Raw genomic sequence first — 115,343 nt, forward strand, 5'->3', positions numbered from 1 at the left:
CCTTCGGCACTGCGGCCGGCAAGCCGATGCAGATCGCCTCGAGGGCTGTCATCTTCAAGCAGCTGACGATCAAGGGCTTCTGGGGCATCAAGGTCAGCGCCGCCATGTCGGCCGACGAGCGTCGGCGGCTCATCAGCGAACTGATCGCGCGGGTCGCGTCCGGCGAGGTCAAGCTGCCGGTGGAAGCCGCCTATGACATTACCGAAATCGCCCAGGCGGTGAAGTCTTCGCTGGCACCCGGCAAGGCCGGCAAGGTTCTGCTGAAGCTATAATTCCCTGTGGCAGCGCTCGCCGCCTGCAGGCTCTGCGGGCGGCATAAGCTGGCGTTGGCCCGCAATGGGATGTGGAAGCCGCCGGAGTGTTACGATCCCGTAAGAATCTGCAAACTGGCTCTTGTCCCTCTAGTAACTAGAGGATGTAGCAATGGTTCCGACAACAAACTCGGAACCGGAAGATGACGTCGACAACACAACAGAGCCGCTATCGTGTGGAAGGCATGGATTGCGCTTCCTGCGCCACGAAAATCGACACGGCCGTTCGCCGCCTGCAAGGCGTGGAGGACGTCTCCGTCTCGGTCACCGCAGGCACGATGACCGTCAGACATCAGGGCGATCCCGACCTGCTGCCGAGCATTGCAAAGCGCGTCTCAGGACTGGGCTACAAGGTTTTCCCGCTTCCGCAAAGCACCGTTGCCGCGCCGAAGGTGGCGGCGGATGATCACGCCTGCGGGTGCGGCCACGATCATCATGATCATAAGCCGGATGCCCGCGATCACGACCGTACCGGACATGTCCATGATCACGGCGATCACGGACATGGTACAGCCAGCCATAAGCACGATCACGCAGGGCATAGCCACGCATCGGAAGGGGCGGAGGCCGCTGTGGCGGGCCTTCACGGTCACGATCGCGGCCCAACGGCCGGCCCCTGGTGGAAATCGGCCAAGGGCCGCCTGACCATCGCGACCGGCGTGGCTGTCGCCGCTGCCTGGGGGATCGGGAAGCTCGTCCCCGCGCTGGAGGCCTGGTTCTTTACCGCGGCCATGCTTGTGGGGCTATTGCCAATTGCCCGGCGTGCCTTCATGGCCGCAAGGGTCGGAACGCCGTTCTCGATCGAAATGCTGATGACGATCGCGGCCATCGGCGCTGTTATCATCGGCGCCAGCGAAGAAGCCGCAGCCGTTGTCTTCCTGTTCCTGATCGGTGAACTGCTGGAAGGCGTTGCAGCCGGCAAGGCGCGCGCCAGCATTCAATCCCTGACGGGTCTTGTGCCCAAGACCGCGCAACTTGAAGAAAATGGCAAGACCCGCGAGGTCGAGGCCGAAAGCCTTGCCATTGGTGCCGTCATTCTGGTGCGCCCGGGCGACCGCATCCCGGCCGATGGCGTTATCCTCTCCGGCGAAAGCGCCATCGACGAGGCGCCGGTGACCGGCGAAAGCACGCCGGTGCGCAAGAGCGCCGACGCGACCGTCTTTGCCGGCACCGTCAACGGCGATGCCGCGCTGCGCATCCGCGTAACAGCGGCGGCATCCGACAATACCATCGCCCGCATCGTCAAGCTGGTCGAGGAGGCGCAGGAATCGAAGGCGCCGACCGAGCGCTTCATCGATCGCTTCTCCCGCTATTACACGCCCGGCGTCGTCGTTGTCGGCGCGCTCGTCGCAATCGTCCCTCCCCTGTTTCTCGGCGGCGGCTGGGGCGAGTGGGTCTACAAGGGCCTTGCGATCCTGCTGATCGGCTGCCCCTGCGCCCTCGTCATCTCGACGCCGGCGGCGATTGCTGCTTCGCTCTCCTCGGGCGCCCGGCGCGGCCTGCTGCTGAAGGGCGGCGCCGTGCTCGAGAATATCGGCAAGGTCACCGCCGTCGCGTTCGACAAGACGGGGACGCTCACCGAAGGCAAGCCCAAGGTCACCGATATCGTCGGTCTCGGCATGAGCGATACGGAAGTGCTGCGACTGGCGGCAGCGCTCGAAACCGGTTCCAGCCATCCGCTCGCCCGCGCGATCCTCGACCGTGCGGTTGCAGCCGGAACGGATGTCCCTCAGGTCATCGATGCAAAAGCCATCGGCGGCAAGGGCGTAAGCGGAACGGTCGATGGTCTGGACGTATTCCTCGGATCGCCGCAGGCGGCAGCCGACAAAGTGTCTTTGACTTCAGAGCAATCGGCCCGGATCGCGGCGCTCAACGATGAAGGAAAGACCGTTTCCATTCTCGTTGCCAAGGGCGGTGCCGCCGGCCTGCTGGCCATCCGTGACGAACCGCGCGCCGATACGGCCGCCGGCCTCAAGGCGCTTGCCGATGCGGGCATCAAGACGATCATGCTGACGGGTGACAACCAGCGCACGGCAGAGGCGATCGGCAAGACGCTTGACATCGAGGTTCGCGCGCAACTGTTGCCCGAAGACAAGCAGCGGATCGTCGGTGACCTGAAGCGACAAGGTTTCCGCGTTGCCAAGGTCGGCGACGGCATCAACGATGCGCCGGCCCTCGCAGCCGCCGATGTCGGGATTGCCATGGGCGGCGGGACCGACGTTGCACTGGAAACGGCTGATGCCGCCGTGCTGCACGGCCGCGTCGGCGACGTTATCGAAATGATCGACCTTTCCAGGCGGACGATGAGCAACATCGGTCAGAACATCACCATTGCGCTCGGCCTGAAGGGCCTCTTCCTCGTCACCACCATCATCGGCATCACCGGTCTCTGGCCGGCAATCCTCGCCGATACGGGCGCCACGGTGCTGGTCACCATGAATGCGCTGCGCCTGCTCGCCGTCAGACCGCGCCGGGTCGCCGCCTAGGATATCTACGAGCGCCGATGAATATGTCGGCGACCGTCTTTGCTGCTGTTGGAAATGGTGCCAACAATCGCGCCACGCCTTGCCGGCGGGTTCGGCGCTATTCGCCGATACCAGCTGGCGAATAGCTTATGGCCGTCAGGATACAGACCGCCGCAAGACCGTGGTTTCTTTCCAGCCGAGCTCCGGCGCGATTGCCGTCACGAAATCATGGAGGATCTGCCGATATTCCTCATCGTGAAACTCGTAAGGCAGCTCCAGCCGGAATTCGCTGACATGGGGCAGGATCGGATCCTTACGCAAGCGTTCGAGGATTTCTTCGGACGACCCCACAAGATCGCGCGCGAACAGCGTGCGTCGCTCGCCCTGAGGTGAAAGCGTGCGCTCGTAGCGGCCGGCGGCATAGGCCGTATAGCGTTTGCGCGTTATCGCATCGGCGCTATCGAATGGCACGACGACCCGGCCGAGTGCTACCCGCCTCGTATCGCCGCCAGACGCGCGATAGGTTTCCAGTTGTCGCGACTGCGCGACGGAGAAATCGTCGGTCTGCTCACCCGTCGTGACATTGCCGATCAGCAGATTGAAACCGTTGCGACCGGCCCATTTGGCCGAGCGCAGGGAGCCGCCGCCATACCAGATGCGATCGATCAGGCCCTTCGCATAGGGCTGAAGGCGCGGACGCTGCGGCCCGAACGGCGTCTTGATGAGCGTATCGTCATTGCCGACATAGGTCCCCCTCAGATTATCGGCAAAGCGCAGCACCCGCTGATGGGAGAAATCATGGCTCTCCCAATCGCCATCGAAAGCGAGCGGCCCGATCAGATCGGCATGCAGCGGACGACCAGCGCTGAGGCCGATGTTCAATCGTCCGCGCGACAGCACATCCACGGTCGCCAAATCTTCGGCAAGCCGATAGGGGCTCTCATAGCCGATGGGTATGACGGCAGTGCCAAGCTCGATATGGCGCGTTCGCTGCGTCGCGGCCGCGAGAAAGGCGCTCGCCGAGGAAATACCGGGTTCAAGATGACGCTGCCGCACCCAGGCGCTGTTGAATCCCCTCTCTTCGCCATGTTCGAGCAGTTGCAGGGTCTGTTCCAGGCCGGCTAACGGATCTTCGTCCGGATAGTTGCCTGGCGTGAGAAAGCCGACGTGGCTGATCGATGCGGCTTTACGGCTCATGCGGCTGTCTCCTCAAAACTTCGGCAGGCCCGGCGGATTGGTTTCCGATTTCGGCAAGGCTTCTTCCGCAAGATGCCAGTGGTCGAGGATCTTGGCGTAGGTGCCGTCCTTGATCAGCCCGTTTGTCGCAAGCGTCAGCGCCACCGCCAGACCGCTGCCCTTGCGCGTGGTGATCGCGACATCCGAGCGATCCGGCCAGCCGGCGCTCAGCGTGCCGACGCGCTTGATGTTCTTGTCGCGCGCGGCGATGTGGACGAGTTGCGCGTGCGGCTGCACGATGACGTCGGCGCGATTGGACTGGAGGGCCAGAAGACTTGCCGCATCGTCGTCGTAATATTGCAGCTCGATCGGCTTCAGGCCGGCTTTGACGTCTTCGTCGCTCCATTTCAGCAAGATGCGCTCTTGGTTCGTGCCGGCGCCGACGATGATGCGCAGACCGGCGGCATCCTTTGGCTCGTTGATCCCAGTGATCTTGCCGTCGGTCTTGACGAAGAAACCGTGCAGGCCCTGCCGATAGGTGGAGAAATCGAACTTCTCCTTGCGCTGCTCCGTGACGCCGACGTTAGATATCACGGCATCATATTTGCCCGAGGTCAGCCCCAGCGGCCAGTCGATCCAGGCGACCGGGACGAGTTCGAGCTTGAGACCGAGCGCATCGGCAACGGCATAGGCGTAGTCGGGATCGGCGCCGACCACAGTCTTCGCGTCCGTCGCATAGGTCGCAAGCGGCGGACCGCCCGGTGCGACCGCGACGGTGAAGGTGCCCGGCGTCACGAACTTGAAATCCTTCGGGATAGCGGCGATCACCGCCTCGTCCTTCGCTGCGTGGATGCGTCCGGGCTGTTCCGGGCTCAGATCGAAGTCTTCGGCAGCCATTGCCGGAGCAAGACCGGTCAAGGCAATTGCCACTGCGGCGGCAAACGTAGTTCTGAAAGTCGTGCGGATGGTCACGGAACCTGTCTCTCCATTTGAGATGGATGGGAGCGGACCGGCGCGAGCCCCACTGACGCCGGTCCGCCCGACCAACATTACGAACCGCTCTTCGGCAGGCCCGCAGGGTTGGTCTTGGATTGATCGATCCCTTCGGCCGTCAGGCTCCAGTGCTTCAGCACTTCGCCATACTTGCCATTCTTGATCAGATCGTTGAGTGCGAGGGTAACGGCATCGGCAAGGCCGGCGCCCTTCTTAGTCGTCACGGCGATTTCGGCCGTCAGCGGCCAGCCGCCGGAGACGATGCCGACAAGCTTCCTCGTGCCGTTGATGGAGGCGTTATACGCCTGCGTCGCATTCGGATTGAACTCGACATCGGCGCGGCCAGACTGTAGCGCGAGATCGGCGGCGGCGCGGTCGTCGTAATACTGCACCTCGATCGGCTTCAGGCCCGCCGCCACGTTCTGGCGATCCCATTCGAGTATGATCTTCTCCTGGTTGGTGCCGGCGCCGGTGATCACCTTGAGGCCGGCGACATCCTTCGGCTCCTTGATCTCGGTGATCTTGCTGCCGGCCTTCACGTAAAAGCCGAGCACGTCCTTGCGATAGGTGGAGAAATCGAACTTCTCCTTGCGTTCTTCCGTGACCGTCACGTTGGAAATGACGGCGTCATACTTGCCGGAGGAGACGCCGAGCGGCCAGTCTTCCCAGGCAACCGGCACGAGATCGAGCTGCAGGCCGAGGGAATCGGCGAGCAACTGCGCAATATCCGGATCGGCACCCACGACGGTCTTGGCGTCGGTCGCATAGGTGGCGATCGGCGGATCCCAAGGGTTGATCGCCACCGTGAGTTTGCCTGAATTGACGAACTTAAAACCGGGAGCGATCGCCTTGATCGCTGCCTCGTCCTTCTCAGCGCGAACACGATTGGACGTATCCGGGCTCAGATTGAACTTTTCAGCCGCGCCTGCTGTCGTGCAGTTCATCGCTGCCGCCGTCAGAACGCCCGCAACGACATATTTCGCTCTCTCAATAAATGTCATTTCCCGTCTCCTTTTCAATTATAGGTTGTTGATATTATTATCATTATCCGGACGCCTGCTGTGTCAGAGCGTCCAATGTCTACTTGCTGCTGCTAGAGAACCTTGGCGAGGAAGGCGCGGGTGCGTTGATGTCTCGCATCGTTGAAGACCTGCCCCGGCGAGCCGGTCTCAAGAATGTGTCCGCCTTCCATGAAGACGACGGTATCGGCGACCTCGCGAGCAAAACCGATTTCGTGGGTGACGATGACGAGAGTGGTGCCGGTGCGCGCCAGTTCCTTGATCACGTCGAGGACTTCGCCGACGAGCTCCGGATCGAGCGCCGAGGTCGGCTCATCGAACAGCAGCACCTTCGGCCGCAGCGCCAGCGCGCGGGCGATGGCGACGCGCTGCTGCTGGCCGCCGGAAAGCTGGCGGGGATAGGCATCGATCTTGTCGCTCAGCCCGACGCGGGCCAAAAGCTCCTGCGCAAAAGTGATAGCGTCGTCGCGGCTCAATCCCCGCACTTGAATCGGCGCTTCGATAATGTTTTCCAAAACAGTGAGATGCGGGAACAAGTTGAAGTTCTGGAAGACCATGCCGATGTCCGTCCGGCGCTTCAGAATATCCTTCTCCTTGAGCTCATAGAGCACGTCGCCCTTTTGCGTGTAGCCGACCAGTTCGCCGTCCACGGAGATGAAACCACTGTCGACCCGTTCCAGATGATTGATGGCGCGCAGCAGGGTTGATTTCCCCGAGCCCGACGGGCCGATGATTGCCGTCACGCTGCCGGCCGGCAAATTGAGCTCGATATCGTCAAGAACCTTCAGCGTGCCGAAGCTCTTCGAAATGCCATGAATGCGCACGGCACCACCCCTGGCACGCCAGTCGGCAGCACCCGTCCGGCTTCCAAGCGTCACGCCACTTACCCTTGCCGATGCGACCGGCGGACGACGGAAGCGCTGGAAATAGGACTGGAAGGGCAAAGGCGTCGGATTGCGCACCGCACCCTTGGAGAAATAGCGCTCGATATAGTGCTGGGCGATCGACAGCACCGTCATGATGACGAGATACCAGACCGTCGCCACCATCAACAGCGGAATGACTTCCAGATTGCGGCGGTAGATGACCTGCACCGTGTAGAAGAGCTCCGGCAGGGCGAGCACGTAGACCATGGACGTGCTCTTGGCGAGGCCGATGATCTCGTTGAAACCCGTGGGAAGGATGGAGCGCATCGCCTGCGGCAAGATGATGCGGAACGCCTGGCGACGGCGCGATAGGCCGAGGGCGGCGGCCGCTTCCAACTGGCCCTGGTCGACGGAGAGGATGCCGCCGCGAACGATTTCGGCAAAGAAAGCCGACTGGTTGAGCGTCAATCCGAGGAAGGCCGCTGCAAATGGCGTCAGCAGCTGCGTAGTCGGATAATCGAAGAGGACCTTGCCGGTGAAAGGGACGCCGATGCTAATAGTTTCATAAAGATAACCAAGATTGTTGAGAATTAACAGTAACACAATCATCGGGATTGAACGCAGCAGCCAGATATAGCCCCAGGAGAGGCTTGCAAGCAGCGGCGACTTCGACACGCGCGCCAGCGCCAGCGCAGTTCCGAGAATGGAGCCGGACACGGCCGCAAGCGCCGTCAGCAGCAAAGTCCTGCCGAGACCTACCAGCACGGGCTCGGCAAAGAACCATTGGGCAAAAACGGCCCAGCCCCACCGCGGATTGGTGAAGGTGGAATAGAGAACGACCGCTATGACGAGCGCGGCAAAGATCGTGCCGGCCGTGCGTCCGGGGTGTCTCGCAGGCACGATGCGATAACGCGAATAGTCAGTCTTCGTCTCGGCGGCTCCAGTGCCTCGATCGACACCCGCAAAATCCGTCGTCAGCGCCATGATACTTACCCCTTTATGATTGTGATTGACCTGTTCGCCGCTATCGACCGGCTGCGGCCAGTCGCTGCCGTGAGCCGGAGGCTTCGGCGACGTAGGACAAGGCCAGATGGCTGATATCCTTCTCGAAAGGCAGGCTCTTGTAGACTTCCGGATCGACCGAAGTGTCGAAGAGCGCGGTGTAGCCATTGGTGAGATAAAGACCGACCGCCTCGGGCTGGCGGAAACCTGTCGTCAGATAGATGCGGCGATAGCCCTGCCGCCCTGCCTGCGCTTCCAGCTCCACCAGCAGCTTCCGTGCCAAGCCCTGACGACGCAGATCGTGCCGGGTCCATATCCGTTTGAATTCGGCGGTCTGGTCGTCATAGTGCTTGAAGGCTCCGCCGCCGATCGTCTCGCCATCGCGCAACAGAAGCAGGAAATTGCCATCCGGTGGCGCGAAGGCCTCCGGCGGATAGCGGTTGAGTTCGGCAGCCGCCCCTTCGGCATTGAAATAGTTGCCGTAGCGGCTGTCATACTCATGGATCAGTTCGTCGATCAGCGGCTTGGCGCGTGGATCGAGCGGGGTCGTATAGAGAAACGTATCGCTCATGTCGGTCGTCACCTGTTGTCATCCGCAAGGAAGGTTTCGGCGAGCCGCACCCAGTAGCGGGCTGCGGGTGCAATGATCGCGTCGTTGAAGTTGTATTGGGCGCTATGCAGGGGCGCGCTATCGCCGTTGCCGACAAAGAGATAACTCCCTGGCTTCGCCTCCAGCATGAAGGCGAAATCTTCGCTTGCCGTCCGCGGCCGGAAATCCGTTTCCACGGCGGCAGTTCCAAGCGTCTTCAAGGCGACATCACGGGCGAAGGCGGTTTCATCGGCATGATTGACGAGTGCCGGAAAACCGAGGCGGTAATTGACCTCGGTCACCGCGCCGAAGCTTTCCGCCTGCGCCCGCGCCAGCGCCGGAATCCGCTCCTGCAGCTTCGCGCGCACCTTTTCGCTGAAAGCGCGCATGGTCAGCTTCATCTCGACGCTTTCGGGAATGACGTTCGAAGCAGAACCTGCATGAATGGATCCCACGGTCGCGACCGCCATATCCTGCGGATCGATGTTGCGGGAAACAACACTTTGAAGTGCCGTGATGAAGGAGGCGGAAGCCAGCACGGGATCGACGGCACGATGCGGCTCGGCGCCATGGCCGCCCTTTCCGACGATCCTGATAACGGCCTGATCGACGGAGGCCATAGCCGGACCGGCAACGAAGCCGAACTGGCCCGCCGGGACATCAGGCCAATTATGCAGCCCGAAGACGGCATCGACCGGAAAGCGATCGAAAAGCCCTTCCGACAGCATCTTGCGCGCACCGGCGCCGATCTCTTCGGCCGGCTGGAAGATAAGCCGCAAGGTGCCGCTGAAATTGCCGTTTTCGGCGAGATAGCGGGCGGCCGCCAGGAGGATCGACGTGTGCCCATCGTGGCCGCAGGCATGCATGACGCCGGGGTTGCTGCTGGCATAGTCTAGCCCGGTCGCCTCTTCGATGGGCAGCGCATCCATGTCGGCACGAATGCCGATGCTACGCTTCCCGTCGCCCCGCTTCAGGGTCGCAACGACACCCGTGCCGGCTATGCCTGTCGCGACGTCGTAGCCCCAGTCGGCAAGGAACGAGGCAACCTTCTTGGCGGTTCGATGCTCCTGGAAGGCGAGCTCGGGATATTGGTGCAGATCGTGCCTCAGCGCGATGATCTCATCGAGGTATGCAGCGATGCCTGTCTCGACTTGGTCGATGACCGAAGCGGGCTTGATGATGGCGTTCATGGCGATCGTCCGGGCTCAGGCGCCCACGGCCTTTGCGGGTTCGATGCCATCCTGTTCCGCCGCGTAACGGCTTTCGCGGAATGGCAAGCCAAGGTGATCGCGCAGCGTCTCGCCTTTCAGCGTGGGCTCGAAGTAGCCGCGCGCCGTCAGGATCGGTAGGACATGCTTGGAGAAATCGTCGAAGCCTTCGCCGATCACCGGGAAACCGAGGATAAAGCCGTCAGCACCCTCTTCGTCCACCCAGCGGATGATTTCAGCGGCAATATGCTCGGCGGTGCCGATGAATGAGGTTCGCGGTGTTGCCGCATCGAGCGCCACCTCGCGCAGCGTGAGCCCCTTCTCCCGGGCGGTCTTTTTGATCCGGTCGGTCGTGGCGCGGAAATTGTTGCGGCCGATGTCACCGAGATCGGGAAACTGCTCATCCAGTGGATAGACGCTGAAGTCATGATGGTCGAAGAAGCGACCGAGATAGGCGAGCGCCTCCTCGATGGTGACGAGATTGCGGATTGCCTGATACTTGGCGTCCGCCTCCTCCTGCGTCGCTCCAACGATCGGGCCGATACCCGGAAAGATGCCGACATCGGCGGCACTGCGGCCATGTGCGATCGCGCTTTGCTTCACCTGCGTGTAGAAGATCTTGGCGTCTTCGAGCGGTCCGCCGTTGGTGAAGACGGCATCGGCGTGCTTGCCGGCCAGCCGGATGCCGGAATCGGAGGCTCCGGCCTGGAACACCACCGGCTGCCCCTGTTTGGAACGACCGATATTAAGGGGACCTTCGATGCGGAAGAACCGGCCCTTGTGGTTCAGGCGATGCAGCTTGGATTTGTCGGCATAGACGCCGGTCTCGCGGTCACGCACGAAGGCATCGTCGTCCCAGGAATCCCACAGGCCCTTGATGGCGTCGAGATATTCGTCGGCGATCTCGTAGCGCAGCTCGTGCTCGGGATGCTCGCGGATGTAGTTGCGGCCGGAGCCTTCGAGCGGTGAGGTCACGGCGTTCCAGCCGGCGCGGCCGCCGCTGATGAGATCGAGCGAGGCAAATTGCCGGGCAATGGTGAAGGGATCGCTGTAGGAGGTCGAAACGGTGCCGACCAGGCCGAGCTTCGTCGTGAAAGCAGCGAGCGCGGACAGGATGGTCAGCGGCTCGAACCGGTTAAGGAAATGCGGGATGGATTGCTCGTTGATATAGAGCCCATCGGCGACGAAAGCGAAGGCAATGCCGGCATCCTCCGCTTTGCGGGCGGTTTTCACGAAGAAGTTGAGATTGGTGCTGGCGTCGGCCGGGACGCTCGGGTGCTTCCAGGCATTCATGTGGCCGCCCGGGCCTTGCAGCATGATACCGAAGGTGACGTGTTTTTGAGCCATGATGATCCTCCTGGGATAGGCGCTCAGGCGACGAGCGAAAGGCGTTCTTTGGCAAGCAATTCTATGGAGTTCAGCCGTTCGGCGGCGGTCAGCGCCGGCGTGTCGAGCACGAATTCCTCGACGCCGTAGCGATGATGAAGCGTGTCGAGTTCGTCGCGGATCTGCGCCGCCGTGCCGTGCAGCACGCTCGGCACCTTCTCTTCGGTCCGGAAGTCGGAGAAGCCCGCCTGACGCGCAAACTCCGCCGCCTGCTCCTGGGTGCCGACATTGACGCTCTGGCCATTGGGCAGGAAAAGCTTGACGATGCGCAGCTGGCCGACGCGCTCCCGGGCATGGGCCTCGCTTTCGGCGGCGAAGGCGGCGAGCGCCAGGATCGGCACCTTGCCGCCGCTCGCATGGTCATAAGCTTCGAAGGTCTTCCGCAGGTTTTCGGGATCGCCGTTCAGATGGCCGGCAAACACCAACCTCCAGCCTTTCTCCGCGGCAAGCTTCGCGCTTTCGACGCTGGCGCCAAGCAGGAAGCGTTCGGGCGAACGCGGCGGAAACGGCGTTGCCAGCGCGCCGTCGGAGTGGGGATCGGCGGCAAGGTAGGTGTTGATGTCGGAGAGTTGCTCCGCGAAATCCGGCTTCTTCTCGGGATCGAAGGCGCGCTGTAATGCGCGGGTCGAGAGCGGAAATCCGCCCGGCGCCTTGCCGACGCCGAGATCGACGCGGCCGGGTGCCAGCGAGGCCAGGAGATTGAAGGCCTCCGCGACCTTGTAGGCACTGTAATGCTGCAGCATCACGCCGCCGGAACCGATGCGGATCTTCGAAGTGCGGGCGAGAAGATAGGCGATCAGAACTTCGGGTGCCGAACTTGCGAGGTTCGCCATATTATGGTGCTCGGCAACCCAGAAGCGATGATAGCCAAGTTCTTCGGCCCTTACGGCCAGACGCGTCGTGGCGCCAAGCGCATCGTTGGCGTCAAGCCCCTGTTCGATCGGGCTCTTGTCGAGAAGGCTAAGGAGATAAGACATGCCGTTTCATCCATGTTTGCGTCCAATGCCGACCATGGGACGCTATAGTCTATAAAAAACATAGATTTTAAGTTATTTAAGAAACAGCTTTCTTTTTCTTCCGCCGGATGCGGAAAAAATCGGCAGTCGCCGACGGGATGTGGATGGGGCGGCAACAAATGTCACCAGACTGGAGGTTAGGCGACCACTTGCGCCTTTAAAAATGTCACGGACGAATAGTTGCCGCGAAAAGGAGACTTTGCGTCACAAGGTTGGAAGAAGATCGCTGTGCCTAACTGCGCAGGCATATATCGGGGTATCGTTGACGAAACCACGCACGCGCAGCGGGCAAGCACCGCATTAGCGAATGTTGCACCACTTCTTAATTCGATTGATCGAACCATCCGGGTTGCGCTTGATCGAATAGCCATTCTGACCCGAGAAATGATTTTACCGCAGGTCTCGAATGACCATGGCGGCATCACCATGCGGTGCGACAACGTCAATGAACCAAAGGTTGTCGCCTGATGCCCATTTTGATTCATCAGGAGTGAGGCCGTCGGACATCAACTTCAGGTGGGTGACGTCGTCGACGAGTGCCCATGTCACAAAGGCCTTGGGATTGTCCGGTCCGAAAAAGTAAATCTTGCACTGGCCCGTCTTGAGTGCGGGAACGAAGTTTCTTTCCAGGTCGGCGAGCAACCAGCGTCGGTGAAGCGGAGATTGAAGCGCCAGAAATGCCATACTCCCCAGTGCCTCCGTTGCACCCAATTTTCTGACCGATGAAGTCGCATCTATTGGTGTCATCGCTCCTTCAATCCATTTTGAATTGCCTTCGTAATAGGTTCAAAAAAGTAGGAAATGAGCCTGCGCGTTGACGTGACGACGTCGACGGTCACTGTCATGCCTGGTGAAAAGCCAATGTCCTTGCCGTCCACCCGTAATTCGGACTTATCGAGCCGAAGGCGTTCCTCAGACTCGTCTGGCTCGACTTCATACTCGCAAGGTGTAGGCGTGGGCGTGAAAGACGGATATAGCTTCGACGGCCAAGTTGCCGCATCGAAAGATCCCAGCAACAATCCGGGATTCAGCAGATCTGCTCTTGGTTCTGTCATCGGGAGCGGAGCGCCAGATCCTTCTGGTTACACGGCAATGGGCGATTACGGGGGTGGCGGTTCACCCTCGAACAACGGCAGGGATAGTTCCGGCGGCAGATAGCGAACCCAAAAGGGTTTCTTGAAACGGGAGAGCGGCTGTGTCCTTGAGCTTTGCGTTCATTTTTAAGACAACGCTGCTCGCCTTCTTTGAGGAAATGACAAAGTTTCTGACGGTCTGAATTTTCAGACGTACGCCCTATCCATTTATCGGCTTGTTTCTCTTCGCCATATTTGAAGGTGCCTTGCAGTTCTCGGCAGTATCACAGCATCTTCTCTATCTCGGTATTGGGTCTCAACTCTTATCTGTCACACTTGCCATATACTTACTGTCTTTCACAAAATTTTTCCACGTCGCAACAAGCTACGTATATCTCAAATCGGTCGCTCCAATCTTGGCTCTCATCTATTGTACACTATGACATACGGCAGCCAACTTGGTATATCTGCCTACGCTTTCTTTAACTTATTACTTACTAATCCCGTTGCTAGACTTCTTATCAAGCTTCGCAGCTATGCGGTCGCCGGACGTTCCGGCGCGCATCGATCCGCCGAGAGCGCTCAGACTGCTCGAACTTCGGCGAGCCGCCTGACTGCGTAGTCGTCCTGCCAGCAAACAGTGGCTTCCCAGGCGGCTGACGCTTGCGCGGCGACATCATAGGCATCGGCGTCGAGATCGGCGGCGTTGTCGGGCAGCACCAGATCAAGATCGGGGACGTCGACGTGAGACTCATCCCAGTCGATCAAAGCGACGCGATCCGCCGTCATGCGGATGTTGCCAGGATTGCTTGGGTTGCTGTGGACAACGCAGGTCTGACGCCCGATTAGCCGCGCCCACGCTGCTCGACATCGAGTAACGCCCTCCGGCGGCATCGCGGCAAGATTGACCCTCGTTCCCGCTTCGGCATGCAGGAGGTCGATCGAGGACTTCCAACCGGGGCGCTGCGGCCAACCTTTCGTCAACCCATGCAGCTTGCGTAGCGTATCGGCGACGCGACGCCAATCGGACCCCGTCTTCGGCGGTCCGCCTTCGATGTATTTCATCACCACCAGACCGTCCGCGAACAGGCGGCCGTCGGCCGTGGGGATCGGCACTGGAACGATCATACCCGCACGATCGAGGTGTTGGAGGAGCTCGGTTTCCCACGCGAGATCATCGTCGCTCCTGGAGCCGAGGCGGCCGACCGCGATCTGTCCGCGAACGCGAACGCTCCAGACGTCGTTGGCAACGCCGCCAGTGAGTGGTTCGATACGAACCGCATCTTCATCCCATTGCCGGAGAGCTTCCCATCCCATTGGCGATACCCCTGGCGGCATAGTTAGTGCTTCACTTCATTGACCGCAGGCGCGAGCAACGTCAATGAACTTAAGCTTAGCAAGCTCCGCAAGTCTACGTTGCTATGTCCGCTTTCGGGATCTCTAGCAGCTTGCTATGCGCTTCAGGCGGTGGCTCCTCGCCATCGATTCCGAGGTTTGCTAACAAGACGCCAGCGGCGCAGCGCTTCCTCTGCGACGCTACGAACCGGGAGAATCCTGAATGCCTTACCATTTCCTCGTCAATGGTCCCGAAGATGCCAAGGTCACTATCGTTCTCGCGCATGGGGCGGGTGGCGCAATGGACACGAAATGGATGGAAGCCATGTCCGCGGCGCTTGTCCGCAAAGGCTTACGAATTATCCGGTTCGAGTTTGATTACATGTCGGCACGGCGCTCTTCGGGGAAGCGGTCCCCGCCACCTCGAGCAGAGCTCCTGAATCAGGAATTCAAAACCGTGATCGATGAAGTCGGTTCAGGGGGGACACTCGTCATCGCGGGGAAATCCATGGGCGGACGTGTGGCGAGTATGATCGCGGACGATCTTCGCAATGCGGGACGGATTTCTGGACTCCTTTGTCTTGGCTATCCTTTCCATCCAATAGGAAAACCGGAGAACCTGCGGACCGCCCATCTCGCAAACATCAAGACGCCTACGCTCATCTGTCAGGGAACTCGCGACCTATTCGGATCGCGGGAAGAAGTCTCTACGTACGAGCTCTCCAAAATGATCGAGATTCTCTGGCTGGAGGATGGAGACCATGACTTCACGCCACGAAAGGCCGTATCCGGTCTGACGTCCGCAGAGCATATCGCAATCGTTGCCGATCACGTAGCCCGATGGGCCTCTGCGCTGCGTTGATCGGCAGAAGGTAAAGGCGCGCCCAAGCCGCGATTTGCAAGCATTCCGCCGGCGAGATCAAACACCTGATTCAGGGCGGCTCTTTCAATACCCGCCTCATCCGTCTCGGTTGCCCACTTCAGCAGTGCTCTTCGCCTTTCCTCTATAAAAATATGACGTCGCTGCGCTCGTCATGGAGTCAGAGAAACAATTCCCCTTATAGTCTATAAAAATAGTTTGTTATTTCTGTCGATGACCCCGTTATCTTCGCTAGGTTCAGCTTATCGAACTTAGGGAACCGCCGGAAACCTTGCTCCGGCCAAGGGGACAAACATGAATTTCAAGCAACTGATCGCTGCGGCCGCATTTGGTCTCGCCAGCATTTCCATCGCATCCGTTGCGGCTGCGGCGGACAAGAAAGTCGTTGTCGGCTACCAAACCGATGCCCTGCCCTCCTCCGTCGCGATCGTCAATGGCGAATTCGCCAAGGAGACGGGCTACGCAATCGATTTCCGCAAATTCAATTCCGGAGCCGAGATCTTTGCCGCCATCGCATCCGGCGACGTCCAGATCGGCTATGTCGGCTCAAGCCCGTTTGCGGCGGCCGCCTCGCGCGGACTTGACATGAAGGCTTTCTACCTCTCCTCCATCTCGGGCGTCGACGAGGCTCTCGTGGTGCGTAACGGCTCCGGCATCAATACGCTTGCCGATCTGAAGGGCAAGAAGCTCGCGGCAGCACCGGTTTCGACTGATCACTATCAGCTGCTCGCCCTCATCAAGTCCCTCGGCCTGACGGAAAAGGACGTGCAGGTCTTTGCTATCCCGCAGCCGGAAATCGTCGCAAGCTACAATCGCGGTGATATCGACGGCGGCTTCGTCTGGGATCCGGCGTTGACGGAGCTGAAGAAGAACGGCAAGGTGCTGGTAACATCCAAGGATGTCGCCGACAAGGGCGCTCCGACCTTCTCCGCCTGGGTTGCAACCTCGAAATTCGCGGCCGACAACCCGCAGTTCCTGAGAGCCTACGCCTCGGTCATCAACAAGTACTACGCCTCCTTCGTGGCCGACAAGGCTGCATGGGGACCGGACAGCGAGAATGCAAAGGCGCTTGCCAAGCTTCTCGGCGGCACGGCCGATCAGCAAGCCGCCGCCCTGAAAAATCTCACCCTTTTGACGCCCGACGTACAGGCATCGGCTGACTGGCTCGGCGGCGGCGACAAGTCCGGGGCGGCCAGGATCCTCAAGGACACAGCGACCTTCCTGAAGAGCCAGGGGAAAGTCTCCGAGGTCCTGCCGAATTACGGCGCATTCGTCACCGCTGACGCGCTTACGAGCGCAAGCAACTGATCCTCCCTGGCACCGGCGCGCTTGTCGCGTCGGTGCCGCATTTTTTTGAGGGCTCCATGCTTCAAGTCGACCATGCCAGCGTTTTCTTTGGGGCGCGTGACGGCAGAACCGTTCACGCGCTCGACCGCGTTTCCTTCAACATTCCCGAGCGCGGCATCGTCGTGGCGCTTGGCGCTTCGGGCTGCGGCAAATCCACCTTGCTCAATGCGATCGACGGCTTCCTGCCGTTGTCGGAAGGGAAGATCACGCTCGACGGCAGACCCGTCTCCGGACCCGGCGCCGATCGTGGCGTCGTCTTCCAGAAGGATGCGTTGCTGCCATGGAAAACGGTGATCGATAATGTCGCGCTCGGCCTGCAATTTGCAGGGTTGGGAAGGCGGGAGCGCCGAGATCGCGCAGCCGAGCTGCTGCGGCTCGTGGGCCTGACCGATTTTGCCAATGCCCTACCCTATGAATTGTCGGGCGGCATGCGCCAGCGCGTCGGCATTGCCCGCGCTCTTGCCACCGACCCGGACATCCTGCTGATGGACGAGCCCTTCGGCGCGCTCGACAGCCTGACGCGCGAACAGATGCAGGAATTGCTGGTCTCGATTTGGGCCAGAACCGACAAGCGCATCTTCTTCATCACCCATTCGATCGAGGAAGCACTGTTCCTCGGCACGGAGGTGCTGGTCATGTCTCCACGGCCAGGGCGCGTCGTTGCCCGCTTCGAACTTGATTTCGTGCATCGCTTCGCCGAGAGCGGCGACACGCGGGCGATCGTGACATCTCCGGAATTCGGCAATCTCCGAGAGGAAATTCGCACCATTCTCCACGACGCCGACAACATCAGGAGCGCGGCATGAGCGACATCATCGAGACGCGCCCGATCGCAACCTCCCGGAACAAAGAGCAGCCAAAGCTGGTTCGCGTTCCCGGTTTCGGGGTCGGCGACAAGCCGACTATCGCCATCAGCATCGCCACGGCAATCGTCTGTCTTGCGCTGTGGTGGCTGGTTGGAAAGCTCGGTCTGGTGTCGCATCTCTTCCTGCCCCGCCCGGACGAGGTTCTGACGCAGATCGGTGTCGTCTATCGCGACGGCTATGCCGGCGCGTCCTTGTCCGAGCATATACTCGCCAGTCTGTTCCGCATCGTCGCCGCCGCGACCATCGCGATCCTCCTCGGCATTCCAGTCGGCCTGTTGATGGGTCTCAACCGCTGGGCAAAAGGAATTCTGGATACGCCGATCGAATTCTACTGGCCCTTGCCTCCGCTTTCCTATCTGCCGCTGATGATCATATGGCTCGGCATCGGCGAGACCTCGAAGATCACACTTCTCGTGCTCGCCATGTTCGCGCCGATCTGCCTGTCCGCGCAGGCCGGCGTCCGGTCGCTGCCGCTCGAACGCGTCAATGCCGCCAGGTCGCTGGGTGCAAACCGGCTGCAGCTCTTCTTCGCCGTCGTGCTGCCCTCGGCCCTGCCGGAAATTCTAACGGGCGTGCGGATCGCCTTCGGCATCGGCTGGGGAACGCTGGTGGCGGCGGAACTCATCGCCTCGACCCGTGGCATCGGCTTCATGATCATGTCGGCATCGCAGTTCCTTGCCACCGACGTCGTCTTCGTCGGCATCGGCATCATCGCGGTCTGCGCATTCGCCTTTTCGGCCGCCGTCCGTATCCTCGAGGCTGTCCTCGTTCCCTGGAAGGGCAAGCTTTAACAGCGATCGGCCGTGGGCCGATGTCGTTCGCGGCCCTCCTCTCCATGCAATCACTCATTCGATTGCGACAGACCCACAGGCGCAGGCATGAGCAACAATTGCGAGTTTCTCTGGTACATCCCCAACGATGTCAAACCGGGCCATCGCGGCGATTCCGCCGTCGAGAACCACAACAGCCTGGAGACGCTCACCAGTCACGCCAGGGCGCTGGAGGATCACGGCTGGAAGGGTGCGCTGATCGGCACCGGCTGGGGACGCCCCGACACCTTTACTGTCGCGACCGCACTTGCCGCCCGCACCACCACTTTCGAGCCGCTGATTGCAATACGCCCCGGCTATTGGCGACCGGCGCATTTCGCCTCCGCCGCCGCCACACTGGATCACCTGAGCGGCGGCCGCGTGCGCGTCAATATCGTATCGGGTAAGGATAACCTTGCCGCCTATGGCGACAGCGAAGGCGACCAGGCCAACCGCTATGGCCGCACCAAGGAGTTCATGCGGCTCACCCGCAAGCTCTGGACGGAAGAAAACGTCTCCTATGAGGGCGAGCATTTCCGCGTGAACGACTCCACTGCCGCGCCACGCCTCCAGCGCCGTGGTGACCGCCTGCACCCCAAGCTCTATTTCGGCGGCGCGTCGGATGCAGCGGAGCGCGTTTCCGCCACTGAAGCCGATGTCCAACTCTTCTGGGGTGAGCCGCTCGCCGACATTGGTGAACGGATCAGCCGGCTCAAGGCATTGAGTAGAGAGCTCGATCGAGATCTCCCGCCGCTGGAGTTCGGGCTGCGCATCACGACGCTGGTTCGCGACACGACGGGGCAGGCCTGGGCGGACGCCGAAGCGAAAGTTGCCGAAATGGCCAAAGGCAACGGAGTTCGCTGGAACGATCATCGGCAGTCGGTCGCCGTCGGCCAGAAACGGTTGTTCGATCTCGCCGCGCGCGGCGACGTGCTCGACGATAACCTCTATACCGCGCCGGGCAAATTCGGCGGCGGAGGGGCAGGCACCACATGGCTTGTCGGCTCGGCCGAAGACGTCGCCCGTTCGCTGCTCAAATATCGCGATCTGGGCATCACGCATTTCGTCCTTTCGGACACGCCCTATCTCTCGGAAATCAAGCGGCAGGGCGACCAATTATTGCCGCTGCTGCGCGAGCACGTTTCGGCGTGATCCATCGGCGAAAAATCTGTCCGCGTTGAATGGAAGCCGATGCCGAGCGTCGTGGCGTCCACAGCAAACATCGGCAAGACCTGAAAACATCACTATCCCCAGCCTTTCCAAGCCGCACTTTGTCAATTATGACGATTTCGTGACAATGGACGCATGGAGCTTTGATGCTAGGCTGGTTTCGCAAACTCATGCCGCGCGAGGATCGTTTCTTCGATCTCTTCGCGCAGCATTCGCGCACGATCGTCGGTGCCGCCGAGGCGCTGAACGCCCTGCTTTCCGGCAATGACATCGAGGGAAGGTGCCGGCAGATCATCGAGCTCGAAAATCAGGCCGACGATATTACGCGCGACGTGCTGCTCGCGGTTCGCAAGAGCTTCATTACCCCCTTCGATCGCGGCGACATCAAGGATCTGATCATGTCGATGGATGACGCCATCGACATGATGCACAAGACGGTCAAGACCATACGCCTGTTCGAGCAGAAGAGTTTCGATCCCCTCATGCAGCAGATGGGCGAAGTGATCGTCAAGGCGGCGCATCTCGTTGCCGAAGCGGTGCCGTTGCTGGCTCGCATGGGCACCAATGCCACGCGGCTTGCGACCATCACGGAAGAGATCGTCAAGGCCGAAGGTTATGCCGACGAGCTGCACGAACAGGGCCTGAAGGATCTCTTCCGCACGCACGGCGCCTCCAACGCCATGGCCTACATCATCGGCAGCGAGATATATGGCGAGCTGGAAAAGGTTGTCGACCGCTTCGAAGACGTCGCCAATGAGATCAACGGCATCGTGATCGAGAGTGTCTGATGGAGGCTTCGCTTGCCTTTCCGCTGTTGGTGGCAATCATTGCCACGGCGCTGTTCTTCGACTTCCTGAATGGCCTTCATGATGCCGCGAATTCCATCGCGACCATCGTCTCGACCCGAGTTCTCAGGCCGCAATATGCGGTTCTCTGGGCCGCATTTTTCAATTTCATCGCCTTCATGTTCTTCGGCTTGCACGTCGCGGAAACGCTTGGAACGGGCATCATCGACCCGAAGATCGTCGACGCGTCGGTCATCTTCTCCGCTCTTATGGGCGCAATCGTCTGGAACATCGTCACCTGGATATTCGGCATTCCGTCAAGCTCGTCGCATGCACTGGTCGGCGGACTGATCGGCGCCGGTCTTGCCAAGGTCGGCATCAGTTCGATCGTCTGGGTCGGCGTCCTCAAGACGGCGGGCGCGATCGTCATGTCGCCGCTCATCGGCTTCACGCTCGCATTGTTTCTGGTGCTTGCCGTGACATGGCTCTTCGTCCGGCAGACCCCGTTTGCCGTTGACAGCACCTTCCGCATCTTGCAGTTCTTCTCAGCCTCGCTCTATTCCCTCGGACACGGCGGCAATGATGCCCAGAAGACCATGGGAATCATTGCGATACTGCTTTATTCCCAAGGATATGGCGGCAGCGCTTTCCACGTTCCCTTATGGGTGGTTCTCTCATGCCAGTCGGCCATGGCCTTGGGCACATTGCTTGGAGGATGGCGGATCGTGCACACGATGGGTTCGAAAATTACCCGCCTCAATCCGATGCAGGGCTTCTGCGCGGAGACGGGCGGCGCATTGACGCTCTTTGCCGCGACCTGGCTCGGAATACCGGTTTCCACGACCCATACGATTACCGGCGCCATCATCGGTGTCGGAGCCGCGCGTCGAGTCTCGGCCGTACGGTGGGGCGTTGCCGGCAACATCGTTATCGCCTGGATCATCACGCTGCCAGCTGCGGCCGTGATCTCGGCGCTATCCTATTGGATCATTCAACTCTTTCATTGAGCGGCTTACGATGAGGAACAGCGCTTAGCGCGCTGAACCGAAGAGCGAAGCCTGACCTCATTTGCCGGTGATTATACCGCCGTGAGGGTTTTATTGCGCTTGCGATTTATTTATAGGCAAGGCTAAATATCTTCACCACTTTCTTGACCTTGCGAAGGTGAGCCATCTTGACGAAACCGCCCGTAGCCCCGGAAAGCCGTCTTTCTTCTACCGAAGTGGAGACGCATGCGGAGGCCTTTCAGAAAAGCCGCGACGATCGACGTACCGAATTGATGGAAGATTACGTGGAGCTCATCGCCGACCTGATAGAGCATGCCGGCGAGGCACGCCAGACCGATATTGCGCAGAGACTGGGGGTAACGCAGCCGACGGTCGCAAAGATGCTCAAGCGTCTGGTCGAGGAAAACCTGATCACGCAGCGCCCCTATCGTGGCGTCTTCCTGACCGAGGAAGGCCAGCGCCTGGCGGTTGCGACCCGGCGACGGCACGTGGTTGTGGAAGCCGTTCTTTGCCGTCTCGGCGTCGATCCCGATACCGCGCGAAATGATGCCGAGGGTATCGAGCACCATGTCAGCGAAAAGACCCTCGAAGCGTTTGAACGCTTTTTGAAGACGTGACGGTTGCAGATATCACGCAAATTCGGCGGCTCATGGCACCAGCGAGCCTTTTAGGGCACAGTTTTAACAAGAATGAATTGAAAATAAGCCGCGATTGACCGACCGGCTTGACCCAATATCCGATGTCAACGCAAGCTTTACAAATGCACGCTAAGCAGAACTTAGCGAACCGCCGGTCTTTCTATTTGGCATACTGGTTTTATTGCCGGCGCAGGGAATCATGATGAACGCCCAGGATCTCAGCAGCACAGTTTTCGACCTGGCCCCCGTCGCCATGTGGCTGGAGGATTTCAGCGGCGTCAAGGAGCAGTTCGAACTCTGGCGCGCGGAAGGCGTGACGGACCTGCGCTCATATTTGCTTGCCGACCTACAGCGCGTCACGGCTTGCTCGCAAAGGATCAAGCTGCTTGCCGTCAATGCCAAGACATTGGAACTCTTCGAGGCGCCGTCCTTCGAGGTGCTGGCCGGCGCAGTTTCCAGGGTGTTCCGGGACGAGATGCTGCAAAGCCATGTGAACGAACTGGTCGCTCTCTGGGAGGGCAGGACCGAATTTTCCGGTACGGCGGTCAATTATTCGCTAGGCGGCAGAAGGCTCGATATCCAGCTTCGCGGCGTCATTCTGCCGGGGTATGAAACATCCTGGAGCAGATTGCTGCTGACCACGGAGGACGTGACCGCGCGCGAGGAAGCAAGGCGTCTGGAAGAGCGACAGCGCCGCTATGCGGAGGGCCTGTTCGAGCATTCTCCGGTGTCCCTATGGGTCGAGGACTTCAGCCGTATCAGGATTTTGCTCGACGAAATCCGTGATCGCGGCATTGTCGACTTTCAGGTATTTCTCGACGTGCATCCGGAATTCGTGCGGCAATGCATGAGCGAGATCAGCGTGCTCGATGTCAATCAGGCGACGCTCGACCTCTTCTGTGCACCCGATCGCCAGACCCTGCACCACCGGATCGGCGAAGTGTTCCGCGACGACATGGAAAAACACTTTCGCGGCCAGCTGGTGGAATTGTGGAATGGTCGCCTATTCCATCAGCGCGAGGTACTGAACTATGCCCTCGACGGATCGGAGCGCCACGTTCTCCTGCAGTTTTCTGTTTTCCCCGGCTATGAGGACGACTGGTCACTTGTGCAAGTGGCACTCACCGACATTACCGCGCGCAAGAAGGCGGAAGCCTATCTCGAATATCTCGGCAAGCACGATGTGCTGACCAGGCTCTTCAACCGCGCCTTCTATATGGACGAACTCAACAGGCTGGAGCGCAAATCGCTTCGGCCGGTTTCGGCCATCATCATCGATCTCAACAGCCTCAAGGAGGCCAACGACGAGAGCGGGCACGACGCCGGAGACGCGTTGCTGCGCCGGATGGGCGAAGTGCTGAACAGCGTCGTATCCCTGCCGAACCATGCCGCCCGCATCGGCGGCGACGAATTTGCCATTCTCATGCCCGGCGCGGACGAGGTCACGGCTGCCGCGATGGTTGAAACGATCAACGAACTGCTGAAGATCAACAATCAGTTCTATTCCAGCGCGCCGCTCAGCGTCTCCATCGGCGTTGCAACGAGCGAGCCCGGCGAGACCATGGAATCCATGATCAAGCGCGCGGATCTCGGCATGTACGAGCAGAAGAAGGCTCACTACGCCGCTGCCGCCACCATGGGTGCCCATCAGGCAAAGCACGGCGCTTGAAGCTTCCGGCACAGGAACTGATCCTGCAATCAATTGAAATTGCTGATCTTCATGCGCCCGATGAGCAGGAACAAAACCCGCGACATCTCATTTGGCCTTTGGGATAAGAGGGAGCCCTCCAATGGAAGATCAAACGACCAATATTGTCGTCGCCACCCGGACTGCGCTCGACCAGGCCGCTGCGCTCGCGGTTCAATATGGCTTCTCGCTTCTCGGCGCGATCATTCTTCTGATCGGCGGCTGGATTCTCGCCGGCATTATCAGCCGCTCGGCCTACCGCGTCATCTCGCGCATTCGCGGCATCGACGAAACCTTGGCAAGTTTCTTTCAGAACGTCCTGCACTACAGCCTGCTGATACTGGTCTTCATCACTGTTCTGGGGCAATTCGGTGTCCAGACTGCTTCCATCATCGCCGCTCTCGGCGCTGCCGGCCTGGCGATCGGCCTGGCATTGCAAGGCACGCTGCAGAATATCGCAGCCGGCATCATGCTGCTGATCCTGCGGCCATTCCGGGTCGGCGAATATATCGAGACGGCCAACGTCAAAGGCTACATCAAGGATATCGGGCTCTTTGCAACGGAGATGAAGACGGCTGACGGTCTCTATCTCATGGCGCCGAACTCCACGCTCTGGAATACTCCCATCATCAACTACAATCGCGAACCGGATCGCCGTCAGGAGTTGACCGTTGCCCTGGGCGAAAAGGTCGATGTCGACCTTGCCCGCAAGACCATACTCGACGTCCTGAAGGCGGATCAGCGCATCAGGAATGCACCCGCGCCTAAGGTCTATCTCGACGATCTGGCAGTCGATCAGACCGTCTTAAACATCGAGTATTGGACGGTCACTGCGTCATGGACAGATGTTCGGCATGATGTCGTCTCAAGATTGAAGGCCCGACTCACCGGACCAGACATCACGGTCAAGTCCCCCACCGAGCCGACTAGCCCAGCCGATTGACACGCATCGTACCAAGCCTGCCGCCGGCAGGGAGCTGAACCAGCGACAGGCTTCGCGAGGCCATAACACCTCGGGCAAGATTGATCTCTTGCTCGCTTTAAACTTCCATGAATGGCATTTGTTCCGCGCTTTACCCGGCTGAGGATTGACCGGCGTCACCCTACCATTTGATGCGGTAGTCGACGCGCAGGTTGCCGGCCGGCGTCAAAGTCTCCAGATTTGCAAAGGAAGCCGAAAACTTGAGATTCGGCGCCAACGGCTGCTGAAACGAGACCGTGCTGGAAAAGACGCTGCCCGCATCCTTCAGATTACCGATTGCGGACAGCGAGGTTCCCGTCCACGGAACGGCGACGGTGACGGCCTGTGTCGCGGTAATGGAATCCGCCGCGTTTCGCGATCCCGCGTAATTCAGGTTCAGGGAGCGGGATGTGCTCATATCCAGGTTTTCGGATACCGTCCAGCTCCGCGAGCGTTCGAAGCATAGGGTTCCCGTGCTGTTCAGAGTATCGACCCTCAAGGCGACTTCGCGACGCCATACGGTCGAAAAGCGCCTGTGATCGTCGATCGCTGTGCCCCACAGCGTCGCCAAGCTGCTGCTGCGCAGGATCGCGCCGCTCGTGGCGCTACCCAAGCCGAGATCCATGCCCGCGCTGACGTCCCAGGCCATCGGCAGCCGAAAGCCAAGCGTCGTCTTATATGCTCGCGGTGCGACCTTGACGGGCGACCAGATCATCAGATCGCTGGCTTTGGACACCTGCGGCACGCTGACACTCGCAAGAAGACCAAGAACGCCCCGAAGGACGCGTTTTGACTTGAAGCCCATGCTAAAGCCCGAATTTTCTGTGCCCGGACGCGACGATGTCCAGGGCGCACTAAGACAACAGCCAGACACGGAGCAATGCCGCGTTCTGGCCTCGGATTGATTTTGTTCGGTTAAGCGCCAGCGGAACGCGGCGCATCGGAGCCAATGTAAAACGGCGTCCGATCGAAAGGCATGACGCCGCTCCCAATCAAGCAGCACCCTTCGCAGAAAAGACTCCCATCCGAGGCCGCGCTTGTAAACCCCTCGAACCAATGTTTTTTGCTGCGTTGCACACATGTCGCACCTGCGACGTCGCTGCACGAAAGCGACATCACCGCGAATGGCCTGAAAAACCGGCCTTCCCCGGCAAGCCATGCTTTCAATGATGGATAATCACATTCGCGCGATCGGATGCCGGGCTGCGATCAAGCGCCGGCGAGGCAGCGAAGCGGCAACCACCACTCACGCGACTCCTGTCCTGACAACATGATGGATATCGGATAGCTTTCCTTACGAAAGGAAACATTATTGCGCATCCCGCCTATCATCGTCACCGCACGCGTTCATCCCAAAGATCTCGCTCCCTTCAATCGCCTTCGCGAGGAGAACTTCCCCGCCGAAAGCAATTTTCTTGAGGCGCATGTGACGATCTTCCACCATCTTCCGGGTCAGCATCTCGCACGCGTGCGGGAGCTAGTGGCAGAGCACGTAGGGAGTCGTGAGGCACCGGCGGCCGTCGTGAGTGGCGTGCGCCACCTCGGCGCGGGCGTCGCATTTGCAATCGACAGTCCCGGCCTGCTCGAACTGCGTGCTGAAATGATGAAGCTGTTCGGATCTTGGCCGGGGCCACAGGATCTGCAGAAATGGCGCCCGCATATCACCATCCAGAATAAGGCGCAGAGAGCCAAGGCGGATGCGCTCTTCTTCCGACTGCGAGAGGGGTTTGAACAGCGGCCGATCAGGATTACCGGAATTGATCTCGCAAGCTATCTCGGCGGCCCGTGGCGGCATGAAGCCACAGTGCCGTTCAGATGCACTATCGAACGCAGATAGAATCTGTACGATATCATCAAGCCTGCGTTTGCGGCGTGACCTCGCTCAGCAGCCAATCCTGAAACAATGTCGCAGTCTCGTTCGTCTGCTTCTTTTCCGGCATGACGACGTAGTAGCTGTTCTCGGTCGGCATCGGTAGATCGAACAGCGGCAGAAGCGTACCGGCTTTGAGTTCATCCTCGATCAGATAAGTCGGCAGAAGCGCGACGCCGAGCCCGGCAATGGCCGCGGCGATGATCATGGAAAACTGATCGAAGCGCGCGCCGGGATAGGCGTTGTCGGCCGGCAGCCCCTGCAGATCGAACCATTGCGCCCAGAGCTTCGGACGGGTCGTCAGATGCAGCAGCGGGGCTCCTGATAGTTCCTCCGGCGAGACAAGACCCAGCCGTCCGGCAAGCTCGCGGCTGGCAACGGGCAGAACGGTCTCGTTGCAAAGAAAGGTCGCCACAGCGCCGGCCCAGGCCGGCAGGCCGTAGTGAATGGCAAGATCGAAATTGTCCTCGTCAAAGCTGAAAGGCTTGGAGCGCGATTCCACCGTGACGGCAACATCGCGATGCTCGTCAAGGAATCGGCCGAGACGGGGCACCAGCCAGCGCGTGCCGAAGGTCGGCAAGGTCGCGACTTTCAGCGACAATTTCATCTGACCGGCGGCAACGGCGCCGATCATCAGCCGCTCCGAGCGCAGCAGCAGATCCTTCACCTCCGGCAACAGCCGAAGCCCGGCTTCGGATAGCACGACGCGCTGGCGGACACGCTCGAACAGCTTCAGGCCCGTCTGCTGCTCCAGATCGCTGATCTGCCGGCTGACGGCGCTTTGGGTCAGGTTCAGCTCTTCGGCCGCGCGCGAAAAATTCTGGTGCCGCGCAGCGCATTCGAACGCCTGCAGATTGACGATATCAGGGATGAGGCGTCGGCGCATGATCATTCCATTTTCGCATCAAGTTAGAATTCCCTCTCACAAGACTGGCTGCCAAACAAGAGATATCCTGCCAAATAGGAATGATATAGCCTTTCAGGAAGAGATCGCACATGAAGCCTGATCACGTCTCGACCAGCGATATTCGCAGCGCCTTTTCGGCCGCCATGTCGGCGATGTATCGCGAAGAAGTTCCCGCCTATGGCACGCTCATGGAACTGGTCGCTCGCGTCAACGACGAAACGCTGGCAGCAAACCCAAAGCTGAAGGAACGCCTTGAGGCGACCGATTATCTCGATCGCATCTCCGAGGAGCGGCACGGCGCCATCCGTCTCGGCACCGCGGCAGAGCTTGCGATGATGGCGCGCGTCGTCGCGGTCATGGGCATGTATCCGGTCGGCTATTACGATCTTTCGACCGCCGGCGTGCCGGTCCATTCGACGGCATTCCGGCCGGTCGGCGACGCGCAATTGAAGCGCAATCCCTTCCGCGTCTTTACTTCGCTGCTGCGACTCGACCTCATCGCAGATGAAGAGCTGCGCAAGGCCGCCGCGGATATTCTCGCACAGCGCCGGATCTTCGCGGACGGCGCCGTTGCGCTCACAGAGAAAGCCGAACGCGATGGCGGGCTGAACATGGCCGATGCCAGCCGGTTCGTCGACGAAGTGCTGGAAACCTTCCGCTGGCATGACGAAGCCAATGTCGATGCCGCCATGTATCACCGCCTCCACGATGCCCACCGCCTGATCGCCGATGTCGTGTCGTTCAAGGGGCCGCACATCAACCATCTGACGCCGCGCACCCTGGATATCGACCGGGTGCAGGCGCTGATGCCCGATTACGACATCGCACCGAAAGCGGTCGTCGAAGGGCCGCCGACGCGCTCCTGCCCGATCCTGTTGCGCCAGACTTCGTTCAAGGCGCTCGAGGAGCCCGTCTCTTTCCGCAACGCCGATGGCGTCTGGGAAGCCGGCTCGCACACGGCCCGCTTCGGCGAGATCGAGCAGCGCGGCATTGCGCTGACGCCGAAAGGCCGTGCGCTCTATGACAGGCTGCTGGATCAATCGCGCAAGATCGTGCGCCCGGCAGTAGATGGATCGAATGCGCGCGACTATGAAGCCGCGCTCGCTCAGAGCTTTGCTGAATTCCCGGATGACTGGGCGGCAATCCGCGCCGAAGGCCTCGGCTACTTCACCTATTCGTTGACAGCCAAGGGCATAACAGCCGCGACGAGCCATGGAGACATCGATGCGCTGATCGGCCAAGGGCTCGTTCAGTTCGACCCGATCGTCTACGAGGATTTCCTTCCCGTCAGTGCTGCCGGCATCTTCCAATCCAATCTCGGTGACGGCGCGCAGCAGGAATTCGTTGCCAGCCCGAACCAGCAGCGCTTCGAAGCTGATCTCGGCATGAAGGTGCTGAACGAATTCGACCATTATGCCGGCATTGAACAGGCATCGATCGACGCCTGCCTGCGGGCATTATCCAAACAAGACGCCGCCGACTGAGGTGATGCGGCAATAAAAGCCGCGCGCCATCCGGATCAAGACAAGTGGAGTTTCAAACGATGAACATCGCAGCCAAGACCCCTTCCGTTGCAGCCGAAGCTGCCGCCATTCTCGAAAAGCTCGGCGTCGACAAAGCGCTCTACACGCAAGGCGATATGCCCTCCTACTCCCCGGTCACCGGCGAGAAGATCGGCAGCCTCAAGACCGTTTCGGCCGAGGAAGCGGCAAAGAAAATCGAGAAGGCGCATGCCGCATTCCGCGCCTGGCGCCTCGTGCCGGCCCCGAAGCGCGGCGAACTGGTGCGCCTGCTGGGCGAAGAGCTGCGTGCAGCCAAGGACGATCTCGGCCGCCTCGTCTCGATCGAAGCCGGCAAGATTCGCTCCGAAGGCCTCGGTGAAGTGCAAGAAATGATCGACATCTGCGATTTCGCCGTCGGCCTTTCCCGCCAGCTCTACGGCCTGACGATCGCGACCGAACGTCCCGGCCATCGCATGATGGAAACCTGGCATCCGCTCGGTGTCGTCGGCATCATCTCGGCCTTCAACTTCCCGGTCGCGGTCTGGTCATGGAACGCAGCACTGGCGCTGATCTGCGGCGACGCCGTCATCTGGAAGCCATCGGAAAAGACGCCGCTGACGGCGCTCGCCTCGCAGGCGATCCTCGATCGCGCGCTTGCCCGTTTCGGCGACGCGCCGGAAGGCCTGTCGCAAGTGCTGATCGGCGATCGCGCGATCGGCGAAATCCTCGTCGATCACCCGAAGGTGCCGCTCGTTTCGGCGACCGGTTCGACCCGTATGGGCCGTGAGGTCGGACCGCGGCTCGCCAAGCGCTTTGCCCGTGCCATTCTCGAACTCGGCGGCAACAATGCCGGTATCGTCTGCCCGTCGGCCGATCTCGACATGGCGCTGCGCGCCATCGCCTTCGGCGCCATGGGCACGGCCGGCCAGCGCTGCACGACGCTGCGCCGCCTCTTCGTCCACAGAAGCGTCTATGACCAGCTCGTGCCGCGGCTGAAGAAGGCCTATCAGAGCGTCTCGGTCGGCGATCCCCTGCACTCCTCTGCGCTGGTCGGCCCGCTGATCGACAAGGCGGCGTTCGACGGCATGCAGAAGGCGATTGCCGAGGCCAAAGCTCACGGCGGCTCCGTCACGGGCGGCGAGCGGATCGATGTCGGCCATGCCGACGGCTATTACGTGAAGCCGGCGCTGGTGGAAATGCCGAAGCAGGCAGGCGCGGTCTTCGAAGAAACCTTCGCGCCTATCCTCTACGTCATGCCCTATGACGATTTCGACGCCGTCATCGACGAGCACAATGCCGTTGCCGCCGGCCTCTCGTCTTCGATCTTCACGCGCGACATGCAGGAATCCGAGCGCTTCCTTGCGGCAGACGGATCGGATTGCGGCATCGCCAACGTCAATATCGGCACGTCTGGCGCTGAAATCGGCGGTGCATTCGGCGGCGAGAAGGAAACCGGCGGCGGCCGCGAATCCGGCTCCGACGCCTGGAGGGCCTACATGCGCCGGGCGACCAATACCGTGAACTACTCCAAGGCCCTGCCGCTGGCGCAGGGCGTCTCCTTCGACATCGAGTAAGCTCCATGACGATCGCCGCCAAAATCGAGGAGGCGGGCTTTAAGCCCGCTTCGCGGATCGCCTCCATCGGCGTCTCCACCATTCTTCAGATCGGCGCCCGCGCCAATGCGATGAAGCGGGAGGGTCTGCCAGTCATCATTCTCGGAGCCGGCGAACCGGATTTCGACACGCCTGACAATGTCAAGGAAGCCGCCAAGGCGGCGATTGATCGCGGCGAAACGAAATATACCGCGCTTGACGGCACGCCGGAGCTGAAGAAGGCGATCGCCGGAAAATTTAAGCGCGAGAACGGCATCGACTATGCGCTCGACGAAATCACCGTGGCGACGGGCGCGAAGCAGATCCTGTTCAACGCCTTCATGGCATCGATCAATCTGGGCGATGAGGTCATCATCCCGACGCCCTATTGGACCTCCTATTCCGATATCGTCGAGATCTGTGGCGGCGTGCCCGTTCTGATCCCCTGCGATGCCAAGGCCGGTTTTCGCCTGCAGGCGGATCAGCTCGAAAAAGCGATCACGCCGAAGACGCGCTGGCTGCTGCTCAACTCGCCGTCGAACCCATCGGGTGCTGCCTATTCGGAGGCCGATTATCGTCCGCTGATCGAGGTGCTGCTGCGCCATCCGCATGTCTGGCTGATGGTCGACGACATATACGAGCACATCGTCTATGACGGCTTTGAGTTCACCACGCCGGTCGCCATCGAGCCGAGCCTCAAAAGCCGGACGCTGACGGTCAACGGCGTTTCCAAGGCCTATGCCATGACCGGCTGGCGCATCGGCTATGCCGGCGGCCCCAAGGCTCTCATCAAAGCCATGGCCGTCATCCAGAGCCAGGCGACATCCTGCCCTTCCTCCGTCAGCCAGGCGGCAGCCGTTGCCGCACTCAATGGCCCGCAGGACTTTCTTGAGGGCCGCAAGGCAAGCTTCCAGCGTCGGCGTGATCTGGTCGTCGGCCGGCTCAACGCCATTGAGGGTCTGGATTGCCTGGTGCCGGAAGGCGCCTTCTACACATTCTCGGGCTGCGCCGGCATACTCGGAACGACAACGACATCCGGAAAATCTATTGGGACGGATGCGGACTTCTGCGCCTATCTGCTCGATGAAGCGCATGTCGCCGTCGTGCCTGGCTCGGCCTTCGGATTGTCGCCCTATTTCCGCATTTCCTATGCGACATCGGAAGCCGATCTCGTCGAAGCCCTCGATCGTATCGAAAGGGCCTGCGCGGCTCTCAGGCGCTGAAGCAATTCCGGCAGAAGCGGCAAAGCGGCTGTACACCCGGAATTGCGTGAAAACAAAGAGATAGAGCATTTCCGTAATTCTGTTTAAAAAGCGGAGATGCTCTAGTCATCGGACAGAACGCCGGAAGCCTTCGCACCATGCTCCCACGCCTCGTTTCGGCGAAAGACAGCCTCAAGCAGCAGATCGGCGCCCTCGGGCACCGGCTGGCTGCTCTCGGTTTTCGCGGTGACGTGGAAACGGATGAGGGCGCTCGGACGGTCACCTCGACCGACAATTCCATCTATCAGGTCAAGCCGGCGGCAATCCTCTATCCGCGCGGCGCTACCGACCTGAAGGTCATCGCCGCAGCCATATCAGAGCCCGCCTTTTCCGAGCTTGCCATCGCGCCACGCGGCGGCGGAACCGGGACAAACGGGCAATCGCTGACCTCAGGTATCGTCGTCGATTGCTCCAGGCATATGAACCGGATCCTGGAGATCGATCCGGTTCGAAGGATTGCCCGGGTCGAGGCCGGTGTCGTCAAGGATCAGCTCAACAAGGCGCTGAAACCGTACGGGCTATTCTTCGCACCCGAGCTTTCCACCTCCAACCGCGCCACCATCGGCGGCATGATCTCCACCGATGCCTGTGGCCAGGGCTCATGCCTTTACGGCAAGACCAGCAACCACGTTCTCGGCCTTCGCATCGTGCTCTCCGATGGCGGCGACTGGTGGTCGCGCCCTCTGGACGATGCCGAACTGGGGGAGATCAGGGCACGTGACGACCGGATCGGAGAAATTCACAGGATCGTCGATGCGATCGCCAGAGACAAAAGCGCGCTGATCGCGGCGACCTTTCCGAAGCTCAACCGCTACATGACCGGCTACGATCTCGCCCATATCAGGCGCGACGATGGCCGCTTTGATCTCAACGCGGTATTGTGCGGCTCGGAAGGCACGCTTGCCATGATCGCCGAGGCCGAACTCAATGTTCTGCCGATCCCGGCGCAATCGGCCCTCATCAACATCCGCTATGATGATTTCAACACGGCGCTCGAGGATGCGCGGCGGCTGGTGGCGCTGAAGGTCGCCTCGGTGGAGACAGTCGACGAGAAAGTACTTGGCCTGGCAAAGGGCGATATCGTCTGGACCGGCATCGCCCGCTTCTTCCCCGAGGATGCATCCGGCTCCGCCAACGGCATCAATATCGTCGAGGTGCTGGCCGACCACCATGAGGAGCTGGAGCGCAAGCTAGCCGAGGTCGCTGCCGCCCTCAATGACCGCTCTTCCGCGCGCCACAAGGGCTATACGCTCGCCCGCGAAAAGGCCGAGATCGAGGCCATCTGGTCGATGCGCAAGCGCGCCGTCGGCCTGCTCGGCAACGTCGACGGGCCTGTGCGGCCAGTGCCCTTCGTCGAGGACACCGCCGTTCCGCCCGAGCATCTGGCCACCTATATCACTGAATTCCGGGCGCTTCTTGATGCCGAGGGGTTGGATTACGGCATGTTCGGCCATGTCGATGCCGGCGTGCTGCATGTTCGCCCGGCACTTGATCTCACCCGATCAGACCATCAGCCGCTCGTCCGCAAGATCAGCGACGGCGTCGTTGCCCTCACACGCAAATATGGCGGCGTGCTCTGGGGCGAGCATGGCAAAGGCGTGCGCTCGGAATATGTGCCTGATTACTTCGGCGACCTTTATCCCAGCCTGCAGGAGATCAAGCGCGCCTTCGACCCGGACGATCGCCTCAACCCCGGCAAGATCGCCTCGGCCTCGTCGCGCCCGCTGCTGACGATCGATAAAGTATCACTGCGCGGTGACTTCGATCGTATCATCGGCAACGATATCCGCGCCGCCTTCGACAATGCAGCCTATTGCAACGGCAATGGCGCCTGTTTCGATTTCGACGCGGCGAGCCCGATGTGCCCCTCCTTTAAAGCGACGGGCGACCGGCGCTATTCGCCGAAGGGCCGCGCGGCGCTGATGCGCGAATGGCTGCGTCTACTTGCCGAACGGCAGGTCGATCCGCGGCACGAGACAGAAGTGCTGCGCCGCACCAACCCTTTCGGCAATCTCTTGCGGCGGACGGTCAACTCGCTCAATCCGGCCAATCGAGGCGACTTTTCGCATGAGGTGCGGGCGGCGATGGATACCTGTCTCGCCTGCAAGGCCTGCGCCGGCCAATGTCCCGTCAAGGTCAGCGTGCCGGCCTTCCGATCGAAATTCCTGGAGCTCTATTACGGCCGCTATGTCAGGCCGTTAAAAGATCCGATCGTCGCCGCCATCGAAACTACCCTGCCGCTGATGGCGCGCTTCAAGCCGGCCTACAATTTGCTGACCGGCTCCCGCGCCGGCCAGGCCTTGATGCGGCTTGCCGGCCTCACCGCGCTTCCGGCCATGGCCGCGATGTCGCTCGAACGGGAAGCCGCTCGTCTCGGCGTACGGATCGCCACGCCCGAACATCTGGCGCAGCTCTCAGCGGAAGAGCGGGCGCACGCGGTCGTCATCATTGCCGATGCGTTTTCCACCTACTTCGACCCGGCTGTTGTCATCGCCACGCTCAAGCTCGCATTGAAAATGGGCGTCAAACCCTGGCTCGCCGCCTCGCAGCTGAACGGCAAGGCCCTGCATGTGCATGGCTATCTCAGGCGTTTCGAAGAGGCGGCGATGAAATCCCGTGATTATCTCGATCGCATCTCGCAAATGGGCATCCCGCTGGTCGGCATCGATCCGTCGATGACGCTGACCTATCGCAGCGAATATGCCGCCCTGCCCTCCGCCCGGCTGCAGGCGCCGGTACTGCTCCTTCAGGAATGGCTCGTGGCCAATCTCGACCGACTGCCGCCAGCCCAGACTTCGCCGCAAGAGCGCTTCACACTGCTTGCGCATTGCACGGAACGGACGAATGCTCCGGCCGCCATCAAGCAATGGTCCCTGCTGTTCGACAAGCTAGGAATCAAGCTCGACATGGCCGATGTCGGCTGCTGCGGCATGGCCGGCACTTTCGGTCACGAGGTGCGCAATCGCGCCATTTCTGAGAAGCTCTACGCGATGAGCTGGCAGGACAAGGTCGCCGAGAACGGTCATCAAACCGTGGTCACGGCGACCGGCTTCTCCTGCCGCTCGCAAATCGCCAAGATCGATCGCCAAACCATCCCGCATCCGGTGGAGATCCTCGATCGGCTGATTGGTTAGCCTCCATAAGGCAAATTTCCAACGGCTAAAACACATGTGGCGCCCGAAGGCGCCGCATCTGAAAAATAACAAGAGGAATAGCCGCTTACACGGCTTCTCTCATCCTGATCGTTTCAACACTGTAAACTTGCCCGAAGCGATTGGCGAGGAAGTCGTTGAAATCGATTTCTTCCTGGCAGACGAAGCCCTTGGCGGGCAGCTTACCCTGCGCCAGCAGATCGAGCACGGTGGTGATGCCGGCGGCGGTGGTGATCTGGATGGCGCTCATCTTCTTCCCCGCAACGATGCCTGCATAGACCTTGTTGGCATAAGTCTCCTGCATGTAACGGCCTTCGCGCCAGCCGCAAACGGTGACGAAGACGACAACCACATCCTGCATGGTGGCGGGCAGCGCGTTTTCGAAGAGATCCTTCAACACGTCGCGGCGGTTCTTGAGGTTCAGGTCGTTAAGCAGCGCCTTGATGATGGCCTGGTGGCCGGGATAGCGGATGGTCCGGTAGTTCATCGTGCGCACGCGGCCAGAGAGCGTCTTAGCCAAGGTTCCAAGGCCGCCTGACGTGTTGAAGGCCTCATAGGTGACGCCGTCGAGCGAGAATTCCTCGCGCTCTTCCATGGCCGGCACGGTGACGAGCTTGCCTTCGACGATCGCCTCGCATGGCTCGATATATTCGTTGATGAGGCCGTCCGTGCTCCAGGTCAGATTGTAGTTCAGGGCATTGGACGGATATTGCGGCAGCGCGCCGACCCGCATGCGCACACTGTCGAGGCTATCGAAATGTTTGGTCAAATCATTGGCGACGATCGAGATGAAACCCGGTGCCAGGCCGCATTGCGGGATGAAGGCAGTGTTCGCGCCCTGAGCCAACTCTTCCACCTTCTTCGTCGTCGCGACGTCTTCGGTGAGATCGAGATAGTGGACGCCGGCTTCGAGCGCGGCTTCCGCGACGAAACCTGTGAGATGGAACGGTGCAGCCGACAATACGGCAAACTTGCCCTTCAGCACGGCAACGAGCCCGGCGCGGTCGGCGATGTCGACGGCAGCCGTGGAAATCGCGGGATGGCGGTCGATCTTGTCCAGCTGCTCCTGGCTGCGGTCGGCGACAACGACGCTGTAATCGCCCGTTTCAGCCAGCATCAGAGCGATCGCCCCACCGATCTTGCCTGCACCGATGACCACTATGTCTTTCATATGACTCCCCTGCATTTCATTGATAAGATTTTTATAAGTGTAGACGGGAGTTGAACGATTCATAGCGACGAAAAATGCATTTCGTTGTATGAATTCATACAAAACGACGAAGCAATTTTGCAAAATGCAGGAAGCGCCATGCAGGTTACGGATAAGGACCGCGAATTGATCGCCTTGCTCGGCCAGAATGCCCGCATGCCGGTGGCGACGCTCGCCAAAAAGCTGTCGCTGTCGCGCACCACCGTTCAGGCGAGGCTCGAACGGCTAGAGCGAGAAGGCGTGATTTCAGGCTATGGCGTGCGGCTGTCGGAGACCTATCTTTCCGGTCTCATTCGAGCGCATGTACTGATCACGATCGCGCCGAAAGCCTTGTCCGCGGTGACGGCGTCGCTGGGTGCGATCCCGGAGGTTACGACGCTTCATTCCGTCAGCGGCACGTTCGATCTGATCGCCATTATCGCTGCACCCTCGATTTCAGAGTTGGACCAGCTGATCGACGAGATCGGCATGATCGACGGTGTCGAACGCACCCTGTCGTCCATCATCCTTTCGACGCGGATCTCGCGCTGAAAACAAGGGTCAGCCGAGCGCTGCCGGCTCCATCTCCGGCGTTGTGGAAAGAACTGCTTCCTTCAAAGCCCGCGAATAGGGATGCTGCGGATTGTCGAGGACGGTGCGCGCACCGCCCTGCTCGACGATCTCGCCCTTCTTCATAATGATGATGCGATCGCTGATGTAATAGGCGGTTGCGAGATCATGGGTGATGTAGATGATCGAGAGCCCAAGCTCCTTCTTCAGCTGGCCGAACAGATTGACGATCGCCATTCTAAGAGAAGCGTCGACCATCGAGACGGGCTCGTCGGCCACCAGCAAGCGCGGTTGCGGTATGAGCGCCCGGGCGATGGCGGTTCGCTGCAGCTGGCCGCCCGACAGCTCATGCGGAAATCGTCCCTTTACTTCAGCAAGCGTCAAGCCGATATGAGCAAGCGCCTCGTCGGCCATGCGCTCGACATCGGCTCGGTTCGGCCGCGCGCCAGACGGGGCAAAATTCCTTGCTGTCTCAAAGAGATATCGGTCGACCCTCTTCAGCGGATTGAAGGCTTCGAACGGGTTTTGAAGGATGGGTTGAACTTCGCGCATAAAGGCGCGGCGCTCGGATCTTCCATGAATGGTGACGGGTTTGCCGCGAAAGTTCAGGCTGCCCGATGTCGGTGCCGTCTGGCCGAGGATCATCGAAGCAATGGTGGATTTGCCCGAACCCGATTCGCCGACGATGGACAGGATTTCCGGCTCCTCTCCCAATGTCAGGCTGACATCCTGCACCGCGGTTGTCTGGCGACGGCTGAGCATGCCGCCCTGCCGGTACACCTTGCTGACATGCGAGAGTGAAAGAAGATCGCTCATCGCCCTCCTCCCGTCACCGCAAAGCAGGCAACGCGCCGATCCGGTTCGACCGTCACCATGGGCGGCACTTCGCGGCTGCAGATATCCATGCGCTTCGGACAGCGCGGATGGAAACGGCATCCTTCCGGCGGCATGGCGAGATTGGGCGGCCGCCCTTCAAGCGAAGGACGCGTCGAGACATCGCCGATCCGTGGCAGGCTTGCGACCAGATGCTGCGTATAGGGATGCAGCGGCAGCTGGAAAAGCTTGCGCGTCGGCGCCTCCTCCACCAGCCGCCCGGCATAGACAATGCCGATACGATCGGAAACCGCGGCGTGAACGCCCATGTCATGCGTGACGAACAGGAAGGACGAACCCATCTCGCGCTGTATCTCGCGGATCATCTGCAGGACATCGCGCTGGACGATGACATCGAGCGCCGTCGTCGGCTCGTCGGCGATGATGAATTCCGGCGTCAGGATGGTGGCGAGCGCGATCGTCATGCGCTGGCGCATGCCCCCGGACAATTCATGCGGATAGGCATCGAGGAGATGGGCGTCAAGCTTCAGCCTTTGGAGATGATTGCCCACCCGGTCGAAGAAGGTGGTACGATCGGCTTTCATGTGCCGGAAGGCGAAATCGGTGAACGAGTGACGGATGCGCCTGACAGGATTGAGCACATTCATCGAGCCCTGCATAATATAGGACAGATGCCGCCAGCGAAGCGAAGCTCGCTGCTCCGGCGTCATGGCATAAATATCCTGCGTTCCGCCGTTGAAGTGAAATTTGACGGCACCGGATACGACGCGAAGCGGCGGCCGGATCGCACCCGCAATCGTCTTGATCAGCGTCGTTTTGCCGCTACTCGATTCACCCGCAACCCCGTAGATCTCGCCACGACCGATCGACAGGCTGATATCGTCAACCGCGCGCACCTCGCGATCGATGCCATAGAGGAAGGCCCGGTAATAGGCCTTGAGGTTATTGACCTCAACGACAGCCTCCATGCCTAGCCTCCCATCCGGTTCAAACGACTGCGCGGGTCATTGTATTCATTCATCGACATCGACAGCAGGAAGAGCGCCATGAACAGCACGACGATGGCAGCTACGGGGGCCGCAACCCACCACCATGTGCCGGCAATCAGCGCCGAATGCGCATTCGCCCAGTAGATCATCATGCCCATGGTCGGCGTTTCGATGTCCGTGAAGCCGAGCACCGAAAGCGTGATCTCCATGCCGATCGACCAGATCATATTGTTCATCGTCGTGGCGAAGACGATCGGCAGCACATAGGGCAGATGCTCCTCGACGAGAATCTTGCGCATGCTCATGCCGGAATAGATGCTCTGCGTGGTGAAGGGCCGCGTCTTCAGGCTGATCGCAACCGAGCGGATCAGGCGCGCGTCATAGGACCAGCCGAGCGACGCCATGACGACGATCAGCACCGTCCACGTCATTTCATCCTTGAGCACGAAATAGAACAGAATCAGCAGCGGAAACTGCGGAACGACCATGATGCTGTCATTGATCGCCATCAGCACGCGATCGACGGTGCCGCCGGCATAGCCGGCCACCAGCCCCACGACCAGCGAGATGATGCGAGACAGAAAGGCAACGCCGATGCCGAAATAAAGCGTGTTGCGGAGCGCGACGGACAGTTGCCAGAAGACATCCTGGCCACGCGATGTCGTGCCCAGCCAGTATTGTCCATCCGGCGGCATGTCGGGCGGCAGCAGATAAAGATCGGAAGGACCGTAGGGCGAGAAATAGGACAGGATCACCATTCCGACGATGACGGCAAACAGCAGCAGACCGCAAAGGAATTCGGCATTCTGGCGAGCGAGGTCGCGAACGATCGTCAGCATGGCCTACTCCACCTTGATGCGCGGGTCGATCAGCGGACCCAATATATCGATGATGAATACGGCCGCGGCGACGCCGACGATCGACAACGCGCTGAGCCCCAGGACAAGGCTGTAGTCGCCGGCATGCACCGCTGAAATCAGAAGATTGCCGATGCCGGGATAGCCGAAGACGATTTCAGTGATGACGGTGCCGTTGAAGACGGCGCCAAGCGACATGGCAAGGCCGGTGAACTGCGGCACCATGGCGTTGCGGGCGATGTAGGAGCGCAGGATCCTGCGCTTCGGCACGCCGCCAAGCTCGGCGAAAACGACATAATCCTCGGTGATGATATTGGAGACGAGCGCCCGCATGCCGATGAGCCAGCCGCCTGTCCCGACAAGGATCAGGGACAGCGCCGGCAGGAGGGAGTGGCGCAAAATATCGAGCACCAGCGCAAAAGATAGCTGCAGATTGGTGTTCATCTCATAACCGCCGTTGATCGGCAGGATCGGCCAGATATAGCCGAAGAGGATGATCAGCACGAAGGCCAGAATATAATAGGGTATTGGCTGCATGGCGATGAAAACGAGGCTCACGGCTTTTAGCACCGTGCTCTTGCGGTAATAGCCCGCCAGCGCGCCGATTATGTTGCCGAGCACGAATGTGATCATCGTGGAAACGGTCATCAGGCCGATCGTCCAGGGCAGCGCCCTTGCAATAATGGCGGAAACCAGCGTGGGAAATGCCGAAAGCGACGGCCCGAGATCGCCTGTCGCAAGGCGTCCCCAGAAATGCAGATATTGCTGCCAGATCGAGCCTCCGACACCGTAGAGTTCCCGCAGGGACTCGCGCATCAGCTCAACGGCACGGGGATCGGATTGGCCCATCTGCTGAATGGCGCCGATGCTTTCCTCGACCGGGTCGATCGGTGTCAGATGCGTAATGAAGAAAGTCGCTGATATGCCGAGGAAGACGACGAGCAGAAATTGGCCAAATCGTTTCAACACAAAAACTGGATAGGACGTCATGCCGTCGTTTTCCTTACTGCTCGCACTTCATCTCTTATCGAAAAGATCGCCGGACCCGTTTCGCGCCCGGCGACAGGTGCCCGACGCGGCGCATCTGCCACGTCAGGTTTGGGAGAATTAAGGCTGCGCCGGCTTGAGCTTCACCATCATCAACCGCGAGTTCGCCCAATTGGGAACCGGGTCGGTGTAGGGATCCGCTATCGTCGGGTAACCCTTCCAGTACGTCGTGTCCATCGACGTGAAGACGTTGTAGGACATCAGAGGAATGGTCGGCATTTCACGGGCGACCAGCTTCAGATAGTCCTTGCCGAGTTCGATGCCCTTCGGATCATCGGCGCTGATGCGACGGATGTTCTCGATGATCTTGTCGAGCTCGGGATTGGACCAGCGCTGCCAGTTGCGCGGCGCCTGATTCTCACCCTTCTTGGCGACGAACTCGGAATGCCAGCTGTCGAGGAAGAAGGACAGGTCGGGATCGCCGCCCCAGGTCTCGACGCTCCAGGCGATCGCAACCTGGTAGCTGCCGGGCTGCAATCCCACCTGCCAGAGATTGGTGGTCGGCGCAGCCTTTGAGTCGATCCCGAAGGCTGCCCATTGCTGGGCGATCAGGGTACCGGCGCGGGTAAAGACAGAACGCGTGTCACCCTCAACCGTCAAGCGGATCTTGAATGGCTGGCCATCAGGCGTCATCCATTTGCCGCCCACCTTCTTGAATCCGGCTTTTTCCAGCAGTTCCGCGGCGGCCTGCGGATCGGGCTTCCACCAGCCATAGCCAAAGGCAGCGCTGATGGCGGCCGGATCGGTCGGGATCTGATCTTTAAATTTCGGCTGCTTGCGTAGGATATCGGCGATCTGCTGGCCGATCGTCGGATCATAGGGCTTTATCTTGCGCTTGCCGGTGTCGATCTCGAAATTCTTAAGCCAATCCTGCATCGGCGCCTGATAGTCAGTCATGGCGATTGCCGTCGGCGGAACACCGAGCGCGGAAAGCGTTGCCGCGCCGCGGTAGCTCGCCATATCGACGGCCTTGATATCGATCAGCAGTGCCAATGCCCAGCGCACATCGGGATTTTGGAACAACGGGTCCTGATTGTTGAAGATCACTGCAGGCAGCGTCGGATCCGGATGAGCGAAGGGGAAGCCAGGGAACCAGCTGTCGACCGTCTTCGACTTTTCCTTCAGCGTGAACATGCCTTCCGGCGTGTTGTCGTGAATGATATCCAGATTATGCTCGAGCTGCGCGATGGTGCGCTTATCCGGCGGGCCGGGATCGACATAGCTCACATATTTCGGAGCCGGCTCGCCAAAGCGGGCAAGCGAGGTGCGCTGCCAGTCGTCGCGCTTCTCCCAAGTGTACCATTTGCCCTGCGGATCGTAGGCCTTCAGCTTGTAGGCGCCGAGCGAGACGGGATTGGCATTATCATAGCGAACGGGATCGGCGACCTTCTCGAAGACATGCTTAGGCATGATCCACGCACCGTTCCAGCGAACGGTGAAGATGGCGTGAAAGCGCGAATTCGGCTTCTTCAGCTTGAAGACGACGGTATAGGGGTCCCGTGCTTCGACGCTGGCGACCTGCACCGAGAAAGCGGCGCTCCAGTTCATGCCGGGATGGTCGATCTGCGTCTTGACGGTGTAGACCACATCGTCGGCGGTAAATTCGACGCCGTCGCTCCAGTAGATGCCTTTGCGCAGTTTCACCGTCATCTGGGTGAAGTCGTCATTATATTGCGGCTTGTCCGCAGCCAGCGAATTGTCCCAGGCCGAACCGCCCAGGCCCTTTTCCGGATCGATGTACCAGAGCGTATCCATAGTCAGCTGCTGAAGGCCGGTCGAAACGCCGCCGCCGCCATTGACCCAGATATTGAACCAGCCAGGATTCTTGATCGTCCCCTCGGGGTTTTCGACGATCAAAGTCTCCTTGCGTGGCAAGGCGGTATAGTCTTGAGCCTGGACCGTCGCGATAAAGCCGAACGTGGCCAGTGCGACGCCGAAAGCAAGCTTCTTCCACTGCTGCATGATCTCCTCCCTTTGTTGTCGATTGTCGGCGCGCCCGAACAGGTGTCGGGCGGGTCGCTCTTTCTTCCCCTTATGCCTTCAAGGCCAACTGGACCGCCTCCTCGCGATCAGCGCCCGCCGGCCGTCATACCGACAGCCGGATTACCGTGTAGGACAATGGCTTCAGCGTGGCGCGAAGGCGACCGTCTTCCACTTTCGCGTCGCTCGTATTTGTCGGTACGACAGCGTTTGGTTGCCTTGCCGTGTTGGCCGCCTGCAGATCGCCGTGCGCCATCTCATGCTGCTCGACGACGCGGGCTTCGGGAAATCCTTCGAGACGGGTGTCGAGATCGAGTGAGCTATCCGGATGACGGTTGACGACAAACAGGGTGACCATTTTGCCAAGGTCGTCATGAACGGCCGATACGTCGAGATAGGGCACATCGTCAGCTTCGTCGCTGTCATAGGTCGGGCCATCGGTGACGAGACGCAGCGCATAACCGCGACCATATTTCGAAGCGAAATAGAGTGGGTAATAGATGGTCTGCCGCCAGGCCGGGCCGCCGTCTTCCGTCATGATCGGCGCGATGACGTTGACGAGCTGCGCTATGCAGGCAATCCGCACGCGATCGGAGCGGCGAATGAATGTATTGAGGATGCCGCCGACCTGCAGCACGTCTTCGAAATTATAGACATCCTCCAGAAGATGCGGCGCATCCGGCCATTCATCGCGGGCAAGAATCTCCTTGTCCTGCTGGTTGGAATGGTACCAGACATTCCATTCATCGAAGGAGATGCCGACCGTCTTCTTGGACCGCTTCTTCGCCTTGATATAGTCGATGACGCCGCTGATGGTGACGATGTAGCGGTCGAGCTTCTCGGCCTTGGCCAGATAGTTGAGCGTGTTCTTTTCGCGATTGGCGAAATACATGTGCAGCGAGATATGATCGGCGCTGTCGTAGCACTGGTCCAGAACCTGAGCCTCCCAATCGGGATAGGTCTTCATGTCGGAATTCGACGAGCCGCAGACCACCAGTTCGAGCGATTTGTCGAAGCCGCGCATGGCCTTTGCGGTTTCATCAGCGAGACGGCCGTATTCAAAAGCCGACTTGTGGCCGACTTGCCATGGGCCATCCATCTCGTTACCAAGGCACCAAAGCTTGACGCCGTGAGGATCAGCCCAACCATGCTTGCGCCGCAGGTCCGACCAATAGGTGCCGCCGGGATGATTGCAATATTCGAGGAAATTTCGGGCATCGTCGAGGCCGCGTGAACCCAGATTGACGGCCAGCATCGGCTTGGTATTGGCTTTCTTGCACCAATCGACGAATTCGTTGACGCCGATCTGGTTGCTCTCGCGCGTCCGCCAGGCAAGGTCGAGACGCACCGGGCGCTCTGACCGTGGCCCGACGCCATCTTCCCAATTATAGGCGGAAACGAAATTGCCGCCGGGGTAGCGGCAATAGGGTGAATTCAGCTCGCGGACCAGTTCGATGACATCCCGGCGAAATCCGTGCTCATCGGCAGTCGGATGGCCCGGCTCGTAGATACCGCCATAGATCGCCCTACCCAGATGCTCCAAAAATGAGCTGTAGAGCCGATCGTCAATATCGGCAATCCGGAAGTCTCGGTGGACGATTACATGCGCCTTCACGGCCTACCTCCCATATATATCACATATTTCGTTCTTATACCTTGATCTTGATATACTTTTGGAAGGCCGTCAACGCTCCCGCCGTGGAAAATAGCCTGAAAATCGCGAGGGCAATGATCTATTGATAATAAAAAACGCGCAAAAACAAAAACTTATTAAAAATACGACTTATTGGAAATTTATCTCGATCATATGCTATATATCAAAATTTATGATACAGACCTATGCCAGATCGACGCGCATCAGAATATCGCGGCCATAATTGCCGAAGCCGCGACCGAAAATATTGACGCCGCCCGTATTGCGGGCGTCGTCGGCAATGCCGATGCGCAACCGGATCGAAGAATGCTGGCTAATGGCGAGATCGTCGATGGTCACATCGGAAGCGGCAACGCCGTCGATGAACGTGCCTTTCTTCGAGATTCGCCAGGTCTTGAGCTTACCGTACTGAGAGCCTTCCAGCTTCCACCAACCCGGTGTGAAAGCCCCGCGCTTATCGCCGTAGTCGCCAGGTGACGTCCATGTGCCGACAGCGACGCCATTGATCCAGATGGTGATGTCGGACGGCCAGTCCGGATTGGTGCCTGGCACTTCGGACGACAGTTCCATCGAGAATTCGATGGCATTGACATTCCGGTTCAAGATCTTGGCATTGTTCGGGAATTTATATTCGACATGGCCGCGGCCGAACCACAGAAGACCGGCCTGCATGCGCTGTGGATCGAGGAAATAATCGGGAACGTCGAGGAGACCGATCACGCCTTCGGTCGAACAAAGGCCACAAGGCGCATGCGTCTCGCAGCTCGTATAAAGGCCGATCGGCATGGCGACCTCAATCACGTCCTCGTCGTGCTTGAAAGCCTGATCCTCGAAGCTCAGCAGGATTTCGTCGTAAAGCGCAGTGCAGATCTTCTGGTAACCCTTGCGCGCTTTCGCGGCCTTGGTCTCGACAAGACCGGCCTCCTCCAGAATCATGATCGCCGTTGCGACGGTGGATTGCGGCAGATCGAGTTCCCGCGCGATCTCGTTGACGTTCATCGAGCCTTTGGCGCAGAGCAGCTTCAGCATCTCAACACGGGCCGGCGCTGAAAGTGCCCTGAAGACCGCGGCGTTCTCGCCCGCATAAATTGTCAGAAAGCCGCGCTGCATCGAATCCTGAACACCCCATCAATGGATATCATTTATATCAGGATTTTTGATTTCACAAGAGATATTGGCTTTGCCGCCCGTTTGGCGTCTTCCCATGCGAACAGGAAGACGCCGTCGGGTCTTTCCCGCTATACAACTCCTGGCAATGGGAGTTCCGCCCGCACCTTGGACGCCGGCAGCATCATTCGCACGTTTCTATTCGTTTCAACGCGGCCGTAATGCCTGATAGTGAGTAGGAATAGCGCGTGGCGGTGCCGCGTTTGGACGTTGCCTGCAGCTCCAATTGCGCGCTGCCCTTCATGGCACCGACCATGGAAGGCTCCTGAGTTTCATCCCTCACCCAGCCGTGCCGGTCTTTCGTGAACATCGGAAACGTCTTGTCGCCCACGGCAGCCGTCATTTGTCCGCCGTCTTTCAGATCATAGCCCATTGCGGCTTCGGGAACCAATTTGTCCCCGGGCGATAGGCGCGAGACTATGAAAAAGTTGTCGCCGTGGTCGACATTGGCGGGTTGCTGCGCAACCGGTTTCGACAGCACGTAGCAACTGACGCTATTGCCGGATTTATAAGAATACGCGCCCCAATGATCGAACTGATCGATACGGACGGGCACTTCCGCATGCGCAATACCGGCGCCGAATGCGACGAAGACCAGAGCGGGGGCGAATTTTCTAGCAAACATAGTTTCCTGCCATTTCTTGTTTCAAGGACATTGAAAGCGAGAGATGTACTCACACGCGCGGCAGTTTCGGTGCGGTGCGTTATCCGATTGTTAATGTCTTCGTTAAAATTTGTTCATGTTGGGTGACGTGCAGGAAACCATGGCGGCGGAAAATGCAATCATGCCGGAGGCACCGCGTCGAGCCTCGACAGTCCATCGGAAGCGGGCCGCCACACGATTTTCGCGCCCTTGGACGCCTTCAATACGGCGGAGGGGGTGGCGGAAATTAAGAGCCGATCGACATCGTACTTGGCGAACGATGTGCAGTCATGAATATACCAAATGTGAGAAAAACAAACGGAGACATGGAGTTGTCAAGGCGTCATCCGTCTTCTGCGCCCCTGCCGACATTGACAATCAGTTCACAGATCGCACTGTTTCATCCAGCTGAGCCCATGCGCATATAGCCGTTTGAATCCACGGCTTTTGCAAGCCATGACATGAAGACGCGGGCAATCGGCGTCGGCACTCATCGCGTGAATCGAGCCGGGCGAACCGGAGATAATAGGATAGTATCATGAAGAAGATCGGTTTCCTTTCATTCGGCCACTGGACGCCATCACCGCAATCGCAGACGCGATCGGCAGGCGACACGCTCCTGCAATCGATCGATCTTGCCGTAGCGGCCGAGCAATTGGGCGCGGATGGCGCCTATTTTCGCGTGCACCATTTCGCGCGTCAGCTTGCTTCGCCCTTCCCGCTGCTGGCAGCCGTCGGCGCCAGGACCAGCCGCATCGAAATCGGCACGGCTGTTATCGACATGCGCTACGAGAACCCGTTCTATATGACGGAGGATGCCGGCGCTGCCGATCTCATCGCCGGCGGGCGGCTGCAGCTTGGCATCAGCCGCGGCTCCCCGGAACAGGTGATCGATGGATGGCGCCACTTCGGCTATACGCCGATGGATGGCGAGAGCGACGCCGATATGGGACGCAGGCACACGGAAGTGCTGCTCGATCTCCTGCGCGGTGAAGGATTTGCACAACCCAATCCGCGCCCGATGTTCCCTAATCCTCCCGGCCTCCTGCGCCTCGAGCCCTATTCGGAAGGCCTGCGCGAGCGGATCTGGTGGGGCGCAGGCTCCAATGCCACGGCCGTATGGGCGGCAAAGCTCGGCATGAACCTGCAAAGCTCGACGCTCAAGGACGACGAAAGCGGCCTGCCCTTCCACGTCCAGCAGGCGGATCAGATCAAGCTCTACCGCGAGGCTTGGAAAGAGGCGGGACACAAGCGCGAACCACGCGTTTCGGTAAGCCGCAGCATCTTCGCGCTGGTGAACGATCTCGACCGCGCCTATTTCGGCGGCAGCGGCAAGGATGCCGACAAGATCGGCTTCATCGACGAGAAGACGCGGGCCATCTTCGGACGCAGCTATGCGGCCGAGCCTGACGCGCTCATCGAGGAATTGGCGAAAGATGAGGCGATCGCAGCGGCCGATACCCTGCTCCTGACCGTGCCGAACCAGCTCGGCGTCGAATACAACGCCCATGTCATCGAATCCATTCTGACCCATGTCGCTCCGGCGCTGGGATGGCGATAAGGCAATTCCTGGCGTCGACCACGGCGTTCGGATTGCATAAACCGGCCTCGGCTGCCCGCGAAATTCGACTTTCGCGGGCAGTGCTTTTAAGGGCGCACCGCCGAAAGGCGGGTGCTTTGCAGATCAGGCTACGGCGTCCTGGCGTCGCAAGACATGCAGTGCCGCCAGCACCAGGGATGCCATGAGCGTGGCAAAGCCCGCCAATGGCCATGCGCTATCGCCGCCCAATGCGGTCACCGCCAGCGTACCGACGATGCTGACGATCAGGCTCTGGATGCAGAAGTAGAATGCCACCGCCGATCCGGCGATGTCGCCGAATTCCGCAAGCGCTCCGTTCGCCGTCACCGATGCCGTGAAGACGATCCCAAGGGCCATGATCCACATTGGCAACACGAAGCTTGTGAAGGACGGAGAGCCGTAGACCTGACCGAACGCCAGGCCAGCCGCGCCAACAAGAAGCAGTGCCATGCCCCGCGCGACACAGCCTGCAACGCCCCAGCGCTCGACAAACAGTCCGGCAAAGCGCGCGGCTGCTATCATCACGACTGCGACCGTTGCGAATGCCATGCTGAAGCCGAGTTCCGAATAGCCGGCCCGGCCGATCAGCACGCGTGGTGCCGTCGAGAAGAACACGAAGAACGTGCCCATGCCCGCACTGAAAGCCAGCGTATAGGTCCAGAACGGCGGGCTTGTGAAGATCGGCCAAATGGAGCGGCGTGGCTCGCTCAAACCCGCAGGCCGCGTTTCACGCCAACGTGCCATGGCGTTGACGCTCGCGGCCAGGGACAGAAGTGCCAGCACCATGAAGATGGCGCGCCATCCGAAGCGATCGGCGATCATCGCGCCCGCTATGGGGCCGAGTGCGGGCACGAAGGACAACATCGAGCCGAACGCGGCATAGATGATGGCTTGCTCCGGCCGGTTGCCATAGACATCCCGGACGGTTGCAAAGGTCGCAACCAGAGCCGCCGAAGCACCCATGGCCTCCAGCAGCCGGCAAAGGACGAAAGCAGCCGCCGTCGATGAGCAGGCGGCCCCGAAGGAAGCCACGGCAAACACGATCGCCCCGGCAAGCAGCACAGGACGGCGACCGATGCGATCCGAAAGCGGACCGAATACCACCTGCCCAAGGCCGAGCATGATCATATAGAGGCTCAATGTGAGCTGGATCACCGATGGCGTCGTGTTCAGGATGCCGGGCATCGACGGGACAACGGGAAGATAGATATCCATGGCCAGCGAGGCGAGGATATCGAAGGGCGCCATCAGCAGCAGCGCTGCCGGCAGCGAGGAGGCCCATGACGGGCGTATGTCAGACATGAGAAAATTCCGCTCGAAAGAGAAATCGGGCGGCGTCTGCCACTGGGTCCGGTTGGAATGAGTTTCGACAGCACGCCGCAACAACAAGAAGCTGTTGCGGCTTATCTATCTGCTGACTTCAGGGTCCCCATGCCGATTGCTCCATGGCGAAATGCTTCATGATGACCAGCCTTTAGCAGATGCCATCAATTCGAACAATGATGCTGCAAACGGGCGCGCGACTGCAACTGCTTGCGGAACACGCGACGATCGTGCGCTCCGGCATTCGAACCGGTGCCGTGAGATTGAAACTCGCCAGCGAATGCATCGACCACCGATCATCATGCTCCAGCCTCTGCCCGGGGGGCCGATTTATTTGCACATCCTATCCCGGCATCTCCTCGATTTCCCCGATCAGCCATTGGCGGAACACCTTCATCGATGCCGTTTCCGCCCGCGATTTCAATCGCGTCAGCCAGTAGCTGCCGGTCGTCGCCGTAATCTGGAACGGCTGCATGATGCGCCCGGCCTCGATGTCATGCGTAAACATCGCGACGGGCACGAGCGCGACGCCGACGCCGCGCGCGGCGGCCTCCACCAACGTCAGCGACGAATCGAACATCCAGCCTCGAAGATGAGGCGGTAGCAGGGCCGCAGCTCTGAACCAGAGCGACCATTCGTCGATCCGGTAAGAGCGTAAAAGCTCAACTTCGGCAAGATCGGCGGGCGTGCGCAACCGCTCGCCGATATCGGGCCGGCAGACCGGAGATAGCGGCGCATCCATCAGGTGGATCGCCTCTGTTCCGTGCCACGCGCCGTCGCCGAAGCGCAGGAAGAAATCCAGCCCGTCGAGCACCATGTCGGCGCGATTGTTGTTAGTCTTCAAGCGCAGATCGACATGCGGATGCTGCGCCTTGAAGCTGCCGAGGCGCGGCAGCAGCCAGCCGATGGCAAAAGTGCCGACGACGCCGATCGTCAAAATCTCGGCAAAATTGCCTTCCTCCAGCTGGCTGAGCGTGGCGCTCATACGGCGAAAGGCATCGGTCAACACCGGCAAGAGAGCATGCCCCTCATCGGTCAGCGCAAGGCCGCGCGGCAGGCGCTTGAAGAGGGTCACCCCCAGCACGTCCTCCAGTGCCTTGACCTGATGGCTGATGGCCGTCTGCGTCACCCGGAGTTCGAGCCCTGCCCGCGTGAAGCTGCAGTGCCGCGCCGAAGCCTCGAAAACGCGCAGTGCGTTCAACGGCAGCTGAGAGATGTCCATTTGTGTCCTAAGGCCAAGTTTTTCTCATGTCTAAGCCCAGAATTGATCGTTTGTCTAGGGCAGGAAGCGACGCCATAGTCTGTCTCGCAAGGTGATTTGCAGGGTTCCAACAACGTCCACCGGCCCTGAAACTATCTCTTTGCTCAACATCAATCGAAGTGGAAACAAGATGACGATCTTACTGTCGCGCCGGCAAAGCCTTGCCGGCGGCTTGCTTGCTTTGCCTGTTCTAGCAGGGCTAAGCGCGGTTGGACGCGCTGCAGACGATCATTCGGGTGAAGCGCAGCTTGCCGCGCTCGAGAGCAAGCATCGCGGCCGCATTTGTGTCAGCATTCTCGACATGGCAAGCGGCAGGCACATCGAGCATCGCGCCGGCGAACGCATTCTGATGTGCAGCACCTTCAAGGCGCTGGCGGCGGCCCTGGTGCTGGCGCGGGTCGACAAGGGCGAGGAAAAGCTGGACCGGCGCATTCGTTACTCGGAAGGCGACATCATCGACGGCTCGCCAGCAACCAAGTTGCACGCAGGCAACGGCATGACGGTGGCAGAACTCTGTGCTGCGGCCGTCACGCTCAGCGACAATGCGGCTGCAAATCTCCTGCTCGCGAGCTTCGGCGGCCCCAAGGCGCTAACCGCCTTCTGCCGAAGCCTCGGCGACGAGATGACGCGCCTCGACCGCATAGAGCCCGCATTGAATTACCACGATACGCCGAACGACCAGCGCGACACGACTACGGCGGCCGCGATGCTGGAGAACCTGCGACGGCTTCTGTTTACCGATGTGCTTTCGGCCGCCTCGCGATCGCAACTGGCCGCATGGCTGATCACCAACAAGACGGGGGACGCCCGCCTGCGCGCCGGCGTCCCGAAGGATTGGCTGGTCGGCGACAAGACCGGCACAAACGGTGACAAAGCCGGCAATGCCAACGACATCGCGGTATTCTGGCCGTCGAACCGCGTGCCGATCATCGTCACGGCTTATTGCGAGATACCGTCGATTTCAGCGGACGAACGTAACGCAATCGTCGCCGAAATCGGTCGTATCGCTGCAATGATCTGAGATCGCCCTTCATCCATCAGCATGAGGATATCAACTTGAATATACCTACCATTTCGCTGCCGAAACTTGGAATAATCACCTCCTGCCTCCTCTATGGCGTCGGCGCCCACGCCGAAGACATCAACCAGAGCCGCCTGGAGCGGGCCGTCAATGAGACCATTCGTCCGCTCATGAAGGAAAACGATGTGCCGGGCATGGCAATTGCAATTACCGTCAAGGGCAAGCGCTATGTCTTCAACTACGGCCTCGCCTCGAAGGACAGCGGCCAGAAGGTAACGAACGATACGATCTTCGAGCTCGGCTCCATCAGCAAGACCTTCGCGGCAACGCTCGCCTCCTACGCCGAAGTCAGCGGGAAGCTGTCTTTCTCCGACAAGGCGACGAAATACATGCCGGAAGTGGCAGGTACGGCCTTCGACAAGATCAGCCTTCTCGATCTCGGCACATACACGGCCGGCGGCCTGCCCCTGCAATTCCCGGACAGCGTCAGCAATGAGGGAATGGTCGTCTATTATCGCAACTGGCATCCGTCCTTTGCCCCCGGTACGTACCGGCAATATTCCAACCCCAGCATCGGGCTGTTCGGCTATCTGGCCGCGCGGGCTATGGGCCAGCCGTTCGATACGCTGATACAGGACAAGATCATCGCCGGCTTTGGGCTCAAGCATACCTATGTCCACGTTCCGGCCGCCGAGATGAGCAACTATGCCTATGGCTATTCAAAAAAGGGCAAGCCGATCCGCGTAGGGCCCGGCGTTCTCGACACACCCGCCTATGGCATCAAGACCACGGCATTAGACATGCTTGCCGTTCTCGAATCCAATATGGATGGTTCGAAGCTCGATAGCACCCTTCAGCGGGCAGTCGATGCGACGCATGTCGGCTATTATACCGTCGGCAACATGACGCAGGGGCTTGGCTGGGAAATCTATGCCTATCCGACGACGCCTGCCCGGTTGGTGGACGGCAACTCGTTCGACATGTCGCGCAATCCACACAAGGTCACTCGCCTTGACCCGCCGCAGCCGCCGCGCAAGGATGTGCTGATCAACAAGACGGGGTCGACGAACGGCTTCGGCGCCTATGCGGCCTTCATTCCCGCACGGCAGATCGGCATCGTCCTCTTGGCAAACAGGAATTTTCCGATCCCCACCCGCGTCTCGGCAGCCTACAAGATCCTGGCGGCAGTCGAAAGCTTGTCCGGATCGAACGCGGCACGATAGACAGTTTTTAAGGATTAGTCTGCGTCGACAAAGGGCCGGCTCTCGGAAAAGTCATCGAGGCCGGCCTCATCATTTTATGGATTGCCAGAAGACCGTCGCGAGACAGCATTTGCCTTGGAGGCCTCTGTCCCGTTGAAGAATTCCTGCAGGAGGCGGGTAATGCGCTCTGGCGATGTACCCTTTGCATATTCTTCCTGCATCCGGCGTCTGACCAACATTTCTAAGACTGACATGTCTTTCACCTCATATATCCGGCGCAAGGAAAATGTCGCTCTCAATGGTGCGGGAGGCAAGTTACAGTTTTTTCATGATCTTAGCGGCGGCTCGGAAAAGCGCCCGACATTCCCTCGCCGCTCCATGCCCGGTGCGGCCTTTTACCGAAGCGTGACCGATCTGCCACTTGCCAAATGCCGGCGCATCGTAGAATTGAAAGCGGCCAATCGGTCGGTTGTTTGCGCTTCCTTAACTTCCGTGCTTTAGCGGGCCACACCCCGACCTTTGGATGATGTCGCCTGCAAGGAATGAATAATGCCCATAAAGAAAAGCTCTGCCTCTGACGTTTTCCAGCGCAAGATTTCGGATTTTTGCGATATGCGGCTCAAGCCGCTGCTTCAGCCGCGTAGCTTCGAGAATATCAAAGGTTTCATGATCGGCCTGATCGTTTTCCAGTCGCGTCCTCCTCTTCGGGCAGGCCGCGTCGACTGGCAGGAAATCGCCTCTCTCTGCGGCATGGACGAGGAAATGAGCCCGGAATTCAAGCGGGCGGCCCAGCCCGGCTTCGACGCTATTCTTCGCTGGCTTGGGGTAGCCAAAACCAGCACGGCACGGAAGTCGCCCGTCGCCGCGAAGCGCCCTCTACGGGTTCCCGCCAAGCCTATTCCGGCTCAGCCTGTGCGTCGCGCTCTGGCTTCCTAGAGCCGGATGATTTTAGGCCGAATCGACCTAAAATCTGAATCCGCCCTAGAATCAAAGAAGTAGAGCGTGATGTCGTCCGAAAACCGCCTACACTTTTCGGCATCACGCTCTAAAAACGAACTGCGTACCGGTCGCCCATGGCCGGTACGTCCTTAATCTGCCTCGGCAGAACGCAGAACCCCACACGGCATGGAATACCGATCCGATCGGCAAAGCCCACCGCTAAGACGCGGCGCTACCCTCGTCCGCGACAGGTTTCGATTGCAGCGCGATCGCTGAACGACGTTTCGGGATATCGCCGAAGAGGCCGCCCGGCCGCACCAGCAGGATGATGCAAAGCATGACGCCGATCGCCACGATCTGCAGCGAGGCCGCGCGAGCCTGCTGCTCCGGCGAAAAGAGGACGCTCGTCAGCGCTCCCGATCCTGCCCATATTCCCCAGACGAGGATGCTGCCGATGACGGCACCCTTGTTGCTGCCCGAACCGCCGACGATCAGCATCACCCAGACCTGAAACGTCAGGGTCGGGATATAATTGTCGGGCGCGATAAAGCCGATGAAATGCGCTTGCATGGCGCCGGCAAGCCCCATGACGGCACCGCCGACGGCAAAGGCCTGCACACGATAGAAACGAGCGCTCTTGCCGAGCGAAATGGCGGCGCGCTCGTCCTCGCGTAGCGCCTTCAAGACGCGTCCCCAGGGGCTTTTTGCCAGATGCTCGAGCGCGAGATAGACGATCAGCATCACGACAACCACGACGCCGAGATTAGCCAGATTAAAGAGCAGCGGCGTTTCGGCAAGGCTGGAGAATGGGCGGGGAATGAAGCCGATGCCGAAGGGACCGCCGGTCAGCTTCTGCGCATTCAGCGCCACAAGCTGAACGACGACGGCGACGCCGAAGGTGGTGATCGCCAGATAATCGGATTTCAGCCGGAGCGTCGCAATGCCAATGATGGCAGCGGCAAGACCGGCGACGATCATGGCGCCGAACCAACCGACGAGGACCGGCAAATCGAATCCGCCGAACCGCCCGGACATATCCGGTGTCGTCAGCAAGGCCGAGGTATAAGCCCCGATGGCAACGAAGCCGGCAAGCCCGACATTGAAGAGGCCGGTCAGCCCCCATTGCAGGTTCAGCCCGAGCGTGATGAAGGAAAAGATCAGCGCCGTCGTCAGGAAGAAAGCGCCGTAGCCAATAATATCCATCATCGCTCCCTCACTCCGAAAAGGCCGATCGGCCGGACGAACAGCACTGCCATCAGGATGATGAAGGAGATCGCGGCGCGCCACTCCGCCCCGATCAACTGAACCGCGGCCGCCTCGGCAAGGCCGATAATCAGTCCACCGAGAACCGCGCCCGGCACGCTGCCGATACCACCGAGAATGGCGGCGGCAAACATCGGCAGCAGCATATCGAAGCCCATCAGCGGGCGGATCTGCACGAGAATGCCGATCATGACGCCGGCGACGCAGGCCAGCCCCCCGCCGATCAGCCAAGTGACGCGAACGACCTTGGCGACATCGATGCCGACGACGCGGGCAAGCGACGGATTCTGACTGAGCGCCTGCATGGAGCGGCCCGTCTGCGTCCTCGTCATCAGCATATGCACGCCGAAAACAAGCAGCGCCGTGACGATCAGAAGCGCGATCTGATCGGGCGTAATGCGAATGCCGAAGCCGACGGGCATGGCGATCTGGATGGCACGGCTGAAATAGGTCGGACGCGAGGTGAAGAGGAATTCGAGCAGGCTGCGCAGAGCCATGGACGCACCGAAGCTCGCCATGACGACGATGATCGACTGGCCCTTGGCTCGGAGCCTGGCAAACAGCACCTTATCGAGTGCAAGGGCAAGAACGCCGGTAAAGCCTATCGCGACGATGACCGCGACGATCAGAGGCCAGCCGAAGGAAAGCGGGCCGATCGGTGCGATCTTGCCGAAGACAGCGCCGATGGCACTGACGACGGCAAGCGTTGCATAGGTGCCCCAAGCCATGAAATCGCCATGGGCGAAGTTCGAAAAGCGCAAGATCGAATAGGTCAGCGTCACGCCGATGGCGCCAAGGCCGATCATGGAACCCGTCAGCAATCCGTCGACGATGAATTGCGGGTTCATACCGCACCTCCTGTTTTGGAAGCAGCCGGGCGCTGGCCGAGATAGAGTTCGGCAACGACGGGATCGTTCCAGAGCTCCGAGGCACGCCCTTCATGCCTGTCCTTGCCTTCGACGAGAACATAGGCGCGATCGCCGATAGCGAGGGCCGCCTTGGCATTCTGCTCGACCAGCAGAATGGTGACGCCGGATTTGCGGATTTCGGTCAGCATGTCGAAGACCATCGAGACGAATTTCGGCGAGAGACCCGCTGAGGGTTCATCAAGCACGAGGAGCTTCGGATGCACGATAAGAGCGCGCGCGACGGCGAGCATCTGCCGCTGCCCTCCCGAGAGATTGCCGGCCGCAATGCGGCGATGACGGGCGAGATCAGGAAAGGTCGCGTACATTTCGTCGATGCGGCCGGGCACTTCCTTCGGCTTCAGAATGCCGCCGGCGACCTTCAGATTGTCTTCGACGGACATCAGCGGAAAGACGTTCTCCGTCTGCGGTACGAAGGCAAGGCCGAGCCGCACCATGGTGTGCGCGGGCGCACTCGTGATATCCCGGCCGCCCAGCTCCACCGTGCCGCTTTCGATGGCAACGAGGCCGGCAATCGCCTTGATGAAGCTCGATTTGCCGGCACCATTTGGGCCGAGCACAACGACGATCTCTTTTTCCGCTACCGTGATCGAAGCGCCGCGAACGATCGGCACGCCCGGCTCGTAACCGGCAACAAGATTGCGAACAGTTAAGACCGGTTCGCTCATGCCGCACCTCCGAGATAGGCTTCGATGACGCGCGGATCGCGGGCAACCTCTTCCGGAGTGCCCTCGCACAGAAGCTGGCCGCTCGCCATGACCAGCACGCGGTGACACAGGCGTGTCACCATATCGATATTGTGCTCGATCAGGAGAAAGGTGACGCCACGCTGATTGATATCGCGAATGCGGTCGATGATCGTCTCGAGAAGTGTGGCGTTGACACCGGCAGCCGGCTCATCGAGCAAAATAAGAGCCGGATCGGCCATCATGACGCGGGCAAGCTCCAGAAGCTTGCGTTGACCGCCTGACAGGACGCGTGCCGGCTCGTGCGCCAGGCGTGTCAGGTGAACGAGGTCGAGCAGCTCCATCGCCTTGGCATGGGCAGCCTTCTCCTGCGTGGCGACTCTCCACGGTCGCAGGAAATTCGACAGCAGACGCTCGCCCGCCTGATCCTGAGCGGCCAGCATGACATTGTCGAGCAGCGTCAGGTTGGGAAAGGGCCGAGGAATCTGGAAAGTACGGCCGAGACCACGAGCGATCCGGCGATGGGCCGCCTCGCCTGCTACCGCCACGCCGTTCAGCACGATCTCGCCGCTGCTCGGTGCGACACTGCCGGCCAGAAGGTCGAACATCGTCGTCTTACCGGCACCGTTCGGGCCGATTAGGCCGAGGATCTCGCCCTCGCGCACGTGGAAAGAAACGTCGTTGACAGCCACAAGGCCGCCGAAACGCCGCACCACATTTCTTGCCGTCAGAACCGGCCGGGCTTCCTCCCCATGCCGTTCAGTTGTCGCACTCATGAGATCCCTCTGGCCGGAAAGCGATCGCTGTCGCTTCCCTGATTATTTGATTTGTGATCACACTTGCATTGATCACGCTAATCAGCTTTAATCGTCTTCGCAAGCCGAAAAGGGATTTCGAATGCAAAAGGCCACCGCCGACAAGAGCGATCCGATTGCCGCACAGCTTGCGCCCGTGGGCCGCGAGACGGTTCAGGATCGGGTCTATCTGGAGCTGCGCCGCGCGCTGATCGGCGGGCTTTTCGAGCCGAGCCAGGTGCTGACGATCCGTGGCCTGGCCGACGCGCTGATGACCAGCACCATGCCGGTGCGCGAAGCCCTTGGCCGCCTGATCACCGAGAAGGCATTGGAAGCCCTTCCCAACCGATCCGTTCGCGTGCCGCCGATCACGCTGGAGCGCATGGACGACCTTCTGCGCGCCCGCATCCTCATCGAAGGCGAGGCGATCGCGCTCGCCGCAACCCGCATGAATTCCCGCCAGATCGCGACCATCGAGAGCATGCTCGGTGAATGGGACGAGATGCGCGCGCTGAAGCATAAGAAGGACGTCGATCGTGAGGTGACGCTGAACCAGGCCTTTCATTTCGAAATCTATCGCGCCTGCGGTTCCGCCGTGCTGATCCCGATGATCGAAAGCCTGTGGCTGCAGTCCGGCCCCTGTATCCGCGTCGCCATCTACGCCTTTTCGGACGCCGGCGAGGTCGATACGGCCCATTATCACCGCACGATCGTCAAGGCGATCGCCGCGCAGGATGCCAAGGAAGCCCGCGATGCGCTCGTTGCAGATATCAGCCGGCCATTCACCTTCCTGCGCAGCAAACTGGAAGCCGAAGCCAAGAAGGGCCTATCCGCATGAGCCAACGCGCCATCAAGATCTCCGAACCACGCTCCGGCCTCAGCGTCTTTGCGCCACTGCTGGAGGCCAAGGCGCCTGACAACGCGACCTTTCTCTGGACCTATCTCAGCGAACCGCGGATAGTCGGCGGTATTCATGCCATGTGGACCGGCCCGGAAATCTCCTGCCCGATCCCGCCGGCGCATCTGAAAGGTGCCTCCCATGCCACCGCTTTGCCGGCCGAGAATGCGACGCTGACACCACAGCCCGGCGATATCGTGCTGAGCTATGTGCCGCCGCGCATGTGGGGCGGCAATCCCGATGCGATCTTCGACATCGGCCTGTTCTATGGGCAGGGCGCGCGCCTGCTCTTCCCGATCGGCTGGCTGGCCGGCAGCGTCGTCGCGCAGGTGCGCCCAGACGAACGCGAACAATTCGCCGCAGCCTGCGGCGTCATCCGCCGTAACGGTGCCTGCGATGTCACCTTCGAGCGGGCGGAGATCTGATATGGCGGCGGCAAGCGACGACAGTTTCGAGCTCTTCGACCTGAGGATTGAAGCCGTCATTCCCGACGGCAAGCCGATCTATTGCGGCGCCAAGCCGGGCGACTATTTCGAACTCAAGGGCGAAATGCTGTCTTTGCCGCCGGGCCAGGGCTTTTCGATCTATTCCATATCGGCCGTCCTGCCGCTGCTTGCGGCCAAGCAACGGCCCACCCACAAGAACGACTGGATGACCTCGGACGCCGAAATCGCCTGCCCCGACCCCAACTGCGCGAGCCGGCTGCGGATCGTCAGGACGGGCAAGCGGCGATTCAGCCATGCCGAAACGACGGCCGTGCCATTGCCCGAAGGAGAATGAACCGCATGACCGCCAAGACTTTTGAGCTCAGCCCGGGATACGAGATTTCGCGCGTCATCCGCGGCGGCTGGCAGCTTGCCGGAGGACATGGCGCGATCGATCGCGCGCAGGCCGTGACCGACCTGATCGCCGCCTTCGATGTCGGCATCCGCACCTATGACTGCGCCGATATCTATACGGGCGTCGAGGAGCTGATCGGCGAAGCGCGCGCGCAGCTTCGCAACGAACGCGGCACCGAGGCCGCGGGCGCGATGAAGGTGCACACCAAGCTCGTGCCCGATCTGGAGAAGCTGGCAACGATCAGCCGCGACTATATTCGCGGCATTGTCGACAAGTCGCTGCGCAAGCTGAAGACCGAACAGCTCGATCTGGTGCAGTTTCATTGGTGGGATTACTCCCTGCCCGGCTATCTCGAAGCCCTGAGCTGGCTCGACGAGATGCGCCGCGAAGGCAAGGTGCGCAATGTCGGCACGACCAATTTCGATACGCCGCATATTTCAGAGATCCTTAAAGCCGGCATTCCGCTGGTCAGCCAGCAGCTGCAGTATTCCGTTCTCGATCAGCGGCCGTCGCGCCGCCTCGCCAAGCTCGCCGCCGAAAATAACGTGAGATTCCTCTGCTACGGCTCGGTGGCCGGCGGCTTCCTGAGCGACAAATGGCTGGGACAGCCGGAACCCGAAATGCCGCTCGAGAACCGTTCGCTCGTCAAGTACAAGCTGATCATCGATGATTTCGGCGGCTGGGAGCTGTTCCAATCGCTGCTCGGCGCGCTGAAGGCCATCGGCGATCGCCATGGCGTCGATATCGCGACGATTGCCAGCGCCTGGGTGCTGGAGCAGCCGCAGGTGGCTGCAGTCATCGTCGGCGCCCGCAATCAGGCGCATGCGCTCGCCAATGCCAGGATCATGGATATTGCACTTTCGGATGAGGACCGTCGGCAGATCGCCGGCATCATCGGCCAAAGCGCTGGCATTGAAGGCGACGTCTATACGCTGGAGCGCGACCGCACCGGCAGACACGGCTCGATTATGCATTACAACCTCAATGCGGGGAAAGTATGAACCAGGAATCGCCCCTCTTCCGGAAAGCCAGTGCCGAAGTTCTCGATTTCCATCGCTTCTTCGAAGCCTGGTATGATGCGGCAACTGCGGACAACACCGATTTCGGCCGCTGCGAGCGCACCTTCGGTCATGCTTTCCACATGATCCCGCCGACCGGTCGCATCTTCGACCGCGCCGGGACCATCGAGCTGATCCGAGCAAACCGGGCGACTTTTCATAACGATTTCAGCATCGAGATTTCGGATATCCGCGCAAGCTTCGAGACTGAGGACACGATCGTTCTTACCTATGTCGAAGCCCAGTCGCGCGGCGGCAAATACAGCCGCCGCCAGGCAAGCGCGCTCTTCATCGCAAGTTCATCGGCGCCCAACGGTGTCGAATGGCGGCATCTGCATGAAACCTGGCTGCAGATGCCGGAGAACTGACAGGTTCTGAAAAAACAGAAATGAAAATCGTTGACCGAACAAGGGGAACAAAGATGAAGAAGACGATATTTCAAATCAGCACCGCCCTGGCGCTTCTGGCCGGAGCCGGAGCCGCCAATGCTGCCGACTGCAAGGTAACGGTGGGCCTCGTGATGGAGCTGACCGGCCCGGCCGGCGAGTACGGCCAGGCGGGCGCCAAGTCCGTCGAGATGGCCTTCCGAGATATCAATGCCGCCGGCGGCGCTCACGGCTGCGATCTGGTGACGGATACGCGCGACAGCCAGAGCCAGGGCAATGTCGCGGTCGATGCTGCTACCCAGCTCGTGCAGGTCAAGAAGGTTCCGGCCATCATCGGCGGCATCATTTCTTCGGTGACGATCCCGATCCTGACCTCGGTCACTGCGCCCGCCAAGATCGTGCAGGTATCGCCCGCCGCCTCATCACCGACGCTGACGGCGCTCGGCCGTGACGGCAAGACGAACGGCATCTTCTTCCGCACCATCACGTCGGATTCGCTGCAGGGCATAGCAGCCGCAAAATATGCGATCGACAAGGGCTTCAAGAAGCTCGCGATCATCCACGTCAACAACGATTTCGGCGTCAACATGGTCGCCGAATTCTCAAAGGCCTACAAGGCGCTCGGCGGCACGATCGTCTCGACGACGCCCTACAATGAAAAGCAGTCGAGCTATGCCTCCGAAGTCACCGCCAGCATGGGCGGTGATCCGGACGGCCTCTACCTCGTCAGCACGCCGGTCGACGGTGCAACCATCGCCCGCACCTGGATCTCGCAGGGCGGCCCGCAGAAATTCCTGCTCAATGACGGTATGAACAGTCCCGACTTCATCGATTCCGTCGGCGCCGACTATCTGAAGGAGGCCTATGGCACGTCCTCGGGCACGACGCCGACGCCATCGACTGACTACTTCAACAAGAACTACAGGGATTTCTCAGGGATAGAGCCGACCAATCCGGCTGCGGACCGCGCCTATGATGCCGGCGCGATCGTCGGTCTCGCGCTTGCGATCGCCGGCGACGACACGTCCAAGCTGAAGGACGATATCTACAAGGTCGTCGATCCCAAGGGCACGCCGATCTATGCCGGCAAGGAAGAATTCGCCAAGGCGCTCGACCTGATCAAGGAGGGCAAGTCGATCCGCTACGAAGGCGTCATCGGGCCGGTCTCCTTCGATCCGTATGGCGACATCACCGGTCCCTTCCGCCTTTGGAAGATCAGCGACGGCAAGGTCGTCACCGATGGCGAACTCAAAATGGAAGACGTTTCCGCGCTGAAGGACAAGATCAAGTAGGCCATCGTTTCTGCAAACGGCGAGGCGCATTTTCCGATGCGCCTCGCGGGAAACATTCTGGCGCAATCCCTTCGGCGGCTCACCTGTCGTGACAGCCATCTGGCATAGGTATTGAAAGATCGTTCGCTGATGCCCAGCCCCGTTGCTCGCCCCACCAATCCGACCTTGTGGACGCTGACGGCAGGCCCCGCCCCCGAACTTTCGCGCGATGTTCCCTCCCGCTCAGACGTCGTCGTGATCGGCGGCGGCTTCACGGGCCTGACCGCAGCCCTTCATCTTGCCCGTGCCGGCCGCTCCGTCATCGTCCCTGAGGCAGGGCGATTAGGTGCCGGTGCGAGCGGCATGAATGCCGGCTTTGTCGTCCCGAATTTCGCCAAGGCCGATCCGGCGACCGTTCGCCAGAAGCTGCCGCGCGACAGGGCCGATGCTCTATTGTCGCTCGTCGGCATAGGAGCAGACGAGGTCTTTGCGACCATTGCGGAAGAGAAGATTTCCTGCGACGCCGCGCAGACCGGCTGGCTACAGCCGGCCTATGGCGACGACATGGCTGCGATCTTGCGTCAAAGAGCACAGGATTGGACGGAGCTTGGCCGTCCAGTTGAATTTCTCGACGCACGCGCCATCCAGGACGAAACGGGCATGGATATCTATTCCGGAGGATTGATCGATCATTCCGGCGGCACCATCCATCCGCTGAATTATCTCTACGGACTTGCCGGCGCGGTCATGCGGCGCGGCGGCGCGATCTGCGAAAACAGCATGGTCGAGCGCGTCGAACGACATGGCGGCACATGGCGCGTCAGTCTCGCGGGCCACGAAATAGAAACGGATGCCGTCATCCTCGCCACCAACGCCTTTACCGATGGCATTGCCGCGCGCATGGGGCGAACCGGCGTACCGCTGAAAGTCTATCAGGTCGCAACCAAGCCGATTGATGCCGAGACCGTCGCGCGGATCGCGCGGCATCGGCGGCCGGTCGGCGATACGCGCTCCAACCTTTTCACCTACCGGCTCGATCGCGACAACAGGCTGATCAGCGGCGGCATGGCGATCAATCCGATCGGCGCCTTCGACCGCGTTGGCCGCGCCGTCGTTGACCGGCTCGCATCCGAACTCCGCCTGCCGCGCCATCCAGGCGTAGAGATCGTTTGGAGCGGAATGGCGATCATGACGCCGGATTTCCTGCCGCGCCTTTACCGTTTCGGTGACGGCTTCTTCGGAGGGATCGGCTGCAACGGCCGCGGCGTCGCCATGACCGCCCAGCTCGGCCAAATCCTTGCGAGATTGGCGCTCGGCGAAACGGCGGCATCGCTGCCGATCCCGCTGCAATCCAGCCGTCCGCTGCCATTCCACCGCTTCACGCCCGTCGTCGCTTCGCTTGCGCTCGCGCATGCGCGCTTTGAAGACTGGCGAACCGCGCGTCGGTAGCTGGGTGAGAACATCGATGATTATCAATGACGACGCAGTTTCAGGCAGCAATTGACTATTAATTCTATAGAGAAAGAAACGAAGACGCGACCGCACCGCCAAAAACGAAATGGCTTTTCTCGAACCACCGCCTTGAATGCGGCATCGTGGCGCCGAATGAAATCGGAGCCTGCTCATGAACACGCAATTGCACCATATCAACGCCACGCATCCCGAGGCGGCTTTGCTGGAGACCGAGCAACAGGCGCTGGCTGTTGCGCAGGAGCTTGCCGAGCGCTTTGCCGCCACCGCCTCGGAGCGCGACAGCGAGAGGTTGCTCCCCTTTGCCGAAATGGACGCGCTGGCTCTATCCGGACTGCTGGCGATTACCGTTCCCGAGGAATATGGCGGCCTGGATGTCTCCAATGCCACGCTGGCGGAGATCACCGCGATCCTGGCTGAGGCCGACGGCTCGATCGGGCAGATCCCGCAGAACCATTTCTACATCCTCGAGGCTTTGCGCATCGATGGTTCGGAAGATCAGAAGCGTTATTTCTTCGGCCGCGCATTGGCGGGCGATCGCTTCGGCAACGCTCTCTCCGAACGGGGCACGAAAACGGTCGGGCATTACGACACGCGCATCACCCGCGACGGTCCCGGCTATCGCATCAACGGCCGCAAATTCTATTCGACGGGTGTTCTCTTTGCCGATTGGGTCACCGTCTTCGCGCTGGATGAAGCTGACAAGCTGGTCATGGCTTTCGTTCCGAAGGGCACGGACGGCATCGAAATCATCGATGATTGGGATGGCTTCGGGCAGCGCACGACGGGCAGCGGCACCACGGTCCTCAACAATGTCTATGTGAATGCCGACCATGTCGTCCTCCATCACAAGGGTTTCGAGCGGCCAACGACGATCGGCTCTGTCGGCCAGATCATCCATGCCGGCGTCGATCTCGGCATCGCGCGAGCCGCCTTTGCCGAGACGCTGGATTTCGTGAAGACCCGATCCCGCCCCTGGATGGATAGCGGCGTGGAGCGCGCCAGCGACGATCCGCTGACCATCGCCAAGGTCGGCCAGATCGCTATCCGGCTCGAAGCCGCGACCGCAACCATCGAGCGCGCCGGCCGCAAGGTCGATGCCGCGCAAGTCGAGACGACCGAAAAGAGAGTGGTCGAAGCGACGCTTGCCGTTGCGGCAGCGAAGGTGCTGACGACGGAAATCGCCATCGAGGCGACGAACACGCTGTTCGAGCTTGCCGGGACGGCATCGGTGAAGCTCGACCTCAATCTTGACCGGCACTGGCGCAATGCCCGCACGCATACGCTTCATGACCCGGTTCGCTGGAAATATCACGTTGTCGGCAATTACCACCTCAACGACGTCATCCCGCCGAAGAACGGCGCGCTTTGACGGAGAGACAAAAGCCCCCGCCATGACGCCGGGGCTCTAATATAATCAAAAGGTTAAGTCAGAGCCACCAAGCGGGAGCCCATCAGTACCGGTCCATATTGATTTCCCCGGCCTGAACAGCAGACGCCGCGAGACTTTCCAGACCGGTTGCAACGACCGATACCCTGAACACGCCGTCGAGATTCTTGTCAAAGATCGCGCCGACAACGATATCGGCATCAGTAAAGACTTCGTCGCGTATGCGACTGGCGGCCTCATCGACCTCGAACAGCGTCATATCCGTCCCGCCGGAAATGGAGATCAGCACGCCCCGCGCGCCTTTCATGCTCATGTCGTCCAGAAGCGGGTTGGAAACGGCGGCGTCGGCCGCTTTTAATGCGCGGCCTGGCCCTGACGCCTCGCCCGTTCCCATCATCGCGCGCCCCATTCCCCGCATTACGGATTTGACGTCGGCGAAGTCGAGGTTGATGAGACCTTCCTTGATGATCAGATCCGTGATGCAGCCGACGCCCGCGTACAGGACCCGGTCCGCAGTCACAAAGGCATTTGCGAAGGTGGTTGCGGCGTCCGCAATGCGAAACAGGTTCTGATTGGGGATGACGATAACAGTATCGGCACTTTTGCGGAGTTGCTCGATGCCCTCGTCGGCCGTACGCATGCGCCGGTTGCCTTCGAACGTAAAGGGCTTGGTGACGACGCCGACCGTGAGGATGCCCGCTTGCCGCGCGACCTGAGCGATGATTGGAGCAGCGCCGGTGCCGGTGCCGCCACCCATTCCGGCCGTGACGAAGCACATGTGCGTGCCCTGGAGGTGGTCCATGATCTCATCAATGGATTCCTCAGCGGCGGCCCGTCCGATTTCCGGCAGAGAGCCTGCGCCGAGACCTTCCGTCACCTGTGCACCAAGTTGAATGCGCCTGGTCGCCTTCGACGTCGCAAGCGCCTGCGCATCCGTATTTGCCGCGATAAATTCAACGCCCTGAAGTTGTTGCGCGATCATATTGTTAATCGCGTTGCCGCCGCCACCGCCGACACCGACGACGGAAATCTTCGGTATCACCCCGGAAAGTGGTGTGCGGATGTCAGCCATGAAGGACTCCATTGGATCAATTTCATTCTCAATCGCGATCGCCTGCCCTTGTGAAAACGGACGTTGCAGCGATTCGCGAGAGAGGAGATCCTAGCGGGGAACGTGTGCGCATTACGGCATGTGCCAGCCGCCTCCACAGAATAATGATTTGAGCACAGGATTTGTGAGCCAGATATCAAAGCATGAACCGTCCAGCGTTGCGTGAAAAACCACAGCCGGAAGCGCGCGCTTAAAGCTGCTAAGTGTTCCGACCGTGGTCAGCACCACACCGGATACCAACAGCGTTAACCGATCTGAGCACGGGTGACGTCATCACCGGCGCAGATTGCGAGCCCACCCATTTTTTAGCCGCACCGCGTCGCCGCCCTCGTATTCAACTGTAGAGGCTGACCTCGGGGATCTTGTCGTTCAGCACGAACTCACCGACTTCCTTGGCCTTGTAGAAAACCGGATCGTGCAAGGTATGGGTCCGCACATTGCGCCAGAAACGGTCGAAACGATATTTCTCCGCGGTCGAACGCGCACCTGTGAGCTCGAAGACGCGCGAAGTGATATCAAGCGACACGTGCGTGGCATTCACCTTCGCCGCATAGGCTTCGGTCGCCGCCTCGCCGCGTTCCCGTGCCGTCGCCTTGTGCCCCTTGGCTAGAGCTTGCTGGACCGCTGCAGCAGCGCTATCGGCTAGAGCGGCGGATGCCTTCAGCGTGGCGGTAAATTCACCGACACGCTCGAGAATATAGGGATCGTCCGCTGCACGCTCGACACCAGAGGTAACCCAGGGCCGCGTTGTGCTCCGGACATAGTCGACCGCCTCGCGCAATGCGCCCTCGGCCGTGCCGAGATAGAAATTCACGAAAACAAGCTGAATGAGCGGAGTGTTGAATGTCGCAAGTACCGGTGCCTCGCCTCCGGTCGATGCCGCGCTGTCCAGATCCTCCTCATAAACGGGGAAATCATGGAACTCGACGCTGCCGCTGTCGGAGAGGCGCTGGCCGAAATTGTCCCAATCATCATTAGCCTTGTAGCCGGCTCGATTGGTCGGGGCCGCAAAGCCGACAATGCCGTCGTCCAGCGCGGCATTGGCGTTGATGTAATCGGATAGGTGAGCGGCCGTCGAGAAGGATTTGCGGCCATTCAGAACGTAGCCATTACCGCGGCGCGTCAGCACGAGGCCGGGATCGCGCGGATTGACGGCGGCGCCCCAATAAAGGCTGTTGGCGACCGTCTTGCCGCCGAACTCCTGCGCGCGCGCCTCATCGAAAGCCCAATAGACATATTGGCTGTTGACATAGTGATAGCCGAGAAGCTGGCCGATGGAGCTTTCTCCGCGCGCAAGAATGCGCACCAGACGCAAGCCATCCACCCAATCGAGACCGCCGCCGCCGATCTGCGGCGCGTGCAGGGCGTTCAGCAGGCCCGCATTCTTCAACTTGACGATTTCACCGAGCGGCGGGCGACCTTCGCGGTCAAGCTCCGCGGCGCGCTTCGAAAGATCCGCGGCAATCGCTTCCGCTCTGGCAAAAAGGTCCTCCCGCGTGGCGTTTCGATTGCTCGCGAAGACAACGTTGGACTGGCTCATGATGTGAACTCCGGTTCAGTGACGTAATCCGGCGGAATCAAAGGACCCCGCCGGAAGATCGAAGTCGGCAGCTTAGAAAAGCTTGTCCGGTATCCAGCTTGCGGTCACCGCGTCGCTCACGCTGAAAGCGGGAACTTTCTGCGCGAGTTCCTCGATCGTCTTCACACCGGCTGCCCGAAGCCCTTCCTGCGTCAGCAGTGTCGGCTTAACGGTGATCTGATGCGGAACCTCTTGGCCCGCGATCTGCAATGCGGCAGCACGGATGGAGACGGCGCCGACCACGGCCGGATTGGTCGCGACCGTCGCGACCCAGGGGCTGCCCGGCTCGGTAATTTCCTGGATGTCGGCGGTCGACACATCAGCCGAATAGATCTTCAGCTTGTCCGTGATGCCGAGATCCGTGGCGGCAAGCTTCACGCCGCGTGCGAATTCATCATAGGGAGCGAAGACGACGGTAATATCGGGATTGGCCGTCAGCACCGCCTTTGCCTGGTCGGCGGTTGAGGTCGCCGTCGTATCGCTGACATTGCCGAAGCGGGCCTTTTCGACGACCCCTGCATTCTGCTTCTTGAACGTGTTCCAGACCTCATTGCGACGGTCGAGCGGCGCGAAGCCGGCAATATAGACATAGCCCGCCTTGAAGCTGGCGCCATTGTCCTTGACCGCCTGCTTCAAAGCGAGATCGGCAAGCTCGTGATCGCTCTGTTCAACCTGCGGGATCTTCGGATTGTTGAGATTGACGTCGAAGGCGACGACCTTGATACCCTTGTCGAGCGCCTGCTGGATGACATCGCCAAGCGATTCCGGCAGGCCGTGGTCGATGACGATGGCGGAGACGCCGAGATTGATCGCCTGGAGGATCTGTTCACGCTGCGCGGCAGCATCCTGACGACCCGGGAAGACGCGGAGATCGATGGCGAGCGCCTTGGCCTGTGCTTCGGCGCCGGCCTGATAGGCCTGAAAGAAGTCACCGGCGGAGATATAGCTGACGAGAGCAACCTTCACGCCACCCTTGTCAAAGGGCGCAGGGGCACCGTTCACGCCACTAGCCAGCGCAGCTTGCGTAAGAAGAAGAGGAGCAACGGCCGACAGGGCAAGCCGTGTGAGAAATTTCATTGTCGCGATCCTCACGATCAACCGAAAGCGTCGTCTGACGGACAGATCACCCTGCGACGCGTGCAATTATTAGATATAATCCCTATGTTTTTAGTAGATTAAATCATCCGATTTTGCTCGCCTTCGGAGATTCTTTGTTCCCCAGCCGAACGGATGGCGGCAAGGACATGCCTCGCGATTGGTCGATCATTTGACGCACAATTCCGGCATCGGAATGCGTTCCATTCGGCGCCGTTAGCCCTCATCGCCGCAAAACCCGACGTGCCGGCAGACAGACCACATCATGGAAATTTCCCCATGCGTTCCGGTTTTGGAAAAACGTTTCTCTTTAAATCGTTAAATCTATCTATTTTATAATCTATTGGAATTTTGGATTACTGGAGGTGCTTTCATGACCAATGAGAAAACGACCGGACTTGGCCGCCGGGATATTTTGAAATTGACGGCCGTTGCCGGGACCGCGCTCGCGGCTTCGAGCATTCTGTCGAAAGCCGCAGCCGCCGACGATGCATTGTCGCTGAAGGGCAAGCGCATCGCCATCAGCGCGACCGGAACCGACCACTATTTCGACCTGCAGGCCTACAATGCGCAAATCGACGAGGTGAAGCGGCTGAGCGGCACGCCGATCGCCGTCGATGCCGGCCGCAACGACGGCAAGCTGGTGTCGCAGCTGCAGACGCTGATCGCGCAGAAGCCTGACGCCATCGTCCAGATCCTCGGCACGCTGAGCGTCATCGATCCCTGGCTGAAAAAGGCCCGCGACGCCGGCATTCCGGTTTTGACCGTCGACGTCGGCTCGACCAATTCGATCAACAACACAACCTCGGACAATTGGGGCATCGGCAAGGACCTGGCGCTGCAGCTCGTCTCCGATATCGGCGGCGAAGGCAATATCGTCGTCTTCAACGGCTTCTACGGCGTGACACCTTGCGCGATCCGCTATGACCAGCTCGTCAACGTCGTCAAATACTTCCCGAAGGTGAAGATCATTCAGCCGGAGCTGCGCGACGTCATTCCGAACACGGTTCAGGATGCCTTTACGCAGATCACCGCGATCCTCAACAAGTATCCGGAAAAAGGTTCGATCAAGGCGATCTGGTCGGCCTGGGACATTCCGCAGCTGGGTGCCACACAGGCCCTCGCTGCCGCCGGCCGCACCGAGATCCGCACCTACGGCGTCGACGGCAGTCCGGAAGTGCTGCAGCTCGTCGCCGATCCCAATTCGCCGGCCGGGGCCGATGCAGCCCAGCAGCCGGCGGAGATCGGCCGCACTGCCATTCGCAATGTCGCCAAGCTGCTGTCGGGGCAGGCGCTGGCACGCGAGACCTATGTGCCCGCGCTGCTCGCAAACAAGCGCAACGTCGCCGACGTGATCAAGACGCTCGGTATCAGTTGACCTGAAAACCGGCGATGCGGATTCCCCCGCATCGCCCTCTTAAATGGCGAAAGGCCCCTTTCATGATCGCAGCCGAGCACGCGACTGAATCAGACAACGCGTCGCACATCCTGCGCTTCGATCGCATCGTCAAGCGCTTCGGCGGCGCGCAGGCGCTGGCCGGCGCATCGCTCGCCATTAGGCGCGGCACCGTCCACGGACTTGTCGGGCAGAACGGCGCCGGCAAATCCACGCTGATCAAGCTCCTGGCCGGTCTGCACACTCCGGATGAAGGGCGCATCGAGATTGAGGGCCGGGTCTATGATCGCCTGACGCCGCATCTGTGCGAAGAACTCGGCATTCACTTCATCCACCAGGATCGGCTTCTGGTCCCGACCTTTACCGTCGGAGAAGCGCTTTTTCTCGGGCGGGAAATTCGCCGCGGCAAGACACCGTTCCTGGACCGCAGCGCCATGCAGCGCCGCGCCGACGAACTCCTCGCCAATTATTTCGGCGTCGATCTGCCGAAGAATGCATTGATCGGCGAGCTCTCGACCGCGGAGCGGCAGATCGTCCAGATTACCCGTGCGCTGCTGCATAAGCCGAAGATCCTCGTCTTCGACGAACCGACCGCGGCGCTGGTGCGTCAGGAGGCGGAGATTTTGTTCCGCCTGATCCGACGTTTGCGCAGCGAAGGCGTGACCATCGTCTACATCTCGCATTATCTCAACGAAATCGAGACCTTGTGTGACGATGTTACCGTTCTGCGCAATGGCGTCGACGTCGCATCGCTGACGACGGGCGGGATATCGGCCGGTCGGATCGCAAGCCTGATGATCGAACGCGATATCGCCGACATGTTTCCCAAACGGAAAATCGAACTCGGCAAGGAAATCCTCAAGGTCAAAAACCTCTCGGCAACGGGCCGTTTCCATGATGTCGGCTTCTCCCTGCATCGCGGCGAGATCCTCGGCATTACCGGGCTGCTTGGCTCCGGAGCAAAGGATCTCGTGCGGACCTTGTTCGGGCTGCAGGCGGCGACAAGCGGGACGATCGATATCGATGCGCGCGGCCTGAAGCCTCGCAATCCAGTCGAAGCCGTCGATCATCAGATCGCATTGGTGCCCGAGGACCGGCGCGGCCATGGCGTGGGCCTGGAGCTCAGCGTGCGTGAAAACATCACGCTGTCGAGCCTTGGCCGCTACACGCGCTTCGGCTTTCTCAACCGCAAACGGGAAAGCGACGATACCGACGAGCTGATCAAGCGCTTGCAGATCAAGACGGCCGGGCGCGAGGCGCTGGTGCGCACCCTTTCGGGCGGCAATCAGCAGAAGGTGGCGATCGCCAAATGGCTGAGCCGCCGGTCGGAAATCTACCTGCTGGACGAGCCTACCGTCGGCGTCGATATCGGTTCGAAAGTCGAAATCTATTCGCTGATCGGCGAGCTTGCCGCGCGCGGCGCCGGCGTGATCGTTCTTTCGTCGGACCTGCCGGAGCTTGTGGGCATCACGGACAGGATCCTCGTGCTGTTTCGCGGCCGCGTCACGCGCGAACTGATCTCTTCTGAGACCACAACGGATGAAGTGCTGTCGGCATCGACCGGTGCCTTGGAAGGATTGCGCCATGTCGGCTGATGTTCAGTTTGCCTCCCTCCCCCAGGTTGAGACGGCGCAGGCGCTGCCGACCGGTGGCAAGCTTGCGGCTGCGGCCTTACGGTTCGGCTCGCTGCTTGCCTTCGCAGCCATCCTGGCGATTTTCGCGCTGACCGCGCCCTATTTCCTCACGGTCGGCAATATCGGCAACGTGCTCGGACAATCGGCCATTCCGGGCGTTCTCGCCATCGGCCTGACCATCGTGCTCATCGCCGGCGGCTCCAATGTCGTCACGGGCGGCATCGACCTCTCGCTTGCCGCCAATATGGGGCTGAGCGCTGCTGTTTACGCAACCCTTATCCAGCTCGGCTTCAGCGATGCGCTCGCCGCGACGGGCGCACTGGCCACCGGTCTCGCGATCGGCGCCGTCAATGCGCTGGCGATCGTTTTTGCCGGCATCGTGCCCTTGTTGGCGACCCTCGCCGTGATGAATGTGGTCGCCGGGCTGGAGCTGGTTTTGACGCAGAACACGGTGCTTCCTGCCTCGACCGATCTGCTGACCGTTCTTTCGTCTTCGGACGGCTTCGACATCCCGATCCTGGCCTATGTGCTGATCGGCTTTACCGTCATCGTCACGGCGATCGTGCAATTCACTCCGCTCGGCCTCGGGCTCTATGCCGTCGGGGAGTTTCCGGAGGCCGCACGCGCCGCTGGATTACCATTGAAAAGCCTTATCGCGGGAGCCTTCGTTGCCAGCGGCCTCTGCGGTGGCGTCGCCGGCATCCTGTCCGTCGCCTATCTCAGCGGCAGCACCACCGGCTCCGGCGAAATGCTGCTTCCCGTTGTCGTCACCGCATTGCTCGGCTCGGTCTTCTCCCGCCGGCTCGTGCCGACCATCGGCGGCACACTGATCTCGACGCTATTTGTCGGCTTCCTCATCAACGGCTTTCAGCTGCTCAACCTGCCCAGCACACTGGTCAGCGGCGTCCAGGGCCTACTGATCCTGATCGTGGTTTCGGCAACCACCCTGCTTCGCAAAAGGGAGATCTAAGCCATGACCGCTGCCATCGCCCCGACAAGATCAGTCGCCGGCATCGCCCGCTATGGGCTTATTATCGCCCTTATCGTCGTCTTCTCGCTGTTTTCGACCGTGGCGCCGACATTCCTGAGTGTCGGTAACCTGCAGAGCATTCTCGTCAACAACTTCACGCTGCTTGCCATCGTCTCGATCGCCATGACCTTTGCGGTTGCCGCCGGCGGCATCGATCTTTCGGTTGGGACGGCCGTCGATTTCGCGAGCTTTGCCTTCGTTTCCGGCATTCTTGCGGGCCTGCCCGTGCCGCTCGCTGCCCTGGCGGGCCTCGGCGCGGGAGCTGTTGTCGGCGTCGTCAACGCCGTGCTGATTTCGGCGATCGGCGTGTCGCCATTCCTGGCAACGCTCGGAACGCTGTTCATTGGCCGCAGCATTCAGCAGCTGCTGACGGATGGCGGCAATCCGGTCTATCTGCCGCCATCAGGCATCTCCGCAGCATTCCGCTTTATCGGGCATGGAACGATTGCCGGCCTGCCGGTCCCGCTTCTGATCGCCGCGATCATCATCGCGAGCGCGGCACTGCTGTTCGCGCGCATGCGCTTCGGCCGCGTCGTGCTTGCCATCGGCATTCAACCCCAAACGGTGCGGTATTCGGGCATCGGCCTGGCAAAGCATGTGGCCGTGACCTTCATTCTTGCGAGCACGATTGCCGCCTTTGCCGGTCTGATTCTGACGGCGACGGTCACCGTCTATATCCCCTCCTCCGGCAACGGCTTCATGCTGAACGCCATCGGCGCCACTTTTATCGGCACCACCTTTTCACCACTCGGCCGGCCGAACGTCGCCGGCACGGTGCTTGGCGTTCTGCTCTTGAGCATCGTCGCCAATGGCCTGCTGCTGACGGGCCTGAACTTCTACTGGCAGCAGGTCGCCACCGGCCTGCTGATCTTCGCCGTGCTGGCCTTCAGCTTCGTCAACAAGAAAGCCGTCGGCGCCTGAGCGCCGGCCGAACGATACAATTGCAGGAACACAAGATGACACGCCAAATCAGGCTCAATGCCTTCGACATGAATTGCGTCGGACACCAATCACCGGGCCTGTGGCGCCACCCGCGCGACAAAAGCTGGACCTACAAGGACCTCGACTATTGGGTCCATCTGGCAAAGACGCTGGAGCGCGGCAAGTTCGACGGCCTGTTCATCGCCGACGTGCTCGGGGTCTATGACGTGCTGAACGGCAATGTCGACGCCGCCTTGCGCCATTCGGCGCAGGTGCCGGTCAACGATCCGCTGCAGCTCATCCCGACCATGGCCTATGAGACGGAGCATCTCGGCTTCGGGCTGACCGCTTCGCTGTCCTTCGAGCATCCCTATACGTTCGCCCGGCGCATCTCCACGCTCGATCATCTGACGAAGGGTCGCGTCGGCTGGAACATCGTCACCTCCTATTTGAACAGTGGTGCCCTGAACATCGGCCAATCGACACAGACGCAACATGACGACCGCTATGCGCTGGCCGAGGAATATCTCGAAGTCTGCTACAAGCTCTGGGAAGGCAGCTGGGAAGACGGTGCCGTCATCCGCGATCGCGAAGCGGGCATCTTCACGCGGCCCGAGAAAGTGCACTCGATCCGCCATTCCGGCAAGCATTTCAGCGTTCCCGGCATCCATCTCTGCGAACCGTCGCCGCAACGCACCCCCGTGCTCTATCAGGCAGGCGCCTCCAGCCGCGGCAAGGATTTCGCCGGCGCGCATGCCGAATGCATTTTCGTAGCAGCACCTTCAAAGCCGGTCTTGAAGCGCTACGTCGCCAATGTTCGCGAGGCGGCCGAGCGCCTCGGCCGCAATCCCCGCGAAATCCTATCCTTCAATCTCCAGACCGTAATCCTCGGCGAGACCGATGCCGAGGCGCAGCGCAAGTTCAACGAATACCGCCAATATGTTTCGCTCGAAGGCGCGCAGGCGCTGATCTCGGGCTGGACCGGCATCGATTTCGGCCAGTTCTCGCCCGACGAGGTACTGCGCCATCGCTACACCAACGCAGTGCAATCCGCCGTCGAGACCTTCACCACCATCGATCCGGGCAAGGAGTGGACGGTGCGCGAGATGGCGGATTGGGTCGGCATAGGCGGCTTCGGCCCGGTCTTTGTCGGCTCGCCGCAGACGGTCGCGGACCTCATGCAGGAATGGATCGAGGATACCGACGTCGACGGCTTCAATCTCGCCTATGCGGTCACCCCCGAGAGCTTCGAGGATGCCGTCGATCTCCTGGTGCCGGAATTGCAGAAGCGCGGCGTCTACAAGACCGAATATCGCGCGGGCACCTTGCGCGAGAAGCTTGGCGGCAGCGGCCCGAGGCTCGCGGCACCGCATCCGGCGACGGGCTATCGCAATCTTGGTGAAGCTGCGGCCCCATCCAGACGCGCCGGATAGGCTCCAGGCAAAGGGATTCGTGAGCTACTGACCGCTTTCCAGCCTCAAGCGGAGACGAGAGGATGCCTCGTCTCAGCCGCCCCAGGTCTGCTCGAGGACACGAACCCAGTTCTGATGGGCGATCTTTGCGAGCGCCTGGTCATCGAACCCATGCGCGCGCAAGGCGTCGATCAGTTTCGGCAGGCCGCTGGCATCGCCGAGCGCCGCCGGAATGGTCGTACCATCGAAATCGGAACCAAGCGCGACGTGCTCTATGCCAATCCGCTCGGCAATATAGGCGACATGGCGAACGAGGACATCGAGCGGCGTATCCGTGTTCCTCACACCGTCGTCGCGCAGGAAGAGCACACCGAAATTGATGCCGACCAGACCGCCGGTATCGCGGATCGCGTCGAGCTGCCTGTCTGTCAGGTTGCGGCTGTGCGGAGAAAGCGCATGTGCATTGGAATGCGAGGCAACCAGCGGCGCATTCGACAATTTCGCGATATCCCAAAACCCCTGCTCGTTCATGTGCGAGAGATCGATCATGATCCTGAGTTCGTTGCAGGCGCGGATCAGATCCTTGCCGGCATCGGTGAGGCCGGGGCCGATATCCGGCGTCGAGGGGAAGCGGAAAGACACCCCGTGAGCAAAGACGTTCGAGCGGCTCCAGACAGGCCCAAGCGTGCGCAGGCCGGCCTGATGCAGGACATAAAGGGCGTCGAGATCGGCCGCGACCGCCTCCGCGCCCTCAATATGGAAAACGGCGGCAAATTGGCCTTCCGCGATCGACCGCTTGATATCGGCGGCCGAACGGCAAACCTTGACGGCTCCCTTCGACCGGGCCTCGATCGCAAGCAGCAGCCGCGCCATGGCCAGGGTTTCGTTCAGCGCATCGGGCTGGGCAGGCGTGGAAAAATCGGCGTTTTCAGGCTTTGGTTGATCCGGCGACGGGATGAATATGGCGCAGAGCCCGCCTGCGAGGCCTCCACGGCGGGCGCGGGGCAAATCGATATGTCCGGCAGCTTCGCCATTCAGGAAAGCGTCGACGGAATTCAAGCCGCCGCGGCGCAGCCGGAGCAGCACGTCGTTGTGGCCATCAAAGACGGGGATTATCGAGGATTCGGTCATGTCTCATTCCAAAACTGCGGTTTATCTCTGCGTAGGCAAACTTGGCGGGATGGGCAAACGCAAACTATGCATGGGGCTGCGAAAACCGAATAATTTTGGACCAGCTTTGCAAAGGCGCCGATTTCGCGCCGCGATCGGCTCTTGCGCAGGCATCGATCGGGCCGCCGGCCCGTAATCGCTCGATATGCGCCGACGCGGCACAGATCAACGCCACCTGACGCCATGCTTCGGAACAATTGCCACGCGAATATGAGGTTGATGACCCGCAAGACTTGCCTTTTCGAAATCGCGCTGCAAATGAAAGGGTTTGGCGTCATCAAGTGGCTAAGGATACGGCAAGGTGCAACATGTCGTTTTGCTGGAAAAAAGACAGCCCGAAGCAGGCTTTGGACCTTATTCCTATTGAAACAGGCGACCAATCTGCGGACATCATGAGTGTCCATTTGAACGCGATGCTCGTGTTTTATCCTGACGGTATTCGAGGAGACCGGATTGTCTGATCTGCCACGCGAAGAGCAATCCGCATCTGCGTCCGTCGAGGCGAAGGATCGGTCTTGGCGCGAGGATAGAAGGCCCCAGCCGTCAGATCGGCGACGCTTTCCGCGACCGGAAAAGGCAGCCAGCGAAGAAACGCTGCCGCCACCGGCTTTGCAGCCGCTGCAGTTTTCGACACGCGCGCTCGAACCGGCGGCGCAATTTGCCGCCTGGCAGGCTTATATCGCACCGCTGGCCGACATCCGGCCGCCGGATAATGTCTCACCGGAAACCGGCTTTCCTGCAGACCACGTGGCCTGGAACCTCGGTGGCATGCTCATCGTTCAGCAGGATACGCCTCCCCACAGCTACATGCGTTCACAGGCGAAGGTAAAAGCCAACCTCATCGATCATTGGCACATTTCCGTCCTACGCGACGGCCGCACGTGGACGGAGGTCGACGGGCGTGTGCTGGAAGGCGAGCCGGGCAAGATAGAATTGCGCTCCCTCGGACATCCTTTTCGGGGACGATCGACGGAGGCGAGAACCCTCTCGCTCTTTCTGCCGCGAGCATTGCTGTTCGAAGTTCCCGCCCCCGTCGAGATCGAAAACAACATCGCGCTTTCAGGCATCTTCACCGGCATGCTGATCGATTATCTCGACAGCGTCACGGACAATCTTTCTCGCTTTGCGGCGACGGACCTGCCGCATGTCGTCCAGACGGTGCGCAACATGATCGTCGCTTCCGTTTCGACCTCGGCCGCCCAATCGACGGGCGTCGAACAGCATAGCACTCTGGCGGTAACGGAACGCGTGCGGCGGTTCGTCGAAAGCAATCTTGCCGCAGGCGATCTGACGGTGGAGCAGATATGCCGGCAGCTCGGCATATCCCGCACCAGGCTTTACCAGATCTTCGAGCAATATGGCGGCGTGCATCATTATATTCAGCGACGCCGCCTCTTGTCGGCCCATGCGGCGCTCAGCGATCCGGCGAACCGGGAGCAGATCCTCGATATTGCCTTTGCTGTCGGCTTTTCGTCGGCAGCACACTTCAGCCGGGCATTCAGCAAGGAATTTGGCTACAGTCCCCGCGAAGCAAGAAATCTCACCATTCCGCGCTATCTTGGACAAGTCGCCTCGCCGGCATCGCCCGACAGCACCCATTCCTTCGAAGAATGGCTAAGGACCCTCGGCTACTATCACTAGAGACGATGGATTTCGACATCCCCTAAACGCGCACAAAGCGGATTGCTTCGCGCACTGGGCGATACATTCGCCTGCGCCGGCGCGTGCGGCGCGGCCGCCAGATCGCACTTCAGCAATTGCGAAAATGGACGCTGCTGCAAGTTTCTGGATGCACGGCTAACGACATACCGCGTGTAACCTATTAGAAAAGAAGCATAATAATCGTTTGGACACCAAAGCCTTCGTGCATGGCGAATGTACCCTCCGTCCACCAAGGCAAAGCTTTAGGGAACATAACAATGGTATCGACCCGCCAGACAATGAACATCAGCAAACCTCAACATCCTTCCACTGACGCCTATCGCGCCGTCGAACGCGAAGAGGTCCTTGAAGTGGCGTTTCGTGATTTCGTGCAAATGGCGCTTGCTGCCGGCTGGAATGAACCGGAAGTCGCTTTGACGCTGGCCGATATCGCCGACGACTATGTCATGGCTCTCGCTGGTAGAGTTGCCGAAAAATAGTGTTGCGTACCCGTCCGTGCCTCACAGGGGTGGGCACGAACGGCCAGCAGCAACTCTTCAGCATGCCGCCGGCGCCACCGCTCACCAAGAAGGCGGCTCGCCGGCGGCACGAGTTTTACTCACCAACACGGCAGACATGCCTCCTTCATGCGGCGCTCTATCCGGGCGGGACTTGAAGAAAGCGAACAACAATGAAAATCAGGCAACATCTCTGGTTTCGGCGTGACATGGAATCGGCGATTGAGTTCTACGCGACACTTATTCCGAATTCGTCAGCCGGGTGGATCTCGAACATCTTGACCGACAATCCGAATGGTCCGGCAGGCAGCGTGAAGTTCGCAGGCTTCACACTCGGCAACCGTTCCTTTATGGGCTTCGAGGCCGGGCCACTCGATCGGTCCGATCATTGCTCTTCCATCATTTTCGAATGTACAACGCAGGCCGAGGCAGATCGTCTGCGCGATGCTCTGAAAAAGGGCAGTTCGACGGACAGACACGGCCCGGTGGTCGATCACTGGGGAGTGTCCTGGCAGTTCAGCGTTACGTCGCGAAGCGATGACATCGAAGCATCAGCCGTATCCGACATGAACAGCAGTGCTGTTCTTGCGAAAAAGAAATTCGCCACCGCCTAAGGCTGGGCGAGAAAACGGCAACAAAGCTCAAGAGCAGCAACGGTGCATCCCTTTCAGCCAGTCGATAAGGATGCGCGGCCGCGAAGGTAAGCGGAAGCTGATCCACACTCGGCTTCCGCTTACGTTATATCAGCTATCAGTTGAGAGCCGGGCAACCGCTCCGGTTGGCGAAGGCCATGCGGTCTGGGCCGCCGTCATTCCAGCCACGAACGATGATACGCCGTCCATTGCTGTCAATCGAATCGATGCGCCGGAAGCCTTCGGCACGGGCGGCTCGCATGAGGTCGCGCCGGCTGCAGCCGCGATCACGGTCCCAATCACGGTCACGGTCGCGATCCCAGCCGCGCGGCGGGCGGTTCCAATCCCGGCCCTGGTCACGCTGCCAGGGCGGCGGTGCGTATCCGTCATCGCCGCCATAGTACTGTGCCGAGGCGGCGGAGGTCATCAGTTGCAGTGCGGCCAGCCCGACCAGGGCGACACGCGATACTCGTACGAAACGTTCCAACATTTCCCTTACCCCATTTTCTCTTATGGACGAGGCAGAGATACACCAACTCGCCTGAACTCTGCCTGAACGCCACCGGAACCTGTTCATGACATACCGCTGGATGGCAAGCCAAGATTATCGAAAGAAATAGTCGTTGGGCGACCGCGCGGGCGCGTGGCACTTCCTTCGATCCCCTACCGATAGTAAGAGGCCCATGTCGGGAACTTTGCCGCTCAAGGGGTACGATCTCCATCCCGCCAATCGGTGATGGCCGAATGGACCGACTGGGACAGAAGCATTGCGCCGGCGAGACAATAGAGCAGCACGATGATGGCTGTTTCCATGATCAGCGGCAGGAAAGCAAAACGAGCGCCCTGGCTGTCCTCCTCTTCAGGAAGCAGGTCCGGCAATCCAAGGATCATGGCCACCAGCGGTGAGGCCATGATCGCGACGACGGCGGCCGCATGAAACCAGAGACGCAACCGGGGTCGTTTTCCCGCCGCCCAGAAGGCCAAAAGCGGCGCGCCGATATTGCCTATCAAGCCCAGCAAAACGGCAATCTCTGTCGGCAGGATCGAATCGTCGTACATGAATCCCCAATCCCCTGATGCTACCCAGATTAGTATCACGCATACGAAATGACAACCTTCTCGCATGCTGGCGCGCTGTCGCCACAATTCGTGTTTTCAGCCCATCGCCACGGATTTATGGAAAGCATCGACACTCGAAACTCCGCAACATAGCAAACTCGATGCCGGTCTAGCCGATGAGTTCGCCTCGCCCATGTCCGAATGTTTCTGCCCGGTGGAATTCGTGGGAAATCTTGTTGCTGAACATAAGATTGCCGCCACATTGGCCTCGCGTCGCAGCACCGGTGTCCGGACGACGATATCCTAACGCCCGATGCCGGTGATCGTCGGTTTGAACACGATGGTTTTCTGGCCGCTATCTCCCTCGCCGGCGACAGCGCGACGAACCAATTGCGCGGCCATCTCGCCCATCGCGCGCCTTGGCGAACGGGACGTCGCGATCGGTGCCGGCAAGGAACCGATCAGATCCAGCCCATTGAATCCGGCAATCAGCACCTGGCCGGGAACCGCAACGCCCAGTTCCATGCAGGCAAACAACCCGCCGCTCGCCATGTCGTCGTTTGAGTAATAGATACAATCGATATCGGGCACTGCTGCAAGCAGTGCCGTCGTCAGCCGCTTTCCCAGCGCGATCGAAGAAAAGGCATCGTCAATCCGCTGCTCGGCAAAACCCAGACCGTGCGCACGCAATATGCGTTCGAAGCCGGCCTTGCGCTTGCCGGCGCGCAGGTCCTTTTCCAGCGCACTGCCGACATAGCCGAACCGGCGGCGGCCGGCAGCAACAAGGGCTTCCGCCATCTCCTCGCCGGCGCGGCCATGCGACAAGCCGACATTGAAGTCGATCGGCGCACCATCGAGATCCATGAGCTGGATGACCGGGATGGCGGCATGACGGAGCAGATCCACCGTCTCTTCCGGCTGGTCCAGGCCGGTGACGATGATGGCGCAGGGTTGCCAGGACAGCATGTCGCGGATGATCTCGCGCTCCTTCGCCATGTTATAGTCGGATATGCCGAACACGGCCTGCATGCCGGATCCGTCCAGCCCGGCGGAAATGCCGGCAAGAATCTCCGGAAAGACGATGTTCGACATGCTGGGAACGACGACGGCGACCAGATTGGTGCGCTGCGAGGACAGAGAAAGCGCCAGTCTGTTGCCCATATAGTTCATTCGCGTCGCCGCTTCGATGACCCTGTCGCGCGTCTCGCTGGAGACGTCAGCCACGCCGCGCAGGGCGCGCGATACCGTCATCTTGCTGACGCCCGCTTCGATGGCGACTTCTTCCAGAGTGGGTTTGCGCATCCCCAAGCAACCCTCGATGAACCATGGCGGCTGGCACGACGCCGCTCTTCTTCATAGAGTGTTTCCTTGAAAAGGCAAACAGCCTCCTATTGACAATTACAGGGAAAATAAGGCTATGTTACCGATACCGGTATCGGTAACATAGCTTGATATTGCAGAGGTAGCGCCGTGCAGAACACAAAGAAGGCCGCCGTCATTGGCCTGGGGTCCATGGGTTGGGGCGCTGCCCTATCGCTTCTGAAAGCGGGCTTTACCGTCCGCGGCTGCGATATTCGCGGCGAGGTGCTCGCGCGCTTTGCCGAAAACGGCGGCACTCCATGCACGACGCCGGCGTCAGCGGCTGAAGACGCCGACGTGATCCTCGTCTATGTCGTCAACAGCAAGCAGACCGAAGATGTCCTTTTCGGGCAGAATGGAGCCTTGCAGACCGCGCTACCCTCGACGGTATTTCTGCTCTGTACCACCATGGCCCCGAGTGCCACGACAGCCATTGCCGAAAGGCTGGAAGCGGCAGGCATGCTCGTCATCGACGCCCCCGTTTCCGGTGGCCACGTTCGCGCGCTTGCGGGCGAAATCACCGTCATGGCATCCGGCACACCGGAGGCCTTCGATCGCGCATCAGCGGCGCTCGACGCCATCTCGGCCAAAGTATTCCGGCTCGGTGATCGTCCCGGCGCCGGCTCGCAGGTCAAGATGATCAACCAACTGCTGGCAGGCGTGCACATCGCCGCGACAGCCGAGGCCATGACGCTTGCCGCCAAGGCCGATATCGATCTCAAGACGCTCTATGAGGTGATCCGTGTTTCCGCCGGTTCGTCCTGGATGTTCGAGAACCGCGGCGAGCACATCGTATCCGGCGATTATACGCCACGCTCGGCGGTCAACATCTTCGTCAAGGATCTCGGCATCGTGACATCGGAGGCCGGCAAAGCCGGAGCCGTCACGCCGCTCGCCACTGCGGCACTCGACCTCTTCGTTGAAGCATCAGAAGCAGGCTTGGGTCTGGAAGACGATGCCGCCGTTGCAAAGATCCTGGCCGCCAAGAGCGGCGCAAGCCTGCCAGGCGTGAAGGACTAGACCGTGGCGCTCCTGCTTGGCTGCATTGCGGATGACTTTACCGGGGCCACCGATCTTGCCGCGCTGCTTGCGCGCAGCGGACTGCCCGTTTCACTGCGGATCGGCATACCGCAGGAGAAACGCGACCGGAACGAGACGGCGGCCTTCGAGGTCATCGCCCTGAAATGCAGGACATCCCCAGTCGAGATTGCCGTGAAGCAGGCCCGGCAAGCACTGGAATGGCTGGAGGAAGCCGGCGCCAGTCGCTTCTTCTGGAAATATTGCTCGACATTCGACAGCACGGCCGAAGGCAATATCGGTCCGGTCGCGGAGATGTTGATGGCTGAGACCGGCGCGGCCCAGACGATCTATTGCCCGGCCTTTCCCGAGAATGGACGCAGCGTCTTCATGGGCCACCTCTTCGTCGGCGAGCAACTGCTGTCGGAAAGTCCGATGAAGGACCATCCGCTGACGCCGATGCGCGATTCAAGCCTTGTCCGGCTGCTGACGCCGCAGGTGAATGGCGCTGTCGGACTTGCCAGCCGCAACGTCGTCTCAAAGGGTGCGGCAACGTTGAAGGCGAGGCTGGCTCAACTCGGCAGCAACGGCACCCAGCACGTGATCGTCGATGCTGTTTGCGATGACGATCTCCGTACGATCGCCGCCGCATCCTTCGACATGCCGCTGCTGACGGGCGGCAGCGCGATCGCCGGCCAGCTTCCGCAATTTTACATTGAGCAGGGTCTCATCAGCCTCTCCGAACATCGACAGGCACTGCCAAAGGTGACAGGCGGTTCGATCGTCCTATCCGGCAGCTGCTCCGCCATGACGCGCCGGCAAGTTGCCAATTATGCCGGCAAGGTTGCCAGCCTGCGGCTCGATCCGATCGCGCTTGCAGAGGAAGGCGCCGGCGCTGCGCTGGAATGGCTGCGTCAGCAATCTCCCGATGCGCCGAAGCTTATCTATGCCACCGCCGAACCCGACGAGGTGCGGCAGGCTCAAGAGCGGTTGGGTCGGGACAAGGCGGGCCAGGTGGTCGAGGACGCCCTTTCCGAGATCGCCCGCACGGCCTTCGACTACGGCACGCGCCGCTTCGTCGTTGCCGGTGGAGAAACCTCCGGCGCGATCACGCAGGCGCTCGGCGTCACACACCTGACGATCGGCCCGGAAATAGCGCCGGGCGTTCCCTGGACATTTGCGACGATGGACGGAGAACCGATTGCACTCGCCCTGAAATCGGGCAACTTCGGCGGCGAAAGCTTCTTCACGGATGCCTTCGACCGGTTGGAGGCCGCATGAGCGAAGAGACCGAACTGCGCGAAAACATATGCATGATGGCCAAGTCGCTTTACGATCGCGGCCTGACCGCCGGCTCCTCCGGCAATATTTCCGCACGCCTCAGCGATGGACGCCTGCTGGTGACGCCAACTGGCAGCTCCTTCGGGCGCCTCGATCCCGCGCGGCTCTCGCTCTTCGATGGCGAAGGAAGCCTGATCGGCGGGGACAAGCCGACGAAGGAAATGCCGCTGCATTCAGCCTTCTACGAGACGCGGCCGAAAAAGACCGGCGCCGTGGTGCATCTTCACTCCAGCCATTCGGTGGCGCTGTCGATCCTGCCCGGCGTCGATGCCGACAACATGCTAGCGCCCTTGACGGCCTATTCGATCATGAAGCTCGGCAAGGTGAAGCTTCTGCCCTATTTCATGCCCGGCGATCCGGCCATGGGCGATGCCATTCGTGGCCTTGCCGGCAAGCGCAGCGCGGTAATGCTGGCCGCACATGGACCCGTCGTTTCGGCAAAAGATCTGGAAGCGGCCGTTTATGCGATCGAAGAATTGGAAGAGACGGCAAAGCTTGCCATGCTGACGCGCGGGGCCAATCCTTTGCTGCTCACGGATGCGCAGATCGCCGATCTCGTTCGCACCTATGACGTGGAGTGGGACTGAACATGACGCGCTTTTCCGCCAATCTGGGATTCCTGTGGCAGGAGCTCTCCCTTCCGGACGCGATCCGCGCCGCCAAGGCCGCCGGCTTCGATGCCGTGGAATGCCACTATCCCTATGACACCCCTGCCGAAGCCGTGCGTCAGGCATTGGAGGAAACCGGCCTTCCCATGCTCGGCCTCAATACCGCTCGCGGCAATGTCGCGGCTGGCGACAACGGCCTCGCGGCCATTCCGGGGCGCGAGGATGAAGCGCGCGGCGTCATCGATCAGGCGATCGATTATGCGACTGCCATCGGCGCGCGAAACGTGCATGTGATGGCCGGCAAGGCCATGGGCGACGAGGCGCAAGCCACCTTCATCGCCAATCTCCGCTATGCCTGCGACCGCGCCGACAAGGTGGGGACGACCGTGCTGATCGAGCCGCTTAATCATCGCGATGCGCCGGGCTACTTCCTGCGGACGGCGGATCAGGCGCTCGACATCATGGCGGCGGTCGGCGCCGAGAACCTGAAGCTGATGTTCGACTGCTATCACATCCAGATCATGCAGGGCGACCTGACGCACAGGCTGCAAGCACATATGGCGGCAATCGGTCATGTCCAGATCGCCGCCGTCCCGGACCGGCGCGAACCGGACCACGGCGAAATCGATTACCGCCACATTCTGCAGCTTCTTGAAACGCTTGGCTATGACAAGCCAATCGGCGCGGAATATCGGCCGGCGACCACGACGGATGCGGGGCTGGCCTGGCTGCAAGCGTACAAATGAAGCGAAGGCCGGCATTCCGGATGCCCGGCGGTCGTCGAATACATTCACGCGGGAATTATCTCGCACTCTGATCAGCCTATTGGGAGGAAAAGCCGATATGCATGTTTTGATCTTGGGCGCTGCGGGCATGGTCGGCCGCAAGCTTGTCAACCGTATTGCCGCCGAGCCGAAGGTTCTGGGCAAGACCATCGATCGCCTGACGCTGGTCGATGCCTTCCAACCGCCGGTGCCGGAGGCGCTTGCATCCGTATCCAAGGCTCTGACGATCGATCTTGCGACAGCAGGCGTTGCAGACAGGCTCATCGAAGATCGGCCGGATATGATCTTCCATCTTGCCGCCATCGTCTCCGGCGAAGCCGAGGCCGATTTCGACAGGGGCTACAGGGTCAATCTCGACGGCACCCGTGCACTGTTCGAAGCCATTCGCCAGCAGAGCCTGAAATCCACCTATATCCCGCGCGTTATCTTCGCCTCTTCCATCGCCGTGTTCGGAACCCCGTTCCCCGACGTCATCGGCGACGAATTCCTGACCGCGCCGCTAACGAGCTACGGCACCCAGAAAGCGATTGCGGAACTTCTGCTCGCCGACTATTCGCGTCGCGGCATTTTCGACGGCATCGGCATCCGGCTGCCGACCATCTGCGTTCGGCCAGGCGCCCCGAACAAGGCGGCGTCCGGCTTCTTTTCGAACATCCTGCGCGAGCCGCTTGTCGGCAGGCAAGCCATTCTGCCTGTCAGCGACACGGTGCGGCATTGGTTTGCAAGCCCGCGCTCGGCTGTCGGCTTCTTCGTGCATGCCGCAACGCTCGACACAGTGAAAGTCGGGCCACGGCGCAATCTCACCATGCCAGGGCTTTCGGCGCTCGTTTCCGATGAGATCGACGCCCTGCGCCGTGTCGGCGGCGACAAGGCGGTTGCGCTCATCCGCCGCGAACCCGATCCGGTGATCGAGCGGATCGTCTCCGGCTGGGCGACCCAATTCGACGCCCGGCGCGCGAGCGATCTCGGCTTCAAGGCCGAACAGAATTTTGACGAGATCCTGCGGGTGCATATCGAAGACGAACTGGACGGGAGGGTCGTATGACGGAGATGTCGTCGCAGAACGCAATCGCTTTGGTGACCGGCGGCGGTACGGGTATCGGCCGCGCCATCGCCAAGGCGCTCGGTTCGGCGGGCTTCAAGGTCGTCATCTCGGGACGTCGCGCTGACGTTCTCGAAAAAGCCGCCCGCGAACTCACCGAGGAAACGGGGGCGGAATTTCTTGCGGTTGCGGCCGATGTCAGCGACCCCAGCTCGGTCCGCAGCCTCTTCGATGTCATTGCCGGCCGCTATGGCCGCCTCGACCTTCTGGTCAACAATGCCGGCATGGGCCTGCCGGCCGTGCCGATGGAGGAGCTGAGTTTCGAGCAATGGAACGCCATTCTCGGTGCGAACCTGACCGGTGCATTCCTCTGCACGCAGCAGGCCTTCCGGCTGATGAAAGCCCAGGTGCCGCAAGGCGGCCGCATCATCAACAACGGCTCGATCTCGGCCACGACGCCGCGACCGCATTCCGCACCCTATACGGCCACCAAGCACGCAATCACCGGCCTGACGAAATCGACCGCCCTCGATGGCCGTCCGTTCGACATCGCCTGCGGGCAGATCGATATCGGCAATGCCGCCACCGACATGACGGCGAGGATGAGTGCCGGCGTGTTGCAGGCGAATGGCGAGACCGCAGCCGAACCGACGATCTCGGCAGAGCATGTCGCACGCGCAGTGGTCTACATGGCAACGCTGCCGCTCGACGCCAACGTTCTCTCCATGACCGTCATGGCAACGAAGATGCCGCTTGTCGGCAGGGGGTGACAAACAATCGGCAGCGCCGAGGTACGACGCTGCCGATAATCTGATATCGCGTATCGGCTAGAGGCGGATGATTTTAGGTCTGTTCGACCTAAAATCATCCGCCTCTAGAATCAAAGAAGTAGAGCGTGATGTCGTCCGAAAACCGCCTACACTTTTCGGCATCACGCTCTAGATGGCCGGTCGGGCGGAAGGCTTTACCTGCCTTCGCTCGATCAGGCCGCCGACGCTGAAGATCAACACCTCGATCTCCGTGCCGATCTTGTCGCCATCGAGCAGCCGGACGACGACGTCTATGCCGGATACGGCCTGTCCATCGATGGCAAGCAGGTAGTCACCCTCCTGCAACCCGCCTTTCTCGGCCGGACTATCCTTCTCGACACGGCGCAGACGTACGGCCGTCGAATGCGTGACGCCGGCCTCCAGCGCGATGCGCCGATGCAGCTCAACCGTATCGGCGGCGATGCCGATATAGGCGCGCCTGACATGGCCGAAGCGCAGGATCTCGGATACCACATGCTTGGCCGTGTTGGAGGCGACCGAAAAGGCAATGCTCTGCGCACCCTGGATGACGGCGGTATTGACGCCGATCACCTCGCCGGCGGACGAGACGAGCGGGCCGCCGGAATTGCCGGGATTGAGGGCGGCATCCGTCTGGATAATATCTTCCATCAGGCGCCCGCTGGCTGCACGCATCGACCGGCCAAGTGCCGAGACGATACCGGCGGTAACAGTCCATTCGAAGCCAAGCGGATTGCCGATGGCAATTGCGATGTGACCGCGCTTCAGCGATTTGGAATCCCCGAGCTTCGCCCAATTGCCGGACCAGTCATTGGCGCGGATCAATGCAAGGTCGGTATCCGGATCGCGCCCGAGCACCCTTCCCTCGACGGTTGCCCCTTCCGGGGTCTTGATGCGCACGGCCTTTGCGTCGTCGACGACATGATTGTTGGTGACGACAAGGCCGTCCGGCGAGATGGCGAAGCCGGAACCATGGCCAGCGCGGCCGCCCAACCGCTCGATCCGGCTGACGGCCGGCCCGACCAGATCGACTGCACCCGACACCGATTGAGAATAGGCATCCAGCAGCCCGGCATCGGATGACGGCTGGATGTCGCGATCAATAAAGCCCATGAAAACTCCTCCGACGCGGACGCGTCGCAACGAGGACCGGCAGCAGCTGTTAAAAAAGCAGGAGGCTGTCAGTTCGACAGATTGAAACAGTGGCTACTGAAATGAGGACACATCACGCCAAGTTCAAGAGCCGCGCGTACCAGGTGTGTTTCTGAACCGCGCCCTTATCTCATGCGCCCTGAAACGGTCTGTTGACGATGGCCGTTGCTCGCCGTCCGCCAGGTATTCCGGCCATTGGCTTTGGCACGGTAGAGAGCGCGGTCCGCCTCCTGAATCAGGGCCTCTCCGTCCTCGCCATTCTCCGGCGTCGCCGAAACGCCGATGCTGATACCGATATCGACCGTCGCACCCTCGATGCGAAACGAGGATTTGAAGGCAGCAATACACCCCTTCGCCACATCGGCGATATCGCCCACTTCCCCAGTCATCAGGATGGCAAACTCATCGCCGCCCAAGCGCGCGACCATATGGCCTCTGGCTGCACCGCGCAGCCGCTCGGCCACCATCTTGAGAACCTCGTCTCCCGCGGCATGCCCGAAAGTATCATTGACCGGCTTGAACCCATCGAGATCAAGGCAGAAAACAGCGACGCCCTTTCCTTTGTTCATCTTCAAGGCTTCATCGAGGGCCTTGTAGAAACACATCCGGTTCGGCAATCCGGTCAGCATGTCGTGCCGTGCCAGGCGATTGGCTTCGGCCTCCGCGAGAATACGATCGCTGACATCGGCGATGGTCAGCAGGAGACGGCGTTCCAGACCTTCATGGAGTAGCCGAACATAAACGAGCACATGGCGTTCCGTTCCATCGGCCACTCTCTGCCGCCAGACCGTTCTCGCCTCGCAATCGCCTTCAAGTTCGAGAAGCCCATCTGCAAAGCCCTCCGCCTCGCTCTCCACATGCATGTCGCATGCCCGCCAGGAGAGCAGCGTCGCTTTCGCGAAGCCATAGAAGTCGATCGCCGCGCGGTTGACCTGGAGGATTCTGAGACTGCTGCCGTCGCAAAGAAGCATCGGCATCGGATTGGCGTCGAAAAGCTGGCGCAACCGCTCTTCGCGCTGTTTCAACTCGCTGATGTCTATCCGCATGCCGATGGCGCCGCCGTCAGGCGTGCGCCGATCATCATGCCGAAGCCATCGCCCGTCTTGAAGCTGCTGCTCCTCCTGTGAAACCGGCTGGCGGAACTTTCGCATGCGCTGTTTCAGCCACATATCCTTGTCTTCGACGACCTCGGGCATGCGGCCGCTGGCAAGGCTGATCTTCAAAATATCTTCGAAGGCGATACCGGGTTTCAGGTGATCGGCAACATCCGGATAAAGCTCCGCGTATTTCTCGTTCCACAGAACGTAGCGATCGCTCGCATCGAAGACGCAGACCGCTTCCGGCAGCATTTCGATCACATATCGAAGGCGCAGATTGGCCTCTCTCGCCGCCACCGCGGCATGACGGTCTTCGTTCTCCGGCTCGATAAGAACCGCCGTCAGCACCTCGGACGCCGAAGGCCAGGTCATGACGCTGATCCGGCAATCCCGCCTTTGGCCGGTGGCTGTGACGATCAATGGCTGCGAGGCTGCGGCGGGCAGCGGCCAATCCGGTATCAAATCGGAAACGGCCGGATTGCGAGGCGCGCCTGAAAGGGCAAAGAGCTCCCGGGCTTCCGCATTGGCGAAGACAATCGTGCCGACGGCGTCGAGCACAAGTGCCGCCATCGGACACGCTTCCAGGAATGCGACGATTTCCGCGTCCAGCATCTTCTCCCAGTGGGCCGTCAAATTTATCCCCAGGCCCGGTTATAATACTGGATGGTAAAGGAATGCCGTAGATCGTGGCAAGAAGCATATATAGCTAAAATTTGGCGACCATCTGCGCGATCGTCATTTCCTGAGTGGAACGAGCCGATAGGATCGGCGCTATCCGCCGGCTATCGAAATCAGTCCCTGTTTTCCTTCAGCGGACGAGCAAGTTCGCGCTCCTGCATCTCGATGGCCTGCGTGATGAACCGCAGCACCACCTGCTTTTCCACCTTCCCCGCATGCGGAGCAGCAATCAGCCGATGCCTCCGCCGGCACGGAACCGCGGAATTATTTTCGTGGCCAGGCCAGCCTGCTCCAATTCGCGATGTAGAATACCACCGCGATGAACATTCCGGATCCGATCAGGTCGAGCCGATGGTGGCCGAAAAGGAAAAGCCCGAGAAGAGCCAGTCCGATCGCGGATACGATGAGGAAAAGAGACGGGATCACGCTTGTGATGCGCGTTCCCGCCTCGCCTTCGGCCTCGATGCCCTCACCCGTGACGTGGCCGCTGGAGCCGGGCGATCTGCTGCCGAGCCTGACGGTGACCCGCCCTCTCCTTGCGCCGATCCTGCCTCTGGTTTTCTTCCCCGACGTCAAAAGTACGAGCATCATCGATATGACCATGCTGCCGAATGCCCAGGAAAAAACCGCACATGCCGCCATGGCGGTTGCGTTCGCATAAGTCTGGTAGAGGTGGACTGCCAAAGTCCCCATCCCAGTGGTGATGGCAAGAAACACGGAGCCGACGATCAGGAATGTGATCCTGCCGGATACTTGTGTTTCGCCGTCCATGCGACCTCCCATCGATCTCATACGTTCAGATCGTCAAAACTAGAGCGTGATGCCGAAAAGTGTAGGCAGTTTTCGGACGACATCACGCTCTAGTTCCTTGATTCTAGAGCGGATTCAGATTTTAGGTCGAGCAGACCTAAAATCATCCGGCTCTAGGAGGATACTTCCGATCTTCAAACGCGGGCGCAATATATGTCGAGTTTGCCACAGACGCCGGCAGGACCTTTACGAAGTCGCGCCGAGGCATAGTTAGCTGAAGTCTCGGAGAATGGAGGTATCCCATGAGGATTTCGAGATCCGCCTCGGCGATGGTCATCGCCATTCTATTTGCACTGCCTGTCGAAGCCGCCGGCATCGATTGCGCCAAGCCTGCCTCGACAAGCGATCATATGATTTGCCAGGACAAATCACTCCTTGCGCGGGATAAGATGGTAAGGGATCTCTATGCTGCTGCATTGAAGCAGGACGGTGCAGACAAGATCCGCGAACGGCAACGGCGCTGGATTACGAAGGTGCAGTCCTGCGGCGATACGGCTTGCATCCGGCAGGCCTATGACGACCAGATCGGTTCCCTCCTCACGACCAAGGGTGGACGAAGCGCGGCGACGGATTTCCAGTCGAACAGCAAGGACGGCAACGAGGGTCACCTTTCGATTTTCGGACCGGTCGACGGCCTTATCGCCGTTTCGCTCGCCTCTACCTTTGTCGGCCCGGGCGGCGCCGAAGCCGGCGATGTCAATGCCGATGGCATGGACGGTGTCGTTCCGCTGGTAAAGGAACACACCCAGCTTTCCAGAGACGCATGCAAGATCGGTCTCGATCGCCTCGATCCAAAGACCTGGCGCGTGTCACAGACTGGTGTCTGCGATCTTGCCGCCGGCGTGACCTTGCAGGGGACCTACCGCAAACAATGAGATGATCTGGTTCGCGGGCAGGCATTGCAATCCCTGCCCGCGGTAATGTGCAACAGGCAGCACAGGCGCCAGGCAGAAACGCGCGGCCACTTGAAGAGCTCGACAAAAGGATGGAAAATACCATCTGGGGTCAACGTCGGACAAAGCGGCCATTTCCCCGTCACGCCAACGGCAGCTCGTGACAAGCAACAACGCCAACCGAACGCCGATACAGAAAATCCCCACCCCCTCATGAAGACAATTTCAGGCACGAATCTCGAACAGGCCAAATCGCATAACCGGCGTGTCGTGATCGAGGCCATCCGCACCAACGGACCGATGTCACGCGCAGCCATTGCCCGCATGACGGCACTGACCACACAGACGGTTTCGAACATCGTGGAGGAACTGGCGCGCTCGCATCTGCTGATTCCCATGGAAGCGCAGAGGATCGCTCGCGGCCAGCCGATTATTCCCTATACCATCAATCCGACCGGTGCTTACTCCATCGGCCTCGAGCTCGGCCGCCAGCGTGCCGCCGGCGTGCTGACGGATCTATCGGGTACGGTCTGCGCCCGCATCGAGCGCCATGTCGACAGGCCCGGGCCGACCGAGGCGATGCCGGTCCTCGCCGCCATCGTTCAAGATCTGCAGCAGGCCTTTTCCTTCCACCGGGAGCGGCTGCTCGGCGCCGGAATCGCCCTGCCGGGACGCTATGCCGATGGCGGCGTGACGTCGCTCAGCCCGCTCAACCTGCCCGGCTGGCAGGATTTTCCGGTTGCCCTCGAGCTGGGACGGCTCATCGATCTGCCCGTGCTCGTCGAAAACGATGCTACGGCCGCGGCGATCGGCGAGCGGCTCTATGGCGTTGCGCGCGGCCTTGGGAGTTTCGTCTATCTATTCCTGGCGGGTGATGGCGGCATCGGCGCCGGCATGTTTTTGGACGGTCATCTCTATAAGGGCAGCCGCGCCAATGCCGGCGAAATCGGCCACATCATCGTCGAGCCGCATGGTAGGCTTTGCACCTGCGGCAAGCGCGGCTGTCTTGATCGCTATATCTCGCCATCCGTCGTCTATGAATGTCTCGGCATAGACGATGCACAGGAGCTCTCGCCTGACGATCTCGATGCGATGATCGCAGCCAATAATCATGGCCTGGAGATCTGGCTGGAACAGGCTGTGCAGCCGCTTCGCCAAACGATCGATTTTCTCGAACTTGCCTTCGATCCGCAGACGATCGTGCTTGGCGGCAGCGCGCCGACATCGCTGATGACGCGGCTTGCCGAGCGCGTGGAGCCGCTGCATGTTCCGGTGAACCCAGCGGAAAAGCGGACCATACCCCGCCTGATGATCGGCGCCACCGGCAAAGATACCGCCATCCTCGGTGCCGCAGCCTTGCCCATCTTCTCGGAAACCAATCCGCAGTTCGACGTCTTGCAGAAACCGCTGACGCATCGCGCAGTGATGGGTTGAACAAGCCAGGCGGATTTAGCCGCTATCGGCGGTCGGCAGGCGCGGCCGACAAGGCCCCGCCTGCACCATTCATGTATCAAGCCTTCAAAATTGATAAAAGCCGTAGAGCAGCGGCATCGTACCGGCCAGCGCCTTGAACCGTTCCCAAGATTTGGCCGAGGGCTTTGTCCAGCCCGTTTCCGCCAGCGCCGAGAGCCGCGGGAAGACCAAACGGTCGAAAACCGCGCGATCGGTCATCGGTTCGGACCAGATACAGGCCTGGATGCCGCGAAGCTTTTCCTTCTGCGCATCCGTCCAGCCGCCGACCGGATCGAAGGTGTAGATTTTCTCCGCGTCGGAATAGCCGGCCCAGCTGCCGCCCGGCTCGTCCCAATCGGGGCGCATCGCCATATCGAGGTAATAGACCTGGCCCGGGCAGACGACGATCTCATATCCGCGTCCCGCAAGCTCGGCCGCGACTTCGACGTTGCGCCAGCTGCAGAGATAGCTTTTGTCCTTGTCGATCCTGTCGCCATGGGCTGCTTCTTCCCAGCCGCCGGTCACGCAACCCTTCGAGGCGAGAAACGCCTGGATGCGCTCCAGGAATTCGGCCTGCAGGACGGCAGCACCCGAGCCGTGAATATCGTCGGCACCATGCGTATTGGTGATGACGTTCAGGCGCTTGGCATGCGCATCCGCAATCTCCTCGCCGGCAAGCTCGCGCAGACGCGCGAGCGCCTCCGACGAACCGGACCAGGCGCCAAGCGGCACCTCGTCGGCACCGATATGGATCGTCTTGAACGGGAAGAGCTCGATCAATTCGGAGAGGATGGTCTCGATGACCTCATAGGTCTTCTCGCGGGCCGGGTTGATGCAGTTGTCCGGGAAGCCCTGAACCGAATAATAGCTGCCGACCTCGTTCGGATCGCGAAGCTTGGGGATTGCCTGCAGCATTGCATAGCAATGGCCGGGCATATCGATCTCGGGCAGGATCTCGATGCCGAAGCCCTTGGCGTAAGCGACAATCTCGCGCACGGCCGCCTTCGTGTAATAACCGCCGGTGCGGGCCGGGCTGGAGCCCAGAAGCGGCGGCAAGGGCAAGCCGTGGCCGCGCCATGCGCCGATCTCCGTCAACGCCGGATAGGCGTCGATCTCTACGCGCCAGGATTCATCGTCCGACAGGTGCCAATGGAAGCGGTTGAGCTTGTTCCAGGCAAGTACCGCCATCAGCTTCTTGATTTCAGCCGAGCCGTAGAACTGGCGCGACACATCGAGATGCAGGCCGCGCCAACCCATCGAGGGCTCGTCGACGATCTCGCCGCCGGCCGGGAAATGGAAGGCCTGCGGATACAGACGCGCGCCGCGCCAGATCTGGCCGATGGTCACGAGGCCATAGACGAAGCCAGTCTGGGCGCTCGCCTCGACGGTGATCGCCTGCGGCGAGAAGGTCAGTTTATAGGCCTCCGCCCCGAGGCCTTCGACGGGCCGCAGCTCCACCGGCACGGCGCCTTCGGCTTCCGAACGCACGAGCCCCTCGGCTGCGAAGAGATGCTCGACCAAAGCGGTGAAGCTTTCAGCCGCCGCTTGTGCTTCCGGCGTATTCGCCTTCAGCGCAAAGCCTGCCGGCAGCGGGCGGCGAGAGGCGACGGCAACGCGGTTCGGCCAGGGAATGATCGACAGCGGCACCGGGGGATTGGCCGGAACGGGATAGATTTCAGCACCACGCTTCAACGGCGCGTTGCTCGACGACGTGCGCGTCGGTTCAGCTGCGAGCGATACGGCGGTTCCATCCGGCAATGCGAGATAGGCGCTGGTGGCGCCATCGGTCCAGTGGCGGAACGGCCAGCTCAACGCATGGACCGTGATGGTCCATGTCTCGCCGCCAGCCAGCACGAAGCCTTCGGACGGCTGGAATTCGGTAAAGTTGGAAAGGCGCTTGGTGACCGTCGCGCCTTCGACGATGCCGGCCGGATCGACGCGGCCGGGACCGCTGACGCAGAGCGAGAAGCCCGAAAGCGGTTCCGACGACAGGTTCTTCAGCCGCAGCACATAGGAAAATTCCTTGCCATCGGCTGGCGCGTTCCAGGTTGTTTCAAGCCGCAGAGCCAGGGATCGCGGTGTGGACATGGGCACTCTCTCTTCCTGAAGGGATCGTTCAAAGCTTGAGCATGCCGGCATAGATGCCGGGTGCGGAATTGCGGATCTGTATTGCGCCGACGGTCTTCTCGTAGAATTCCGATGGGCCGACATCGCCGATGACAGTGTAGGCGTAGCCCATGGCCTTCTGGTCGTTGAGGCAGGCAAAGAGCAGCGCCCGGCCGATGCCGAGACCGCGAACGCTTTCGTCGACGCCGGTCGGACCGAAGAAGCCCCGCGCCGTCGCCTCGTGGCAGGCAAAACCGACAAGCTCTCGATTACGCGTGGCGATGAAGCATGTCGGCGGCTGGCGCGTCATCGCCACCGTCGTCTCGCTTGCCCATCCCTCGCTGAAATGGTCAGCCACCCAGCTCGTGATCAGCCGCATCTCCGGCGGCAGAGCGCGCCGGATGGTGACATCAGCCTTCGCCATGCGCTCCGGCGATTGCGTGTCGACCGGCAGGGTCGATAGATTGACCAGGTAATCCAAGGCGAAAATCCTTCTAGTTCGATGCGACGAGCGCACGCATGAAATGATTGGGGCCGACCTCTTCGACCACCGTCGAGACCGGCCGGCTGAGCGAGCGGATCTTCTCAGCCTGCTCGAGAAAGCGAGCGCTGCCGCCGGTCACGAACCTGCGTCCGCCGTCCGGCACCGCCGAAAGCAGAAGCTGCGTATAGGGATGCTTCGGGCTGGCGAGGACGGCATTGGTCTCGCCCCACTCGACCATCTGGCCGGCAAACATCACCACGATCTCTTCCGCGACATGGGCGGCGGTCGCGATATCATGGGTAATGTAGAGCATGGCGAGATCGTTTTCCCGCTTCACCCGCGCCAGCAGGTCGAGGATGTCCTTGCGGATGGACACGTCGAGCATCGAGGTCGGCTCGTCCGCCACCAGCACGCTCGGAGAAACCGCCAGGGCGCGGGCAATATTAACGCGCTGGCGCTGGCCGCCGGAAAGCTCATGCGGAAACTTCTGGCGCGTCACCGAAGGATCGAGACCGACGCTCTCCAGCAGCTTCGATATATCGTCGTCCCGTTCGGCCTTCGGCTTGTCCGCACCGTGCAACTGCAGCGGTCTTGCAATGTGATGATTGATCGTGAAGGCCGGGTTGAGCGACGAGAAAGGGTCCTGGAAGACCATCTGGACGTCCTTGCGGTACATCCGCTCGTCCTTGCTCACTCCTCGCGCCGTACGGTCCTGTCTGCGGAAGAGAAGCCTCCCGGCTGTCGGCTTGTCGAGCCGGGCGATGATGCGGGCACACGTGGTCTTGCCGCAGCCGGATTCCCCGACCAATGCCAGCGCCTTTCCTGCAAACAGCGAGAAAGAAACGCTATTCAATGCATGCACCGAGCCGAAATGACGCTGGACATCATCGAGCCGGATGACGGGTTCTGCAGTCACGGCCTGTATTTGCGGTTTCATGCGAAAACTCCGGAAGGGTGAGCGCTGGCCGGAAGCTGCGGAATAGCGTTCCAGAGCTTGCGCGTATAGTCATGAACGGGGGACCGGCTGACCTGAGCGACATCGCCGACCTCAACCAGTTCGCCCTTCAGCATGACGCCGATGCGGTGGCAAAGCTGCGCCATCAGATGCAGGTCATGGGTGATGAAAAGCACTGAGAAGCCATAGGTCTGCTGCAGGTCCAGAACCTGTTCCAGGATCTCGCGCTGAACGACGACATCGAGCGCCGTCGTCGGTTCGTCCATGATGATGAGTTCGGGACGCAGCGCCAGGCAAATGGCGATGACGATGCGCTGGCGCATGCCGCCGGAAAACTGGTGCGGGTAGTCGCTGACGCGATGCGGAGGAATTCCCACCAGCTTGAACATCTCCTCGGCACGGGCACGCGATTCCTGGCGCGAGCATCCGGTATGGCGATGCAGGACATCGTGGAACTGCGCCTCCACCCGCATCAGCGGATTGAGCGAGTTCATGGCGCTCTGGAACACCATGCCGATGCGCTTCCAGCGGATCTTCTGCAGATCGCGCTCCGGCATCTTGAGCAGATCCTGGCCATCGAGCCGAATGCTTCCGCCGCTGATCCAGGCCGGCGCCTTCGATAGCCGCGTGATCGCATAGGCGATCGTGCTCTTGCCGCAGCCGGATTCGCCGGCAAGACCGAAGATCTCGCCGCGGCCGATGTTGAAGGACACGTCCTTCACGGCACGGAAATCGCCCTTGTCGACCAGATAGTCGATATCGAGATGTTCGATCTCAAGCAGATTGTCGCTCATTGGCCTGACCTCATCGTGCGATTGCGGGCGCGCGTCAGGCGGAACCAACGGGTCAAGGCCGGGCCGGAACGCAATTGCGGATTGGCGATTTCGTCGAAGGTGAAGTTGATCAGCGCCAGACCGAGCCCGGTCAGCGCGATGCCGATGGCCGGCACGCCGATATCCCACCAGGCGCCGACCATGATAGCCGAGGCATTCTGCGCATTGTAGAGCATGGTGCCCCACGTGACCTTCAGCGGATCGCCGAAGCCGAGATATTCGAGTGTCGTCTGAGCAACGATCGCGTAGATGATGCTGCCGACCAGATTGATGCCGATGAGCGGCGTCAGGTTCGGCAGGATCTCGACGAAGATGATGCGCCAGGCCGGCTCGCCGATCATCTTGGCGGCAGTGACGAAATCGCGGTTGCGCAGCGCCATCGTCTGCGAACGCGTCATGCGCGCACCCCATGGCCAGGACGTCAATGCAATGATGGTCATGATCGTCACGGGACCAACCGTGCCCGCAAAGGACGCGAGCAGGATGAGGAGCGGCATGTTGGGTATGACCAGCACGGCGTTGGTGGCAAGATCGAGCGCGGCGTCCGTCTTGCCGCCGGTATAGCCGGCAATCAGACCGATGGCCGTGCCGAGCACCGTAATGGCGATACCCGTCGCGAAACCGACGGAAAGCGAGCTTCTCGCCCCCCAGACGAATTGGCGATAGACGTCACGGCCCATCTTTGTGGTGCCGAAGACATGTTCGACGGAAGGCGGCTGATGCGACCGGCCGACGCGGGCGCCGGGTTCGCCCGGCGCGATGACCGGCGCGAAGATCGCCATCAGGCACAGCGCAGCAACGATGACGAAACCGACAAGCGCTTTTTTCTGGCTGAAAATGGATCGCAGCGAAAAGCTCATCGTCCTGTCTCCCTCAATCGCGGATCGACGAGACCGTAGATGATATCGACGAGGAAATTGGCGCCGAGCGTTGCGAGCGTCATCAGCAGCAACTGCCCCTGGATGACGGGATAGTCACGCGCCACGCTGGCGGTAAACAGCGTCAGGCCAAGGCCCGGATAGTTGAAGACGATCTCGGTGACGATGGAGCCGCCGAAAACGGCACCGAGCATCAGCGCCAGGTTGGTCAGCACGGGTAACAGGGCGTTGCGGGCGCCATAGCCGAACATGACGGCGAGGTTGCTCAGCCCCTTGGCCCGCCCCATCGTCACGTAATCCTCTCCGAGCACGACGATCATCGACGAGCGCATCGTCGTCTGGAATTCACCGATGAGGAATGGAGACAAGGTCAGAACCGGCAGGATCGCGTGCATGAACACACTGCCGAAGAAGGTGAAATTGAAGCCCGGATCGAGATTGGGATCGTAGGCATATCCAACAGGGAACCAGCGCAGCGACACCGCAAAGACAAACAGGGTGGTGAGCGCTACGATAACGGGCGGTATAGAGAACAGGATGACGGCAAAGGGCGATACGATTGTGTCGAACCGCCCGCCGCGCCTCCAGGCCGCGATGGCGCCGAGCACGACGCCGATGCACAGAGAAACGATGATCGCTGTAACGACCAGGAAGAGGGTCCACAGCGTGGCCCGGCTCAGCACCTGGACCACCGTCTGCGGATAATATTTCACCGAAACGCCAAGGTCGAGCGTTGCGAGGCCTTTGAGATAGTCGACGAACTGCATCATGATCGGCTGATCGATCTCGCCAAAACGGGCCTTGATCGCCTCAACGGCCGCGGGTGTCGCCCGCGGCCCAAGCTGAGCCACCATGGCGTCGACGGGACTCCCCGGCATAAGCCGGGGAAGAATGAAGTTGACGACGATCGCGAAGGCCAGGGCCACCGCATAGACGCCGAGGCGCCGGCTTGAAACACGCATCTCTGCTTCCTTCGCTTTGGTCTTATTGGACCGGCTTCAGACGCAGCAGATGCATGAGACGCATGCGGTTGTTGTCGTGGTTTTCCGGGTTCATCACCGGATCCTTGTCCGTGACCCAGCCGGTGAAACGCTTGCTCGAATACTGGTACCAGGTCGGGCCGTTGAAGACGGGGACGACCGGGAATTGGTCGGCGATCAGAACCTGAATATCGTTGAAGATCTTCTTGTGATCGCCATCGGAAGACGACTTCAGATATTGATCGAAGAGCCCGTCGAGCTTCGGGTTGGAGTAGCGTGACGCGGCGACGGTGAGCTTGCCGGCATAGGCCGTCGACAGGCTCTGATAATAGCCCTGGAACGGCGTGGCGCTGTCGGCGCGCGAGTTCATGACGACATCGAAGCTGCCGTCGAGGAGCTGCTTGCGCCACTGCTCATATTCGGGCGTGGCGACGGAGGCATTGATGCCGGCAGCGCGCAGTCCTTCGACGGCGATCTGCACGGCGTCGATCCAGTCGGTCCAGCCGTTCGGTACGATGATCGGGAAGGTGATCGGTTTGCCGCTCGGCGTCGTGCGGAAGCCGTCGGCACCCTTCTTATAGCCGGCATCGTCGAGGATCTTGTTCGCCTTGTCAGTGTCGAACCCCATGAAGGCATCCTTGTCGCCTTCGGCCGCCTTGTTGCGCCAGGATTCGAAGCGCGGCGGCAGGCCGCTGGCATGCAGGTTGACGACCGGATAGCCGAAGCCGGCAATATCGACCATCGACTTGCGGTCCATCGCCAGGCTGAAGGCATGGCGGAAGTTGAGATCCTTGAAAGCCTCGAAATTACCTGCATTCGCCGACTTGAAATTCATCTCGAAGGCAACGGTTTCCGCCGGCGGCTGCCAGTAGCCGTTGTGCTGCGGATCGAGCGCAACGAAGGTCTTGTCGATCTGCGGCAGGAACGAGCCGATCCAATCGACGGTGCCCTCCGGCAGCAGCGCCAGCATCTGATCGTTGCCCGAGATCTGCGGCAGACGCAGGCAATCGACGTGCAGCGACGCCGCATCCCAATAATTCGGATTGCGGCACTGCTCGTAGACCTGCGGCGTAAAGCGGCGAACCTCGGTCATCGGACCGGACCCGACCGGCTTCTCGTTCTTGAAAGCGACCGGATCGGCCACGTCCTTCCAGATATGCTCCGGTACGACGGCGAGATCGGCCAGGGATTCGGGGAATTCGGAATTTACCGCCTTGAGGGTGATCTTCACCTGCGTCGGCGAAGGCGCCTCGACGGAAGCAACCGTTTGGCCAACGCCAACGGTATCGACGGCGGGGTTCTTCAGCATCAGGTCGATCGTGTATTTCACGTCGGCCGAGGTCAGCGGCTGGCCGTCCGACCACTTCACGCCGGGACGGAGATCATAGGTAATCGACATCAGATCGTCGGAGAACTTGTAGTTCGTCGCCAAACGCCAGACCGATTTGCCGCCGCCATTGGCGTTGAAGATGACCAGCGGCTCATAGATGAAATCCATCGTGCTCTGGCGGCGTCCGGCCAGATCGAACGGATTGAAGTTGCTGACCCAGCTCGTCTGTTCCTCGATATGCATCGTCAGCACGGATTCGGCTGCCGAGGCGAGGCCGGAACCGAACGCCAGCGAGGCGCCGAGTGCCGCCGCTGTCCAAGACGTCCGGCAGAAGAGATTGCGCAGTATGCTTTTCCTCATTCCCATTTGTCGTTCCCTCTCGTTGTTTTCGAGTAGTCAATCAAATTGATTTAATCGTGAGTTTTGAGACTCGTCAATCGCTGATTGGAAATCAACAGGCGGATTGGGGCGTCAAAAGACGTTACCGCCGATAAGGCGGCGATCTCGATCAATTGGGGTTTAGGGAAATCGGCGGGGTTCGACGCTGGCCGTCTGCAACGGAGGGGCGAACAGGGCATTGATGCCACATGCCGATGACGGTGCCGCAAAGCAGCGTCATCGGCGATGAAAACGCCGCCTCGACACCGGCCGCATGGAGAGCCGACATCGAAAGCGTGAAGGTTAGGCGCGGCGGAAATCTATCATGGAACGGCCGTCATTGCGGCATTCGCGGATATGCGATGCAGCCGCAGCGCCATTGCGATCGAGATCGCAAAGCAATTTCCGCTCAGTCGAGCGGCTTATAGGCTACGACGTCCATCTCGACCTTGACATCCACCATCATCGGCGACTGGACGGTCGAGCGCGCTGGCGGGTGATCGATAAAATGCTTCTCGAACACCGCGTTGAAGCTCGAGAAATCGCGGGCATCGTCCAGCCAGACATTGACCTTGACGACATGTTCGAGCGTGCAATCGGCAAGGGCAAGAACATCCTTGATGTTGGCGATAACCTGCTCGGTCTGCGTCACGACATTGCCGACGACGATTTCACCGTTGATGGTCGGCACCTGGCCCGAGACATAGACGAAATCGCCAGCACGGACGGCCTTGGCGAAGGGACGGCGCTGGCCGCCGGCCTGATTGTCGGCAACATCGAAACGGATCAACGTGTTCTTGCTCATGATATTTTCGGTCTCTCTCTGTTGTCGAAGCCGCAGCCGCCATCGCCTCATCATCGTGAGGAGCGGCCGACTCCCTTGGCATCTTCATTATCCGCCGTGGTGCTGCCACACCAGATCGTTTCGTGCCGTTCAGCGGCTATTCCCGGGGCGATCCAAGTCTCGCTCACCTAAAACATGAAGTTCATCACTTCTGGAAATTAGAGTTATTTCAAATTGTTATGGTGGGAAGCTCCAATGCCTCATGGGTCCAATGATGAGGGCCGGCAAACCGGAGACGCGATCCAAGGAGCATATCGCGTCCTTTTGTCTGCCCGCCCCGCGATTGCCTTTCCGCCCTTGCGACTGATAAGACAGAGCATATTTCGTCATATGATTGACTGACATTCAGGAGGAGTTGTCATGGCAGAACTCGCGCAATTGCTTGCGTCCATCCGCATCCCCGATCTGGCCGAAAAACGGGTGTTGATCACCGGTGCTTCAACCGGCATCGGCGCTGCAGTCGCATTGGCCTTTGCCGCACAGGGCATGAAGGTCGGCCTTCATTTCAATGCCAGCCGCGAACCGGCCGAAAAGCTGGCGGCTGAAATCAAGGCGAGCGGCGGGACGGTCCATCTGATCCAGGGTGATGTTTCGCAAGATGGCGAGACCGAACGCGTCGTCAGGGATGCGGCCGAAGCGCTGGGCGGCCTCGATGGTCTGGTCAACAATGCCGGCGGCATGCTGGGACGACTTCCGACCGCCGATATGACGGATGAGCATTATGACCGGGTGATGAACCTCAACGCCCGCTCCGTGCTCGCCGCAACCCGCGTGGCCTATCCCTATTTGAAGCGACAGGGCGGCTTCGTGATCAACACGACCTCGATCGCCGCGCGCAATGGCGGCGGCAACGGCGCGATCCTTTACGCGGCCTCCAAGGGGTTCGTCTCGACGATCACCCACGGCCACGCCAAGGAATTCGTCAACGACAAGATCCGCGTCAATGCAGTCGCACCGGGCGTGATCGCAACGCCCTTCCACGAGCGCTATACCAACGACGAACAGATGGAAATTCAGCGCAAGACGATCCCCATGGGCTTCGTCGGCACGCCGGAGGATTGTGTCGGCGCCTATCTGTTCCTCGCCTCCACAACGCTGTCCGGCTACATCACCGGCCAAGTCGTCGAGGTCAATGGCGGCCAGCTCATGCCGTGACAATGGCAGCCGATCGACTTTGAGCGTCGCGCTAAAATCAAATACCGAGAGCATGATGTCGCCCGAAAACAGCTTACACTTTTCGGCATCATGCTCTAATCTTGCCCGGCGCGACCACCTTCCCGTCGCAGAAAATGGAGCGCATGCGAGATGGCAAAGACGCCCATTCAGGACGGCATCAAGACCTCGGTCGAACTGACGCATCCGGAGCGGGTCTATTGGCCCGACGACGAGGTCAGCAAGCAGGATCTCCTTAATTACTACGCGCTGGCCTGGCGGCGCATGGCCCCTTTCGTCGTTGATCGCCCTCTGGCGCTGGTGCGCTGCCCTGACGGTATCGACGGGCCACGATTCTTCCAGAAACATGCCTGGAAAGGCATCAATCCGCATATCGAGGAGATTGCCGATCCCGAAGACAAGGACGCGGCAAAGCTTCTGAAGATCGAAGATTTCGACGGCCTGGCTGCTCTCGTTCAATCGGCGGCACTTGAAATACACCCCTGGGGCACGACCACCGGCCATTGGGAAAAACCCGACATGATCATCATGGATCTCGATCCGGGCGAGGATGTCGCGTGGGGCAAGGTCACCATGGCGGCAAAGGAAATAAGGGAGCGCTTTTCCGCTCAGGGATTGACGTCGTTCGTCAAGACCTCAGGCGGCAAGGGCCTGCATGTCCTCGCGTCCCTCAAGCCGCAGGCAAACTGGCAGCAGGTCAAGGAAGCGGCCGAGACGATGGCACATGCGATGAGCGCCGATAGCCCGGATGCATATTTGTCCGTCGCCAGCAAGGCGAAGCGAACCGGACATATCTTCGTCGATTATCTGCGTAACGGCCGCGGCAATACCGCCGTTGCGCCCTATTCGACGCGTGCAAGAAAAGGGGCGGCGGTTTCGATGCCGATCGGCTGGGAGGAGTTGGACGGCAAGATCGGTCCGGCTTCTTTCACCGTTGGCAACGCAGCCTCACGTTTGAGCCAATCGAACACCGACCCCTGGGCCGACTTTTTCACAGCAGCATCGCCGCTCAAAATCTGACGCTACATGAGAAACGGGATCAGTGCCGGCGTACTGGCCTTGTAATCGGCGTAAGCCGAACCGAAAGTCTCGCTCATCCAGCTTTCCTCGATCTGCATTCGGCGCAGCACGGCATAAAGCACCGCGACGATCGCAAAGGCAGCGGCAATATCGCCGCGTGCGATTGCCGAGCCGACAATGGCGAGCATCAGACCGGAATAGATCGGATGGCGGACAAGCGCATAGGGGCCGGAACGGATGAGCGCGTGATCCTCCTTCAGCGTAATCACGCCGCTCCAGTTGCGACCGATGTGGTAACGAGCCCATATAGCGAAGAGGAGGCCAGCGACCGTCAAAGCCGCACCGATCGCATAGAATGTCAGGTCCTGCGGGATGATGCGAAACCGTAAAGGCCCCAGCCACGAAGGATTGGCCGCCAGAAGGAAAGCGCCGATCCAGATCGGCGCGGTATTGCCGAGCCGCGACAACGGGTCTTCCTGCCGCACGGTTTTCTTGGCGCCGAAGGACGCAAAGAGCCAGATCAGCAGCCAAATGATCCAGCACGCGGGAATGAATTGATAGAGGAGCATTGCTTACGCCACATCTTTATCCAGCTCCGGATAATGCCGGAAAATGCCGTCCTCATTGAAGGGGATGCGGCGATCGGATTGAAGATAGCGAGCAATGTTGGGCAGTTTCGTGACAGCGGCATGCAGCGCCGCCAAATGCGGATAGCGGTGGCCGAGACGGGCGGTCGCGCGCGGGAAAGCATAGTGCAATCCCTCATAAATCTGGAACAGCGAGAGATCGACATAAGTCAGGCTGTTGCCGAAGATATGGCTCGGCCCAGCCGGATTTTGCTGCAGCACACGCTCGAAATATCCGAGGAATTTCGGAATACGATTGTCGATGAATTCGGCGGCGCGAGCCTTAGCCTCTTGCTTCTGATCTTCGTAATATTTCGAAACGGCGATGGGATGATGCGTATCATGGACCTCGGCGACGAGATCGGTGATCGTCAATTGCAGGCCATTCAACACGTGGCGCTGTTCTTCGTCCTTTGGCGCAAGGCCAAGTTTCGGACCGAGATACATCAGGATATTCGCCACATGAGGAATGATGACGTCGCCTTCCTTGAGAAACGGCGGCGCAAACGGAAGGTTAGGCCCTTCCCCATTTTCCATGATCGCCAGCATGGCCGGCATTCCCTGCCCCTTGCCGGCCGGGCCACGGCAGATATCGACATAGTGGGCACCGCCCTGCTCCAGTGCCAGCCGGACGAATTCGCCACGTCCCTGGATGCCGTCCCAATAGTAGAGTTCATAAGACATTCGACTTTCCCTCCCGAGAATTGAAGACGGCGACTAGCGACGATCGGCGTAAAGCGCTGGTTAGCCTCACGCAGAAATCTAGCGTCGCCGTCTCGAAGCGGAAGGGGCGTTGACGATCGCGACCAGACAAAATGACGTTACATCACCGGCCTGACACGCCAACCATAGAATACATCCCTCACGCGCCGCCTATGAATGAGCTCGATGTTCATGACGTTTACGCGTCGCGGCCGCCTTCTTTGCGGAAGCCGAGCGCTCGGACGCTGGCCGTTTTGCGGCGGCGCGTCCGCCGATCTTGCCACCCTTCTCGGAAGATTCATGCCTTTCCGGGTGGCCGCGGCCCGAGCCGGATTTTTTGCCGCCGCCGCTTTCCTTGTTTACGGTCGCCCAGGCGCGCCGTTCGGCTTCTCCATGGGAAACGCCGCGGTCTTCATAGCCTTCCTCGATATGCTCGGCCTTGCGTTTCTGCTTGTCGCTATAGGCGGATTTGTCTCCTCGTGGCATGGTCTTTCTCCTCGCTATGGAAGAAAGACCAACACGCCGTCACGGAAAAGGTTCCGATACCTGGCCGGGAGAGTTGCGATTGGCCGATAGCGGCCGCAAGCGTCGATCACGCTGCGGCCTCACACGACGCTTGGCTGAAGCCGGGAAAAACATACCGACGGAACGATCGATAATCAGGATGAGGACCAACGCCGCCAGAAGATAGATCGCCGCAAGCACGAGAAGGGACATCACGTCATCACCTCCACGCTGCCGACAAAATGCAAAAGACAGCGCGCCGCGACGATCGTCGTGACAGTCATTTGCAGGTCATCAATGTGGCTGCGGCTCATTGCGTGGCTCCCTTCTCACTCAATAGCACCGGTGTGTGACAACTATTTCGCGATCGGGACCTAAATTACCGAAATTATTGCGAATATTTCTCCCGCCGCAGCTCAAAAAAGAGAGGCGGCTCGATGTCTCCCATCGAACTGCCCCGTCTCCGCTCTAAACTCGTCTCCGCTCTAAAACTGGCGCGTCCTACGCCTTTGCGGCTTTCTTCGATACCTTCTTTACCGCCGGTTTGGCGATCACCTCTGCGGCGGCCACGGTGACCGCCGGCTTACGTTTGGTCTTGAGTTTGGCCTCGCCTGCAACGGCCATCGTGACACTTTTATCGAGTGCGATGCGCTCACCGCTCGCCCGTTCCCAGTGCTCGACATCGCGCCCGAAGGGATGACCCTCCTCTTCCCAAATGGCATATGCGCGCTTCTTGATCCATTCGTCCCGAGATTCCAACATCTGCTGTTCTCCGTTCGCATCATTGAACATGGTTTGATGAACAATGCCCGTTCTTGAAACGCGGGCTTTCACGCCTCCCCCGAGCAGCCAAGACGCCATGACTTTAAAATGCCAGGGCTCGTTTTCTTCGGTCTCGGCTCTCGAACCGCAGTGGCGCTTCAAACAAGAAACAAGGTTACCGTTGGGGGACGGTAGCGAAGCGGCCGAAGCACCCTAAGTATGAAGGCGGCAACAACGGTCTTCAATTAAAAATATCTAATAGGATGAGTTTTCGCACCGATATCAACGACATGTCCGTGATCGCAAATCGGCTCATTGCAGCTTTTGCGGGCAAAGATATACTCGCGCCATGATCGACCTGGTGGATGCCCATTGGGGCCAAGTTCTCGCTGTCCTGTCCATCGCGTTGGGGGCAGCCGCCGCGATCCATGCGGCAATGACCAAAGAAGATGTTCGCGCGGCGATCGGCTGGGTCGGTGTCGTCATCCTGTCGCCCATCATCGGCGCCGGGCTCTATGCCTTCGCGGGCATCAATCGCATCCGCCGGGCCTCACTCAGTTCACAGCGAGACGCGCTCTTCCGCAAGGATGCGAATGGAGAACTCTCCAGCTTCGATGCCAATGACGACCAGGTGCGGCGGCTTTTCGGCGAGCGTTTCGGCTCGATGAAAACGCTCGGCGACCGCGTCGTCCGCTATACGATGAGCACCGGCAACACGATCGAAATGCTGACCAGCGGCGACGCCGCCTATGCGGCGATGAAAGCCGCAATAGATGGCGCCGAACGCAGCATCCTGATGGAAACCTATATTTTCGATCGCGACCCGATCGGCCTGCGCATCGCCGACGCCCTGATCGCCGCCGCTAAACGCGGCGTCGGCGTGCGCGTGCTGATCGATGCCGTCGGTGCCCGCTACTCCGTGCCGAGCATCATGGGCTATCTTAGAGAGGGCGGCGTTGAGGTCGACGTGTTCAACGGCAACGTCATCATCGGCCTCAGACTGCCCTATGCCAATCTGCGCACCCACCGCAAGATCCTCAGCATCGACGGACGGATCGCCTTTACCGGCGGCATGAATATCCGCCAGGGATTCACGCGGGAATTCGCCCATGACCATTGCGCCCGCGACATGCATTTTTGCGTGACGGGTCCTGCCGTTGCCGATCTCTTCAACACCGCCGCCGAGGACTGGCGCTTTACGACCGGCGAGGTCCTCAGCGGAAACGAATGGCGGATTGCGGCGCCCTCCAATGAGCCGGGAGCGCCGGTCTTCATGCGGGTGGTCGCTTCCGGTCCCGACCGCAGCATCGAGACCAACCACAAGATGCTCATCGGCGCCTTGTCGGTGGCGCATAAATCGATCCGCGTCATGTCGCCCTATTTCCTGCCGGATCGCGAGCTGATCAGCGCACTGGTCACGGCAGCCCGGCGCGGTGTCGAGGTCGACATCGTCGTGCCGACCGCCAACAATCTCGTGCTTGTCGACCGCGCCATGACGGCGCAGTTCGACCAGATGCTGAAGAATTATTGCCGCATCTGGCGTGCCGAAGGCCCGTTCAATCATTCGAAGCTGCTGGCGATCGATGGAATCTGGGCCTATGTCGGCTCCTCCAATCTCGATCCCCGCTCCCTGCGGCTCAATTTCGAGGTGGATCTGGAAGTGCTCGATCGCGGTTTTGCCGAAACGATCGATGCCCATATCGGCGCAATCCTGGAAACGGCCCATCCGGTCGATCTCGAAAAACTGCGGGCACGGCCCTTTGTCGTCAGGCTCATCGAGAAGGTCCTCTGGCTCGGCTCACCCTATCTCTGACGGACGAGCCCCATGGACAATCTGCCCCTGTCGCAACCTTTTTACATGACAAGGCCAATCGTCGCTTCTTATAATCCCTTGCATGTGCCCGACATGGTCTGATCAAGGAACGGTCGACGGATAGATGAAAAAGAAGAAAGAAAGTCTCCGTGCGAGTATTCTGGAAAGCCTGAAGAGCCGAAACAAATCGCGCCTCAAGCCGGCCGGCAAACCGGATCGCCCTCAGGGCACGTTGATCGCTTCCTACAATGTCCATAAATGCGTCGGCGCCGACCGGCGGTTCGATCCGGAACGGACCAGCCGGGTCATCTATGAGATCAATGCCGACGTCATCGGCCTGCAGGAAGCCGATACGCGTTTCGGCGAACGCACTGGCATCCTCGATCTGCGCCGGCTGGAGCGCGAGACAGGGCTTATCCCCGTGCCCGTTGCCGGCGTTGCCAAGGCACATGGCTGGCATGGCAATGTCGTTCTTTTCAAGCAGGGCACGGTGCGTGACGTGCACCAGATAAGCCTGCCGGGACTGGAGCCGCGCGGCGCTCTGATCGCCGAACTGGAACTGGCGCGCGGCGGCAGCCTCAGGATCATCGCCGCACATCTCGGCCTTCTGCACCGATCGCGTGCCCAGCAGACCCGCCTGATCGTCGACCTGATGAGCGACGGCGGCGAAGTGCCGACCATCCTGCTCGGCGACCTCAACGAGTGGCGGCTGGGCGACCGCTCATCGCTCAATACCTTCCAGGCCGCCTTCGGCCCGCTTCCCCCCGCTGTTCCGAGCTTTCCCTCAACGCTGCCGCTTTTGGCGCTCGATCGCATCATGGCAAACCGTCGCGGCATGATCTCCGCGGTCGAGGTGCATGACTCACCGCTCGCGCGCGTGGCTTCCGATCACTTGCCCATTAAGGCCATCGTCAGCCTGGAAACACTGGAGAGCGAAGCCGACGCACGGTCGCAGACTGCCTAAGGCATGTCGCGCGAAAATGCGGAATTAGGTAGCAAATGCCAAAACCGGGCCGCCCACTGAGGCTAACTGTCTTTGAATGACCAAAATATCGACAGAGGGAGCGCAAATATGTTTTCGCCGAAACTGAGTACGCGCTCTCCCATATAAATGAGGATGCCGACGAAGGGACGGTTCATACCGGGGCCTTCATCTCGAAACCATCGCAGATGTTGAAAATCCTTTGCTTCAACCGCGGTCGACGTCTTCATCTCGAAGCCAACAATCGTTCTGTCTGACTCAGCAAGGATGTCTATCTCGCGTCCTCGTTGATGCCTCCAATGATAAAGTCGCCACTGGCGCATCTGATAGGGGAGGGATTTCCACATTTCATTGAAAACGAAATTTTCGAACAGGCTGCCAAGCGCTGTGGGATTCGCGCCAATATTGAAGCTCTGGGTGTTCATACTCCTCAAAGCCGCGACGATACCGGTATCCACAAGATGGATTTTTGGGTGGCGTATGTCGCGCCCGGATTCTCCAGAGGTCCACGCAGGCAATCGTTGCAGTAGAGATAGCTTGGTTAGAATATCGAGGTAGGTCTCGGTGGTATTCCGTTGTAAACTGATGTTCGAACATAGTTCGTCTATATTAAGCTCGTTTCCGACGCGCGTAGCTAGTTGATCGATCATTCGCCTCATGGCGTCCGATTTTCTTATTTTTAAGACGTGTGCAACGTCGCGTTCCACTACACTGTCAACGTAGCCTGTGTATCGATTTTGCCTCCAGCGTTCTTCCAGAGTTCGTATCTCTGGGAAACCGCCAGCGACTATCAAGTCGATGTATTGTGCCCGGGACAAAATTTCTGCTTTAGGCAGGTCTAGCGGATCGGGACGGCTATTCCTCGATGCCCAATCGAGAATTTTCGCAGGCCCCATGCGCTTTGTTTCGGCGACACTCATTGGAAGCATCGTCATTGTATGGACCCGACCTGCCAACGAGTCCGCCACGTGCGCGGAAATGAAAACGTTGGATGAGCCTGTCAGGACGAACTGACCCATTGCTCGGCTTTCGTCCACGATTCTCTTCAACGCCAAAGCTAATTTCGTTGATCGTTGGGCTTCGTCGATAATGAGGGGTCCTGCTTTCGTCTCACCCAGCAGGGCATCCAGCTGTCCTTTTGGATCAGCCTCAATAGCTGCAAGCACACCCTCGTCATCTAAGGTGATGAATTTTCCAACGTTCAATAGATCGCGTACCAGCGTCGTTTTCCCGACCTGCCTCGGTCCAATAATGTTAACCACTCGTGCTGATGTAAGTGCGGCCTTTAGTTGTGGCTGCAGATGACGCGGGAGGAGACTCTCGTCCATAATGATCACTTCATTTTCTTAGGAAAGCGATATGGGGGAAGTCGTAATAGAGATGCGGGGAAAGTGTCAATAGAATATGGGGGAAACCGTTAATAACGTTCCGGTGAAACCGTCAGTACGCATTGGAGAAATTAACGAAGCCCAAATCGGTCACCGCAGGTATCGCTGCTTCTTTGGCATCGAAAAAATGACGAGCGATCTTCGCCACATCTCAATCTCTGTACCTACTTTTCTTATAAAGTAGGTAATGGGGCGACGAAATATTGTGGCATTTGCTACTTAATTCCGCAAAAATGTGCAGCGATTTTGCGACAACGGCATGCGCAAAACCTAAAGCGTGGGAAGCGAATCTGAGAGTTCGCCGTGCGCTTTAGACATCATCGATGTGCTTCATGTTGACTCCGCGCATATAGAGGATGACTGCCGGAAAGTGATCTTATAACCTGCCCGCCGAAAAGACTGATCCCGGAGATAATTCATGCTAAAAACTCTGTTGCTCACTGGCGCTGCCGGCGGCGTCGGCCAGGCGCTCAGGCCGCTTCTGTCGCAAATTGCCGAGAGCGTCGTCCTGTCCGATCTCACTCCCATTGACGATCTGCGCCCGCACGAGCGTTTCGTTGCCTGCGACCTTTCCGATCGTGGCGGCGTCGACACCATGGTTAAGGGCGTCGACGGCATCATCCATCTCGGCGGAATATCGGTGGAGAAGCCTTTCGACCTGATCCTGCAGGGTAATATCGTCGGCCTCTACAATCTCTACGAGGCAGCGCGCGCCGCCGGCAGGCCGCGCATCGTCTTTGCGAGCTCCAACCACACGATCGGCTTCTATCGCCGGGATGAGCGGATCGACAACAAGGTGCCGACCCGGCCGGATTCGCTCTATGGCGTTTCGAAGGTGTTCGGTGAAGCGGTTGCGAGCCTCTACTTCGACAAGTTCGGCCAGGAAACGCTTTCGGTGCGCATAGGCTCCTGCTTTCCCGAACCGCGCAATACGCGCATGCTCGCCACATGGTTCAGCATCAGGGATTTTCTCTCCCTCTGCGGCTGCGCTTTCGACGCACCCAGGCTCGGGCACACGATCGTCTACGGTGCCTCCGACAATGACGAGCAATGGTGGGACAACGGCAACGCTGCCTTCCTCGGCTGGAAGCCGCGCGATAGCGCGGCACCCTGGCGGGCCGAAATCCTTTCAAAAGCGCCGCCGGAAGATCCCAATGACCCAACCGTCATCTACCAGGGCGGCGGCTTCGCCTCGGCCGCCCATCCGGAGGACTGATCCTCGGGCAATTCCAGGAAAGGCGCGCGGCGGCTTTCCTGGAATTGCTAGAAAACAACGAGATGGAGCCGCTCAGAGAGCCCGTGAAAATCTAAACCGCTTCAGCTGCCATTGCGGAACAGCTTCCACCGTGTCGGCCTGAAGGCAATGCGGTTGCGATCGAGCGCATCCGCCTTGTTCGGTGGTAGCTCGATCTCGATGGGATCGTGCTCGGGGCCGATGTTGATCTCAAGATGGCGGGTGCCCGCCACACGCCTGCTGGCAACAAGCAGACCTGCGATCGCGCCGCCATCGCCGTCACGCAGCTCGATGTCGTGCGGGCGGAAATAGAGATGAGCCTCGCCATCGGGCTCATGCGGCGTGCTGAGCCCGAGCGGCTTGTCATCGAACCAGATCTCGCCGCTGGTGATGCGGACCTTGAGACGATTGGACTGGCCGATGAAGCCATAGACGAACGGGGAATTCGGCGTGTCGTAGATCTCGTCCGGCGTTCCGACCTGTTCGATGGCGCCCTTGTTGAGCACGACCACGCGGTCGGCGAGCTCCAGCGCCTCTTCCTGGTCATGGGTCACGAAGACGGTGGTATGGCCGGTCCGGTCATGGATCTCGCGCAGCCACCTGCGTAGGTCCTTGCGGACCTGCGCGTCGAGAGCGCCGAAGGGTTCGTCCAGAAGCAGCACGTTCGGCTCGACCGCCATGGCGCGCGCCAGCGCCACGCGCTGGCGCTGGCCGCCGGAAAGCTGGGCCGGATAGCGCTTCTCCAAGCCGTTCAGCTGCACAAGTTCCAACAGCTCCACCGCACGCCGGCGAATTTCGTCGCGCGGCGGGCGACGCGATGCCGAGCGGACTTTCAGGCCGAAAGAGATGTTATCAAGCACAGTCATGTGCCGAAACAGTGCGTAGTGCTGAAACACGAAGCCGATATTGCGCTGCTGCACCGATTTTCGCGATGCATCCTCATCGCCAAAAAAGATCTGCCCCTCCGTCGGTGTCTCCAATCCGGCAATCAGGCGCAACAGCGTCGTCTTGCCGGAGCCAGATGGACCAAGAAGCGCAATCAATTCGCTCGAACGGATATCCAGCGACACGTCATGCAATGCGGGAAAGCGACCGAATTCCTTGCGCAGGTTTTGAACGCGAACTTCCATCAAGAATTCCTTCAGTGACGCCGGCTGGCTGCGATCTCTTCGCTATAGCGCATTTCCAGCAGCGTCTTCAGTATAAGTGTGACAAGGGCAAGCAGGGCCAGGAGCGTGGCAACGGCGAATGCCCCCGAGAAATTATATTCGTTATAAAGAATTTCGACCTGCAGAGGCATGGTGTTGGTTTCGCCACGGATATGACCCGAAACGACCGAAACGGCGCCGAACTCTCCCATGGCGCGGGCATTGCAGAGCAGCACGCCATAAAGCAGGCCCCATTTGATGTTCGGCAGCGTGACATACCAGAAGGTCTGCCAGCCATTGGCCCCGAGCGAGAGCGCCGCCTCTTCGTCCGCGCTGCCCTGCTCCTGCATCAGCGGAATCAACTCGCGAGCGACAAAGGGAAAGGTGACAAACATCGTCGCCAGCACGAGCCCCGGAACAGCAAACAGGATCTGTATGCCATGGCTCTGCAGCAAGGGGCCGAGCGTACTGTTGGAACTGAACAACAACACGAAGACCAGGCCCGATATGACCGGGGAAACGGAGAACGGCAGATCGATCAGGGTCGTCAGAAAGGCCTTGCCCTTGAATTCGAACTTGGCGATCGCCCATGCGGCGGCAACGCCGCAGACGAGATTCAGCGGCACGCTGATACCCGCAACGATCAATGTGAGCCGGATTGCCGCAAAGGTCTCCTCGTCGACCAGGGCTTCAAAGAAGGCCTCTATCCCCTTGCGGAAAGCCTCGACGAAGACGGCGGCCAGAGGCAAAAGCACCATCAAGGCGAGGAAAGCGAGCGAGATCAATATGAAGATGATGCGCGCGACCCGGCTTTCGGTGATGACGGAATGACCCGTTTCGGCGGCGGCAGAAAGATCATGCGCCATAGCCATATCTCCTTCTGCTCCACGACTGGATGAGATTGATGATCAAAAGCATGGTGAAGGAAATGAACAGCATCAGCGTCGCGATCGCCGTCGCTGCGGCGTAATTGTATTCCTCCAGGCGAATGACGATGAGCAACGGTGCAATTTCCGAGACATACGGCCTGTTCCCGGCGATAAAGATCACCGATCCGTACTCGCCGGCCGCGCGGGCGAACGCCAAGGCAAAGCCGGTCAGCGCCGCAGGCGCCAGGCCTGGCAGCAGCACGCGCGTGATCGTTTGAAAGCGGTTCGCTCCAAGGGTTGCCGCCGCCTCCTCGACTTCGCGGTCGATCTCCTCCATGACGGGCTGCGCCGTGCGGACCACGAAGGGCAAGCCAACGAAAATCAGCGCGATGATGATGCCGACCGGGGTGAAGGCGATCTTGATGCCGAGCGGCGCCAGGAACTGACCGATCCAGCCGTTCGGCGCATAGAGCGTCGTCAAGGCAATGCCGGCCACCGCCGTCGGCAGCGCGAACGGCAGATCGACCATGGCATCGAGGATGCGTTTGCCCGGAAACCGATAGCGCACCAGCACCCAGGCAAGGATGAGCCCAAGCACGGCGTTGACGAGCGCGGCGATGAAGGCGCCGCCGAAGCTCATGCGCAGCGCATAGAGCGTGCGCACATCAAGGGCCAGTGCCCAAAATTTTTCCCAGCCGAGAGCACTGCTCTTCCACAGCAGCCCCGACAGCGGGATGAGAACGATGAAGATGAGCCAAGCCAAGGTAACGCCGAGCGCCAATCCGAAGCCCGGAATGACGCTCGGCTGCCGTAACCGCCACCGTTTGCGGGTTATAGAATGCATTCAGTCTTATTGTCCCGGCTTGTAGATTTGATCGAAGACGCCCCCGTCGGCGAAGAACTTCGGCTGAGCTTGAGACCATCCGCCGAAATCGTCAATGGTTGCCAGCTTCAAGGCCGGGAAACGGGCGACGTCCTTCGGATCGGCCGCTTCCGGCTTGATCGGCCGGTAATAGTGCTTGGCGGCGATCTTCTGGCCTTCATCCGAGTACAGATAGTTGAGATAGGCTTCCGCGACCTTGCGCGTGCCCTTGGTGTCGACATTGCCGTCGACGACGGCCACCGGCGGATCGGCGCGGATCGAGACGGACGGGGTCACGATCTCGAATTGGTCGGGGCCGAGTTCGTCGAGCGAGAGGTGGGCCTCATTTTCCCATGCGAGTAGAACATCGCCGAGACCACGCTGGACGAAGGTCGTCGTCGCGCCGCGCGCACCGGTATCGAGAACCGGAACATGCTTCAGAAGTTGCGCGACGTATTCCTGCGCCTTGGCATCATCGCCGCCATTGGCCTGCTTGGCCCAGGCCCAGGCCGCCAGAATGTTCCAGCGGGCGCCGCCTGAGGTCTTCGGGTTCGGCGTGATGACCTCGACGCCATCCTTGACCAGATCCGCCCAATCCTTGATGCCCTTGGGATTGCCCTTGCGCACCAGGAAGACGATGGTCGAGGTATACGGAACGGAATTGTTCGGGAACTTGGTCTTCCAGTCGGCGGGAATCTTGTGCGTCGCCTTGGCGATCGCGTCGATATCGCCTTCAAGCGCCAGCGTCACGACATCGGCGTCGAGACCGTCGATGACGGAGCGAGCCTGCGCGCCGGAGCCGCCATGCGAAGCCTTGATGTTGATGGTTTCGCCCGTATCCTTCTTCCACTTAGCGGCGAAAGCCGCGTTGAAATCCTTATACAATTCACGTGTCGGATCGTAGGAAACATTGAGAAACGTCTTGTCCGCCGCCCAGGTCGGCGCGACGGCCGCGATCGAGAAACTGCCGATCAGAACTGCGGTGGCGAGAAGCCGGGAAAGCCTTATCGTCTGCATGGATGCACCCCCTTCGTTTGTCCTTAAACCCTATCAACTTGGTCGTATAAAGTAACGAAGACCGTTCCCGTTTTAGGTAACTCCGGAGAACAGCATCCCATAGAATCTCGAAAAATGAAATCAC

At 60.2% G+C, this 115,343-nt stretch carries 108 protein-coding genes (1 of these 108 cut by a window edge); 52 read left to right on the forward strand and 56 right to left on the reverse strand.

What is annotated here, in order from left to right; translation table 11 throughout:
* A protein-coding gene (locus tag HGP12_RS18380) for a zinc-binding dehydrogenase (RefSeq protein ID WP_168840245.1) crosses the window boundary here: on the forward strand, positions 1-272 show its 3' end. Its footprint begins 706 nt before the window's first position; 272 of the gene's 978 nt are visible here — the last part of the coding sequence; the start codon falls outside the window, past its left edge; the stop codon is at positions 270-272.
* Between the two features lie 182 nt (positions 273-454).
* Positions 455-2,797, forward strand: coding sequence for a heavy metal translocating P-type ATPase (locus HGP12_RS18385; protein WP_168879586.1), 2,343 nt, complete (start codon positions 455-457; stop codon positions 2,795-2,797).
* Between the two features lie 135 nt (positions 2,798-2,932).
* On the opposite strand, the gene HGP12_RS18390 is transcribed toward HGP12_RS18385, so the two are convergent.
* From HGP12_RS18390 to HGP12_RS18440, 11 genes are all read right to left on the reverse strand, one after another.
* Positions 2,933-3,973, reverse strand: coding sequence for an LLM class flavin-dependent oxidoreductase (locus HGP12_RS18390; RefSeq protein WP_168879587.1), 1,041 nt, complete (start codon positions 3,971-3,973; stop codon positions 2,933-2,935).
* 12 nt (positions 3,974-3,985) lie between these two features.
* A complete protein-coding gene (locus HGP12_RS18395) occupies positions 3,986-4,924 on the reverse strand; it encodes an ABC transporter substrate-binding protein (RefSeq protein ID WP_168879588.1) in 939 nt (312 codons plus the stop codon).
* Positions 4,925-5,001: 77 nt separating this feature from the next.
* Positions 5,002-5,946 carry an ABC transporter substrate-binding protein gene (locus tag HGP12_RS18400; protein ID WP_168879589.1) on the reverse strand — a complete coding sequence of 315 codons (945 nt, stop codon included), beginning with the start codon at positions 5,944-5,946 and terminating at the stop codon, positions 5,002-5,004.
* Between the two features lie 92 nt (positions 5,947-6,038).
* A complete protein-coding gene (locus HGP12_RS34515) occupies positions 6,039-7,814 on the reverse strand; it encodes an amino acid ABC transporter permease/ATP-binding protein (protein WP_168879590.1) in 1,776 nt (591 codons plus the stop codon).
* A 40-nt stretch (positions 7,815-7,854) separates the two neighbouring features.
* Positions 7,855-8,415, reverse strand: coding sequence for a GNAT family N-acetyltransferase (locus HGP12_RS18410; protein WP_168879591.1), 561 nt, complete (start codon positions 8,413-8,415; stop codon positions 7,855-7,857).
* Positions 8,412-9,611: a M20 aminoacylase family protein gene (locus HGP12_RS18415; protein WP_168879592.1), complete on the reverse strand. Its 1,200-nt coding sequence runs from the start codon at positions 9,609-9,611 to the stop codon at positions 8,412-8,414. Before HGP12_RS18415 ends, HGP12_RS18410 begins: the two co-directional genes overlap by 4 nt.
* Before the next feature lie 15 nt (positions 9,612-9,626).
* Positions 9,627-10,976 carry an LLM class flavin-dependent oxidoreductase gene (locus tag HGP12_RS18420; protein WP_168879593.1) on the reverse strand — a complete coding sequence of 450 codons (1,350 nt, stop codon included), beginning with the start codon at positions 10,974-10,976 and terminating at the stop codon, positions 9,627-9,629.
* 23 nt (positions 10,977-10,999) lie between these two features.
* Positions 11,000-11,992 (reverse strand): LLM class flavin-dependent oxidoreductase, encoded by a 993-nt coding sequence (locus tag HGP12_RS18425; RefSeq protein ID WP_168879594.1) that lies wholly within the window; start codon positions 11,990-11,992, stop codon positions 11,000-11,002.
* Positions 11,993-12,421: 429 nt separating this feature from the next.
* Positions 12,422-12,715 carry a toxin-activating lysine-acyltransferase gene (locus tag HGP12_RS18430; protein WP_168879595.1) on the reverse strand — a complete coding sequence of 98 codons (294 nt, stop codon included), beginning with the start codon at positions 12,713-12,715 and terminating at the stop codon, positions 12,422-12,424.
* Positions 12,716-12,774: 59 nt separating this feature from the next.
* A complete protein-coding gene (locus HGP12_RS18435; protein WP_168840256.1) occupies positions 12,775-13,086 on the reverse strand; it encodes a hypothetical protein in 312 nt (103 codons plus the stop codon).
* A gap of 600 nt (positions 13,087-13,686) precedes the next feature.
* Complete coding sequence (locus tag HGP12_RS18440; RefSeq protein WP_168879596.1) at positions 13,687-14,421, reverse strand: phosphotransferase; 735 nt, start codon at positions 14,419-14,421, stop codon at positions 13,687-13,689.
* Positions 14,422-14,662: 241 nt separating this feature from the next.
* Between HGP12_RS18440 and HGP12_RS18445 the strand changes: the two genes are divergently transcribed.
* The 10 genes from HGP12_RS18445 to HGP12_RS18490 all read left to right on the forward strand — a co-directional run bounded on the left by HGP12_RS18445 (position 14,663) and on the right by HGP12_RS18490 (position 24,571).
* Positions 14,663-15,301 carry an alpha/beta family hydrolase gene (locus HGP12_RS18445; RefSeq protein WP_168879597.1) on the forward strand — a complete coding sequence of 213 codons (639 nt, stop codon included), beginning with the start codon at positions 14,663-14,665 and terminating at the stop codon, positions 15,299-15,301.
* A 312-nt stretch (positions 15,302-15,613) separates the two neighbouring features.
* Positions 15,614-16,627: a taurine ABC transporter substrate-binding protein gene (gene tauA, locus HGP12_RS18450; protein ID WP_168879598.1), complete on the forward strand. Its 1,014-nt coding sequence runs from the start codon at positions 15,614-15,616 to the stop codon at positions 16,625-16,627.
* Between the two features lie 56 nt (positions 16,628-16,683).
* A complete protein-coding gene (locus HGP12_RS18455; RefSeq protein ID WP_168879599.1) occupies positions 16,684-17,472 on the forward strand; it encodes a taurine ABC transporter ATP-binding protein in 789 nt (262 codons plus the stop codon).
* Complete coding sequence (locus HGP12_RS18460) at positions 17,469-18,323, forward strand: ABC transporter permease subunit (RefSeq protein WP_168879600.1); 855 nt, start codon at positions 17,469-17,471, stop codon at positions 18,321-18,323. The genes HGP12_RS18455 and HGP12_RS18460 overlap by 4 nt, the downstream gene beginning before the upstream one ends.
* 87 nt (positions 18,324-18,410) lie before the next feature.
* On the forward strand, positions 18,411-19,493 hold the full coding sequence (locus HGP12_RS18465; RefSeq protein WP_168879601.1) for an LLM class flavin-dependent oxidoreductase: 1,083 nt from the start codon (positions 18,411-18,413) through the stop codon (positions 19,491-19,493).
* A gap of 164 nt (positions 19,494-19,657) precedes the next feature.
* Complete coding sequence (locus HGP12_RS18470) at positions 19,658-20,299, forward strand: DUF47 family protein (RefSeq protein WP_168840262.1); 642 nt, start codon at positions 19,658-19,660, stop codon at positions 20,297-20,299.
* Positions 20,299-21,303, forward strand: a complete 1,005-nt coding sequence (locus HGP12_RS18475; RefSeq protein ID WP_168840263.1) for an inorganic phosphate transporter — start codon at positions 20,299-20,301, stop codon at positions 21,301-21,303. Before HGP12_RS18470 ends, HGP12_RS18475 begins: the two co-directional genes overlap by 1 nt.
* A gap of 167 nt (positions 21,304-21,470) precedes the next feature.
* Positions 21,471-21,920 (forward strand): manganese-binding transcriptional regulator MntR, encoded by a 450-nt coding sequence (mntR, locus tag HGP12_RS18480; RefSeq protein WP_168840264.1) that lies wholly within the window; start codon positions 21,471-21,473, stop codon positions 21,918-21,920.
* Positions 21,921-22,140: 220 nt separating this feature from the next.
* The gene (locus HGP12_RS18485; RefSeq protein WP_409527225.1) at positions 22,141-23,610 is read left to right on the forward strand and encodes a diguanylate cyclase domain-containing protein; all 1,470 of its coding nucleotides are present in this window, start codon (positions 22,141-22,143) and stop codon (positions 23,608-23,610) included.
* A 121-nt stretch (positions 23,611-23,731) separates the two neighbouring features.
* Entirely contained in the window at positions 23,732-24,571 is an 840-nt protein-coding gene (locus HGP12_RS18490; protein ID WP_168840265.1) for a mechanosensitive ion channel family protein, read from the forward strand.
* A 160-nt stretch (positions 24,572-24,731) separates the two neighbouring features.
* Here the strand turns inward: HGP12_RS18490 and HGP12_RS18495 are convergent, their stop codons facing one another.
* Entirely contained in the window at positions 24,732-25,334 is a 603-nt protein-coding gene (locus HGP12_RS18495) for a hypothetical protein (RefSeq protein WP_312862917.1), read from the reverse strand.
* A gap of 567 nt (positions 25,335-25,901) precedes the next feature.
* On the opposite strand from HGP12_RS18495, the gene HGP12_RS18500 reads away from it, so the two are divergent.
* Positions 25,902-26,426: a 2'-5' RNA ligase family protein gene (locus HGP12_RS18500; RefSeq protein WP_205926531.1), complete on the forward strand. Its 525-nt coding sequence runs from the start codon at positions 25,902-25,904 to the stop codon at positions 26,424-26,426.
* 16 nt (positions 26,427-26,442) lie between these two features.
* On the opposite strand, the gene HGP12_RS18505 is transcribed toward HGP12_RS18500, so the two are convergent.
* Complete coding sequence (locus HGP12_RS18505; RefSeq protein ID WP_168840267.1) at positions 26,443-27,351, reverse strand: LysR family transcriptional regulator; 909 nt, start codon at positions 27,349-27,351, stop codon at positions 26,443-26,445.
* Between the two features lie 104 nt (positions 27,352-27,455).
* Between HGP12_RS18505 and HGP12_RS18510 the strand changes: the two genes are divergently transcribed.
* From HGP12_RS18510 to HGP12_RS18525, 4 genes are all read left to right on the forward strand, one after another.
* Positions 27,456-28,850: a VOC family protein gene (locus tag HGP12_RS18510; protein ID WP_168879602.1), complete on the forward strand. Its 1,395-nt coding sequence runs from the start codon at positions 27,456-27,458 to the stop codon at positions 28,848-28,850.
* Between the two features lie 59 nt (positions 28,851-28,909).
* Entirely contained in the window at positions 28,910-30,442 is a 1,533-nt protein-coding gene (locus HGP12_RS18515) for an aldehyde dehydrogenase family protein (RefSeq protein WP_168879603.1), read from the forward strand.
* Positions 30,443-30,447: 5 nt separating this feature from the next.
* On the forward strand, positions 30,448-31,683 hold the full coding sequence (locus HGP12_RS18520; RefSeq protein WP_168840270.1) for a pyridoxal phosphate-dependent aminotransferase: 1,236 nt from the start codon (positions 30,448-30,450) through the stop codon (positions 31,681-31,683).
* 137 nt (positions 31,684-31,820) lie between these two features.
* On the forward strand, positions 31,821-34,856 hold the full coding sequence (locus HGP12_RS18525) for an FAD-binding and (Fe-S)-binding domain-containing protein (RefSeq protein WP_168840271.1): 3,036 nt from the start codon (positions 31,821-31,823) through the stop codon (positions 34,854-34,856).
* An 85-nt stretch (positions 34,857-34,941) separates the two neighbouring features.
* Here HGP12_RS18525 and HGP12_RS18530 read toward each other — a convergent pair whose 3' ends face one another.
* The gene (locus tag HGP12_RS18530) at positions 34,942-36,045 is read right to left on the reverse strand and encodes a saccharopine dehydrogenase family protein (RefSeq protein WP_168840272.1); all 1,104 of its coding nucleotides are present in this window, start codon (positions 36,043-36,045) and stop codon (positions 34,942-34,944) included.
* A gap of 138 nt (positions 36,046-36,183) precedes the next feature.
* Here HGP12_RS18530 and HGP12_RS18535 point away from each other — a divergent pair, with 138 nt between their 5' ends.
* Complete coding sequence (locus HGP12_RS18535; protein ID WP_168840273.1) at positions 36,184-36,615, forward strand: Lrp/AsnC family transcriptional regulator; 432 nt, start codon at positions 36,184-36,186, stop codon at positions 36,613-36,615.
* A 9-nt stretch (positions 36,616-36,624) separates the two neighbouring features.
* Here HGP12_RS18535 and HGP12_RS18540 read toward each other — a convergent pair whose 3' ends face one another.
* From HGP12_RS18540 to HGP12_RS18575, 8 genes are all read right to left on the reverse strand, one after another.
* Positions 36,625-37,449, reverse strand: coding sequence for an ABC transporter ATP-binding protein (locus HGP12_RS18540; RefSeq protein ID WP_168840274.1), 825 nt, complete (start codon positions 37,447-37,449; stop codon positions 36,625-36,627).
* Positions 37,446-38,435 carry an ABC transporter ATP-binding protein gene (locus tag HGP12_RS18545; RefSeq protein ID WP_168840275.1) on the reverse strand — a complete coding sequence of 330 codons (990 nt, stop codon included), beginning with the start codon at positions 38,433-38,435 and terminating at the stop codon, positions 37,446-37,448. Before HGP12_RS18545 ends, HGP12_RS18540 begins: the two co-directional genes overlap by 4 nt.
* A 2-nt stretch (positions 38,436-38,437) precedes the next feature.
* Positions 38,438-39,295, reverse strand: a complete 858-nt coding sequence (locus HGP12_RS18550) for an ABC transporter permease (RefSeq protein ID WP_168840276.1) — start codon at positions 39,293-39,295, stop codon at positions 38,438-38,440.
* A 3-nt stretch (positions 39,296-39,298) separates the two neighbouring features.
* Positions 39,299-40,303: an ABC transporter permease gene (locus tag HGP12_RS18555; protein ID WP_168840277.1), complete on the reverse strand. Its 1,005-nt coding sequence runs from the start codon at positions 40,301-40,303 to the stop codon at positions 39,299-39,301.
* Positions 40,304-40,420: 117 nt separating this feature from the next.
* A complete protein-coding gene (locus HGP12_RS18560) occupies positions 40,421-42,322 on the reverse strand; it encodes an ABC transporter substrate-binding protein (RefSeq protein ID WP_168840278.1) in 1,902 nt (633 codons plus the stop codon).
* 124 nt (positions 42,323-42,446) lie between these two features.
* Entirely contained in the window at positions 42,447-43,955 is a 1,509-nt protein-coding gene (locus HGP12_RS18565) for an alpha-N-arabinofuranosidase (RefSeq protein ID WP_168840279.1), read from the reverse strand.
* Between the two features lie 222 nt (positions 43,956-44,177).
* Positions 44,178-45,104: an ArsR/SmtB family transcription factor gene (locus HGP12_RS18570; protein ID WP_168840280.1), complete on the reverse strand. Its 927-nt coding sequence runs from the start codon at positions 45,102-45,104 to the stop codon at positions 44,178-44,180.
* Positions 45,105-45,285: 181 nt separating this feature from the next.
* Positions 45,286-45,786, reverse strand: a complete 501-nt coding sequence (locus tag HGP12_RS18575; RefSeq protein WP_168840281.1) for an invasion associated locus B family protein — start codon at positions 45,784-45,786, stop codon at positions 45,286-45,288.
* Between the two features lie 556 nt (positions 45,787-46,342).
* On the opposite strand from HGP12_RS18575, the gene HGP12_RS18580 reads away from it, so the two are divergent.
* Entirely contained in the window at positions 46,343-47,365 is a 1,023-nt protein-coding gene (locus HGP12_RS18580; protein WP_168840282.1) for an LLM class flavin-dependent oxidoreductase, read from the forward strand.
* A gap of 123 nt (positions 47,366-47,488) precedes the next feature.
* On the opposite strand, the gene cml is transcribed toward HGP12_RS18580, so the two are convergent.
* Both cml and HGP12_RS18590 read right to left on the reverse strand, forming a co-directional pair.
* Entirely contained in the window at positions 47,489-48,685 is a 1,197-nt protein-coding gene (gene cml / locus HGP12_RS18585) for a CmlA/FloR family chloramphenicol efflux MFS transporter (RefSeq protein ID WP_168840283.1), read from the reverse strand.
* 364 nt (positions 48,686-49,049) lie between these two features.
* A complete protein-coding gene (locus tag HGP12_RS18590) occupies positions 49,050-49,928 on the reverse strand; it encodes a LysR family transcriptional regulator (protein WP_168840284.1) in 879 nt (292 codons plus the stop codon).
* 169 nt (positions 49,929-50,097) lie between these two features.
* Here HGP12_RS18590 and bla point away from each other — a divergent pair, with 169 nt between their 5' ends.
* The 4 genes from bla to HGP12_RS18610 all read left to right on the forward strand — a co-directional run bounded on the left by bla (position 50,098) and on the right by HGP12_RS18610 (position 53,126).
* On the forward strand, positions 50,098-50,988 hold the full coding sequence (gene bla / locus HGP12_RS18595) for a class A beta-lactamase (protein WP_168840285.1): 891 nt from the start codon (positions 50,098-50,100) through the stop codon (positions 50,986-50,988).
* Positions 50,989-51,038: 50 nt separating this feature from the next.
* Positions 51,039-52,211: a class C beta-lactamase gene (ampC, locus tag HGP12_RS18600; protein WP_409526834.1), complete on the forward strand. Its 1,173-nt coding sequence runs from the start codon at positions 51,039-51,041 to the stop codon at positions 52,209-52,211.
* Positions 52,212-52,370: 159 nt separating this feature from the next.
* Complete coding sequence (locus tag HGP12_RS18605; protein WP_168840286.1) at positions 52,371-52,691, forward strand: hypothetical protein; 321 nt, start codon at positions 52,371-52,373, stop codon at positions 52,689-52,691.
* Between the two features lie 48 nt (positions 52,692-52,739).
* Positions 52,740-53,126: a hypothetical protein gene (locus HGP12_RS18610; protein ID WP_168840287.1), complete on the forward strand. Its 387-nt coding sequence runs from the start codon at positions 52,740-52,742 to the stop codon at positions 53,124-53,126.
* A gap of 222 nt (positions 53,127-53,348) precedes the next feature.
* Here HGP12_RS18610 and HGP12_RS18615 read toward each other — a convergent pair whose 3' ends face one another.
* From HGP12_RS18615 to HGP12_RS18630, 4 genes are read right to left on the reverse strand one after another with little or no spacing between them, the layout of a single operon-like run.
* Entirely contained in the window at positions 53,349-54,335 is a 987-nt protein-coding gene (locus HGP12_RS18615; protein ID WP_168840288.1) for a branched-chain amino acid ABC transporter permease, read from the reverse strand.
* Positions 54,332-55,240 carry a branched-chain amino acid ABC transporter permease gene (locus HGP12_RS18620; RefSeq protein WP_168840289.1) on the reverse strand — a complete coding sequence of 303 codons (909 nt, stop codon included), beginning with the start codon at positions 55,238-55,240 and terminating at the stop codon, positions 54,332-54,334. Before HGP12_RS18620 ends, HGP12_RS18615 begins: the two co-directional genes overlap by 4 nt.
* Positions 55,237-55,986, reverse strand: a complete 750-nt coding sequence (locus HGP12_RS18625; RefSeq protein WP_168840290.1) for an ABC transporter ATP-binding protein — start codon at positions 55,984-55,986, stop codon at positions 55,237-55,239. The genes HGP12_RS18620 and HGP12_RS18625 overlap by 4 nt, the downstream gene beginning before the upstream one ends.
* On the reverse strand, positions 55,983-56,780 hold the full coding sequence (locus HGP12_RS18630) for an ABC transporter ATP-binding protein (protein WP_168840291.1): 798 nt from the start codon (positions 56,778-56,780) through the stop codon (positions 55,983-55,985). Before HGP12_RS18630 ends, HGP12_RS18625 begins: the two co-directional genes overlap by 4 nt.
* Positions 56,781-56,901: 121 nt before the next feature.
* On the opposite strand from HGP12_RS18630, the gene HGP12_RS18635 reads away from it, so the two are divergent.
* From HGP12_RS18635 to HGP12_RS18670, 8 genes are all read left to right on the forward strand, one after another.
* Positions 56,902-57,636 carry a GntR family transcriptional regulator gene (locus tag HGP12_RS18635; RefSeq protein ID WP_168840292.1) on the forward strand — a complete coding sequence of 245 codons (735 nt, stop codon included), beginning with the start codon at positions 56,902-56,904 and terminating at the stop codon, positions 57,634-57,636.
* Positions 57,633-58,121: a DUF3830 family protein gene (locus tag HGP12_RS18640; RefSeq protein WP_168840293.1), complete on the forward strand. Its 489-nt coding sequence runs from the start codon at positions 57,633-57,635 to the stop codon at positions 58,119-58,121. The genes HGP12_RS18635 and HGP12_RS18640 overlap by 4 nt, the downstream gene beginning before the upstream one ends.
* A gap of 1 nt (position 58,122) precedes the next feature.
* Positions 58,123-58,476: a TIGR04076 family protein gene (locus tag HGP12_RS18645; protein ID WP_168840294.1), complete on the forward strand. Its 354-nt coding sequence runs from the start codon at positions 58,123-58,125 to the stop codon at positions 58,474-58,476.
* 5 nt (positions 58,477-58,481) lie between these two features.
* Complete coding sequence (locus tag HGP12_RS18650; protein WP_168840295.1) at positions 58,482-59,537, forward strand: aldo/keto reductase; 1,056 nt, start codon at positions 58,482-58,484, stop codon at positions 59,535-59,537.
* Positions 59,534-59,962 carry a hypothetical protein gene (locus HGP12_RS18655; protein WP_168840296.1) on the forward strand — a complete coding sequence of 143 codons (429 nt, stop codon included), beginning with the start codon at positions 59,534-59,536 and terminating at the stop codon, positions 59,960-59,962. The genes HGP12_RS18650 and HGP12_RS18655 overlap by 4 nt, the downstream gene beginning before the upstream one ends.
* 53 nt (positions 59,963-60,015) lie before the next feature.
* Entirely contained in the window at positions 60,016-61,272 is a 1,257-nt protein-coding gene (locus tag HGP12_RS18660; RefSeq protein ID WP_168840297.1) for an ABC transporter substrate-binding protein, read from the forward strand.
* A 129-nt stretch (positions 61,273-61,401) separates the two neighbouring features.
* A complete protein-coding gene (locus HGP12_RS18665; RefSeq protein ID WP_168840298.1) occupies positions 61,402-62,700 on the forward strand; it encodes an FAD-binding oxidoreductase in 1,299 nt (432 codons plus the stop codon).
* 175 nt (positions 62,701-62,875) lie between these two features.
* A complete protein-coding gene (locus HGP12_RS18670; protein WP_168840299.1) occupies positions 62,876-64,093 on the forward strand; it encodes an SfnB family sulfur acquisition oxidoreductase in 1,218 nt (405 codons plus the stop codon).
* Between the two features lie 82 nt (positions 64,094-64,175).
* Here HGP12_RS18670 and ftsZ read toward each other — a convergent pair whose 3' ends face one another.
* The 3 genes from ftsZ to HGP12_RS18685 all read right to left on the reverse strand — a co-directional run bounded on the left by ftsZ (position 64,176) and on the right by HGP12_RS18685 (position 67,878).
* Positions 64,176-65,183 (reverse strand): cell division protein FtsZ, encoded by a 1,008-nt coding sequence (gene ftsZ / locus HGP12_RS18675; protein ID WP_168840300.1) that lies wholly within the window; start codon positions 65,181-65,183, stop codon positions 64,176-64,178.
* Between the two features lie 373 nt (positions 65,184-65,556).
* Entirely contained in the window at positions 65,557-66,762 is a 1,206-nt protein-coding gene (locus tag HGP12_RS18680; RefSeq protein WP_168840301.1) for an acyl-CoA dehydrogenase family protein, read from the reverse strand.
* Positions 66,763-66,834: 72 nt separating this feature from the next.
* Positions 66,835-67,878 carry a substrate-binding domain-containing protein gene (locus HGP12_RS18685; protein WP_168840302.1) on the reverse strand — a complete coding sequence of 348 codons (1,044 nt, stop codon included), beginning with the start codon at positions 67,876-67,878 and terminating at the stop codon, positions 66,835-66,837.
* Positions 67,879-68,269: 391 nt separating this feature from the next.
* Here HGP12_RS18685 and HGP12_RS18690 point away from each other — a divergent pair, with 391 nt between their 5' ends.
* From HGP12_RS18690 to HGP12_RS18710, 5 genes are all read left to right on the forward strand, one after another.
* Entirely contained in the window at positions 68,270-69,274 is a 1,005-nt protein-coding gene (locus tag HGP12_RS18690) for a sugar ABC transporter substrate-binding protein (RefSeq protein ID WP_168840303.1), read from the forward strand.
* 62 nt (positions 69,275-69,336) lie between these two features.
* Positions 69,337-70,887 carry a sugar ABC transporter ATP-binding protein gene (locus HGP12_RS18695; RefSeq protein WP_168840304.1) on the forward strand — a complete coding sequence of 517 codons (1,551 nt, stop codon included), beginning with the start codon at positions 69,337-69,339 and terminating at the stop codon, positions 70,885-70,887.
* On the forward strand, positions 70,877-71,896 hold the full coding sequence (locus tag HGP12_RS18700) for an ABC transporter permease (RefSeq protein WP_168840305.1): 1,020 nt from the start codon (positions 70,877-70,879) through the stop codon (positions 71,894-71,896). The genes HGP12_RS18695 and HGP12_RS18700 overlap by 11 nt, the downstream gene beginning before the upstream one ends.
* 3 nt (positions 71,897-71,899) lie before the next feature.
* Complete coding sequence (locus HGP12_RS18705; protein WP_168840306.1) at positions 71,900-72,877, forward strand: ABC transporter permease; 978 nt, start codon at positions 71,900-71,902, stop codon at positions 72,875-72,877.
* A gap of 35 nt (positions 72,878-72,912) precedes the next feature.
* Positions 72,913-74,310, forward strand: a complete 1,398-nt coding sequence (locus HGP12_RS18710) for an LLM class flavin-dependent oxidoreductase (protein ID WP_168840307.1) — start codon at positions 72,913-72,915, stop codon at positions 74,308-74,310.
* Positions 74,311-74,382: 72 nt separating this feature from the next.
* Here HGP12_RS18710 and HGP12_RS18715 read toward each other — a convergent pair whose 3' ends face one another.
* On the reverse strand, positions 74,383-75,420 hold the full coding sequence (locus HGP12_RS18715) for a dipeptidase (protein ID WP_168840308.1): 1,038 nt from the start codon (positions 75,418-75,420) through the stop codon (positions 74,383-74,385).
* Between the two features lie 501 nt (positions 75,421-75,921).
* Between HGP12_RS18715 and HGP12_RS18720 the strand changes: the two genes are divergently transcribed.
* The 3 genes from HGP12_RS18720 to HGP12_RS18730 all read left to right on the forward strand — a co-directional run bounded on the left by HGP12_RS18720 (position 75,922) and on the right by HGP12_RS18730 (position 78,232).
* Entirely contained in the window at positions 75,922-77,100 is a 1,179-nt protein-coding gene (locus tag HGP12_RS18720) for an AraC family transcriptional regulator (protein WP_168840433.1), read from the forward strand.
* 278 nt (positions 77,101-77,378) lie between these two features.
* Complete coding sequence (locus HGP12_RS18725; protein WP_168840309.1) at positions 77,379-77,600, forward strand: hypothetical protein; 222 nt, start codon at positions 77,379-77,381, stop codon at positions 77,598-77,600.
* A 191-nt stretch (positions 77,601-77,791) separates the two neighbouring features.
* The gene (locus tag HGP12_RS18730) at positions 77,792-78,232 is read left to right on the forward strand and encodes a VOC family protein (protein WP_168840310.1); all 441 of its coding nucleotides are present in this window, start codon (positions 77,792-77,794) and stop codon (positions 78,230-78,232) included.
* Between the two features lie 136 nt (positions 78,233-78,368).
* On the opposite strand, the gene HGP12_RS18735 is transcribed toward HGP12_RS18730, so the two are convergent.
* The 3 genes from HGP12_RS18735 to HGP12_RS18745 form a co-directional block, all read right to left on the reverse strand.
* Entirely contained in the window at positions 78,369-78,740 is a 372-nt protein-coding gene (locus HGP12_RS18735) for a hypothetical protein (RefSeq protein ID WP_168840311.1), read from the reverse strand.
* A 212-nt stretch (positions 78,741-78,952) separates the two neighbouring features.
* Positions 78,953-79,309: a hypothetical protein gene (locus tag HGP12_RS18740; RefSeq protein WP_168840312.1), complete on the reverse strand. Its 357-nt coding sequence runs from the start codon at positions 79,307-79,309 to the stop codon at positions 78,953-78,955.
* A 303-nt stretch (positions 79,310-79,612) separates the two neighbouring features.
* Positions 79,613-80,611 (reverse strand): LacI family DNA-binding transcriptional regulator, encoded by a 999-nt coding sequence (locus HGP12_RS18745; protein WP_168840313.1) that lies wholly within the window; start codon positions 80,609-80,611, stop codon positions 79,613-79,615.
* Between the two features lie 168 nt (positions 80,612-80,779).
* Between HGP12_RS18745 and ltnD the strand changes: the two genes are divergently transcribed.
* The 6 genes from ltnD (at position 80,780) to HGP12_RS18775 (ending at position 86,231) form a co-directional block, all read left to right on the forward strand.
* Positions 80,780-81,688, forward strand: coding sequence for an L-threonate dehydrogenase (ltnD, locus tag HGP12_RS18750; protein WP_168840314.1), 909 nt, complete (start codon positions 80,780-80,782; stop codon positions 81,686-81,688).
* Positions 81,689-81,691: 3 nt separating this feature from the next.
* A complete protein-coding gene (otnK, locus tag HGP12_RS18755; RefSeq protein ID WP_168840315.1) occupies positions 81,692-82,966 on the forward strand; it encodes a 3-oxo-tetronate kinase in 1,275 nt (424 codons plus the stop codon).
* A complete protein-coding gene (otnC, locus tag HGP12_RS18760; protein ID WP_168879604.1) occupies positions 82,963-83,613 on the forward strand; it encodes a 3-oxo-tetronate 4-phosphate decarboxylase in 651 nt (216 codons plus the stop codon). Before otnK ends, otnC begins: the two co-directional genes overlap by 4 nt.
* 2 nt (positions 83,614-83,615) lie before the next feature.
* Positions 83,616-84,380: a hydroxypyruvate isomerase family protein gene (locus HGP12_RS18765; protein WP_168840317.1), complete on the forward strand. Its 765-nt coding sequence runs from the start codon at positions 83,616-83,618 to the stop codon at positions 84,378-84,380.
* 97 nt (positions 84,381-84,477) lie between these two features.
* Positions 84,478-85,464, forward strand: coding sequence for a D-erythronate dehydrogenase (denD, locus tag HGP12_RS18770; protein ID WP_168840318.1), 987 nt, complete (start codon positions 84,478-84,480; stop codon positions 85,462-85,464).
* Positions 85,461-86,231, forward strand: a complete 771-nt coding sequence (locus HGP12_RS18775) for an SDR family oxidoreductase (protein ID WP_168840319.1) — start codon at positions 85,461-85,463, stop codon at positions 86,229-86,231. The genes denD and HGP12_RS18775 overlap by 4 nt, the downstream gene beginning before the upstream one ends.
* A 168-nt stretch (positions 86,232-86,399) precedes the next feature.
* Here HGP12_RS18775 and HGP12_RS18780 read toward each other — a convergent pair whose 3' ends face one another.
* The 3 genes from HGP12_RS18780 to HGP12_RS18790 all read right to left on the reverse strand — a co-directional run bounded on the left by HGP12_RS18780 (position 86,400) and on the right by HGP12_RS18790 (position 89,947).
* Positions 86,400-87,362: a S1C family serine protease gene (locus HGP12_RS18780; RefSeq protein ID WP_168879605.1), complete on the reverse strand. Its 963-nt coding sequence runs from the start codon at positions 87,360-87,362 to the stop codon at positions 86,400-86,402.
* A 164-nt stretch (positions 87,363-87,526) separates the two neighbouring features.
* Complete coding sequence (locus HGP12_RS18785; RefSeq protein ID WP_205926533.1) at positions 87,527-89,110, reverse strand: diguanylate cyclase domain-containing protein; 1,584 nt, start codon at positions 89,108-89,110, stop codon at positions 87,527-87,529.
* 330 nt (positions 89,111-89,440) lie between these two features.
* Positions 89,441-89,947, reverse strand: coding sequence for a hypothetical protein (locus HGP12_RS18790; protein WP_168840321.1), 507 nt, complete (start codon positions 89,945-89,947; stop codon positions 89,441-89,443).
* A 281-nt stretch (positions 89,948-90,228) separates the two neighbouring features.
* Here HGP12_RS18790 and HGP12_RS18795 point away from each other — a divergent pair, with 281 nt between their 5' ends.
* Both HGP12_RS18795 and HGP12_RS18800 read left to right on the forward strand, forming a co-directional pair.
* Entirely contained in the window at positions 90,229-90,861 is a 633-nt protein-coding gene (locus HGP12_RS18795; protein WP_168840322.1) for a lysozyme inhibitor LprI family protein, read from the forward strand.
* A 231-nt stretch (positions 90,862-91,092) separates the two neighbouring features.
* Entirely contained in the window at positions 91,093-92,313 is a 1,221-nt protein-coding gene (locus HGP12_RS18800) for an ROK family transcriptional regulator (protein WP_168879606.1), read from the forward strand.
* Positions 92,314-92,397: 84 nt separating this feature from the next.
* Here HGP12_RS18800 and HGP12_RS18805 read toward each other — a convergent pair whose 3' ends face one another.
* The 8 genes from HGP12_RS18805 to HGP12_RS18840 form a co-directional block, all read right to left on the reverse strand.
* Positions 92,398-94,419: a beta-N-acetylhexosaminidase gene (locus HGP12_RS18805; RefSeq protein WP_168840324.1), complete on the reverse strand. Its 2,022-nt coding sequence runs from the start codon at positions 94,417-94,419 to the stop codon at positions 92,398-92,400.
* A gap of 28 nt (positions 94,420-94,447) precedes the next feature.
* Positions 94,448-94,918, reverse strand: coding sequence for a GNAT family N-acetyltransferase (locus HGP12_RS18810; protein ID WP_168840325.1), 471 nt, complete (start codon positions 94,916-94,918; stop codon positions 94,448-94,450).
* Positions 94,919-94,931: 13 nt separating this feature from the next.
* Positions 94,932-95,858, reverse strand: a complete 927-nt coding sequence (locus HGP12_RS18815; protein WP_168840326.1) for an ABC transporter ATP-binding protein — start codon at positions 95,856-95,858, stop codon at positions 94,932-94,934.
* Positions 95,855-96,670, reverse strand: coding sequence for an ABC transporter ATP-binding protein (locus tag HGP12_RS18820; protein WP_168840327.1), 816 nt, complete (start codon positions 96,668-96,670; stop codon positions 95,855-95,857). Before HGP12_RS18820 ends, HGP12_RS18815 begins: the two co-directional genes overlap by 4 nt.
* Positions 96,667-97,569, reverse strand: coding sequence for an ABC transporter permease (locus HGP12_RS18825; protein ID WP_168840328.1), 903 nt, complete (start codon positions 97,567-97,569; stop codon positions 96,667-96,669). Before HGP12_RS18825 ends, HGP12_RS18820 begins: the two co-directional genes overlap by 4 nt.
* Entirely contained in the window at positions 97,566-98,549 is a 984-nt protein-coding gene (locus tag HGP12_RS18830; RefSeq protein ID WP_168840329.1) for an ABC transporter permease, read from the reverse strand. Before HGP12_RS18830 ends, HGP12_RS18825 begins: the two co-directional genes overlap by 4 nt.
* A 22-nt stretch (positions 98,550-98,571) precedes the next feature.
* On the reverse strand, positions 98,572-100,263 hold the full coding sequence (locus HGP12_RS18835; protein WP_168840330.1) for an ABC transporter substrate-binding protein: 1,692 nt from the start codon (positions 100,261-100,263) through the stop codon (positions 98,572-98,574).
* 421 nt (positions 100,264-100,684) lie between these two features.
* Entirely contained in the window at positions 100,685-101,080 is a 396-nt protein-coding gene (locus HGP12_RS18840; protein WP_168840331.1) for a RidA family protein, read from the reverse strand.
* A gap of 399 nt (positions 101,081-101,479) precedes the next feature.
* Here HGP12_RS18840 and HGP12_RS18845 point away from each other — a divergent pair, with 399 nt between their 5' ends.
* Positions 101,480-102,274, forward strand: a complete 795-nt coding sequence (locus HGP12_RS18845) for an SDR family NAD(P)-dependent oxidoreductase (protein WP_168840332.1) — start codon at positions 101,480-101,482, stop codon at positions 102,272-102,274.
* A 150-nt stretch (positions 102,275-102,424) separates the two neighbouring features.
* Positions 102,425-103,312, forward strand: coding sequence for a non-homologous end-joining DNA ligase (ligD, locus tag HGP12_RS18850; protein WP_168840333.1), 888 nt, complete (start codon positions 102,425-102,427; stop codon positions 103,310-103,312).
* Between the two features lie 2 nt (positions 103,313-103,314).
* Here the strand turns inward: ligD and HGP12_RS18855 are convergent, their stop codons facing one another.
* The 5 genes from HGP12_RS18855 to HGP12_RS18875 all read right to left on the reverse strand — a co-directional run bounded on the left by HGP12_RS18855 (position 103,315) and on the right by HGP12_RS18875 (position 105,978).
* The gene (locus tag HGP12_RS18855) at positions 103,315-103,881 is read right to left on the reverse strand and encodes an isoprenylcysteine carboxylmethyltransferase family protein (protein WP_168840334.1); all 567 of its coding nucleotides are present in this window, start codon (positions 103,879-103,881) and stop codon (positions 103,315-103,317) included.
* A 3-nt stretch (positions 103,882-103,884) separates the two neighbouring features.
* On the reverse strand, positions 103,885-104,622 hold the full coding sequence (locus HGP12_RS18860; RefSeq protein ID WP_168840335.1) for a glutathione S-transferase: 738 nt from the start codon (positions 104,620-104,622) through the stop codon (positions 103,885-103,887).
* 189 nt (positions 104,623-104,811) lie between these two features.
* Positions 104,812-105,126 carry a plasmid stabilization protein gene (locus HGP12_RS18865; protein ID WP_168840336.1) on the reverse strand — a complete coding sequence of 105 codons (315 nt, stop codon included), beginning with the start codon at positions 105,124-105,126 and terminating at the stop codon, positions 104,812-104,814.
* 39 nt (positions 105,127-105,165) lie between these two features.
* Entirely contained in the window at positions 105,166-105,357 is a 192-nt protein-coding gene (locus tag HGP12_RS18870) for a hypothetical protein (protein WP_205926546.1), read from the reverse strand.
* 288 nt (positions 105,358-105,645) lie between these two features.
* On the reverse strand, positions 105,646-105,978 hold the full coding sequence (locus tag HGP12_RS18875; protein ID WP_409526831.1) for a DUF2934 domain-containing protein: 333 nt from the start codon (positions 105,976-105,978) through the stop codon (positions 105,646-105,648).
* A gap of 277 nt (positions 105,979-106,255) precedes the next feature.
* On the opposite strand from HGP12_RS18875, the gene HGP12_RS18880 reads away from it, so the two are divergent.
* Both HGP12_RS18880 and HGP12_RS18885 read left to right on the forward strand, forming a co-directional pair.
* The gene (locus HGP12_RS18880) at positions 106,256-107,719 is read left to right on the forward strand and encodes a phospholipase D-like domain-containing protein (RefSeq protein ID WP_168840338.1); all 1,464 of its coding nucleotides are present in this window, start codon (positions 106,256-106,258) and stop codon (positions 107,717-107,719) included.
* Between the two features lie 124 nt (positions 107,720-107,843).
* A complete protein-coding gene (locus HGP12_RS18885; RefSeq protein ID WP_168840339.1) occupies positions 107,844-108,683 on the forward strand; it encodes an endonuclease/exonuclease/phosphatase family protein in 840 nt (279 codons plus the stop codon).
* Positions 108,684-108,745: 62 nt separating this feature from the next.
* Here HGP12_RS18885 and HGP12_RS18890 read toward each other — a convergent pair whose 3' ends face one another.
* The gene (locus HGP12_RS18890) at positions 108,746-110,029 is read right to left on the reverse strand and encodes an ATP-binding protein (protein WP_168840436.1); all 1,284 of its coding nucleotides are present in this window, start codon (positions 110,027-110,029) and stop codon (positions 108,746-108,748) included.
* Positions 110,030-110,507: 478 nt separating this feature from the next.
* On the opposite strand from HGP12_RS18890, the gene HGP12_RS18895 reads away from it, so the two are divergent.
* Positions 110,508-111,305, forward strand: a complete 798-nt coding sequence (locus tag HGP12_RS18895; protein WP_168840340.1) for an NAD(P)-dependent oxidoreductase — start codon at positions 110,508-110,510, stop codon at positions 111,303-111,305.
* A 101-nt stretch (positions 111,306-111,406) separates the two neighbouring features.
* On the opposite strand, the gene HGP12_RS18900 is transcribed toward HGP12_RS18895, so the two are convergent.
* The 4 genes from HGP12_RS18900 to HGP12_RS18915 are packed head-to-tail and all read right to left on the reverse strand — an operon-like array spanning position 111,407 to position 115,219.
* The gene (locus HGP12_RS18900) at positions 111,407-112,453 is read right to left on the reverse strand and encodes a sulfate/molybdate ABC transporter ATP-binding protein (RefSeq protein WP_168840341.1); all 1,047 of its coding nucleotides are present in this window, start codon (positions 112,451-112,453) and stop codon (positions 111,407-111,409) included.
* 11 nt (positions 112,454-112,464) lie between these two features.
* A complete protein-coding gene (gene cysW, locus HGP12_RS18905) occupies positions 112,465-113,337 on the reverse strand; it encodes a sulfate ABC transporter permease subunit CysW (protein ID WP_168840342.1) in 873 nt (290 codons plus the stop codon).
* Entirely contained in the window at positions 113,327-114,184 is an 858-nt protein-coding gene (gene cysT / locus HGP12_RS18910; protein ID WP_168840343.1) for a sulfate ABC transporter permease subunit CysT, read from the reverse strand. The genes cysW and cysT overlap by 11 nt, the downstream gene beginning before the upstream one ends.
* A 6-nt stretch (positions 114,185-114,190) precedes the next feature.
* Positions 114,191-115,219 carry a sulfate ABC transporter substrate-binding protein gene (locus HGP12_RS18915; RefSeq protein ID WP_168840344.1) on the reverse strand — a complete coding sequence of 343 codons (1,029 nt, stop codon included), beginning with the start codon at positions 115,217-115,219 and terminating at the stop codon, positions 114,191-114,193.
* Positions 115,220-115,343: the final 124 nt, after the last annotated feature.

The organism is Rhizobium sp. P28RR-XV (assembly GCF_012641385.1).
Taxonomy (GTDB): domain Bacteria; phylum Pseudomonadota; class Alphaproteobacteria; order Rhizobiales; family Rhizobiaceae; genus Rhizobium.

Bases quoted from the DNA above. Each gene is read 5' to 3' on its own strand.
- HGP12_RS18385 (WP_168879586.1), top strand. From the start codon at position 455: ATGACGTCGACAACACAACAGAGCCGCTATCGTGTGGAAGGCATGGAT.
- HGP12_RS18390 (WP_168879587.1), bottom strand. From the start codon at position 3,973: ATGAGCCGTAAAGCCGCATCGATCAGCCACGTCGGCTTTCTCACGCCA.
- HGP12_RS18400 (WP_168879589.1), bottom strand. From the start codon at position 5,946: ATGACATTTATTGAGAGAGCGAAATATGTCGTTGCGGGCGTTCTGACG.
- HGP12_RS34515 (WP_168879590.1), bottom strand. From the start codon at position 7,814: ATGGCGCTGACGACGGATTTTGCGGGTGTCGATCGAGGCACTGGAGCC.
- HGP12_RS18415 (WP_168879592.1), bottom strand. From the start codon at position 9,611: ATGAACGCCATCATCAAGCCCGCTTCGGTCATCGACCAAGTCGAGACA.
- HGP12_RS18420 (WP_168879593.1), bottom strand. From the start codon at position 10,976: ATGGCTCAAAAACACGTCACCTTCGGTATCATGCTGCAAGGCCCGGGC.
- HGP12_RS18425 (WP_168879594.1), bottom strand. From the start codon at position 11,992: ATGTCTTATCTCCTTAGCCTTCTCGACAAGAGCCCGATCGAACAGGGG.
- HGP12_RS18430 (WP_168879595.1), bottom strand. From the start codon at position 12,715: ATGGCATTTCTGGCGCTTCAATCTCCGCTTCACCGACGCTGGTTGCTC.
- HGP12_RS18435 (WP_168840256.1), bottom strand. From the start codon at position 13,086: ATGACAGAACCAAGAGCAGATCTGCTGAATCCCGGATTGTTGCTGGGA.
- HGP12_RS18440 (WP_168879596.1), bottom strand. From the start codon at position 14,421: ATGGGATGGGAAGCTCTCCGGCAATGGGATGAAGATGCGGTTCGTATC.
- HGP12_RS18445 (WP_168879597.1), top strand. From the start codon at position 14,663: ATGCCTTACCATTTCCTCGTCAATGGTCCCGAAGATGCCAAGGTCACT.
- tauA (WP_168879598.1), top strand. From the start codon at position 15,614: ATGAATTTCAAGCAACTGATCGCTGCGGCCGCATTTGGTCTCGCCAGC.
- HGP12_RS18455 (WP_168879599.1), top strand. From the start codon at position 16,684: ATGCTTCAAGTCGACCATGCCAGCGTTTTCTTTGGGGCGCGTGACGGC.
- HGP12_RS18460 (WP_168879600.1), top strand. From the start codon at position 17,469: ATGAGCGACATCATCGAGACGCGCCCGATCGCAACCTCCCGGAACAAA.
- HGP12_RS18465 (WP_168879601.1), top strand. From the start codon at position 18,411: ATGAGCAACAATTGCGAGTTTCTCTGGTACATCCCCAACGATGTCAAA.
- HGP12_RS18470 (WP_168840262.1), top strand. From the start codon at position 19,658: ATGCTAGGCTGGTTTCGCAAACTCATGCCGCGCGAGGATCGTTTCTTC.
- HGP12_RS18475 (WP_168840263.1), top strand. From the start codon at position 20,299: ATGGAGGCTTCGCTTGCCTTTCCGCTGTTGGTGGCAATCATTGCCACG.
- HGP12_RS18485 (WP_409527225.1), top strand. From the start codon at position 22,141: ATGATGAACGCCCAGGATCTCAGCAGCACAGTTTTCGACCTGGCCCCC.
- HGP12_RS18490 (WP_168840265.1), top strand. From the start codon at position 23,732: ATGGAAGATCAAACGACCAATATTGTCGTCGCCACCCGGACTGCGCTC.
- HGP12_RS18505 (WP_168840267.1), bottom strand. From the start codon at position 27,351: ATGATCATGCGCCGACGCCTCATCCCTGATATCGTCAATCTGCAGGCG.
- HGP12_RS18510 (WP_168879602.1), top strand. From the start codon at position 27,456: ATGAAGCCTGATCACGTCTCGACCAGCGATATTCGCAGCGCCTTTTCG.
- HGP12_RS18515 (WP_168879603.1), top strand. From the start codon at position 28,910: ATGAACATCGCAGCCAAGACCCCTTCCGTTGCAGCCGAAGCTGCCGCC.
- HGP12_RS18520 (WP_168840270.1), top strand. From the start codon at position 30,448: ATGACGATCGCCGCCAAAATCGAGGAGGCGGGCTTTAAGCCCGCTTCG.
- HGP12_RS18525 (WP_168840271.1), top strand. From the start codon at position 31,821: ATGCTCCCACGCCTCGTTTCGGCGAAAGACAGCCTCAAGCAGCAGATC.
- HGP12_RS18530 (WP_168840272.1), bottom strand. From the start codon at position 36,045: ATGAAAGACATAGTGGTCATCGGTGCAGGCAAGATCGGTGGGGCGATC.
- HGP12_RS18535 (WP_168840273.1), top strand. From the start codon at position 36,184: ATGCAGGTTACGGATAAGGACCGCGAATTGATCGCCTTGCTCGGCCAG.
- HGP12_RS18540 (WP_168840274.1), bottom strand. From the start codon at position 37,449: ATGAGCGATCTTCTTTCACTCTCGCATGTCAGCAAGGTGTACCGGCAG.
- HGP12_RS18545 (WP_168840275.1), bottom strand. From the start codon at position 38,435: ATGGAGGCTGTCGTTGAGGTCAATAACCTCAAGGCCTATTACCGGGCC.
- HGP12_RS18550 (WP_168840276.1), bottom strand. From the start codon at position 39,295: ATGCTGACGATCGTTCGCGACCTCGCTCGCCAGAATGCCGAATTCCTT.
- HGP12_RS18555 (WP_168840277.1), bottom strand. From the start codon at position 40,303: ATGACGTCCTATCCAGTTTTTGTGTTGAAACGATTTGGCCAATTTCTG.
- HGP12_RS18560 (WP_168840278.1), bottom strand. From the start codon at position 42,322: ATGCAGCAGTGGAAGAAGCTTGCTTTCGGCGTCGCACTGGCCACGTTC.
- HGP12_RS18570 (WP_168840280.1), bottom strand. From the start codon at position 45,104: ATGCAGCGCGGCTTTCTGACAATTTATGCGGGCGAGAACGCCGCGGTC.
- HGP12_RS18575 (WP_168840281.1), bottom strand. From the start codon at position 45,786: ATGTTTGCTAGAAAATTCGCCCCCGCTCTGGTCTTCGTCGCATTCGGC.
- HGP12_RS18580 (WP_168840282.1), top strand. From the start codon at position 46,343: ATGAAGAAGATCGGTTTCCTTTCATTCGGCCACTGGACGCCATCACCG.
- cml (WP_168840283.1), bottom strand. From the start codon at position 48,685: ATGTCTGACATACGCCCGTCATGGGCCTCCTCGCTGCCGGCAGCGCTG.
- HGP12_RS18590 (WP_168840284.1), bottom strand. From the start codon at position 49,928: ATGGACATCTCTCAGCTGCCGTTGAACGCACTGCGCGTTTTCGAGGCT.
- bla (WP_168840285.1), top strand. From the start codon at position 50,098: ATGACGATCTTACTGTCGCGCCGGCAAAGCCTTGCCGGCGGCTTGCTT.
- HGP12_RS18605 (WP_168840286.1), top strand. From the start codon at position 52,371: ATGCGCTCTGGCGATGTACCCTTTGCATATTCTTCCTGCATCCGGCGT.
- HGP12_RS18610 (WP_168840287.1), top strand. From the start codon at position 52,740: ATGCCCATAAAGAAAAGCTCTGCCTCTGACGTTTTCCAGCGCAAGATT.
- HGP12_RS18615 (WP_168840288.1), bottom strand. From the start codon at position 54,335: ATGATGGATATTATTGGCTACGGCGCTTTCTTCCTGACGACGGCGCTG.
- HGP12_RS18620 (WP_168840289.1), bottom strand. From the start codon at position 55,240: ATGAACCCGCAATTCATCGTCGACGGATTGCTGACGGGTTCCATGATC.
- HGP12_RS18625 (WP_168840290.1), bottom strand. From the start codon at position 55,986: ATGAGCGAACCGGTCTTAACTGTTCGCAATCTTGTTGCCGGTTACGAG.
- HGP12_RS18630 (WP_168840291.1), bottom strand. From the start codon at position 56,780: ATGAGTGCGACAACTGAACGGCATGGGGAGGAAGCCCGGCCGGTTCTG.
- HGP12_RS18635 (WP_168840292.1), top strand. From the start codon at position 56,902: ATGCAAAAGGCCACCGCCGACAAGAGCGATCCGATTGCCGCACAGCTT.
- HGP12_RS18640 (WP_168840293.1), top strand. From the start codon at position 57,633: ATGAGCCAACGCGCCATCAAGATCTCCGAACCACGCTCCGGCCTCAGC.
- HGP12_RS18645 (WP_168840294.1), top strand. From the start codon at position 58,123: ATGGCGGCGGCAAGCGACGACAGTTTCGAGCTCTTCGACCTGAGGATT.
- HGP12_RS18650 (WP_168840295.1), top strand. From the start codon at position 58,482: ATGACCGCCAAGACTTTTGAGCTCAGCCCGGGATACGAGATTTCGCGC.
- HGP12_RS18655 (WP_168840296.1), top strand. From the start codon at position 59,534: ATGAACCAGGAATCGCCCCTCTTCCGGAAAGCCAGTGCCGAAGTTCTC.
- HGP12_RS18660 (WP_168840297.1), top strand. From the start codon at position 60,016: ATGAAGAAGACGATATTTCAAATCAGCACCGCCCTGGCGCTTCTGGCC.
- HGP12_RS18665 (WP_168840298.1), top strand. From the start codon at position 61,402: ATGCCCAGCCCCGTTGCTCGCCCCACCAATCCGACCTTGTGGACGCTG.
- HGP12_RS18670 (WP_168840299.1), top strand. From the start codon at position 62,876: ATGAACACGCAATTGCACCATATCAACGCCACGCATCCCGAGGCGGCT.
- ftsZ (WP_168840300.1), bottom strand. From the start codon at position 65,183: ATGGCTGACATCCGCACACCACTTTCCGGGGTGATACCGAAGATTTCC.
- HGP12_RS18680 (WP_168840301.1), bottom strand. From the start codon at position 66,762: ATGAGCCAGTCCAACGTTGTCTTCGCGAGCAATCGAAACGCCACGCGG.
- HGP12_RS18685 (WP_168840302.1), bottom strand. From the start codon at position 67,878: ATGAAATTTCTCACACGGCTTGCCCTGTCGGCCGTTGCTCCTCTTCTT.
- HGP12_RS18690 (WP_168840303.1), top strand. From the start codon at position 68,270: ATGACCAATGAGAAAACGACCGGACTTGGCCGCCGGGATATTTTGAAA.
- HGP12_RS18695 (WP_168840304.1), top strand. From the start codon at position 69,337: ATGATCGCAGCCGAGCACGCGACTGAATCAGACAACGCGTCGCACATC.
- HGP12_RS18700 (WP_168840305.1), top strand. From the start codon at position 70,877: ATGTCGGCTGATGTTCAGTTTGCCTCCCTCCCCCAGGTTGAGACGGCG.
- HGP12_RS18705 (WP_168840306.1), top strand. From the start codon at position 71,900: ATGACCGCTGCCATCGCCCCGACAAGATCAGTCGCCGGCATCGCCCGC.
- HGP12_RS18710 (WP_168840307.1), top strand. From the start codon at position 72,913: ATGACACGCCAAATCAGGCTCAATGCCTTCGACATGAATTGCGTCGGA.
- HGP12_RS18715 (WP_168840308.1), bottom strand. From the start codon at position 75,420: ATGACCGAATCCTCGATAATCCCCGTCTTTGATGGCCACAACGACGTG.
- HGP12_RS18725 (WP_168840309.1), top strand. From the start codon at position 77,379: ATGGTATCGACCCGCCAGACAATGAACATCAGCAAACCTCAACATCCT.
- HGP12_RS18730 (WP_168840310.1), top strand. From the start codon at position 77,792: ATGAAAATCAGGCAACATCTCTGGTTTCGGCGTGACATGGAATCGGCG.
- HGP12_RS18735 (WP_168840311.1), bottom strand. From the start codon at position 78,740: ATGTTGGAACGTTTCGTACGAGTATCGCGTGTCGCCCTGGTCGGGCTG.
- HGP12_RS18740 (WP_168840312.1), bottom strand. From the start codon at position 79,309: ATGTACGACGATTCGATCCTGCCGACAGAGATTGCCGTTTTGCTGGGC.
- HGP12_RS18745 (WP_168840313.1), bottom strand. From the start codon at position 80,611: ATGCGCAAACCCACTCTGGAAGAAGTCGCCATCGAAGCGGGCGTCAGC.
- otnC (WP_168879604.1), top strand. From the start codon at position 82,963: ATGAGCGAAGAGACCGAACTGCGCGAAAACATATGCATGATGGCCAAG.
- HGP12_RS18765 (WP_168840317.1), top strand. From the start codon at position 83,616: ATGACGCGCTTTTCCGCCAATCTGGGATTCCTGTGGCAGGAGCTCTCC.
- denD (WP_168840318.1), top strand. From the start codon at position 84,478: ATGCATGTTTTGATCTTGGGCGCTGCGGGCATGGTCGGCCGCAAGCTT.
- HGP12_RS18775 (WP_168840319.1), top strand. From the start codon at position 85,461: ATGACGGAGATGTCGTCGCAGAACGCAATCGCTTTGGTGACCGGCGGC.
- HGP12_RS18780 (WP_168879605.1), bottom strand. From the start codon at position 87,362: ATGGGCTTTATTGATCGCGACATCCAGCCGTCATCCGATGCCGGGCTG.
- HGP12_RS18785 (WP_205926533.1), bottom strand. From the start codon at position 89,110: ATGCTGGACGCGGAAATCGTCGCATTCCTGGAAGCGTGTCCGATGGCG.
- HGP12_RS18790 (WP_168840321.1), bottom strand. From the start codon at position 89,947: ATGGACGGCGAAACACAAGTATCCGGCAGGATCACATTCCTGATCGTC.
- HGP12_RS18795 (WP_168840322.1), top strand. From the start codon at position 90,229: ATGAGGATTTCGAGATCCGCCTCGGCGATGGTCATCGCCATTCTATTT.
- HGP12_RS18800 (WP_168879606.1), top strand. From the start codon at position 91,093: ATGAAGACAATTTCAGGCACGAATCTCGAACAGGCCAAATCGCATAAC.
- HGP12_RS18805 (WP_168840324.1), bottom strand. From the start codon at position 94,419: ATGTCCACACCGCGATCCCTGGCTCTGCGGCTTGAAACAACCTGGAAC.
- HGP12_RS18815 (WP_168840326.1), bottom strand. From the start codon at position 95,858: ATGAAACCGCAAATACAGGCCGTGACTGCAGAACCCGTCATCCGGCTC.
- HGP12_RS18820 (WP_168840327.1), bottom strand. From the start codon at position 96,670: ATGAGCGACAATCTGCTTGAGATCGAACATCTCGATATCGACTATCTG.
- HGP12_RS18825 (WP_168840328.1), bottom strand. From the start codon at position 97,569: ATGAGCTTTTCGCTGCGATCCATTTTCAGCCAGAAAAAAGCGCTTGTC.
- HGP12_RS18830 (WP_168840329.1), bottom strand. From the start codon at position 98,549: ATGCGTGTTTCAAGCCGGCGCCTCGGCGTCTATGCGGTGGCCCTGGCC.
- HGP12_RS18835 (WP_168840330.1), bottom strand. From the start codon at position 100,263: ATGGGAATGAGGAAAAGCATACTGCGCAATCTCTTCTGCCGGACGTCT.
- HGP12_RS18840 (WP_168840331.1), bottom strand. From the start codon at position 101,080: ATGAGCAAGAACACGTTGATCCGTTTCGATGTTGCCGACAATCAGGCC.
- HGP12_RS18845 (WP_168840332.1), top strand. From the start codon at position 101,480: ATGGCAGAACTCGCGCAATTGCTTGCGTCCATCCGCATCCCCGATCTG.
- ligD (WP_168840333.1), top strand. From the start codon at position 102,425: ATGGCAAAGACGCCCATTCAGGACGGCATCAAGACCTCGGTCGAACTG.
- HGP12_RS18855 (WP_168840334.1), bottom strand. From the start codon at position 103,881: ATGCTCCTCTATCAATTCATTCCCGCGTGCTGGATCATTTGGCTGCTG.
- HGP12_RS18860 (WP_168840335.1), bottom strand. From the start codon at position 104,622: ATGTCTTATGAACTCTACTATTGGGACGGCATCCAGGGACGTGGCGAA.
- HGP12_RS18865 (WP_168840336.1), bottom strand. From the start codon at position 105,126: ATGCCACGAGGAGACAAATCCGCCTATAGCGACAAGCAGAAACGCAAG.
- HGP12_RS18870 (WP_205926546.1), bottom strand. From the start codon at position 105,357: ATGTCCCTTCTCGTGCTTGCGGCGATCTATCTTCTGGCGGCGTTGGTC.
- HGP12_RS18880 (WP_168840338.1), top strand. From the start codon at position 106,256: ATGATCGACCTGGTGGATGCCCATTGGGGCCAAGTTCTCGCTGTCCTG.
- HGP12_RS18885 (WP_168840339.1), top strand. From the start codon at position 107,844: ATGAAAAAGAAGAAAGAAAGTCTCCGTGCGAGTATTCTGGAAAGCCTG.
- HGP12_RS18890 (WP_168840436.1), bottom strand. From the start codon at position 110,029: ATGGACGAGAGTCTCCTCCCGCGTCATCTGCAGCCACAACTAAAGGCC.
- HGP12_RS18895 (WP_168840340.1), top strand. From the start codon at position 110,508: ATGCTAAAAACTCTGTTGCTCACTGGCGCTGCCGGCGGCGTCGGCCAG.
- HGP12_RS18900 (WP_168840341.1), bottom strand. From the start codon at position 112,453: ATGGAAGTTCGCGTTCAAAACCTGCGCAAGGAATTCGGTCGCTTTCCC.
- cysW (WP_168840342.1), bottom strand. From the start codon at position 113,337: ATGGCGCATGATCTTTCTGCCGCCGCCGAAACGGGTCATTCCGTCATC.
- cysT (WP_168840343.1), bottom strand. From the start codon at position 114,184: ATGCATTCTATAACCCGCAAACGGTGGCGGTTACGGCAGCCGAGCGTC.
- HGP12_RS18915 (WP_168840344.1), bottom strand. From the start codon at position 115,219: ATGCAGACGATAAGGCTTTCCCGGCTTCTCGCCACCGCAGTTCTGATC.